Origin of the sequence: Thalassobacillus devorans, assembly GCF_900176565.1 — a bacterium.
Lineage (GTDB): Bacteria > Bacillota > Bacilli > Bacillales > Halobacillaceae > Thalassobacillus > Thalassobacillus devorans_A.
The window spans coordinates 114944-230286 of the sequence record NZ_FXEH01000003.1 but is presented as its reverse complement, the minus strand read 5'-3'; the positions used below and the strand labels follow the sequence as shown (position 1 = coordinate 230286).

The 115343-nt window shown below is 43.9% G+C and carries 121 protein-coding genes, 1 pseudogene and 1 riboswitch (2 of these 123 running past the window's edge); of the genes and pseudogenes, 34 read left to right on the top strand and 88 right to left on the bottom strand.

Features of this window, described 5'->3' with window-relative positions:
* The 4 genes from alr to acpS all read right to left on the bottom strand — a co-directional run.
* Positions 1–897, bottom strand: the 5' portion of a protein-coding gene (gene alr, locus B9Y67_RS01820; RefSeq protein WP_085505082.1) for an alanine racemase. Its footprint begins 264 nt before the window's first position; 897 of the gene's 1161 nt are visible here — the first part of the coding sequence; it begins with the start codon at positions 895–897; the stop codon falls past the left edge of the window.
* A gap of 126 nt (positions 898–1023) precedes the next feature.
* Positions 1024–2040, bottom strand: coding sequence for a LolA family protein (locus B9Y67_RS01815; protein ID WP_085505081.1), 1017 nt, complete (start codon positions 2038–2040; stop codon positions 1024–1026).
* Between the two features lie 52 nt (positions 2041–2092).
* Positions 2093–3610 carry an NAD(P)H-hydrate dehydratase gene (locus B9Y67_RS01810; RefSeq protein WP_085505080.1) on the bottom strand — a complete coding sequence of 506 codons (1518 nt, stop codon included), beginning with the start codon at positions 3608–3610 and terminating at the stop codon, positions 2093–2095.
* Positions 3611–3673: 63 nt separating this feature from the next.
* Positions 3674–4030 (bottom strand): holo-ACP synthase, encoded by a 357-nt coding sequence (acpS, locus tag B9Y67_RS01805; protein WP_085505079.1) that lies wholly within the window; start codon positions 4028–4030, stop codon positions 3674–3676.
* A gap of 418 nt (positions 4031–4448) precedes the next feature.
* Here acpS and B9Y67_RS01800 point away from each other — a divergent pair, with 418 nt between their 5' ends.
* A complete protein-coding gene (locus B9Y67_RS01800; protein WP_085505078.1) occupies positions 4449–5198 on the top strand; it encodes a rhomboid family intramembrane serine protease in 750 nt (249 codons plus the stop codon).
* A gap of 85 nt (positions 5199–5283) precedes the next feature.
* On the opposite strand, the gene B9Y67_RS01795 is transcribed toward B9Y67_RS01800, so the two are convergent.
* Both B9Y67_RS01795 and B9Y67_RS01790 read right to left on the bottom strand, forming a co-directional pair.
* Positions 5284–6228: a nucleoside hydrolase gene (locus B9Y67_RS01795; protein ID WP_085505077.1), complete on the bottom strand. Its 945-nt coding sequence runs from the start codon at positions 6226–6228 to the stop codon at positions 5284–5286.
* Positions 6229–6407: 179 nt separating this feature from the next.
* Positions 6408–7853, bottom strand: a complete 1446-nt coding sequence (locus B9Y67_RS01790; RefSeq protein ID WP_085505076.1) for a DEAD/DEAH box helicase — start codon at positions 7851–7853, stop codon at positions 6408–6410.
* Between the two features lie 225 nt (positions 7854–8078).
* Here B9Y67_RS01790 and B9Y67_RS01785 point away from each other — a divergent pair, with 225 nt between their 5' ends.
* Both B9Y67_RS01785 and B9Y67_RS01780 read left to right on the top strand, forming a co-directional pair.
* Positions 8079–9008 (top strand): DMT family transporter, encoded by a 930-nt coding sequence (locus B9Y67_RS01785; protein WP_085505075.1) that lies wholly within the window; start codon positions 8079–8081, stop codon positions 9006–9008.
* 25 nt (positions 9009–9033) lie between these two features.
* Positions 9034–9891, top strand: coding sequence for a DegV family protein (locus B9Y67_RS01780; RefSeq protein ID WP_085505074.1), 858 nt, complete (start codon positions 9034–9036; stop codon positions 9889–9891).
* A gap of 62 nt (positions 9892–9953) precedes the next feature.
* Here the strand turns inward: B9Y67_RS01780 and B9Y67_RS01775 are convergent, their stop codons facing one another.
* The 5 genes from B9Y67_RS01775 to B9Y67_RS01750 all read right to left on the bottom strand — a co-directional run bounded on the left by B9Y67_RS01775 (position 9954) and on the right by B9Y67_RS01750 (position 14659).
* Positions 9954–10640 (bottom strand): alpha/beta hydrolase, encoded by a 687-nt coding sequence (locus tag B9Y67_RS01775; RefSeq protein ID WP_085505073.1) that lies wholly within the window; start codon positions 10638–10640, stop codon positions 9954–9956.
* A 111-nt stretch (positions 10641–10751) separates the two neighbouring features.
* Positions 10752–11141, bottom strand: coding sequence for a YppG family protein (locus B9Y67_RS01770; RefSeq protein WP_085505072.1), 390 nt, complete (start codon positions 11139–11141; stop codon positions 10752–10754).
* Positions 11142–11861: 720 nt separating this feature from the next.
* Positions 11862–12974 (bottom strand): IS110 family RNA-guided transposase, encoded by a 1113-nt coding sequence (locus B9Y67_RS01765; protein ID WP_085504929.1) that lies wholly within the window; start codon positions 12972–12974, stop codon positions 11862–11864.
* A gap of 608 nt (positions 12975–13582) precedes the next feature.
* Positions 13583–13843: a glutaredoxin family protein gene (locus tag B9Y67_RS01755; protein WP_085505070.1), complete on the bottom strand. Its 261-nt coding sequence runs from the start codon at positions 13841–13843 to the stop codon at positions 13583–13585.
* A 180-nt stretch (positions 13844–14023) separates the two neighbouring features.
* Positions 14024–14659 (bottom strand): SDR family oxidoreductase, encoded by a 636-nt coding sequence (locus B9Y67_RS01750; protein WP_369668731.1) that lies wholly within the window; start codon positions 14657–14659, stop codon positions 14024–14026.
* Between the two features lie 126 nt (positions 14660–14785).
* Here B9Y67_RS01750 and B9Y67_RS01745 point away from each other — a divergent pair, with 126 nt between their 5' ends.
* A complete protein-coding gene (locus B9Y67_RS01745) occupies positions 14786–15883 on the top strand; it encodes an SDR family oxidoreductase (RefSeq protein WP_085505069.1) in 1098 nt (365 codons plus the stop codon).
* A gap of 138 nt (positions 15884–16021) precedes the next feature.
* Here the strand turns inward: B9Y67_RS01745 and B9Y67_RS01740 are convergent, their stop codons facing one another.
* From B9Y67_RS01740 to B9Y67_RS01730, 4 genes are all read right to left on the bottom strand, one after another.
* The gene (locus tag B9Y67_RS01740; protein ID WP_085505068.1) at positions 16022–16435 is read right to left on the bottom strand and encodes a hypothetical protein; all 414 of its coding nucleotides are present in this window, start codon (positions 16433–16435) and stop codon (positions 16022–16024) included.
* Positions 16436–16527: 92 nt separating this feature from the next.
* Positions 16528–18369 carry a ribosomal protection-like ABC-F family protein gene (gene abc-f / locus B9Y67_RS01735; RefSeq protein WP_085505067.1) on the bottom strand — a complete coding sequence of 614 codons (1842 nt, stop codon included), beginning with the start codon at positions 18367–18369 and terminating at the stop codon, positions 16528–16530.
* Positions 18370–18462: 93 nt separating this feature from the next.
* Positions 18463–18591, bottom strand: coding sequence for an RAxF-45 family protein (locus B9Y67_RS20895; protein WP_254901668.1), 129 nt, complete (start codon positions 18589–18591; stop codon positions 18463–18465).
* Between the two features lie 66 nt (positions 18592–18657).
* Entirely contained in the window at positions 18658–19122 is a 465-nt protein-coding gene (locus tag B9Y67_RS01730) for a MarR family winged helix-turn-helix transcriptional regulator (protein WP_085505066.1), read from the bottom strand.
* A gap of 162 nt (positions 19123–19284) precedes the next feature.
* On the opposite strand from B9Y67_RS01730, the gene B9Y67_RS01725 reads away from it, so the two are divergent.
* Entirely contained in the window at positions 19285–19896 is a 612-nt protein-coding gene (locus tag B9Y67_RS01725) for a class I SAM-dependent methyltransferase (protein WP_085505065.1), read from the top strand.
* 27 nt (positions 19897–19923) lie between these two features.
* Here B9Y67_RS01725 and B9Y67_RS01720 read toward each other — a convergent pair whose 3' ends face one another.
* Positions 19924–20337 carry a rhodanese-like domain-containing protein gene (locus tag B9Y67_RS01720; protein WP_217807560.1) on the bottom strand — a complete coding sequence of 138 codons (414 nt, stop codon included), beginning with the start codon at positions 20335–20337 and terminating at the stop codon, positions 19924–19926.
* Positions 20318–20704 carry a VOC family protein gene (locus B9Y67_RS01715; protein WP_085505063.1) on the bottom strand — a complete coding sequence of 129 codons (387 nt, stop codon included), beginning with the start codon at positions 20702–20704 and terminating at the stop codon, positions 20318–20320. The genes B9Y67_RS01720 and B9Y67_RS01715 overlap by 20 nt, the downstream gene beginning before the upstream one ends.
* Before the next feature lie 140 nt (positions 20705–20844).
* On the opposite strand from B9Y67_RS01715, the gene B9Y67_RS20390 reads away from it, so the two are divergent.
* The gene (locus tag B9Y67_RS20390; RefSeq protein ID WP_139823697.1) at positions 20845–21063 is read left to right on the top strand and encodes a hypothetical protein; all 219 of its coding nucleotides are present in this window, start codon (positions 20845–20847) and stop codon (positions 21061–21063) included.
* Between the two features lie 91 nt (positions 21064–21154).
* Here the strand turns inward: B9Y67_RS20390 and B9Y67_RS01710 are convergent, their stop codons facing one another.
* The gene (locus tag B9Y67_RS01710; RefSeq protein ID WP_254901667.1) at positions 21155–22840 is read right to left on the bottom strand and encodes an IS1182 family transposase; all 1686 of its coding nucleotides are present in this window, start codon (positions 22838–22840) and stop codon (positions 21155–21157) included.
* A 169-nt stretch (positions 22841–23009) separates the two neighbouring features.
* A complete protein-coding gene (locus tag B9Y67_RS01705; protein ID WP_085505062.1) occupies positions 23010–23900 on the bottom strand; it encodes a diacylglycerol/lipid kinase family protein in 891 nt (296 codons plus the stop codon).
* A 386-nt stretch (positions 23901–24286) separates the two neighbouring features.
* Between B9Y67_RS01705 and B9Y67_RS01700 the strand changes: the two genes are divergently transcribed.
* From B9Y67_RS01700 to B9Y67_RS01690, 3 genes are all read left to right on the top strand, one after another.
* Entirely contained in the window at positions 24287–25297 is a 1011-nt protein-coding gene (locus B9Y67_RS01700) for a C40 family peptidase (RefSeq protein ID WP_085505112.1), read from the top strand.
* Positions 25298–25553: 256 nt separating this feature from the next.
* Positions 25554–26225, top strand: coding sequence for a hypothetical protein (locus tag B9Y67_RS01695; RefSeq protein WP_254901666.1), 672 nt, complete (start codon positions 25554–25556; stop codon positions 26223–26225).
* 18 nt (positions 26226–26243) lie between these two features.
* Positions 26244–27500 (top strand): efflux RND transporter periplasmic adaptor subunit, encoded by a 1257-nt coding sequence (locus tag B9Y67_RS01690; protein WP_085505060.1) that lies wholly within the window; start codon positions 26244–26246, stop codon positions 27498–27500.
* 59 nt (positions 27501–27559) lie between these two features.
* Here the strand turns inward: B9Y67_RS01690 and B9Y67_RS01685 are convergent, their stop codons facing one another.
* Complete coding sequence (locus tag B9Y67_RS01685) at positions 27560–27886, bottom strand: thioredoxin family protein (RefSeq protein ID WP_085505059.1); 327 nt, start codon at positions 27884–27886, stop codon at positions 27560–27562.
* A 143-nt stretch (positions 27887–28029) separates the two neighbouring features.
* Here B9Y67_RS01685 and B9Y67_RS01680 point away from each other — a divergent pair, with 143 nt between their 5' ends.
* Together B9Y67_RS01680 and B9Y67_RS01675 are read left to right on the top strand one after the other, a co-directional pair.
* Positions 28030–29025: an LLM class flavin-dependent oxidoreductase gene (locus B9Y67_RS01680; RefSeq protein ID WP_085505058.1), complete on the top strand. Its 996-nt coding sequence runs from the start codon at positions 28030–28032 to the stop codon at positions 29023–29025.
* A 12-nt stretch (positions 29026–29037) separates the two neighbouring features.
* Positions 29038–29709, top strand: a complete 672-nt coding sequence (locus B9Y67_RS01675) for a VOC family protein (RefSeq protein ID WP_085505057.1) — start codon at positions 29038–29040, stop codon at positions 29707–29709.
* Positions 29710–29779: 70 nt separating this feature from the next.
* Here the strand turns inward: B9Y67_RS01675 and B9Y67_RS01670 are convergent, their stop codons facing one another.
* The gene (locus tag B9Y67_RS01670; protein ID WP_254901665.1) at positions 29780–30040 is read right to left on the bottom strand and encodes a DUF2164 domain-containing protein; all 261 of its coding nucleotides are present in this window, start codon (positions 30038–30040) and stop codon (positions 29780–29782) included.
* Between the two features lie 10 nt (positions 30041–30050).
* Positions 30051–30257 carry a hypothetical protein gene (locus B9Y67_RS01665; RefSeq protein ID WP_085505056.1) on the bottom strand — a complete coding sequence of 69 codons (207 nt, stop codon included), beginning with the start codon at positions 30255–30257 and terminating at the stop codon, positions 30051–30053.
* Between the two features lie 167 nt (positions 30258–30424).
* Between B9Y67_RS01665 and B9Y67_RS01660 the strand changes: the two genes are divergently transcribed.
* A complete protein-coding gene (locus B9Y67_RS01660; RefSeq protein ID WP_085505055.1) occupies positions 30425–31081 on the top strand; it encodes an SIMPL domain-containing protein in 657 nt (218 codons plus the stop codon).
* Positions 31082–31168: 87 nt separating this feature from the next.
* Here the strand turns inward: B9Y67_RS01660 and B9Y67_RS01655 are convergent, their stop codons facing one another.
* The 10 genes from B9Y67_RS01655 to B9Y67_RS01610 form a co-directional block, all read right to left on the bottom strand.
* Complete coding sequence (locus B9Y67_RS01655; protein WP_085505054.1) at positions 31169–32242, bottom strand: NAD(P)/FAD-dependent oxidoreductase; 1074 nt, start codon at positions 32240–32242, stop codon at positions 31169–31171.
* Between the two features lie 92 nt (positions 32243–32334).
* Entirely contained in the window at positions 32335–32652 is a 318-nt protein-coding gene (locus tag B9Y67_RS01650; RefSeq protein ID WP_085505053.1) for a thioredoxin family protein, read from the bottom strand.
* 25 nt (positions 32653–32677) lie between these two features.
* Positions 32678–33502 carry a DUF368 domain-containing protein gene (locus tag B9Y67_RS01645; protein ID WP_254901664.1) on the bottom strand — a complete coding sequence of 275 codons (825 nt, stop codon included), beginning with the start codon at positions 33500–33502 and terminating at the stop codon, positions 32678–32680.
* Positions 33503–33651: 149 nt separating this feature from the next.
* On the bottom strand, positions 33652–34983 hold the full coding sequence (locus B9Y67_RS01640) for a DUF2254 domain-containing protein (RefSeq protein WP_085505052.1): 1332 nt from the start codon (positions 34981–34983) through the stop codon (positions 33652–33654).
* A gap of 87 nt (positions 34984–35070) precedes the next feature.
* The gene (locus B9Y67_RS01635; RefSeq protein ID WP_254901663.1) at positions 35071–35637 is read right to left on the bottom strand and encodes a nucleotidyltransferase domain-containing protein; all 567 of its coding nucleotides are present in this window, start codon (positions 35635–35637) and stop codon (positions 35071–35073) included.
* A 168-nt stretch (positions 35638–35805) separates the two neighbouring features.
* Entirely contained in the window at positions 35806–36492 is a 687-nt protein-coding gene (locus tag B9Y67_RS01630; protein ID WP_085505050.1) for a TraR/DksA C4-type zinc finger protein, read from the bottom strand.
* Between the two features lie 197 nt (positions 36493–36689).
* Positions 36690–37301, bottom strand: coding sequence for a metal-dependent hydrolase (locus B9Y67_RS01625; RefSeq protein ID WP_085505049.1), 612 nt, complete (start codon positions 37299–37301; stop codon positions 36690–36692).
* Between the two features lie 60 nt (positions 37302–37361).
* Positions 37362–37892, bottom strand: coding sequence for a chromate transporter (locus tag B9Y67_RS01620; RefSeq protein WP_085505048.1), 531 nt, complete (start codon positions 37890–37892; stop codon positions 37362–37364).
* Entirely contained in the window at positions 37889–38461 is a 573-nt protein-coding gene (locus B9Y67_RS01615) for a chromate transporter (protein WP_085505047.1), read from the bottom strand. Before B9Y67_RS01615 ends, B9Y67_RS01620 begins: the two co-directional genes overlap by 4 nt.
* Positions 38462–38483: 22 nt before the next feature.
* Positions 38484–40094 carry a gamma-glutamyltransferase family protein gene (locus B9Y67_RS01610; protein WP_085505046.1) on the bottom strand — a complete coding sequence of 537 codons (1611 nt, stop codon included), beginning with the start codon at positions 40092–40094 and terminating at the stop codon, positions 38484–38486.
* A gap of 210 nt (positions 40095–40304) precedes the next feature.
* On the opposite strand from B9Y67_RS01610, the gene B9Y67_RS01605 reads away from it, so the two are divergent.
* The 3 genes from B9Y67_RS01605 (at position 40305) to B9Y67_RS01600 (ending at position 42529) form a co-directional block, all read left to right on the top strand.
* Positions 40305–41567, top strand: coding sequence for a tetratricopeptide repeat protein (locus B9Y67_RS01605; protein ID WP_176223883.1), 1263 nt, complete (start codon positions 40305–40307; stop codon positions 41565–41567).
* A complete protein-coding gene (locus tag B9Y67_RS20890) occupies positions 41564–41686 on the top strand; it encodes a hypothetical protein (RefSeq protein WP_254901662.1) in 123 nt (40 codons plus the stop codon). The genes B9Y67_RS01605 and B9Y67_RS20890 overlap by 4 nt, the downstream gene beginning before the upstream one ends.
* 192 nt (positions 41687–41878) lie before the next feature.
* On the top strand, positions 41879–42529 hold the full coding sequence (locus B9Y67_RS01600) for a hypothetical protein (protein ID WP_085505044.1): 651 nt from the start codon (positions 41879–41881) through the stop codon (positions 42527–42529).
* Positions 42530–42575: 46 nt separating this feature from the next.
* On the opposite strand, the gene B9Y67_RS20540 is transcribed toward B9Y67_RS01600, so the two are convergent.
* The 4 genes from B9Y67_RS20540 to B9Y67_RS01585 all read right to left on the bottom strand — a co-directional run bounded on the left by B9Y67_RS20540 (position 42576) and on the right by B9Y67_RS01585 (position 44514).
* The gene (locus tag B9Y67_RS20540; RefSeq protein WP_176223882.1) at positions 42576–42731 is read right to left on the bottom strand and encodes a hypothetical protein; all 156 of its coding nucleotides are present in this window, start codon (positions 42729–42731) and stop codon (positions 42576–42578) included.
* Positions 42732–42746: 15 nt separating this feature from the next.
* On the bottom strand, positions 42747–43388 hold the full coding sequence (locus B9Y67_RS01595; RefSeq protein WP_085505043.1) for a Type 1 glutamine amidotransferase-like domain-containing protein: 642 nt from the start codon (positions 43386–43388) through the stop codon (positions 42747–42749).
* A 70-nt stretch (positions 43389–43458) separates the two neighbouring features.
* Positions 43459–43878, bottom strand: coding sequence for an organic hydroperoxide resistance protein (locus tag B9Y67_RS01590; RefSeq protein WP_085505042.1), 420 nt, complete (start codon positions 43876–43878; stop codon positions 43459–43461).
* Between the two features lie 363 nt (positions 43879–44241).
* Positions 44242–44514, bottom strand: a complete 273-nt coding sequence (locus B9Y67_RS01585; RefSeq protein ID WP_085505041.1) for a YkvA family protein — start codon at positions 44512–44514, stop codon at positions 44242–44244.
* A 178-nt stretch (positions 44515–44692) separates the two neighbouring features.
* Between B9Y67_RS01585 and B9Y67_RS01580 the strand changes: the two genes are divergently transcribed.
* A complete protein-coding gene (locus tag B9Y67_RS01580; RefSeq protein ID WP_062438937.1) occupies positions 44693–45244 on the top strand; it encodes an NADPH-dependent FMN reductase in 552 nt (183 codons plus the stop codon).
* 53 nt (positions 45245–45297) lie between these two features.
* Here B9Y67_RS01580 and B9Y67_RS21085 read toward each other — a convergent pair whose 3' ends face one another.
* On the bottom strand, positions 45298–45918 hold the full coding sequence (locus B9Y67_RS21085) for a lytic transglycosylase domain-containing protein (RefSeq protein WP_085505109.1): 621 nt from the start codon (positions 45916–45918) through the stop codon (positions 45298–45300).
* Positions 45919–46061: 143 nt separating this feature from the next.
* Positions 46062–47477 (bottom strand): sodium/glutamate symporter, encoded by a 1416-nt coding sequence (locus B9Y67_RS01570; protein WP_085505040.1) that lies wholly within the window; start codon positions 47475–47477, stop codon positions 46062–46064.
* A gap of 223 nt (positions 47478–47700) precedes the next feature.
* Here B9Y67_RS01570 and B9Y67_RS01565 point away from each other — a divergent pair, with 223 nt between their 5' ends.
* Positions 47701–48237 (top strand): DUF2179 domain-containing protein, encoded by a 537-nt coding sequence (locus tag B9Y67_RS01565; protein ID WP_062438926.1) that lies wholly within the window; start codon positions 47701–47703, stop codon positions 48235–48237.
* Between the two features lie 46 nt (positions 48238–48283).
* On the opposite strand, the gene B9Y67_RS01560 is transcribed toward B9Y67_RS01565, so the two are convergent.
* Positions 48284–48727 (bottom strand): YueI family protein, encoded by a 444-nt coding sequence (locus B9Y67_RS01560; RefSeq protein WP_085505039.1) that lies wholly within the window; start codon positions 48725–48727, stop codon positions 48284–48286.
* A gap of 60 nt (positions 48728–48787) precedes the next feature.
* Positions 48788–49663, bottom strand: coding sequence for a diacylglycerol/lipid kinase family protein (locus B9Y67_RS01555; protein WP_085505108.1), 876 nt, complete (start codon positions 49661–49663; stop codon positions 48788–48790).
* A gap of 244 nt (positions 49664–49907) precedes the next feature.
* Here B9Y67_RS01555 and B9Y67_RS01550 point away from each other — a divergent pair, with 244 nt between their 5' ends.
* Positions 49908–51119 carry an NAD(P)/FAD-dependent oxidoreductase gene (locus B9Y67_RS01550; RefSeq protein ID WP_085505038.1) on the top strand — a complete coding sequence of 404 codons (1212 nt, stop codon included), beginning with the start codon at positions 49908–49910 and terminating at the stop codon, positions 51117–51119.
* Positions 51120–51308: 189 nt separating this feature from the next.
* Here B9Y67_RS01550 and B9Y67_RS01545 read toward each other — a convergent pair whose 3' ends face one another.
* From B9Y67_RS01545 to B9Y67_RS01510, 9 genes are all read right to left on the bottom strand, one after another.
* A complete protein-coding gene (locus B9Y67_RS01545; RefSeq protein WP_085505037.1) occupies positions 51309–51809 on the bottom strand; it encodes a hypothetical protein in 501 nt (166 codons plus the stop codon).
* Positions 51810–51946: 137 nt separating this feature from the next.
* On the bottom strand, positions 51947–52225 hold the full coding sequence (locus tag B9Y67_RS01540) for a GNAT family N-acetyltransferase (protein ID WP_085505036.1): 279 nt from the start codon (positions 52223–52225) through the stop codon (positions 51947–51949).
* Positions 52226–52309: 84 nt separating this feature from the next.
* Positions 52310–52459: a hypothetical protein gene (locus B9Y67_RS20535; RefSeq protein WP_176223881.1), complete on the bottom strand. Its 150-nt coding sequence runs from the start codon at positions 52457–52459 to the stop codon at positions 52310–52312.
* Entirely contained in the window at positions 52459–53898 is a 1440-nt protein-coding gene (locus B9Y67_RS01535) for a carbon starvation CstA family protein (RefSeq protein WP_085505035.1), read from the bottom strand. Before B9Y67_RS01535 ends, B9Y67_RS20535 begins: the two co-directional genes overlap by 1 nt.
* Before the next feature lie 139 nt (positions 53899–54037).
* Entirely contained in the window at positions 54038–54772 is a 735-nt protein-coding gene (locus B9Y67_RS01530) for a LytR/AlgR family response regulator transcription factor (protein ID WP_085505034.1), read from the bottom strand.
* On the bottom strand, positions 54769–56514 hold the full coding sequence (locus B9Y67_RS01525) for a sensor histidine kinase (RefSeq protein ID WP_085505033.1): 1746 nt from the start codon (positions 56512–56514) through the stop codon (positions 54769–54771). The genes B9Y67_RS01530 and B9Y67_RS01525 overlap by 4 nt, the downstream gene beginning before the upstream one ends.
* Before the next feature lie 119 nt (positions 56515–56633).
* Complete coding sequence (locus tag B9Y67_RS01520) at positions 56634–56843, bottom strand: zinc ribbon domain-containing protein (protein WP_085505032.1); 210 nt, start codon at positions 56841–56843, stop codon at positions 56634–56636.
* 380 nt (positions 56844–57223) lie between these two features.
* Positions 57224–58678: an aldehyde dehydrogenase family protein gene (locus tag B9Y67_RS01515; protein WP_085505107.1), complete on the bottom strand. Its 1455-nt coding sequence runs from the start codon at positions 58676–58678 to the stop codon at positions 57224–57226.
* A 94-nt stretch (positions 58679–58772) separates the two neighbouring features.
* Positions 58773–59219, bottom strand: a complete 447-nt coding sequence (locus B9Y67_RS01510) for a GNAT family N-acetyltransferase (protein WP_085505031.1) — start codon at positions 59217–59219, stop codon at positions 58773–58775.
* Positions 59220–59364: 145 nt separating this feature from the next.
* Between B9Y67_RS01510 and B9Y67_RS01505 the strand changes: the two genes are divergently transcribed.
* On the top strand, positions 59365–60750 hold the full coding sequence (locus B9Y67_RS01505; RefSeq protein WP_139823695.1) for a DUF2254 domain-containing protein: 1386 nt from the start codon (positions 59365–59367) through the stop codon (positions 60748–60750).
* Here B9Y67_RS01505 and B9Y67_RS01500 read toward each other — a convergent pair.
* Positions 60747–61016 carry a hypothetical protein gene (locus B9Y67_RS01500; protein WP_254901669.1) on the bottom strand — a complete coding sequence of 90 codons (270 nt, stop codon included), beginning with the start codon at positions 61014–61016 and terminating at the stop codon, positions 60747–60749. The genes B9Y67_RS01505 and B9Y67_RS01500 overlap by 4 nt on opposite strands.
* 195 nt (positions 61017–61211) lie before the next feature.
* On the opposite strand from B9Y67_RS01500, the gene B9Y67_RS01495 reads away from it, so the two are divergent.
* Positions 61212–62126, top strand: a complete 915-nt coding sequence (locus tag B9Y67_RS01495) for a cation diffusion facilitator family transporter (RefSeq protein ID WP_085505029.1) — start codon at positions 61212–61214, stop codon at positions 62124–62126.
* Positions 62119–62427 (top strand): ArsR/SmtB family transcription factor, encoded by a 309-nt coding sequence (locus tag B9Y67_RS01490; protein ID WP_139823694.1) that lies wholly within the window; start codon positions 62119–62121, stop codon positions 62425–62427. Before B9Y67_RS01495 ends, B9Y67_RS01490 begins: the two co-directional genes overlap by 8 nt.
* A 112-nt stretch (positions 62428–62539) precedes the next feature.
* Here the strand turns inward: B9Y67_RS01490 and B9Y67_RS01485 are convergent, their stop codons facing one another.
* Together B9Y67_RS01485 and B9Y67_RS01480 are read right to left on the bottom strand one after the other, a co-directional pair.
* Positions 62540–62962, bottom strand: coding sequence for a pyridoxamine 5'-phosphate oxidase family protein (locus tag B9Y67_RS01485; protein WP_085505027.1), 423 nt, complete (start codon positions 62960–62962; stop codon positions 62540–62542).
* A 65-nt stretch (positions 62963–63027) separates the two neighbouring features.
* Positions 63028–63711 carry a class I SAM-dependent methyltransferase gene (locus B9Y67_RS01480; RefSeq protein WP_085505026.1) on the bottom strand — a complete coding sequence of 228 codons (684 nt, stop codon included), beginning with the start codon at positions 63709–63711 and terminating at the stop codon, positions 63028–63030.
* A gap of 149 nt (positions 63712–63860) precedes the next feature.
* Positions 63861–64039: riboswitch (cobalamin riboswitch) on the top strand.
* A gap of 133 nt (positions 64040–64172) precedes the next feature.
* On the opposite strand from B9Y67_RS01480, the gene B9Y67_RS01475 reads away from it, so the two are divergent.
* From B9Y67_RS01475 to B9Y67_RS01465, 3 genes are all read left to right on the top strand, one after another.
* Complete coding sequence (locus tag B9Y67_RS01475) at positions 64173–66392, top strand: ribonucleoside-diphosphate reductase subunit alpha (RefSeq protein ID WP_085505025.1); 2220 nt, start codon at positions 64173–64175, stop codon at positions 66390–66392.
* 12 nt (positions 66393–66404) lie between these two features.
* Positions 66405–67439 carry a ribonucleotide-diphosphate reductase subunit beta gene (locus tag B9Y67_RS01470; protein ID WP_085505024.1) on the top strand — a complete coding sequence of 345 codons (1035 nt, stop codon included), beginning with the start codon at positions 66405–66407 and terminating at the stop codon, positions 67437–67439.
* Between the two features lie 423 nt (positions 67440–67862).
* Positions 67863–67961 (top strand): putative holin-like toxin, encoded by a 99-nt coding sequence (locus B9Y67_RS01465; RefSeq protein ID WP_143030722.1) that lies wholly within the window; start codon positions 67863–67865, stop codon positions 67959–67961.
* A gap of 347 nt (positions 67962–68308) precedes the next feature.
* Here B9Y67_RS01465 and B9Y67_RS01460 read toward each other — a convergent pair whose 3' ends face one another.
* The 13 genes from B9Y67_RS01460 to B9Y67_RS01400 form a co-directional block, all read right to left on the bottom strand.
* On the bottom strand, positions 68309–69412 hold the full coding sequence (locus tag B9Y67_RS01460) for a homogentisate 1,2-dioxygenase (RefSeq protein ID WP_176223888.1): 1104 nt from the start codon (positions 69410–69412) through the stop codon (positions 68309–68311).
* Positions 69413–69478: 66 nt separating this feature from the next.
* On the bottom strand, positions 69479–70396 hold the full coding sequence (locus tag B9Y67_RS01455; RefSeq protein WP_085505022.1) for a fumarylacetoacetate hydrolase family protein: 918 nt from the start codon (positions 70394–70396) through the stop codon (positions 69479–69481).
* Positions 70393–71022 carry a flavin reductase family protein gene (locus B9Y67_RS01450; protein WP_085505021.1) on the bottom strand — a complete coding sequence of 210 codons (630 nt, stop codon included), beginning with the start codon at positions 71020–71022 and terminating at the stop codon, positions 70393–70395. The genes B9Y67_RS01455 and B9Y67_RS01450 overlap by 4 nt, the downstream gene beginning before the upstream one ends.
* An 80-nt stretch (positions 71023–71102) precedes the next feature.
* Positions 71103–72224, bottom strand: a complete 1122-nt coding sequence (hppD, locus tag B9Y67_RS01445; RefSeq protein WP_085505020.1) for a 4-hydroxyphenylpyruvate dioxygenase — start codon at positions 72222–72224, stop codon at positions 71103–71105.
* A 30-nt stretch (positions 72225–72254) separates the two neighbouring features.
* Positions 72255–73469, bottom strand: coding sequence for a dihydrolipoamide acetyltransferase family protein (locus B9Y67_RS01440; protein ID WP_085505019.1), 1215 nt, complete (start codon positions 73467–73469; stop codon positions 72255–72257).
* A 15-nt stretch (positions 73470–73484) separates the two neighbouring features.
* Positions 73485–74486 carry an alpha-ketoacid dehydrogenase subunit beta gene (locus B9Y67_RS01435; RefSeq protein ID WP_085505018.1) on the bottom strand — a complete coding sequence of 334 codons (1002 nt, stop codon included), beginning with the start codon at positions 74484–74486 and terminating at the stop codon, positions 73485–73487.
* The gene (gene pdhA / locus B9Y67_RS01430; RefSeq protein WP_085505017.1) at positions 74465–75553 is read right to left on the bottom strand and encodes a pyruvate dehydrogenase (acetyl-transferring) E1 component subunit alpha; all 1089 of its coding nucleotides are present in this window, start codon (positions 75551–75553) and stop codon (positions 74465–74467) included. The genes B9Y67_RS01435 and pdhA overlap by 22 nt, the downstream gene beginning before the upstream one ends.
* A 30-nt stretch (positions 75554–75583) precedes the next feature.
* The gene (locus B9Y67_RS01425; protein WP_085505105.1) at positions 75584–76690 is read right to left on the bottom strand and encodes a Leu/Phe/Val dehydrogenase; all 1107 of its coding nucleotides are present in this window, start codon (positions 76688–76690) and stop codon (positions 75584–75586) included.
* A 71-nt stretch (positions 76691–76761) separates the two neighbouring features.
* Positions 76762–77160, bottom strand: coding sequence for a thioesterase family protein (locus B9Y67_RS01420; RefSeq protein WP_085505016.1), 399 nt, complete (start codon positions 77158–77160; stop codon positions 76762–76764).
* A 99-nt stretch (positions 77161–77259) separates the two neighbouring features.
* The gene (locus B9Y67_RS01415; RefSeq protein WP_085505015.1) at positions 77260–78054 is read right to left on the bottom strand and encodes an ABC transporter ATP-binding protein; all 795 of its coding nucleotides are present in this window, start codon (positions 78052–78054) and stop codon (positions 77260–77262) included.
* Positions 78038–79054, bottom strand: coding sequence for an ABC transporter permease (locus B9Y67_RS01410; RefSeq protein WP_085505014.1), 1017 nt, complete (start codon positions 79052–79054; stop codon positions 78038–78040). The genes B9Y67_RS01415 and B9Y67_RS01410 overlap by 17 nt, the downstream gene beginning before the upstream one ends.
* Before the next feature lie 19 nt (positions 79055–79073).
* Positions 79074–80063, bottom strand: coding sequence for an ABC transporter substrate-binding protein (locus tag B9Y67_RS01405; RefSeq protein WP_085505013.1), 990 nt, complete (start codon positions 80061–80063; stop codon positions 79074–79076).
* A gap of 840 nt (positions 80064–80903) precedes the next feature.
* Entirely contained in the window at positions 80904–81869 is a 966-nt protein-coding gene (locus tag B9Y67_RS01400) for an NAD(P)H-dependent flavin oxidoreductase (RefSeq protein ID WP_085505012.1), read from the bottom strand.
* A 71-nt stretch (positions 81870–81940) separates the two neighbouring features.
* On the opposite strand from B9Y67_RS01400, the gene B9Y67_RS01395 reads away from it, so the two are divergent.
* Positions 81941–82453 (top strand): gamma carbonic anhydrase family protein, encoded by a 513-nt coding sequence (locus tag B9Y67_RS01395; protein ID WP_085505011.1) that lies wholly within the window; start codon positions 81941–81943, stop codon positions 82451–82453.
* Between the two features lie 85 nt (positions 82454–82538).
* Here B9Y67_RS01395 and paaX read toward each other — a convergent pair whose 3' ends face one another.
* Together paaX and B9Y67_RS01385 are read right to left on the bottom strand one after the other, a co-directional pair.
* Positions 82539–83417 carry a phenylacetic acid degradation operon negative regulatory protein PaaX gene (gene paaX / locus B9Y67_RS01390; protein WP_085505104.1) on the bottom strand — a complete coding sequence of 293 codons (879 nt, stop codon included), beginning with the start codon at positions 83415–83417 and terminating at the stop codon, positions 82539–82541.
* Between the two features lie 149 nt (positions 83418–83566).
* Entirely contained in the window at positions 83567–84082 is a 516-nt protein-coding gene (locus B9Y67_RS01385) for a M15 family metallopeptidase (RefSeq protein WP_085505103.1), read from the bottom strand.
* A 234-nt stretch (positions 84083–84316) separates the two neighbouring features.
* Between B9Y67_RS01385 and B9Y67_RS01380 the strand changes: the two genes are divergently transcribed.
* Together B9Y67_RS01380 and B9Y67_RS01375 are read left to right on the top strand one after the other, a co-directional pair.
* On the top strand, positions 84317–85774 hold the full coding sequence (locus B9Y67_RS01380; RefSeq protein ID WP_085505010.1) for a hypothetical protein: 1458 nt from the start codon (positions 84317–84319) through the stop codon (positions 85772–85774).
* A 117-nt stretch (positions 85775–85891) separates the two neighbouring features.
* Positions 85892–86569 carry a serine/threonine protein kinase gene (locus B9Y67_RS01375; protein ID WP_085505009.1) on the top strand — a complete coding sequence of 226 codons (678 nt, stop codon included), beginning with the start codon at positions 85892–85894 and terminating at the stop codon, positions 86567–86569.
* Positions 86570–86622: 53 nt separating this feature from the next.
* On the opposite strand, the gene B9Y67_RS01370 is transcribed toward B9Y67_RS01375, so the two are convergent.
* Entirely contained in the window at positions 86623–88158 is a 1536-nt protein-coding gene (locus B9Y67_RS01370) for a BCCT family transporter (RefSeq protein WP_085505008.1), read from the bottom strand.
* Between the two features lie 187 nt (positions 88159–88345).
* Positions 88346–88678 carry a hypothetical protein gene (locus B9Y67_RS01365; protein ID WP_085505007.1) on the bottom strand — a complete coding sequence of 111 codons (333 nt, stop codon included), beginning with the start codon at positions 88676–88678 and terminating at the stop codon, positions 88346–88348.
* A 289-nt stretch (positions 88679–88967) separates the two neighbouring features.
* Here B9Y67_RS01365 and B9Y67_RS01360 point away from each other — a divergent pair, with 289 nt between their 5' ends.
* The 3 genes from B9Y67_RS01360 to B9Y67_RS01350 all read left to right on the top strand — a co-directional run bounded on the left by B9Y67_RS01360 (position 88968) and on the right by B9Y67_RS01350 (position 92723).
* Positions 88968–91316 (top strand): M14 family zinc carboxypeptidase, encoded by a 2349-nt coding sequence (locus B9Y67_RS01360; RefSeq protein ID WP_085505006.1) that lies wholly within the window; start codon positions 88968–88970, stop codon positions 91314–91316.
* 137 nt (positions 91317–91453) lie between these two features.
* Positions 91454–92023, top strand: a complete 570-nt coding sequence (locus B9Y67_RS01355) for a C40 family peptidase (protein ID WP_085505005.1) — start codon at positions 91454–91456, stop codon at positions 92021–92023.
* A 67-nt stretch (positions 92024–92090) separates the two neighbouring features.
* Complete coding sequence (locus B9Y67_RS01350; RefSeq protein WP_085505004.1) at positions 92091–92723, top strand: spore coat protein; 633 nt, start codon at positions 92091–92093, stop codon at positions 92721–92723.
* 70 nt (positions 92724–92793) lie between these two features.
* On the opposite strand, the gene B9Y67_RS01345 is transcribed toward B9Y67_RS01350, so the two are convergent.
* The 14 genes and pseudogenes from B9Y67_RS01345 to B9Y67_RS01280 form a co-directional block, all read right to left on the bottom strand.
* Entirely contained in the window at positions 92794–93672 is an 879-nt protein-coding gene (locus B9Y67_RS01345; protein ID WP_085505003.1) for an SMP-30/gluconolactonase/LRE family protein, read from the bottom strand.
* Between the two features lie 260 nt (positions 93673–93932).
* Positions 93933–95281, bottom strand: a pseudogene (locus B9Y67_RS01340) (IS3 family transposase).
* A gap of 499 nt (positions 95282–95780) precedes the next feature.
* Positions 95781–97361, bottom strand: coding sequence for a long-chain-fatty-acid--CoA ligase (locus B9Y67_RS01335; protein WP_085505002.1), 1581 nt, complete (start codon positions 97359–97361; stop codon positions 95781–95783).
* A gap of 187 nt (positions 97362–97548) precedes the next feature.
* Positions 97549–98754, bottom strand: coding sequence for an acetyl-CoA C-acyltransferase (locus B9Y67_RS01330; RefSeq protein ID WP_085505001.1), 1206 nt, complete (start codon positions 98752–98754; stop codon positions 97549–97551).
* Positions 98751–99617, bottom strand: a complete 867-nt coding sequence (locus tag B9Y67_RS01325) for a 3-hydroxyacyl-CoA dehydrogenase (protein ID WP_085505000.1) — start codon at positions 99615–99617, stop codon at positions 98751–98753. The genes B9Y67_RS01330 and B9Y67_RS01325 overlap by 4 nt, the downstream gene beginning before the upstream one ends.
* Before the next feature lie 175 nt (positions 99618–99792).
* Complete coding sequence (locus tag B9Y67_RS01320) at positions 99793–101310, bottom strand: aldehyde dehydrogenase family protein (protein ID WP_085504999.1); 1518 nt, start codon at positions 101308–101310, stop codon at positions 99793–99795.
* 69 nt (positions 101311–101379) lie between these two features.
* Entirely contained in the window at positions 101380–102153 is a 774-nt protein-coding gene (locus B9Y67_RS01315) for an enoyl-CoA hydratase-related protein (RefSeq protein WP_085504998.1), read from the bottom strand.
* 15 nt (positions 102154–102168) lie between these two features.
* Entirely contained in the window at positions 102169–102945 is a 777-nt protein-coding gene (locus tag B9Y67_RS01310; RefSeq protein WP_085504997.1) for an enoyl-CoA hydratase/isomerase family protein, read from the bottom strand.
* Positions 102938–103246 carry an EthD family reductase gene (locus B9Y67_RS01305; RefSeq protein ID WP_062438802.1) on the bottom strand — a complete coding sequence of 103 codons (309 nt, stop codon included), beginning with the start codon at positions 103244–103246 and terminating at the stop codon, positions 102938–102940. The genes B9Y67_RS01310 and B9Y67_RS01305 overlap by 8 nt, the downstream gene beginning before the upstream one ends.
* Positions 103247–103273: 27 nt before the next feature.
* Complete coding sequence (paaD, locus tag B9Y67_RS01300) at positions 103274–103771, bottom strand: 1,2-phenylacetyl-CoA epoxidase subunit PaaD (protein ID WP_085504996.1); 498 nt, start codon at positions 103769–103771, stop codon at positions 103274–103276.
* Between the two features lie 28 nt (positions 103772–103799).
* The gene (gene paaC, locus B9Y67_RS01295) at positions 103800–104612 is read right to left on the bottom strand and encodes a 1,2-phenylacetyl-CoA epoxidase subunit PaaC (RefSeq protein WP_254901661.1); all 813 of its coding nucleotides are present in this window, start codon (positions 104610–104612) and stop codon (positions 103800–103802) included.
* The gene (gene paaB, locus B9Y67_RS01290) at positions 104609–104965 is read right to left on the bottom strand and encodes a 1,2-phenylacetyl-CoA epoxidase subunit PaaB (RefSeq protein ID WP_085504994.1); all 357 of its coding nucleotides are present in this window, start codon (positions 104963–104965) and stop codon (positions 104609–104611) included. Before paaB ends, paaC begins: the two co-directional genes overlap by 4 nt.
* Positions 104966–104984: 19 nt before the next feature.
* Positions 104985–105953 carry a 1,2-phenylacetyl-CoA epoxidase subunit PaaA gene (gene paaA / locus B9Y67_RS01285; protein WP_085504993.1) on the bottom strand — a complete coding sequence of 323 codons (969 nt, stop codon included), beginning with the start codon at positions 105951–105953 and terminating at the stop codon, positions 104985–104987.
* 384 nt (positions 105954–106337) lie between these two features.
* Positions 106338–107297 (bottom strand): LacI family DNA-binding transcriptional regulator, encoded by a 960-nt coding sequence (locus B9Y67_RS01280; RefSeq protein ID WP_085504992.1) that lies wholly within the window; start codon positions 107295–107297, stop codon positions 106338–106340.
* Positions 107298–107434: 137 nt separating this feature from the next.
* Here B9Y67_RS01280 and B9Y67_RS20880 point away from each other — a divergent pair, with 137 nt between their 5' ends.
* Positions 107435–107563, top strand: coding sequence for a hypothetical protein (locus B9Y67_RS20880; protein WP_254901660.1), 129 nt, complete (start codon positions 107435–107437; stop codon positions 107561–107563).
* On the opposite strand, the gene B9Y67_RS01275 is transcribed toward B9Y67_RS20880, so the two are convergent.
* The 4 genes from B9Y67_RS01275 to B9Y67_RS01260 form a co-directional block, all read right to left on the bottom strand.
* The gene (locus B9Y67_RS01275; RefSeq protein ID WP_085504991.1) at positions 107548–108183 is read right to left on the bottom strand and encodes a uracil-DNA glycosylase; all 636 of its coding nucleotides are present in this window, start codon (positions 108181–108183) and stop codon (positions 107548–107550) included. The genes B9Y67_RS20880 and B9Y67_RS01275 overlap by 16 nt on opposite strands.
* Positions 108184–108331: 148 nt before the next feature.
* Positions 108332–109318 (bottom strand): sodium:calcium antiporter, encoded by a 987-nt coding sequence (locus B9Y67_RS01270; protein WP_085504990.1) that lies wholly within the window; start codon positions 109316–109318, stop codon positions 108332–108334.
* A gap of 328 nt (positions 109319–109646) precedes the next feature.
* A complete protein-coding gene (locus B9Y67_RS01265) occupies positions 109647–110765 on the bottom strand; it encodes an NAD(P)/FAD-dependent oxidoreductase (protein WP_085504989.1) in 1119 nt (372 codons plus the stop codon).
* A gap of 64 nt (positions 110766–110829) precedes the next feature.
* Entirely contained in the window at positions 110830–111333 is a 504-nt protein-coding gene (locus tag B9Y67_RS01260; RefSeq protein ID WP_085504988.1) for a GyrI-like domain-containing protein, read from the bottom strand.
* A 188-nt stretch (positions 111334–111521) separates the two neighbouring features.
* Here B9Y67_RS01260 and B9Y67_RS01255 point away from each other — a divergent pair, with 188 nt between their 5' ends.
* Positions 111522–111815 (top strand): phospholipase, encoded by a 294-nt coding sequence (locus B9Y67_RS01255; protein ID WP_254901659.1) that lies wholly within the window; start codon positions 111522–111524, stop codon positions 111813–111815.
* 45 nt (positions 111816–111860) lie between these two features.
* On the opposite strand, the gene B9Y67_RS01250 is transcribed toward B9Y67_RS01255, so the two are convergent.
* Positions 111861–112082 (bottom strand): hypothetical protein, encoded by a 222-nt coding sequence (locus B9Y67_RS01250; RefSeq protein WP_085504987.1) that lies wholly within the window; start codon positions 112080–112082, stop codon positions 111861–111863.
* A gap of 347 nt (positions 112083–112429) precedes the next feature.
* Here B9Y67_RS01250 and pflB point away from each other — a divergent pair, with 347 nt between their 5' ends.
* Together pflB and pflA are read left to right on the top strand one after the other, a co-directional pair.
* Positions 112430–114682 (top strand): formate C-acetyltransferase, encoded by a 2253-nt coding sequence (gene pflB, locus B9Y67_RS01245; RefSeq protein ID WP_085504986.1) that lies wholly within the window; start codon positions 112430–112432, stop codon positions 114680–114682.
* Positions 114683–114718: 36 nt separating this feature from the next.
* Positions 114719–115343 carry the 5' portion of a pyruvate formate-lyase-activating protein gene (gene pflA / locus B9Y67_RS01240; RefSeq protein WP_085504985.1) on the top strand. 107 nt of this gene lie beyond the right edge of the window, so the window shows 625 of its 732 coding nt (coding positions 1–625); its start codon is at positions 114719–114721; its stop codon lies off the right edge, out of view.

Here is a 115343-nt window from a genome sequence, read left to right as displayed (position 1 = left end):
ATCCATTCCTTGCAGCTGTCTGATCCAGCCATCGGCATATCCAAGCGGGACTGTACCTATCCATTCATCTTCTTCCGCACAATACGTAGCTCCATAGCTGATACAGTCCCCTTTTTTCACTTCTTTTACATGGACGAGCCTGCTGTGGAGGGAAAAGGCTGGCTCCAACTCAATCGGGCGCTCTTCTTTTACGACAGGAGAGGGGTACAACCCATATAGACTGATTCCAAACCGGAGCATATCTTCTTCCTGCTCAGGAAACCGTAAACTTGTCGCGCTATTACTGGAGTGGAATACAACTGGCTGCTGCCATTTTTCTTTTAAAAGGGTTCTCATATCATTATATGAGCTGCGTTGTTGTTCAAAATAAGCAAAATCCGCTTCGTCCGCGGTAGCAAAATGAGTGAACACCCCTTCCAGTGAAAACCTTTCATCGTCCAGTTCTGTTAGCAATTCTGTTAATTCTTCGTGATGTCGGATACCGACCCGACCCATACCAGAATCCCATTTCAAGTGGAGCTTCAATGGGCGCGGCAGATCCTGGTGTTTTACCTCCTGCAGCCACTCTTTCTGGAAAAACGTGACCGATATATCATTAGCGGCGGCAATAGGAGCGTCTTGACTGCGTATCCAACCCATCACAAGAATAGGAGCAGTTATGCCCTGATCCCGAAGCCTGAGAGCTTCATCCAACAAGGAAACTGCCAGGGCATTGGCTCCCGCTTCCAACGCCTTCTTTGCCACTTGAACATCCCCATGGCCATAAGCATTCGCTTTAACCACAGCATATATCTTCTTGTTATCAGGAATATGATTTCTAATTTGTTTGATATTATGCGCTATCGCATCCAGGTTGATTTCTACCCAGGAATCACGATAAAAAGTTTCTATTGCCAAAAGCTGTCTTCTCCTCTCACCATTCCTTTCCGTCTATTATTGAATGAGGAGACTTCCCTGTCAAACCCCCGGTTCAAGGATAGCGCAAAAAATAAAAGCAGACCCTCTGAGCCTGCCTGATTGGAATTATTTTTCTGACTGCTCATAGACAGAGCTTGCAACAGCGATCATTTCTTCTTTTGTTAATGATTCACTGGCGAGGCGGAAGTTCACCCCTTTGTGGTTCCATTCCAGTATCGTTTCACTTTGCGCACCGACGGTGAAGCCCAAGTTGACCGGCTCCCCTTGTACAGGAACGACATCGGAAGTGCTTACAGTTTGGACTTCTGCTTGCTCCTCGATTAGCGTAAAGTTCTTTTCTCCTTCAAACTTCATAATAATCCGCTTACCGTTTTCTAAATCAATCTCTTGCTTTTCTGTCATTTCGGCACCGAGCTGCTCAGACGGGTAAAGAACCGAGAATGTTTTTTCCCCTTCCATGTTCATGACAGGAACTTCACTCTGTACAGCCGCCATATTCTTTTGGACTTCAAAGTCTTCATCCTTGAACGACGGATCCTTCGTGAAGTTGGAGAACTGGACTTCCACCAGCGCCTGCATATCCTGATCATAGACCTTTACCAATACCGGCTGGTATGTCTTCTTATCGAAGTAGACTTCCTGATAAGGGAGCGATTTGCTATTTTGATAGTTTGTCTTGGTCTTGAACATATAATAGTCTTCCATAGCTGTGAATGTGGATTCCGGATCTTTCAGAATGTCCTGCACTAAAGATTCATATAAATAGGGCTGGCTGCTGTTTTGCGGCCAATCACTTTGGAATTTAAAGCTCTTGTTCAATGCCGGGGTCAATACGTACACGCCATCTTTATTTTTCAATATCACTTGACTGCCCTCTTCATCCTGATCGTGCTGGAGCTTCACACGGTAGAAGTCCTTTTTCTTATGCCATACTTCTATATGGTATTTCTGTTCCTCTTTCCCAGTATTCATCGTCATTGTTGCATTTGTTTTATACCCGCTCATCTTTTCGACCTGTTCTTCCAGGTTCTTGACGACATCTTCTTTTGATTTTTCTCCACATGCTGTGAGCAGGACGAAGAACAGTGAGGCGAATAAGAGCAATGCTATTCGTTTCTTCATGAATTCAACTCCTTTGTCTCATTTCGAGGACAAAGGGAACGCACTCACCTGATTAACTAGAAAATGTACGAAAAGCTCGGGATAGACCCTCAATTAGGTCAGTCGCTAACAAGTCTGCTTTGGAATGGCCCTCCGTTGTGAGAAGTTCAGCAGCTTTCCCATGAAGAAAGCAGCCATTGCATAAAGCTTCGGTAATGGACTGTGATTGCATCATAAAGGCAAGCAGGATACCCGATAACACATCACCGCTGCCTCCCTTGGCTAAACCTGCATTTCCAGAGGTATCTACTACTTGGGTTCCGTCGGGCGCTGTAATAATTGTAGACGGTCCCTTTAAGACAATGTAGACCCCGTGATTGTAGGCGAACCGCTGCGACCACTCAAATGGCCTTGCCAACAGTTCCGGAATTGTTATTCCTAACAGGTGTGCCATCTCACCAGGATGAGGAGTCAACACGGCAGGGCCGGTCCTGTTTTTTAAGACCTCAAGCAGCTGCTTCAGAAGGTAGAGGCCATCCGCATCAATCAATACAGGAACGTCCGCTTCTTCTACCACTTGCTGAACGATGGTTCGCGAGGCATCCGATCTGCCCATCCCCATACCGATCGCAACAGCATCATAACCAGTGAAGTCAACCTCTACTTTCTCAGCAAGCACGCCATTTTCCTCCGACGTTGATACAGCTGTCGCCTCAGGAATATGCATGGACACAGAAGGCCAGGCACTTTCCGGGGTTGCAACTGCAGCCAGTCCAGCTCCAGACCGAAGCGCGGCCCGCGCAGAAAGAGCTATCGAACCTGGCATCAGGTAGGAACCACCGATCACTAAAGCCTTCCCATGCGTCCCTTTATGGGAAAATGGGTGACGCTCCGGCAAGGTGGACCGTGCATGCTCACTGTTCCATAGTGAGACCGACGACTTTTTCAACATCTTAGCAGGTAAGCCGATTTCCACCACCTCCCACTCCCCATAATAAGGTGCAGTGTGAGGAAGGAAGGCACTCAACTTCGGCGCGGCTATGATACACGTATAGTCAGCCTGCAAACCGTCAAAATCAGTAATGCCCTCATCTGCAGGAACGCCTGTCGGGATATCGACGGCAATTTTTAACGCTTGTGACTGGTTAGCATAGGCTGTAACTTGATCAAACGGTGGCTTGAGTTTGCCGTTGACACCGATTCCGAGCATGGCATCAATGATGACATCTGCCTGGTCGAGTTCACGGAACAAGACATTCACCTTTGTGAGGTGTTCCAGCTCAAAGCCCGCTCCGAGATACAACTGCTTATGAACAAGTGCATCTCCTTTGATCTTTTCATCAGGTACTAGCTGCCATGCCTTCACGGAGTACCCCCTGTTCAATAAAGTCCGCGCGATGACAAAACCATCTCCACCATTATTGCCCGCTCCAATCAGTACAACGATGTGCTGATCGTTTCGAACACGCTTTTCTACTTGTTCAGCGACTGCCCGTCCGGCATTTTCCATTAAAATTTTTCCGTCCATTCCGGCTTCTTCTATTGATTTGCGATCCCAATCGTACATTTCATGTGCGGTGACAATATACACTATCGTTCCCTCCTACCCGCATTAAACTATATGAGACAACCATTTCAATTATGCAAGACGCTTCTACTCTTCAATGATAACCTGAGCGATGGCATGCTGTTCACTATGAGAAATAGAAACCCATATTTTCATGTGTTCATAGCCGCGCAACTTCATTTCAGGCGCCCCGTGCTCACTGCGGGAAATTTCTATATCTTGAAAACTTACTTTTCCGATGCCAGTGCCCATCGCCTTCCCCAAGGCTTCCTTGGCAGCGAAGCGGCCAGCGACAAATTCTATTTGCCTGGATTCATTTTTATAGGCAGCGAGCTGCCCCCGTTCCTTTTCGGTTAAAATCCTTTGTACAAAGCGGTCATTACGCTTTATAATTTGATTAATCCGACCCAATTCTATAAGATCTATCCCAATGCCCTTGATCATTGTAATCTTCCTTTAAGGTTTATTAATTTCAGTATAACCGAAATAGCAAAAGTGAAAAAATATAACTGTTCCTCGGCATGCATAGACTAGAAAGACATGAATAAACTTGCCTTAATTTTGCACAGTGTGGGATAAATAACCATAACAGCGGCTTTTACAGAATGCTCATATTATAATCACGAGGATGGTTTCGTTACTCTATTCATAACAATGGGGACTTGGAAATGGCGAGACTCCTGCGGGAAAGGATAGACTGGCAAGACCCCGCAGAGCTTAAGCTCGAGGAGGCTTGCCGTCTTCCCCGCGGAAAGCGAGTTATTTCCAAGTCCCCATTTTCTCCAAGCAAAAGTAACGAAACCGATCTTCAAGTAAAGGGAGCTTTCGTTGTAAAATTTCCAAAAACAAAAGGGGATAAAATATGTTTGTTCGTACCGAAAGCTTTAAAGAATTCCTGCGTTTTTACCCGATCGTTTCCACCCTGGTAGCTATCCACCTTGTTCTCTGGATGTTGATCGACTTGTTCCAATTTGGCTTCGCCCATGACTGGCTCCGGGCGGGGATTGGACTCAATACCGCTATTACTGCCGGAGAATATTGGAGATTAGTCACTCCTATTTTTTTACATGCAGGGCTGGGTCATGCCCTCTTTAATTCTTTTTCTCTTGTACTATTCGGACCAGCGCTTGAACAAATGCTTGGTAAAGTGAAATTCGTGGTCATGTATTTATTTGCCGGCATCATCGGGAACATAGCTACATACCTGTTCAACCCGGATTCCTATATTCCCCACCTCGGCGCATCCGGAGCGATTTTCGGCATTTTTGGCGTCTACCTGTACATGGTAGCCAATCATAAACATTTGATAGACCAGGCTAACTCTCAAATTGTAATGGTGATTTTGGTCATTGGTGTTGTCATGACATTTGTACGACCGAATATCAATATCCTCGGACACATAGGCGGTCTTGCCGGAGGTTTTTTCATTGCCCCGCTCGTTTTGAAAAACGCCAGGCCATTTTCTATATGGAGAACTCGAAGTCCCCGGGATGACGGGGAGATTTCCTTTAACCCTAACCGTTGGAAGAAACGAGGCTTCCCATGGAAAAAAGTATTGTGGGGAATCATCATCCTCCTGGTGATTCTAGGCCTGTTCGGAAGAATGACATAAAAATAAGGAAATAATAACAAGACAAACCGAGCATGAAAGCTTTCCGCTTACATGCTCGGTTTGTTGTTGAACGACTTATCCTGGTCTACCCATTGAACGCTCCCCCTGTCATCGTGCTCATAAATCTTCTATAAAAAGAGAAATAATCAAACTGCAATGCCACGCGATGCCGCTTTGCCTTAGGGGTAGAGTATGAGCGGATATCTGCTATGGTGTGCCCGCGATGCGGATCTTCCCGACTGGTTACCACATGCACCGGCAGCATTTGATAGCTGAACATAGAATCATCAACCGCTGCCATGACTGGTAATAAATCATGAATCGGGCTCCCGATGAGATTTGGATTTCTTTTTTTGTAGAACTCGTAATAATAATCAATTAAGGTTTTAACTATCTTCATTTCTCCTTTATTAGCGATCTCATCTGCCATTTTCGGTGTGACAATGGCATGATCGGTAACATTCAAAGGGAATACAGTTACACCATCGGCATATGTAAACACGATATCAGCCGCAATCGGATCCGCATGAATATTAGCCTCAGAAACAGCGGTGACATTTCCAGGAACCCAGAAAGCACCGCCCATGATATAGTAGTGTTTGACTTTGCTCATCAAAGACCGGTATAAGATGAACATGGTAGCTAAAGATGTCAGCCTTCCCACATTAACGATAACAAGTTCATCCTGATACTTCTCGATTAAGCGGACGATCTCAAAGAAATTTTCTATTACACCTTCGTAAACACCAGGAATTATCGGTCCCAGCCCATATTCTCCATGGATATCCGGGTAAAATGCAGGCTCCTCACCGGTCATGGGTGTTTCTGCTCCACCGATCACTTTCAACTTTCCCGTCAGACCCAACAAGTCCAATAAGTAATGAACGCTGGATATCGCCGCTTCTCTCGGTACATTGCCATAGTCTCCAACTACCCCTGCCAGTTCTACCTCTTCGTTTAAATGGGAATATATAAGTGCTATCGCATCATCAATTCCAATGTCACCAAAAAATAACACTTTCACCGCCATCCCAGCCCACCCCTTATTTGGTTAATTAAGGAAGCCCTTATACCATTTCATGTAGGGGTCACCGTATTTATGTATATTAATGGTAAATATAGTAATAAAGACATCTGTGAAACTTTTTAACGTACAAAAAAACCACCAGTACGGGGACTGGTGGTTTAATTATTGCAATATTTGTGACGTTAGCTGCGGCCGCCACGCTTTTGGTTGAATTTACGGTTACGAGAATTCTTCCGGTTGAAATCGCGTTTTTTATCATTGCGCTTATAAGGCTTTTTCTTGCCTTTATCATATTGAGCCTTTTTCACACTGATCGGCTGTACGCCAGAAAGGCGGACCGGAGTTTCCCGACGCTCTTTCGTCATCAATTTCAGCGCTGCTGCTACAAGCTCCATAGAATCATGCTGCTGCAACAACTCATTTGCTGCCTGATGGTAACCCTTAAGGTCGCTGCTTTCCATTGTTTTAAGCAGCTTATCCACAGCTACTTGCTGTTGGCCGCGCTGGGCTTCATCGTTTGATGGTACATCCAGTCGTTCTACTTTTTTCTTTGTCAGCTTCTCGATTAAATGCAATTGCGCTTTTTCACGAGGTGTGACAAAAGAAACTGCTTTACCTTGACGACCAGCACGTCCTGTACGTCCAATCCGGTGGACATAACTTTCCGGATCCTGTGGGATATCGAAGTTATATACGTGGGATACTTCAGAAATATCCAGTCCACGAGCTGCTACATCTGTTGCAACTAAAATTTCGACTCTTCCCTGCTTGAACTTATTCAATACAGACATACGCTTTCCTTGAGTCAAATCACCATGGATTCCTTCCGCACGGAAACCACGGGTTTGCAACCCATCAGTCAACTCATCAACACGGCGTTTTGTACGACCGAACACAATAGCGAGTGCGGGCGCCTGGATGTCTAACAAACGGGTAAGCGCGTCAAATTTTTGACGCTCTTGCAACTCAACAAAGTACTGCTCAATGTTTTCCACAGTCATTTCTTTCGCTTTCACCTTAACCTCTTCCGGCTTCTTCATCAAGGTAGAAGCGATGTCACGAATCGCCTTTGGCATAGTAGCTGAGAACAGCAGTGTCTGCCTTTGTTCCGGGATAGCTTTCAGGATATCTTTGATATCATCAATGAATCCCATATTGAGCATTTCATCGGCTTCGTCAAGTACAGCAGTGTGTACATTAGCCAATTTGATGGTTCTGCGACGGATGTGATCCAACAGGCGTCCTGGAGTCGCTACCACGATCTGATTTTGATCTTTCAACGCACGGATTTGACGATCCATATGCTGTCCGCCATAAATAGGCAGGGCACGGACACCTTTAAATTTACCAAGACGATTGATTTCTTCAGCTACCTGGATAGCAAGTTCACGAGTAGGTGCAACAACAAGGCCCTGGATATCGTTGCGATCCTGATCGATTTTTTCGATCATCGGGATACCGAAAGCTGCTGTCTTCCCTGTACCTGTCTGCGCCTGGCCAATAACGTCACGCCCTTGAAGCGCCAATGGGATTGTTTGTGCTTGTATCGGTGTTGTCTCTTCAAATCCCATTTGATCTAACGACTTCAACACCGGTTTAGTTAAACCTAATGAATAAAATGTAGTCACGTTCTTTTCATACTCCTTTGATGTAAAATCTTTTATACAATTTCTATAGTAAGTCACGTAAAAAAAGCCTTTCCCCCAACTTACGGAAGAGGCTGCCGCTCCACTTGTCCGATAGATTCATCCATCATAACATACGACCATTTTTTATTCTACCTATTTTTCAGATGCTTTTCAAACAGATGAATGATAAAATGGAGAAAAATTGATGAAACAAGGAGGGATCCGATGGATAAGCCTCCATTTAATCCATATATTGCTGTCTTCATCGGGGTAATCTCCGTTTCAACAGCAGCAATCTTCGTAAAGTTGGCAGCAGAAGCTCCAGCTTCTATTATTGCTAATTATCGACTACTAATTGCGGTTTTAATCATGGCACCATACATCTTGTGGAAATATCGTCATGAATTCAGCAAAATATCATGGATGGACTGGATCCTGGCGTGTTTTGCCGGTATCTTTCTCGCCCTCCATTTCATTTTATGGTTTGAGTCATTAAACTATACATCGGTAGCGAGTTCAGTCGTTCTAGTCACCATGCAGCCCATCTTCGCATTCCTTGGTACCTACCTCTTTTTCCAGGAGCGGTTCACAGCGGGAGCTCTTCTAAGTATGGTAATTACCCTTACCGGAAGTGTCATCATCGGCTGGGGGGACTTTCAAATCAGCGGTATGGCATTGCTTGGTGATATTCTTGCATTACTGGGCGGAGCTATGGTGACGGGATATTTTTTGCTGGGTCAAAACCTGCGAAAGCGGTTATCCTTGATGACCTATACGTTTGTCGTTTACGCAATGGCATCCGCAGTTTTAATCATCTATAACCTGATTCTGCAACATCCGTTTACCGGTTATCCATCTGATCATTGGTGGATTTTCATTGCGTTGGCAATTATCCCGACCTTCTTTGGTCATACCATGTTCAACTGGGCATTGAGGTGGCTCAGCACCTCTACCATTTCGATGAGTATCCTGTTTGAACCACTTGGCGCTTCCATTCTCGCTTATATCATTCTTGGAGAAATGATTACATGGGAGCAGTGGCTTGGCGGTACTATCGTCATATTCGGATTGATGATGTTCATTTTCAGCACGACTAAAAAAGTGGCACCTAAATTGACACGTTTAAGTAAAACAAACCAGGAAACGGAAAAATAAAAACTTTTGAGAGCAGGTGTTAATGATGACTATCCAACTGATGATAGACGGAGGAGCAGATGTACCCCAAGAGTTAGTGAATAAATATAACTTAAAAATCGTGCCTTTGAATCTGCATTTCGGGGATGAACAATATAAAACCGGGGAAACGCTTGATCTGCCATTGTTTTATGAAAAATTGAAACAGGCCGATGAGCTTCCGCGCTCCTCGGCACCCAGTCCTTATGATTTTTATCAGGCTTGCAAAGATATTGACCCGGATAAACCAATTCTTGTTCTCGCTTTGACAAAAGGGCTAAGCAGCACTTACGAAAGTGCGGTAATGGGAAAAGATATGTTATTAGAAGAAGAACCGGAGAGACAAGTTGTTGTTTTGAATACAAAGACGGCATCATGCGGAGTGGCACTGCTCGTCCAGGAAGCAGGAAAGAAAATGGAAGAAGGTTACAACTTGGAGCAGCTTTCCTCCCATATGGAAGAACGGATAGAGAAAACTACGACATTGTTCATTTTGCAGACACTGGAGAATGTAATCAAAGGTGGACGATTAGACAAAGTCAGAGGAGCTATTGCCAAAACTTTGAACATTAAATTGTTGATGAAAGCAAGTGATGATAAAGGCGATATCGAAGTAATTGAAAAAGTCCGCGGAAATAAGAAAGCATTCCGCCGATTTGTGGAACAAATCGGTGACTATGCCAATAACTTTGAAGATCGTGTCATTTCACTATCCCATTGCAATAGTGAAGAGCTGGGACGTACGGTTTTAAATGATATCAAATCGAAATATAAGTTCAAAGACAGTCTGTTTATGGAAACAGGGCCTTTGATTTCTACTTACGCAGGAGAAGGCGGTCTCGTCATCGCTTTCTTCAGGGATTAAATCCAAAAAGAATCCGGCATGATTATCTATAATCTGCCGGCTTCTTCCTGCCTGCCCGTTGATTATCTGGTTAAGAAAGACATGACTGTTTCAAATAATTCTTCTCTATCTTTCCCATGGCATATCAAATGCTTCGATTCCTTCATAAAAACCAGCTGCTTATCTGTTGAAGGAATTTCCTGTTCCAGATAAATTGCTGCTTTATCCGGGACCATCTCGTCCTGTTGCCCCTGTATAATTAACACCGGTGCCTGAACTTCCTTCAAAAAAGGCCGCGTAAATCGGATCAATTTTACAAACTCAATGGAAGACGGAAATGGCGTCTGTTTCAATTTATCCTGGTAATGAAGGAAAAGGTCGTTATCTGCCAGTGTACCTTTCAAGGCCTCTGCCACGAAATCTGTAATATCCTTGTACATTTGAGGCACGCTGATATATTTTCCTGCAGCCGATAATAACACAAGACGATCCACTTTGTATTTTGAAGCAAGGTAAGCGGCAATCATCCCGCCCATAGAAAAGCCGATCACATACACAACATCACAAGTCTTCGCCAATTTAAGGAAAGCAAGTTCGGCTGTCGCTATCCACTCTTGATAGTAACGCCCTTTTAAGTCAAGCTTCCTCCCATGACCAGGAAGGGTCGGGACTTCAAACATCCAATTCGTTCTTTGTTCTAAGTAGTCCACTAGCGGCTGAACCTCATAGGGACCGCCTGTATAACCGTGAATGCATAAACAACCGATCATGTTCGTTCCTCCTATGTAAATTAAAAAAACCTGGAGTTTCTATGGCGAAAGCCTTAGTCTTTTCTTAAAGTAAAAAACAAGCAAGCGTCCAAGGCCTTGCCCTGCACGCTTTTAACGCATTCCTTTGATGAACCCGCCAATCCCCTTCATAATTGGGGATAACTGGTTGGCCGTCTGAGCTAATTGCCCAACCGTTTTCATCATTTTATCCATATCCAGCTGGCCGTTTTGATCCTGGAAATACCCCGCCATATTCTTAGGGTTCATGCCACTATTTGCGTAAAAAGGTTGCTGACCATAACTATTATACATATTATTCTGTTGAGGAAACATAGGTTTCGTATAAAGTTCAAATGGATTCCCAGGCGTCGGAGCCATTTCCCAGTTCTGCGGTTGATTATAAAAATTTTCTTCCATCATTGGCTGGTAATGGTAGGGATATTGCGGATCCTGAAAAAATGGATCATCCGGGTAAAAATTTCTGTTTTGATAGGAAAACATGTTGCTCACCCTCTTCCTTTCTACAAACAGCCTATGTTCCTGAAACAAAAAGGTGATTACATGGAAAGCTCCTTATAATAGCCACTATCAAACCACAAAGTCGAAGACTTGATTTCAAAATATTGTCTGAGCAACGATCCGGTGGGGAACGACTCCCTTTCCGCGGACATGCGCTGAGCCTCCTGATATGAACGAAACTGTCAAGGCTCCCACTCTCCAAGGTTTTTTAAATTATTTTTGGGCAATTTTAAGAAGAGAAGCTGTTTTGGCTTCTTTCTTTGGTTACTCTTATTAGCCATTCTGGCTAAATTATCTCTTACCTTTAGCTTACCAATTACCTCTCACCTCGCAGAAGGGCTGTCAAGTGTATTCCTTGACTGGTCTTCTGCGAGGTGAGACCCTACTTTAAAGCTAAAGATAACGTCGGTTCGTCCCTCCTTTTATTCCTTTTAAACAGTTGAATAGAGGGTAAGAACACGGCACGAAGGCAAAAATCTCTACTGCGGTTTGCATTCTGATATCCGTGGGTTTTCACAATTTATCTTTCCGTATAAAGGACTAATCCACTAACTCGAGACGTGCGTTATTCTTATAGAAATAGCACAGAGGAGGCACGTGGGTTTTCCTTTCCGGTATTACCTCTTTGCCTTCGAGCCCTATTCTCATCCATCTATCTAATTTAAATGAAGCTTATAATGAATTCAGTTAAACCTCTACATTTCAAATGTTTGAAACATCTTCTAACTCTTGAGTGATCGCCCAAACAAAACCAGCTAATTCTCTAGCCACTGCAGTAATAGCTTTACCGCTTTCTTTACCTCTGGATAATAATCGATAATACTTCTTGTGAAGCCTGTTTTGTGCCTTCCAGGATATTGATTGGATATTGGGGGCTTGACCATGTTGTCTCTTTTTTAATTCTCCTTTTACTGCAGGTCGATAACGATAACTCCAGGCCGCTTCTACTAATAAACGTCGTGCGTGGCGATTTCCTGTTTTCGTAATATCACCTTGTCGCCTACTCTCCCCACTTGAAGATTCACTTGGAATCAATCCAAGATAAGACATAAACTGTCTAGGAGAAGGAAAACGCTTGAAAGAACCAATTTCAGCTACAAGACTTGCTGCTGTAATCAGCGCCACCCCTCTTAATGATTGAAGAGCTTGAATGGTTGGCGCGTGCACACCTTCGGTTGCCTGAACTCTTATTTCTTCTTCCAGTCTTAAAATTCGTTGTTCTAACTCTTGTATTTGATGATAATACTCCTGAAAAACTACTTGTAAGGAAGAGCGTTCAAACTTTAGTGCATCCAGCCAATCTCGATACTTTCTGGTCCACCTATTAACTCCTGGGGGTGCTTGAATATTATTGCGCAGGAGAAATTTAGTTAAACGATGCTTCGCCCTTAGCTCATCTTCTTTAGCGTCTTCACGTGCCCTGACTAGATCGCGAAGTGCTTCATCCTCAGGGGTGGGAACATAAATAGACGTTAATTCCCCAGCTCGATATAATTGAGCGAGACGAATAGAATCCCTGCGATCTGTTTTGATACGCTCACCAGGTCTTTGGGGAATTAAGGACGGCGCGATAACCTCACAATGAACATCCAGGGTAAGGAAAAGCCTATATAATGCATATCCTGTGGGGCCAGCCTCGTAACAAAACCGTAAGGCTTTTGGATCCCCAAGTTTTTTCACCAATTTCTTAATTGCTTCTGGTGTATGAGGTATCATCCCCCAGTACCTGGGCGCTTCGCGCCCTTCTTCAGCGATAGCGACTGCAATTTTTTCCTTTGATACGTCTAAACCAACGTATTTAATGGTATCCTTCATAATAACTAGCTCCTTCCGTAATGTAGCTCTGGTTTGGTTTTTGTTTAGCAGTAATCATTCTAACCAGATTAACCTACGATTTTACGAGTAAGGAGCTAGTTTTCGTTCATGATAACTCGAGCTTACGCTCTGCGGGGTCTCACCTGTCATGCTCATCCCGCAGGAGTCTCGCCGTTCCCCACCGGATCTTACCATAGGAAGATTTTGAAATCTTACATTGTAGAATTCGCTCCCTGATAATTGAAAGAAAACATTGTTATCCTTTACATCCTTTATAAATGTGTGAGAATGAAGGGTTCAGTTTTACACTCTTTTTCTATCGAAGGGGCCGTTTATTACATAGGTGGCAAGGATGGGCAGGGAAACGGCGAGACTCCCGCGGGAGAGGGACTAGGTGAGATCCCGCAGGGCTTTAGCCCGAGGAAGCTCACCGTACGCCCATGGAAAGCGAGTGATTTCCCGGACCTCCTAACGCTCACAACCATAACGGAAACAACTTATCCAGAACGTGAGTACGAGCTTAAATGCAACATCAATAGGGCAGGAGGTAAAAAAAAGACAAGTGAGCGCATCACTTGTTCATAAGAGTTATTCTCCATTATCGCCTATTAAGAATTAAAAGAAAAATCATTATAGATTCCAAGCAACCTTCGCAGCTTCCCTTGTTGAAAGCCTAATACTTTGGTGCCGTCAATGAAAGTGGCGGGAGTTCCATATATTTTTTGTTGCTGCAATTCTTTAAAATGATTTTTATTTTCTGATACATTTTTTTCTTTAAAATCTACATTCCATTCTTTTAACTTAGCGATTACTTTTTTACAATGTGCACAATTATTGCTGACATAGACAACAACTTCGTGTTCCGTCATCGATGTGCCCCCTAATAAATCCGAGTAATACTTCTCACTATCTCTTTCAGTGCGTAGTATATAAAGATGTCTACCCCGATCTCCAAAGGGCTAAACCTCTTTCTTGAAATTTTAATAAAAAAATAATGAATGTCATCATACCGTGACAAAAGCTGCCCCTTTACAAGGACAGCTTTTTTATTAGTATGCCAGTACTTCCTCCAGCTCGGTATCTCCTTCTAAAATTTCAAAAGACCCATGTTCCGCTCGTGGAACACTTAACAGGTATGCTAATGTTTCGGCTACATCTTCCCGGGAAATACTGCCAAACTCATTTAATTTTTCTGCAAACTTAATTTTCCCTGTACCGGGGTGGTTCGTTAATCCACCCGGGCGTACGATCGTGTAATTTAACCCTGACTGTTTCAAATATTCGTCTGCGCGATGTTTAGCATATAAGTAGTGCTTCATCGCATCCGGGCCTTCTCCTGGAGTATCTGCTCCCATAGAACTTAACATGACATAACGTTGAACACCGAAACGCTTTGCAAGCTCAACGGACTTGATAGCTCCCTCCTGGTCGATCACTACTGTTTTTTCCGGTCCGGTATTTGGTCCAGACCCTGCAGCGAACACCACTGCATCTATTGTATAATAGGCACGAGAGAAGTCACCCTCCAGGTCGCCCAACACTGTTTCTACACCCATTTCTTCAAATTGCGGCACCTGGTTCGTATCTCTCACCATTGCTACAGGCACATGCTCTGAGTCTTTCAGTTTTTTTATCAATAGTTTACCAACTTTACCGTTGGCTCCAATCACTAATACGCGCACCATATCATCCTCCTTAAAATTGCTCTCTATTCATCATTCCCGTGATGATTTTTTTATAAACAATTACAGGAAATTTCAGGGAAACCATCGAATTATAACGAATAAGTAAAAAGGAAGGTGGCGTTTGGAATGGCAAATACATACTTTTTTACAGGCTTTCCGGGTTTCCTCGCTTCACATTTAATTGAAGAAATCCTTCGTCAAGGGTACGCCGTAGACAAAATTTATTTGTTAACGTTGAAACAAACGAAAAACCAGGCAGAAACTTCAATTAAAGAAATCATAAAAGGGAGCTATCTGTCTGAAGACCAAGTGAAGGTAATGGAAGGGGATATTACTAAACCTGGGCTCGGCATCGACCATCCCCTATCAAATACATGGATGGATGATATTACCCATTTCTTTCACCTGGCTGCCATCTATGATTTATCCGTTCCTTTAACCCCTGCCTGGCAGGTGAATGTCAATGGGACAAGGCATGTCAATGAATGGGTAAAGCAGTTGAAAAGTCTGGAGCGATACGTTTACTTCAGCACAGCCTATGTTTCAGGTAAGCGTTTTGGCACGATTTTTGAAAACGAACTGGAACATAATGCCGGGTTTAAAAACCATTATGAATATACGAAATATGAAGCAGAAAAATTGGTGCATGAGATCAAAGATGAGGTACCGACGACCATCATTCGTCCTGGCATCGTAGTTGGCGATTCCAAACATGGCACCACCTCCAAATTCGACGGTCCTTATTTTATTCTTAATATGCTGGCGCATATGAGCTACGCTCCCCTTCTCCCTTATTTTGGCGAAGGTAAGGTGGAAGTCAATCTTGTCCCATGGGACTATGTCGTCCAAGCCACTATTCATCTCAGCCATCACCAAGTCGGCAGGGGGAAAACATACCATCTTACCGACCCCGCTCCACTGACTGCCAAAGATATATATAAGCTGCTTGCCCAATCTTACCTTTCCAAGGAACCAAGCTTTACTGTACCTCTTGGCTGGGCCGGGAATTCTTTGAAGCTCCCACTGATTCGTAAATGGCTGGGTATGCCAAGGGAAGCCTTAGACTATTTCACCTGTGACAGTCACTATGATGCTTCACAAGCTGAAAAGGATCTGGCAGACACACCTTATGTATGCCCTGACTTTGCCAGTATTAAAGAACAGCTAGTCCAATATTACAAAGCCAACCGTAAAAATCCTGATAAACAAGTAACGATTCATTGAGTTAAAGCTGCACTGCCCATATTGTTTTCTTTCATAAAAAATAAAAAAATCCCCAAGAGCGACAGGGTGCCTAACCTGCTCTTAGGGATTTATTATATGTTTATGGAAGAGGACTTCTGTTATCTTTCTCCAAACGTGCTAGTCTGTTACAACCTCTCCGAACCTTCTCCTTACCTTTCGAAGTTGCTTGAAGGGGGAAGCCAACGAAGGCATATAGATGGAAAAAGGGAGCATTACCAGGGATAGGAAAAACATCGCTACCTGAAGCCGTAAAATCACAGTGCCTGGCATAATCGCATTGGTGTCAGGCTGAAACAATAGAAAATCTCGATACCATCCGATCCACTGAATGCCTTCGCTGAAAAAAAGGCCGGCCAGGAGAATGGCGTTCATGATCAACAGGGATATCATAGCGGCATGATACATCAAATGTACCTGCTTCTTTTTGGCACCTTCTTCATATTTCCATATCATCCCCATCAGAAATACCGCAACAGAAACATAAGGAAAGATCATCCATAATACAAGAGGTGTTAAATTCATATCGACCATGCTATCCTCTCCCTTTCAAAAGATTTCACTATTTATATAGTAAATTCTTTTTGAAAGTCTAACTATGATGTTTGTCACAGGTCTGTCACTTTTTAAACCATCCATTGATCATAAAGTGCAGTGATCTTTGCTTCCAGGCGCTCTTTTTGTTTATTCAGACGATCCCCTTCCTGCTGTTCGTGATTTTCCAATATCCGCTGTTCCAGCTTCTGCAGATTTGCTTCTTCCAGCAGAATCAGCTGCTCATAATCTTTTGCTTTTTTCTTTTGCACCTTTCTGATACTAGGAGACTTTTCGCAGACTTCCTCCTCGGCCGCCTGCAGCTCTTTCCACTTTTGTTGTGTTTCTTGATAGTTACCAGGATACCGGTATAGGCGTCCATCCAGTAAGTAGGCAGTCTCAGAGAAGCATTGGTTAAGGAAGTATCTGTCATGAGAGACACCGAGTACCGTGCCAGAGAACTCAATCAAGGCTTCTTCCAGCACTTCTTGAGAATCGACATCCAAGTGGTTTGTCGGCTCATCCAGCAATAAAAGGTTAATACCCTGGTACATAAAAACAGCAAGTTTCAGACGCATCCGCTCTCCGCCACTTAACTGTTTCACTTTGTTAAAGACGTTACACCCATAAAACATGAACTTCGCAAGGATTTGTCTAGCCTCCCCTTCGGTTACAATAACTTCGTTTCGGAAATAATCAATCACTCGCATATCTGGCGGCACGTCCTTAAGAGGATGTTGCTGCAAATATCCAATCTTCAGTGAACTTCCACCTTGAATCAGTCCGCTATCAGCTTCCTCCAGACCTAACAGCAGTTTAATCAACGTCGATTTGCCACTGCCATTCGCGCCGACAATAGCCAGTCGGTCCTGATACCGAAGATGAAGATCTACCCCATTCAAAATTTCACGTCCTTCAAAGCTTTTACGTACATTTTCTATTCGAAAGACATCCGTACCGCTCCGCCCGTCTGCTGTTAAGGAAAGGTTCATCTTTTTTGGATCAATCAGCGGCTTCTTCTTTTTTTCCATTCGTTCCAAAGCTTTTTCCATGCTCTTCGCCTTTTTAAAAAGCTTTGGATTCGGGGGGGTGGCTTCATTTGCCCACTGTCTCAGCCTCCTGATGGCTTCTTTCATTTTTTTGATTTTTTTCTGCTGCTCCTGGTACTGATGAAACTCCGCCAGCAGTTTCTCTTCTTTTTGCCGCTCAAATGCAGAGTAGTTTCCTGAATATCTGGTAATCTCACCCGCTTCGAGATTAGCAATTGCCTGTACAGTTTGATCTAAAAACTCACGGTCATGGGAAATGATACAGACAGCTCCATCATATTGCTTCAAATAACTTTCCAGCCATTCAATCGCCAGAAGGTCAAGATGATTGGTCGGTTCATCCAGAAGCAGTACATCAGGTGCTGTTATCAATAATTTTGCCAGTCCTAACTTAGTCTGTTCTCCTCCGCTTAACTGGGCAAAACTCTGGTCCAATAACATTTCTATACCTAATCCAGTCGCCACTTTATTTATCGTCGCTTCCATTTCATAACCGCCTCTTCGGGCGAATTCCTCTTGAAGCTGCCCATACCTTTCCAAGGCACGATTCATATCCTCCGCTTTTTGCATTTGCGCTTCTAACGCATTCATTTCGTCGGCAATGTCTAATAAAGAATCAAAGCTTGATTCTAAAAATTGTCTACCCGAACCTTGCCATTCCTCAGGTATTTGTTGTAAATAACCCATGGTCGTACCTTTACGGATAAATAAATTCCCGCTATCTATTGGTTCTTCGGCTGTAATAAGTTTGAACAAAGTTGATTTTCCACTGCCATTGCGGCCGACCAACCCTACTTTTTCATATTCATTTAACTCGAAAGAAAGCTCCTCAAACAAGATGCTGCCACCGACAATTTTCTTGATATCTTTTAGTGTAATAATCATTTTTTTCCTCCTAAAGACAAAAAAAGCCAAAGGTCCCCAGACCTCTGACTTTTCCAGATAAGGTTTCTTTATTCATCTGTCAGATATGAGACGCTATACATGTTCAATATTCAACTGTCTAAAAAAGGGCACACTTGTCCCGTAGACAGCTGAATCATGAAAAAGCGCACGATTGATGTAAAGCAATTCACGATCAATCACACACTTCTGAGTGTATAGCATCGTCATACCTCCTTCGCCTTCAGGATTTTAAATTACTAATATTATATCTTAATTTTCTGAAAGAATCTAGCCCTTCAATTGATCGGCGTGCTTCCCAAGTTTTTTCAGCAGCTCAATTGCCTGCAGTTTCTCTTCTTCTGTCAATCCGTCCGTGATTTGCTCAATTTGTTTCCAATGATCGGGAAAGATGTCATTTAACATTTTTTCCCCTTTCGGAGTAATTGCAGCGTAAGTGATGCGGCGATCGTTAGGACACGGAATTCTTTCTAAATACGCCTTCTTTTCTAACTTATCCACGACATAAGTGATACTTCCACTGGCCAATAATATCTTTTCTCCGATCTTTTGCAGCGGCTGTTCACCTTGATGATATAATAGTTCTAATACACCGAATTCCGTAGCGTTAAGCCCATAACGCTGGATATCTTTTTTTACAAGATCTTCAACCGATCGTTCTGCTTTTGATAATACGACGAATAGTTTTAAGGAAGGATCCTCTTTTTTCTGTCGGTATTGCGCTTTTTCGTCCATAAAGTTTCTTCCTCTCGTTAATATCTCGAATTTAAAATAATTATAAATCGCGTGCGAATGCCTGTCAAATCGATAGTGTAGTGGTTAATAAAAGCCTTTTATGGCATAATTCTAAGAGAGCAACCTCTCATTCTTACAATTCTAGAAAGCGGTGAAAAGAAAGTGGTTGAAGATACCGGCGAACGAGTGATTCCAGAGTATATGAAACCATCTAACCGTATGCTGCTCGAACATATGGCACGTTATCAGTTTGCCATGCCATACGCAAAAGGAAGGGTATTGGATATATCTTGCGGAGCAGGTTACGGCACACATATGGTAGCAAAAGAACGAAAAAAGGAAGTCGATGAAGTAATCGGCGTGGATATTGATCCGGATATCATCGATTATGCCAAAGCAACTTATTATCACCCTAAGACGACTTATCAGGTTATGGATGCTGTCGATCCGGAACTTCCCGAAAAACTAGGAACATTTGATACAATCTTAAGCTTTGAAACATATGAACATATCGAGAATGAGGAACAACTGTTAGCCAATTACTATAACTTGCTGAAGGAAGGCGGAACTTTGGTGGTTTCCACCCCTTTCGGCCAGGGAAGAGGCAAGCCAAGCAGTTCTCCCTTCCATATCCATCAATTGACCCCAGAAGAATTCAAGGACTTATTTACTGATTATAGGTCGAAAGAATTCTTTTACCAAAAAGGGGTTTTAATTGAGCCTCCACGGGATACAGTTCACTACCCCCTTGGAATTGCCGTCTCACATAAATAAGAGGAGTTCTCAGCAAGAGAGCTCCTCTTATTTTTCCATTTCCCCTTGCCACTCATTCATACCGCCTGTAACATTCACAAGATTTTCAAAACCTTGTTCCTCTAATAACGCAACTGCCTGCGAGGAACGGTTCCCGCTTTGGCAGATAATATAATAAGTCTCCGTACGAGCCAATGATTCATAGGAAGATGGGTTCGCCTCAATTCCCTGCAGCGGCAGCAACTCAGCACCTGGTACATGGCCAGAATCATATTCAGCCATTGTACGGACATCAAGTATTTTAGCATCTCCTAACCGGCTCTCCAGTTCCTTAGCTGAAATCTCTGAACTCCCCTGCGTTTCCTGCTGGCAGGCTGCAAGCAGGAAAGTCAACAGAATAAAAGATAAAACACCAAGTTTTTTCATAGCTGTCTCCTCTTTATCATGTTTGAACGGTGCCACAGATCATGACCACATTTTTATCAGGATCTTCGATATGGAACCAGCCGAAGTCCCCGTGCTCCTCTATGTCACGCACAATCATTATACCTTTTTCTTTCACCCACTGATAGCTTTTTGCAAGGTCTGCTGAACAAAAGTTGAATACAGGGGTGCGTACTGGTTCAAACTGATAATCCGGATCAAATGCATGATCATCCAGCGTCATATAAGTTTCCCCAGTAACCGGCATATTGTAAACTGGAGACTCTACCTTTTCTTCATAGAACGGAAGTCCCAACAGGTCACTATACCACGCTGCTGATTTCTTCAAATCCTGTGTATGTACGAAAACCGCATGGACTTTCGCTCCGAAGCCACTTTCACTCATGAATATTACCTCCTTTATCTTTCTACTTCTGTTTCCTCATAAGTTAAGAAAATCCTTCCCATTACGTTTTTTATTTTTCCATATACGCATAACCATTCTGATGAAATACAAACTAATCTTATGTCAGGAGGTGGATAAAAATGGTCAAGAAGAGAAATCAGGTCCAACAGAATGTCACAAGAGCAGCCAAAACGATCAAGGATGGCGCTGATGCCGCATTTGATGCAGTTCAGGGAGCGACAGAAGCTGTCGAAAGTGCCGCTATGAACACCGTAGATAAGACTGCCGACGCCATCAACAAAGCTGCAGACGATGATGAGGAAGATGAGGAAGATCGACCTGTAAACACCTTTTTCTAAATAACAAAAGCGCAAGCGCCTTGCTAGTAATGACGTTCGACTAAAAACGGCACGTCCTGTGCGTCGGAACTGGATGAGACCCACTTTCCAGCTAAAAAGAGGCTGGGACATAACTAGCCGAAGATAGTAAAAAAAGGGTTCCGGGCATCGAATTTTGATGCCCGGAACCCTTTTTTGCTGAACGAATCTCCTCATTGGTTAAACGGTTTACGTTCCTGGCCGTGTACTTTCTCAAGATCACGGCCAGGAAGGCAAATCCTAATTCATTTTCCACACACTCTTTGCCCCTCACGGACATGCGAGTGAAACACAAATTAGCCTTTAGATATCCAAAAACTGGTTCTACGTCTACCTTTCGTTTTCCGTAGATTTCACCCGTTTTCTCGTCCGAAAGCTTCTCTTTAACCATTTTCTTTTGATGTTCCCACTTTTCGTTATAATAGATTTTCCGATTGTGCCCCTCTTTTGCCTTTGTGCACTGGGAACGAAGGGGACAACCGGTACAGTCTTCGCACTCGTACACCTTGAACTCTCGTTGATAACCATTTCGGTCCGTTTTCTGAGATCGGTAACGGAATGGCAGTCGTTTCCCGTTCGGGCAGGTGTATGCGTCCTCTTTCTCGTTGTAAGCCCAGTTGGCGGAGTGGAATTCATTTTTTTGAAAGCTCTTCTTTTTTTCTTTGCGATAAGAATTGTATGTAATAAGAGGTTCCCGTTCCCGGTTCTCCAGGACATCTTCATAATTTTCTTCGCTTCCATAGCCGCCATCAGCGACGATGTATTTGGGAAGTTCAAAGAAATCTTCTTCTATACGGTCAAGGAAAGGGCGGAACGTGCGCATGTCTGTCGGGTTCGGAAAGATATCATAAGCGAGAGCGTATTGACCTTCCGTCGCAATTTGAATGTTATAGCCAGCTTTCAATTGCCCATTCTTCATATAATCATCTTTCATCCGCATAAACGTCGCATCATGATCGGTCTTCGAATAACTGTTCCGTTCCCCGAAGATTTCCATATCCCGTTCATATTTTTGCTTGCGTGCCACAAAATCCTTAAACTGTTTGTGGGCTTGCTTCGGCTCTTTGCGTTCGGATCGCATTTGTTTTCGTTCGCTTACGTCTTCACTCTCCTCGATTTTCTGAGTGAATTCCTCCACCTTTTCTTCCAGTGTTTCCGCAATGGTGGAGAGCTCATCCACGGTCAATTCTTCTGGGTTTTCCCTCTTGATTTCTGGAATGACTTCCTTTTCAACTAATTCATCATACATGCGGTTGGACTTCTCGATGAGGCTCGCACTATATTTTTCAACAGCTTTTCGCCATACAAAGGTGAACTTATTGGCGTTGGCTTCGATCTTTGTTCCATCAATAAAGATCGCTTCTTCATCAATGATATCCTCTTGAACGAGTCGGGAACGAAATTGGACAAAGCCCTGGCGAAGAAGTTTTTTTACAGATGGATGGACGCGGAATCGGTTGATAGTCCGATAGCTGGGCTCATACCCTTGCGCTAACCACATCATGCGCACACTATCCTTAAGTAGAGCTTCAATCTTTCGGCCAGAAAACACCGATTGCGTGTAGGCACATAAGATAGCCTTCATCATCATTCGTGGGTGATAAGCCGGGCATCCGGTATCGCGCAAGAACTCAGAAAAGGCTTCATCTGGAATACTTTCTACTAATTCGTGGACGGCATAGGCAATGTCATTTTCCTGAAGTTTCATTTCAACGTCCATAGGCAAAACCACTTGATTCATGTTATACTGCTTAAACATAAGAGCACCTCCGAGAGTTATTGTGTAGGAACTTTAATTTTATCAGAGGGTGCTCTTATTTTTAACTCAAATGAAAAAATCCAACATAAATCGAAGAGCCCTGCGAACCAAATTGGTTCACAGGGCTCTTCTTTGTTTTAGAGGTTGAGTTTTGTCCCAGCCTCATCATTTATGCATGTAAAAATGTGAGATGGTTAGGAATCACTTCAATCGTAGACGGGGTCTCGTAATTGATTTCTCCATCCATATCCACTTGCTGTGGCGGGGAGGTGGTTACTTCTATCTTTTCTCCTCTTGTATACGATAACTCCTGGAAGCTTTCCGTCTCAGCCCAAGGCTGATCTAGATTCATCAACTCTTTAAACAAGGTCAGGTTTGAATTTTTGATAACCAGAACATCAAGTAAACCATCACCCGGGTCTATCGATTCGATTGGTATCTGTCTCGTACCTAAAAACTTTCCGTTCATCACTAAAACCATGATAGCTTCCTCTTCTACAACTTTCCCGTCAATTGTCATTTGGAAAGTAAACGGGTCCGCCTGGTTGATTGTCTTTAAAGCACTAATAAAGTAACTTAACACACCCAGCCGGCTTTTTTGGTCTTTATCAATATTAAAAGATGTTTCTGTTACCAGTCCTATCCCCCAGAAGTTGAGGAAATAGCATTCTTCCAGCTTTCCTACATCCACAGGTTTTTCCCTTCCGTTCATTAAAGCCTCCGCTGCCTGATTTAAATTTTGGGGCATCTCTAATGTTCTGCTGAAATCATTGCTTGTGCCTCCAGGAAGAATTCCAATCACCGGGCGTCTATTTAATTTGGAGATGGTATTGATACAGGCGTGCACCGTACCGTCTCCCCCTAAAATAACCAGGAGATCAATCCCTTCCCCATACTCAAGGCAGGCTTCCTGCGCTTCTTCGATTGGGTAGGTTCCTAATACAATCAATTCTTTTATGTCCTTAGCAAGTACAGGCAGCGTCTGAGATAGTTTCTGTTCCATATTGTCATTTCCGGCATTACCATTATATAAAAATAGTGCTCTCTTATATCCAGGCATCGGTCACCCTCGTTTCTCTAGTCTCATTATACTGGCTTTGATTATATGATTACCTTCTGCTCCTAATTCGAAACTATCCAACATCAACAGCCGTTTACGAACAGGTAGTTATAGTAGAGATGCAGGGAATGACTTATAATAAAGAACTTTGTCAAAAACAAATACAAGGCGCCACGAGCTATGACAGCTTGTGACGCCTTGCTTATTATGTAATAAACTAGAGTCTCAAATTATAATATACCCACTTCACATTTCATTTATGACCTTTGTAATCATATTGTAATTATACTGTAATGTTCTAATAGAGGAAGTTTATGGTACTATGAGTTTAGCAAAATTTGCTAGAAACTAACTAACCTTTGGAGGTACAAATGAAAAACAACTTGATTAAGAAGGCAATCGTTACTACTAGCTTTGTGGGTGCACTTACAATTGGCGCAGGAGTCGCTGGTGCAGAAAGTGTGACAGTTCAATCTGGAGATTCATTATGGAAGTTTTCACAACAATATGGTGTTTCTATATATAAAATCAAACAACTGAACGGACTTTCTTCCGACATTATTCATCCTGGACAAACATTGAAAGTTTCTGAGAGTTCCAGCTCTAGCAGTTCAAGCAGCTCTTCTTCCAATGCGACTACATATACGGTCAAGTCTGGAGATACGCTTTCTAAAATTGGGGCAAAGTTCGGGGTTAATTACAGGGATATTATGAAGTGGAACAACATCTCAAGCCACATTATCTATGTTGGGCAAACATTGAAGCTTGAAGGAACATCATCCAGCCAGACTACCAGCACGGCTTCTTCATCTTCAAACACATCCAGCAGCAGTTCAACTTACACAGTTAAATCTGGTGACTATCTATCTAAGATCGCTTCTCAATATGGCGTCAGCTACCGTGACATCATGAAGTGGAACAACTTGAACAGCACAGTCATCCATGTCGGTCAAAAATTGAGCATCAATGGATCCAGTTCAACACCGACCCAAACATCTACAAGCAGTTCAAGCAGCAGCAGCGCAACACAAACAAGCACTAGCTCAAACACTTCCGGTTTGATTTCTACTGCTAAGCAATATATGGGCACACCATATGTATGGGGTGGTACTTCTCCAAGCGGTTTCGACTGCAGTGGGTATTTGAACTATGTATTTGCTAAAAATGGTACTAACCTGCCAAGAACAGTAGCTCAAATCCATAGTGTTGGTAAATCTGTAAGCAGTCCTTCTGTAGGTGACCTAGTATTCTTTGAAACTTATAAAGCCGGACCTTCCCATGCAGGGATCTACCTTGGAAATGGACAATTCATCCATGCTGGAAGCAGCGGTGTAACCATCTCTGATATGAATATTTCCTACTGGAAGACACGTTATCTAGGAGCTAAATCTTACTAATAATATAAAGTTATAAATGCGATACCCTTATCATGGGAGCATTAAACTAAAAACCACGTATTTTTTAAAAAATACGTGGTTTTTTTTAAGTGATATATATAATCTAACAGATTTCCACAAATTTTGGATATTTATAGAAAGTATGTCGAAATTCAGCTAGAATAAAAGATAACACAATTTTAGAGCAATTAATGAGCGGTACTAATATTTACAAAAAATATTCAGACCTACTGACTTAAAGGGAAGGAATTCCATCATGTATGCTATCAATCTATTGAAACTGCTTTTTCGGCAGGAAGATCATCTATTTAAGCTGCACCGCGCTGAGAAGTTATTCAACTTTTGGAAGTTATTATTTTTACTGTTTGTTGTGTCGATCCTTACGTACATATGGACCAGCTGGATTGGGCTCGGTACTGATCCGATATCCGTTAATGCTACAGAATTCACCCATACAGAATACGAAATGCGTAAATTATGGTTCCTTATCGGAAGAGTTGCCTATGCTATTTTATTTACGGCATTCATTCTTTTCGTATCCTCTCTCTTCTGGTGGTTATTCAATGATGTGCGGTATCGCAAACTGATTATCATTCAAATGAATGTGTTACTGGTAATGCTGTTGGAAAGAATCACCTGGATTCCGTTAATGGTATATGCAGGAATCGACTGGTATGTTTCTCCATTCTCCTTTGGAGTGGCCGCCGCCTACATTACTGATATCGAATGGATCATTTATTTTTTTGGAGCGATATCACTTTTCCAAATCTGGATTATATGGTATCAGGTCAAATCACTGAAGTACCTTTCGAGCACAAAAAAACATTGGATTTGGCTTGGAGTCATTAGCTGGCATATCCTTTTGTGGGCCGGAACGGCTGCACTAGCCAATTATGATTTATTGCTGCTCTATATTTTGAATGGATAGGATGGGAGTGTAAATATCGTGCGCAAAAAAAAGAAACGACGCTTAAGCTTTTTCCTGGCCCTTCTCTTCATCCTTACCAATGTTTTATTGATCTACTTTGATAGAGAGGACAGGGTGGTACAAAAATCTTATATCAATGACTGGTCAGAAGCTTTTACATACGACTTGCTTGAAACGCTTCCGACCGACGGTGTCTTTACCGCTACAGAAACAAATCCTGTTTATTTTGATGACACCCGCGGCGCTTTTCAGGAGTTCCTGATTGAAGAGGGCGAAGAAGTACGGGAAGGTGATGAGCTCTACGAATATGAAATTACCGATTATGAAACACAACAATCCTCTCTGGAAGCTGAGGTATCCACATTACAAGGGGAAATTACGGCGATCGAAGCTTATATAGCAGAAATAGAAAGCTATGTAATTCCTGACTCCAACAGTGATAATAGCACGAATGGCTTTTTCGCTCCTGACACTCAAGAAGATGAGGAAGAAGACAGCGACCCCAATGCTGAAGCAGAATTCCTTAAGGAACAAACCATTGCCGAAAAAGAAATGGAGTTAGCACAAAAAGAAGCGATGCTTCAAATGGTAGAGAATCAATTGAATGAGCTGGAAACTGAGGGACAAACCATCACAGTCGAAAGTCCATTCAATGGCGTGGTGACGGATATCAATGAAGGACTGGATTCCCCTATCATCACCTTGCAAGCCACCACCCTCCAGGCGGAAGGGGAATTGGATGAAGCCGAACGTAAACGTGTGGAAGAAGGAATGGAAGTGAAAATTACAATTCCTGACCAGGAGGAGTTATCGATTACAGGAACTGTCTCATCTGTACAAACATTCCCTGATAAAATCTCTGTCAAAGAAACCAGCGAATACCCTTTTGAAGTTTCAATCGAAGAAGACCTTGCTGATATCCTGCCTGGATACCATGCAGCCGTATCGATCATTACCGACCGGGCAGATGGAGCGGTAACAGCCTTTGCTCCTCTTTTATCTACGGAAGAAAACTTGTTTGCCTGGGTAATGGATGAGAGCGGGAAATTAGAACACCGCCCTGTTGAAACTGCTCTTGAGGTCGATGGTCTGGTAGAAGTCGTGAAAGGTTTAGAGTCCGGTGAAATGCTGGCTCACACCCCACACGCTCAATTCCGCAGGGGGGCCACTTTTTTCACCCCTATTCAAACCAATGAATTAAGGCTGAAAGACACTTTTACTATTAATAAGGATACAATGTTGAGTTATGGCCTTATGGGCCTGATGGCAAGATAATCACAAGCCGGCATTGCTTATGACAGCATTCGCCGGCTTATTTTATGCTTACAGCTCTTTCATTCAAAGATTAAGGATTTTAACTTCGATAATTGTTGCTTCAACTCTTCTATTGGTACGAACCTGGCCTTGCGGTCATATTCTTTTCCGTCGACAAAAATAATGACGACTGGCACCGTAAATACCGTGTATTCTCCAGCTACAGCAGGAGCATCTTCCACTTCAATCTGGTAAGCATCCAGTTCGGGATATTCCTTTACGACATCCTCAACCTGAGGCAATAATGAATGACAAACAGAGCAGTTCGCACCGGAAATATATAATAATGCCAGCTGACTTTCTGCAATTTGTTCTTTAAGTCCCTCTATTTCATAAAAGCGTTCCAACGTCTCACTCCTTTCCCATTTTCAATTTAATATATACTATTTTCCACAATCCACCTGCATCTATGCCTGCTTTCCCTATGCGGATAAGTTGCAACCGTTCAGAAGTAATGGCAGGATAAACGTGTAGCAGAAAGGAGAAAGCCATGAAACTGAGCGTGTTAGATCAATCACCCATTTTAATAAACCATACTCCCTCTCAAGCTTTGAAACAAACCACCGAATTAGCACAATCAACAGACAGACTTGGCTATCACCGTTTCTGGGTTTCTGAACATCATAGCACAAAAAGTCTTGCAGGCTCCGCCCCCGAGATCCTTGTCGCACATCTGGCCGCCAATACGGAACATATCAAAGTCGGAACAGGTGGTATCCTTCTTCCACACTACAGCGCCTATAAAGTAGCGGAAAGTTTCCGGGTTCTGGAGACCCTTCACCCCAACCGCATCGATTTAGGTGTGGGACGAGCTCCCGGTGGCTTGCCCAACGTAAACCTTGCTTTGAATAATGGGAAACATCCCTCCATTGACCACTATCCACGACAAGTACGGGAGTTGATGGCTTACCTCCAGGGGAGTGATCCGTATGAAATGGACGTCTATGCTACCCCTGTCGGTGAAACGGCACCCGACATATGGATGCTGGGCTCCAGCGGCACTAGTGCCCGTCTGTCATCTGAATTGGGTACTTCCTATTCTTTCGCTCATTTTATCAATGGTTATGGTGGCACCAGAGCAATGAAACGTTACTATGACCATTTTGCACCTTCCCGCCAACAAACCGTTCCAAATGGCAATGTATCCGTCTTTGCTATTTGCGCTGAATCAAAAGAAAAGGCGGAATACCTCGCTTCCAGTCTGGACTTGGCAATATTGAAAATAGAGCAAGGCGGACAAAGGGATCATTTTCCCAGCCCTGAAGAAGCAAGAAAATATCCATATACTTTATTTGAAAAAGAACGTATTCAAGAAAACCGAAAGCGTATGGTAGTCGGCGATCCTTCGCAGGTGAAAAACGAGTTAGAGGTATTAGCAGAAGGATACGGGGTGAATGAAATTATTATTAATACAATTGTTTATCCTTTTGAAGAACGTCTGCGTTCTTATCAATTAATAGCGGAAGCCTTTCAACTTTCGGATTAAAGGAGGTATTCGATGCTTGCTTTTGATCATCTTGTCATTGCAGCTGACCAGCCAGAGGAAGAACAAAATCATTTTGAAGAGAAATATGGCATACGGGGGTTCCGGGGCGGCCGTCACGAAACGTGGGGTACTTATAATTACTTAGCACATCTGAAGAATCATAGTTACCTTGAATGGATCGGGATTGAAGACAAAGAGACAGCCCGCAAATCGGATAATCCGCTCATCAAACAGCTTGTTCACTCGTTATCCGTCAATCAGAAAGGACCAATCCAGTTTGCTTTACGCACGAACGACATGGACCAGTTCCTCGATTACTGGGATAAAGAAGGTATCCCATACAAAGGGCCCTTCCCAGGAAGCAGAAAGAAGACGGATGGTACCTTGTTACAATGGCGGATGCTTTTTCCGGACATTCAAAGTCATTCGCTGCCTTTCTTAATCGAATGGGAGGGGAATAATCGCCCCGATGATAGTCACTTGATTTCCAATACCTCCTTCACTTCCATAGAAGTGGGGCTGGGAAACTTTCCTAACACCAGGCGGCTTTTTGAGAAAATCTACCACATGGAATCTCCCGAACATGAAAACTCGACGCATTGTACGTGGTCATTAGAAAATGGTTCCCTGATAGCAAAAGCAGAAAGCGACCTTCGGGTAAAGCTTGAGGATATTATTCTGTGAATAGGACCTAATAACGAAGGGCCTGCCCCATCAAAGTCTTTGAAAGACTTTGATGGGGCAGGCCTTTTTGTCAATAGAGTTTCCGTCCAACAGGTCGTTCGAGTGACAGAATATCTTCTTCTAAGTTCATTACTTTTTCTTCTACCATTCCTTTCGCATCACGGATCCCTTGATTATATATAAAGGGTCCCAGCTCTTTCATGAAAAAGTCTAGTAGCTGCTCTGCCGCAATGCTGCCAATCTGCTCCCCTCGTTCCACTTCAAAGTATTCCTGAATGGAAGTAACAATTTGTTCACGCTCATCCTTTGTAATCTTTTTTACCATATTCATAATTCCTCTCCTAACTATAGAACCCGACAATCCAGTACAGACCGCCTACCATCACTAAAGAAATAAAAGTACCTACCCCTATTGCAACAAAGAATAACTTCCAGCTTTTCATATGCCACCGCATCATAACAGCTGCAGCAAGTGTAAAAATAAGACCAAAAAACAGCGCAGCTCCAGGGCTGCTTGGCGTCACCCAATCATACCAATGAATTCCCACCAAATTCTCCCCCTTTCATTCCCCCTATCCTATATTTGACCCGCCTTCGGCTTATTCCTGCTATTTCTTTAAAAGAGAAAGAAACGTTTGGGATCCAGATTGTTTGAAACGTGATGAAAACATGAACGCTCCTGTCTAGACATAGGCTAGATAGGAGGTGTTTCCTTATGTATAATCACTCTATGCTGAGGAATACAAAAGAAAAGCCGTGGACCATAAAAGTTACCGGTACTGGGACGGTGACGGCCGCTCCCGACCAGGCAGTCATTGTTACAGGAGTAGAGACAGAAAATATGAGTCTGCAACAAGCACAATCAGAAAACAACACCATAACTAAACAAATTATCAACAGCATTACCCAGGCAGGAATTCCAGAGGAACAAATTCAAACAGAAGAGTTCCGGATTAACCCAGTCTATGATTTCAAAGACGGACAGCAGGTTTTTCGCGGTTATAAAGTGACGAACGTATTGAATATTACGCTCTATGATATGGAAATGATCGGGCCGATCATCGATGCGGCTACAGCGAGCGGTGCCAACATCGTCCGCGGAGTCGAATTTTCTCTTCAGCATGCAGACTTGATATATAATCAAGCATTGCAAGAAGCATTACGGCAAGCCAAACTAAAAGCACAAACGATCGCCAAGTCTTTTCAGGCTACGTTATACCCTGTTCCTCAATCGGTTGTTGAAAATGCAGGCACAAGCCGCCCTTCTCCCCTTTTTAAAACTGCAGCCCTGCAGGCTGAATCGACGCCTATCCAGCCAGGTCAACTTAACATTGAAGCCAGTGTACTCGTCACCTATCGATATTTCCAATAACATAGATGGCTGGTTTATGCTTATATAAAATAGTTTCAAATGAAAAATGAGGCTGCTCACGATTGAATACGGACCAGCCTCATTTTATCAAGATAGCAAGTGATGCATATAGCTTTGGTCTTGCTTGTCCCTTACTTTCCAGGCTTTTTTATTATGAACACTAACGGCCCCATAAATGAGCAGGCCCTCGCCATTTCCTGTCGACAAAAGAGAATACGAGCGTTTTTGAGGATGAAAGCTCTCGAGCTCTGTACCATGAAGGTAATGGCAAATGTTTTCCCATAATAACTCCCCTTGCCGGGCAGCATTCGCTTCACTTTCCGAACGTTTGACCTCTTTCCCCATTACCGTGCTGTCTCCCACGGCAAATAAGTAAGGGTGTTCTTTCACTTGAAGCGTAGCAATTGTTTCTGCAAAACCATTGTCATCAATGGGAAGATTAGATGCCTGGAAAAGTTTACTTGGAACAGTGTGGCCCTGCCAAAATAAATCAGTGAATCTTACCTTATTTTTCTTGTTGGTCCTGATATAATCCTCCTGGATCTCCTGGATTGTTTCGTTCTCCCATACTTGCACACCCCGGCTGTTCAAAATACGAACCACCTTCTGATAGGTCCAGTTGGATTCAGCTGGGAGTAAACGCGATTCTCCCAATAAGCGTACGTGCCCTTTTTTAGAGTTATGCTGTTTATACGATTGAATTGCCAGCGCTAATTCTACTTCTATGGGGCCATCCCCAACAATTAATGGATAATAGCTGTCTCTTAAGCTTTCAATTGTGTCCAGCATACCTGCTTTTTCATTTCGTTTCTCTCTTGTGCAGGAGGAGCTGTTATCAACGCCCATATCCAGACTGAGTATATCAAAGGGATACACAGCTCCATCTTTACATACCAGCTTTCGCTGGCTGGTATTAATATAGGCAGCCTCCCGCTGTATGAAAGGAACTCCTGCTTTGGCGCAAAGCGTTCTTAAATTAATCTGAACCTGATCTCTTGAGTAAATTCCCTCAGCAAAACCAGGGAGCATCGGTGAATAAACCTGATGGGAGGAGCGAGAAATCAAGAGAACTTCAACGTGATCGTCATGTTCATCCACAAGTGATCGAATGAGATGCAAATGAGCGTGACCGCCTCCGACTAAAATAACTTTGGTTGCCACTAGAAATCTCCCTCCTCTTTATAACTGTTTTATTTAAAGTAGAAAAAGGACCGTCTCAACACACTGGAATGAGACCGCCCTTGCATTATCTTTTACAAATTAGCATGCAAAAATTCCTGTACTTCTTCAGGTGTTTTTGCATCAGCACTATGTAAATGTGCCTGTTTTTCCCCATTCTGGAATAAGAGAATGCTGGGAATTCCCATAACTTCATAGCGGTTTCCAATCTCGGGTAATTCATCACGATTGATTACATACCACTGGTATTGATTATATTCCTCTACAATGTCTCCGATAAACATATCCATCCGCTTACAATCTGGACACCAGTCTGCTTCAAATTTAATAATCACAGGTTCCTCGCTATCAATGATTTGATGGAAGACTTCTGTTGTTTGAATGGTTTCCATGCTGTCGCCTCCTCTATGAATCTTCTTATTGTGTATATTCGATCCGGCCTAAGAGATATGCAGCCAGCAAGCCTCCAATAAATGCTATGATGCTCGCTGCTATCAATCCCCCACTCTCCGGTATTCCTGGAAAAATAACTACGACCGATCCCACTACCAGTCCTATTATGACGGCAAACGTTCCTGCCGTATAGTTTTCCAGAAAAAACTTAACTATTTTACTCATGGCTACTACTCCAATCACAAGCCCCAGTCCAACTACTGCTATGATATCCAGGCGAAAATCTGAGATTCCACTAATAACAGTCGTATAAACGCCGATGATCAATAGCAGGAAAGAACCGCTGATTCCAGGAAGCACCATAGCACTGCTGGCAATCCAGCCTGAGAAAAACAATAAAATGTAGTTTTCCATCGTTAAATTCTGCATTGCTTCTGTTTCCCCTGCCTGGAAAAAAACCATAGAGGCGACAATTACTGCTCCTATTAATAACAATAGGTAGTGTTTTAATTGGAATGTATGTTTCATGTCAGCCTTATGGTATAAATAAGGCAATACCCCAATGATTAATCCCAGGAAGAAAAATTGTGTTGGCTCCGGGTAATGTTCAAACAGCCATTCTATTACTCGACTTAGCAAAAGGAATGCTGTACCAACCCCTAGCAGCAAAGGAATCAAGAAACCGAGATGTTCTTTCCATCGCTTGCTGAAAATTCCATTGATCGCTTCTATCCAACGATCATATATACCTAAGACTACCGCAATTGTTCCGCCGCTTACCCCAGGAACCACATCACTTGCTCCCATAAGCATGCCACGGTAGATATTCTTCCATTCAAAGTTCTGCATGGCTTTCCCCTCTTCTCTGCCCAAAAACTACAATCATGCTTTCTATTCTACCAAAAAATTGCAATCGCAGCGTACATTTTTCTTTCTACGATAATATTCGGATAGAATTGAAAATATCTGTACGCTTCCCATTGAAGAAACGCCCTTGATCAAGGGCGTTCCGACTCCATATATTGATTGCAGGCTGCCGCCAGTTTCTCCAATAACTTGTTATAGTATTTATAATCAAGTTCCGCCATTCCTTCTTCATCAATGGCAGATCTCATATATTTGCTGAAATACCAAACATCTCTCTTTACAGGCTCTTTATTGACAACAGCTATTCTATATAATGCATCCAGAACAGCATTCATGACGGAAATATCATGCTTGCCATAAATCCTTATCTGATAAAAACTTGCATAGAGATAATCCCGGAATTGGTTCGGCTCCATAATCAACCTTAGCTGCTCATCATCATCCGCATAATAGCGGATATCATCATATTTATCTCCTAATTCAGCTAAAATTGATCCTATCCGGTTGATACAATTGACGGCTGTATGAGGATCATTGATACCAGGTGAAATTGCTTTAACTGCTATTTCCACTAACTTTTGTATCGAAAATTCAATATCCTGTAAATCTGTCCGTTCATTTCCAATCAGCAAAAATTCCTGGCACTCCTGTTCATCACATTCTATATCATCTTCCTGAGTCCAGTACGTGAACATCGGCATCCCTTTTTGTACATAATCCCCGATATAAAAATGTGTGTCTAACAATAGATTATTTCGCTTGGCCCAGTTTACCAGTTCTTTCACTTGTATGTGCTGAATATAACCTGACTTCGTCGCGAACATATATCCGGGTTTAGCTTTTTTCATATGTTCCATTTCTGCCTCATCCCAGTTACCGGCATCCAGGTGGCTTTTCTTAGTGAAAGTTTTATCAATAATCGTTGAGGTACTTTTTCTAATCTCCCCTATCAAGTTATTTACTTGCACAAACCTGGCAGAGTGATGGATAAACAGAATGAAAAAAGCTAAAACAACGATAGAAACTACGACTGTAAAAAACGGGCTTGCCAATGCCTGTTTTTTATCTTCTGTCAGTAAGATCAAGTTGAGCAGTGTAAAGATAAATCCGAATGAATAGACACCTAACACATGCTGGGTCACTCTGCTCTTCATGAAATTTTGTAACGTACGTGGAGAAAATTGCGTCGTGTAAGTAGTCAATACCACCATAATCGTCGAAAAACTGATGGTGGTCATCGTAAGAATTGCCGTTATTAAGGCACTATACAGCGACTTGGCAATATCCTGGTTGGTAAGAAATATATTCGGTATCGTTTTAGAAATTAAAGGCAGTAGCGCATTGTCCGCCCAGGTAACTAACGCGACAGCCACTAATGAAAACAGGCCATAAATTGTTGGAAGAAACCAGAAGCTGTCCCGGAGATTCACCTGTGCTCTTTTGGAATGGGTAGTTGTATTCATATATTTTCAGCTCGATTCTTTGAGTTAGATTACAAGCTTACCATATCCTTTACACACTCAAAGTAAACTGGACAAAAATAACAGCCATCAACGAAGCAGCTTTTCCAGCCAATGATGATCCGGCTGGCATTGGATCAGTCCCTGTTTCAACCATTCTTTTTGTCTCTCATTCAACCTAGGGAACACAGCTTCAAAATCTTGCTCATCCTTCTCCTTCGTGTGCTTCGCCTTATATAGCAGCACGATTTCCGGATTCAAATAAGGAAGTCCCTGCTCGGAATGCAGATGCATATGAGAAATTGGGAAAGTGATGTCAGGGTCCCGACGATAGGTCCACTGGTCACCATTTCTTTCATTCAATAATATTTCCAACTCTTGGACATCTCTTTTTGCATGTATCTCATGGATAGGAAGCTCCAGCCGCTCCATTTGGTTCCACTCTCTCATTTGCTCATTCTCAACAATTTGCACTTCCCATCCGGCCATTGCTTCTTGCAGCAGGGATTGATCGTCACGAAAAACAGCTACTTCGATATCCTCGTGCTGCCGTGTTTCTTCTCCGATATGTAAATCAATCGCCCATCCTCCAGCAATAAACCACTTCCCTTCGAACGCTGCCATCCATTTCATTACTTCCTGACATTTCTCAAACAAGCTGATTCCTCCATTCATTGATTCTTTTTCTCTTCTATTCCTCATACTAAAATTAGAAAAACCAGCCAAAAGATTAAGGCAAAATAAAGAAAGAAGCCACAAGTGCTTCTTTCTTGCTTTTAGTGTACGTAACTTTCTTGTCAAAAAAGTAAAAGTTACTAGCAAAAATCATTTTCCTGAATTTTCCTCGTCCTCAATATTTTCCTGTTCGTGCATATATTGATCATATTGGACATTACGTTGGAAATCCACTTTTTCGTCCCCCGTATATCCCTCTATTCCTGTGGAGGCAAAGTTCTCATAAGTCTCGACGTAACCTGATCCATCTTTATTGTCCATTAATGAAGAGTCTTCATAGGTCATACTCGTTTCATTAAACGAAGCTACCTGCTCATAAGCATTCTGCTCGTTGTATTCCGTCTCCTCACTCCCTGTATAATATTCTTCCTCCGTGGTCTCCAGGACATCTTCTTCCGCTGGACGATCGTCTGACGCGCTTTGGTTTGGTGAAGCTTCCACAACCGTACGTGCTGTCGGAAGTGCCTCCAGCCGCTCCATCGGGATTTCTTTCCCCGTCACTTCACATGTCCCATACGTACCTTCTTTCATCTGCTTTAAGGAGTACTCAATATCGGAGAGTTCTTCTTTCATATGCGCACTCAGTGCAATATCTTTTTCCCTTTCATAAAGCTCAGTCCCAGAATCTGCCGGATGATTATCATATTGGGAAAGCTCGCCTGAAGATGTATCGCTGGCAAATCCGCGATTGAAACCGAAATGATCATTCTGCTCCAGTTCCTGTTCAATTTCCCGTTTGCGCTCTTCCAATTGTTTTCTTAAATGATCATATTTCATCATCATGCTTCCTTCCATGTTTGTGTTGTGCTTAGTTTTACCATTGGCTTTACTTTTACCACAAGAATGGAAGGAAAATTTAAATCAAACCTATCCTTTGATTAACTTCGCGTAACTTTTCCCTGGCAATCGGGCGTACCTTTTCCGCTCCCGCTTAATTCCGTCAGTAAAGTCAATAGGCTCCTGCTGATTTTATTTCAGGTGGCGCTCATGATCAAAACCCATACATTATAAATGACCAACGCGGTAACCAGTGTCTTTTCTGTTACGGATCCAGTACGAAATGTGAAAATGAACCGGAAGTACCTGCGCGATAAAGGATAAAAAAGAGGGATCCCTTTTTTCGTGACATAATCGCCAAGCAGATGTGACAAAACTCCCGCAAGCAAGCCATATAAATAAAACCATGGGACATGCATCCATTCAACAATCACCTGGCAATAAACCCACAACACATACAAAAACAAAAGTGAGTGGGTCATTTTCCGATGCCCACGCAGCATAACTAATACCGGGATCATCATCATGACGAATATTTTCAAATCTTCCCGGTAGGTATTCAGCGTTTGAGGAAAAAATAAATAGACCAATAACGTCACAAGGAAAAGCAGCATCAACAGCCGCCAGAATTTACTGCCGAGCCGGGATGTTGGTGTGTCGATATCAGGCAGCAGTGCCCCGAAGAGGACAAATACAAAAAACAGCACGACATCCATCGTATGGATTGGAGCGATACCGAACTGCTGTAAAATAGTAATAGCAATCACTCCGAAAGTGAAGCCTAAGACTTGGTGTCCAGTTGCTAACATGATGTCTAACCTCTTTATTATGTAATGAGAAAAGCCCCAAACAAAGGGGCTTTTTCAATATTATCCTAAAAATACAGCGCCGTAAACAAGCGATATCAAGATGACAAAAGCCGGATGGACTTTCATGCGCTCAATTAAAAGAAAACTGGAGACCGCAATCAATATCAGCTGCAGCCATCCAATTTGAATCTGCGCCTCAGCGAAGAATTGCCAGGCCATGATACCAAGTAAAATAGCTATCACAGGCCGCACATATAATGTCATCCGCTTCACTTTAGGAGAATCTTTATATTTATAAAGTAAGCCGAGCAGGAAAATCATAACGATTAAAGAAGGAGCAACTGCTCCGAAGACGCCGATAAAAGCCCCAAGTATTCCGCCCTGCTCATACCCGATATAGCCTGCCATCTTGGTCGCAATCGGTCCTGGAAGTGCATTGCCGAGAGCAAGCACTTCACTGAACTCCTGGACGCTCATCCAGTCATAACGTTTAACGACTTCATTTTCAACAAGGGGTATGGAAGCAGGACCCCCGCCATAACCAAGTATGCCAGGGATGAAGAAAGCTAAAAATATCTGCCAGTAAATCATGCTTCTTCCCCCTTTTCTACCGTTTCTCCTGCCCTGGGATTCTCTTTTCTCAGGAGAGCAGCTGCCAGTAAGATTGCGATGATTATCCCGGGATGAATATTCATGTAGGAGAGCAAAACAAAAATGGCAGCAGACATTCCAACTGCCATCCCCCAGCCCATTCCTTGTTTTGCCTTATGGAAGAATTGCCAGGTCAGTACTGCCAGCATCACAGCTACTACCGGCATGACTGCACTTGTCATCCCTTGGACCCAGTCTGCATCCTTCACGGAAGACAACGAAGACAACAACACAATCATCAAAAATATCGTTGGTATGATTGTCGCAAGGACAGCATTGACCAGTCCTGCCCAGCCACTGACTCGGTAGCCGATATACCCAGCCATTTTGGTCGCAATCGGACCTGGAAGTGTATTGGCCAGTGCCAGTAAGTCCCCGAATTCATCGTCGTTCATCCACTTGTATTTCTCTACTACTTCTTTATGTACTAAGGGTATGGAGGCTGGACCTCCTCCATACCCCAGCATGCCTATCCTGAAAAATGCCAAGAATAAATGCCATTGCGTCATGTCGTATCACCCTTCTCCTGCACTACCAGACAGCGATTGCTCCATCTGTCCGTGACTCCGTTCCACCAGCCAGTGTGCCACTTTCCTGATCCCTAATGATGACTTGGCCTCTGCCAAAGCTTCCAGAATCAAGAGCTATGTTGATGTGGTGTCCTTTTCTCGCTAATGCTTGGGCCACGTCTTTTGGAAAAGTCGGCTCAACCATTACTTGTTTTTCTTTTATCCACTGCCAACGAGGTGCATCCAGTGCTGCCTGGGGATTCAACTGATAATCCACTAAATTATGGACCACCTGCATATGACCCTGAGGCTGCATGAACCCTCCCATAACCCCGAAGGGACCGACTGCTTTACCGCCTTTGGTCAGAAATCCCGGAATGATGGTGTGGTATGTTCTTTTCCCGCCTTCCAGTGCGTTGACATGATTCGGTTCAAAGGAAAAGTTATGCCCCCTATTCTGCAGGGCAATTCCTGTTCCCGGTACAACCAGCCCGGAGCCGAATCCCATATAGTTGCTTTGAATGAATGATACCATGTTCCCTTCTTTATCAGCGGCAGCTAAGTAAACCGTTCCGCCTTTCGGTGGTTCATCAGGAGAAGGGGAAGCTGCTTCCTCTCCGATCCGTGCGCTTCTTGCTTTTCCGTAAGATTCTGAAAGCAGGCTGTCCACTGAATGCTTCATACTGCCGTACTCTGTAATATGCTCCAACCCATCAACAAACGCCAGTTTCAAGGCTTCCATTTGTTTATGGTAGTCGGCAACTGAATGCTGACTAGAGAATTTAAACTCTTTCGCAATGTTCAAAGCCATTAGCGCTACCAGCCCCTGACCATTTGGAGGTATTTCCCATACGTCATAACCCCGATAATTAACCGAAACAGGGTCTACCCATTCAGGCTGGTATTCTTCCAGATCTTCTTTTCTTAAAAAACCCCCATAGCGCCGGGAGAATGCATCTATCTTCTCTGCTATCTCTCCACGATAGAAAGTTTCCCCATTGGTTTCCGCAATCGCACGCAATGTGTTTGCATGATCCGGAGAAGACCATACTTCACCGATTTCTGGGGCTCTCCCTTTTGGAGCAAAAGTTTTGAACCAATCCTCAAACATTTCATCTGTCAGCTTTTGTTTGAAAGCCATATATCCCGCCTGCCAAAACTTCCCGAGAATCGGAGTTAAAGCATAGCCTTCTTCTGCATGAGTAATGGCGGGTGCAAGTGTTTCTTTCAAGGTCAGATTTCCAAACCGCTTTGAAAGTTCCACCCAGGCAGCAGGCGCGCCTGGAACAGTGACCGGCATCCAGCCGTAGGGAGGAATTTCCTTATACCCCGACTCTTTCAACTTATCGATCGAAATATCCTTTGGTGATGGACCGCTCGCATTTAACCCATATAATTCATCTTTCATCCATACAAGTGCAAAAGCATCTCCACCGATTCCGTTAGAGGTAGGCTCGACCACTGTCAGACATGCTGCGGTAGCAATCGCAGCATCCACTGCATTTCCTCCTTTTTTCATAATATCCAAGCCTGCCTGAGCTGCTAATGGCTGGGAAGTCGCCACCATTCCATTTTTCCCATATGTAGTCATCCGTTGTGAGGGGTGCGGGTTATATAATGTATCAAACTTCATCCTGTTCTCCTCCTATTCTATCTAATCTGCGCCATGTCCTTATTATTCCAGAAATAATTAATTTTTCAAAATTTTTTATCAGAATAAAGTATATTTTATAGGTTACTTTCTATTTTTGTCGAAAAAAACACAGGGTGCAGTACATTTGGTATAATATTGAAAATCGAAAAAACCTGGCCTGTCGCCAACATAAGAAAAGAGGGGGTTATGATGAAGGGGCTGTTAATCAAGCAGCAAAGAATAAAACAGCAGATGACTCAGGAAGAACTGGCATTGGGGATTTGTTCTGTATCGTACTTGAGCAAGATTGAACATGAATTGATCAAACCCAGCGAAGAAATTTATGAGCTGTTGGGAGACCGTCTCGGACTCGACCTCCGGTCGCTTAACGACTCGTTTGACAGTATTATCTATGACAGGCTTCATAGCTGGCATGAAGCGATCAAACATAATGATTATACAACGATGATCGATATACACCAATCATTGCGCGAATCACTCCAGCATAACTACCACGTTGAGCTCAACAACCTATTTATGATTTTTGAATTCAGATACGCCTTCACCCTAAACCAACTAGACGCCCCCTCCGAAAAAATCGCCCTTCTAAAAAGTATTGCAGAAACGTCGAACCTGGAATTCCAATACTATTTCCATAAAATACTTGGTTATTATTATCTGATGGAAAATGAATGGCATTGTTCCTTAAAGGAGTTGAAGCAAGCCAAAGCTACTATTGCCGAACTTCCGATAGATGACAGCGAACTGTATTATCATATGGGTTATTTGTATAGCAGATTGGGGAACTTCGCAGAATCCATATTGTATGCGGAGAAAGCTTTGGAGATGTACCAGAAGACACTCCATTATACGAAAGTGATCGAATGCTGCATGCTGATAGCGATCAACTATAACTTATTGAGTGTCTATGATGTTGCGGAAGAATACTTTCAAAAAATCCTCCGGTCAGCCAATAGCTACTTAACTTATGAAGTAAGAGCGAAAGTGTATCATAACCTTGGCTATATATGCATAAATAATAACCAATACGATGAAGCCCTGGACTATTTAGAGGCGGCACTTGCCTTAAAAGAAAGTGAACAGATGAACCCTGCCAACACACTCTATTTGCTTGCCTTGACACACTATTCGATAAAGGATTTTCCAAAAGCTAAATTACATGTGGAAAAAGGCCATAAGATTGCTGCTGAATTTGAAGATCTGAAGTATCTCTACAAACATTTCATTTTGCTTCACCGAATAGAAGGTACCATGCTGCAGGACATATTTATTGATACATTGAAAGAGGAAATCATCCCTTACTTTGAGAAAGCCAATGAATTAGAAGAGTATAAAGATGCTTTAAAGTTATTGGGGGAGATCTATTATGAAGGTAAGAGATATAAACTTTCCGCCCAATACTTTAAAATAGCAACACAATCTGATTTTCAGGGGAAGGAGGTTTTAGTATGAAGAAACTATTGCTTGTGGTCGGTATTTTGTTTATCGCCACCGGAGCTGGATATGCCTCCCAGGATATCGCAGGAAACGATTCAGACTACCCTCGTTTAGGATCAGTGGAGAAAGTTTAAACGGATTTATTATCACCGTCTTTCATAAGACGGTTTTCTCTTGTCTATTCTTCCTCTCTTTCTCTAGTTATTTTCCCAACCCTGTCCAAAATTCGCCTATTTTTCAACACTATCAGCTACTCTCTTTCCCAATAATATTGTCAGAATTTTGTGATATATTTATAGTATAACAACTTTAAGGGAGGTCTAGAAATGACAATGAAAACATTTCTTGTTGTTGTCGCTTTAGGTACAGGCCTTTTTGTCAGCGGTATGGTCAGCCATGCAGACCAGACGTCGCAATACGCGAACGCCGATGTCCAAGCGTCCGACCAGTCTCCCGTCCCCCTTTCCAATGGCGAAGACCCGCCAGCAAATCCAGAGGATGAAACAGCTCACAGTTTGGCAGCAAAGACAACCAGCACACCACATAAAAAAGATTCAGAGAGAGAAAACGAAAGCACAACAGATAGGGTCAATTATCCCACCTACACTTCACCTAACCAATCTGCTTATTCCGTGCAAGCTCCCTCCTCTCCCCCTTACTTCCAAAATGTCCCTGCTGTCAATCCAGGTACTTATTATCCAGTGGTGAAAGATCCCATCTACCTGTTATACGATAAGGCGCTTAATCAATTATTTAAAGATGGACAACTCAATTCCTTGACGATTGTCTTAGTAATCATCATTGGCTATATGATACGGTATAACCACCAGCCACAAATGACTGAGTCAGGGGAACAGACGGATCATACGGCCAGATTTCTAAAAAAATATATCCACCACTTCCTGATGATTCTTACCATCATCTGTTTACTCATCGCTCTCTTTATCGCAAAGCAGATACTGGTTTTGCTGATCTGAAGGCAGCGAAAGAGACCGGCGTTTCAGCTGGTCTCTTTCCGTGTGGCTAAGGCATTGGTGGACGTTCGTGGCTACGGTCCTTCTCCATATTTTTTTCTGCTTCAGCTTCGTATGCCATATTTTTTCTTTTTGTCCTTACCATCCAACTGATACTCGCTACCAGTAATACCGCTACAACAATCACGATGATGATACTACTCATCTGTCATTCCCTCCTCTAATATTCAATGACATGGTCAAAATACTCTCGCTTATCGCCATCAATGACGATAGCTCCTCCGTCCGGACAGGCAAATATGGTTGTATTATCGCTTCTTTTCAACTCTTTGGTCGCTCTTTGTTGGGAAGGTTCCTCCGTCCAGTGTGGGTAAAAATAAAAGTCTACCAGCCCCAAGGCTCCATATTGAGAAGAAGATAACTGCGAACTTGCTAGATATTTGGTATCGACATATTCAGCAACATTGATTTTATCGGTCATTATCATGGCGCCTGCACTGACGCCGATGACTACCCCTCCTCTATTCACATAGCCTCGTAGCCAGTTTAACATTCCTCGCTCTCTTAGTCTGGCTAAAAAATGAAAGGTATTTCCTCCCGATAAAAATATAGCATCACAGTTACCTAAATTCCCCAAGACCCTAGTTTCAAATGCCTCGTCGATATCACAATAGACATAATCAGAAATACCAAGCCGGTCCAGTCGATTTTTCATTGGAAAATAATATGTACCATCAGGGTCTGTTTGAGAAGGAATATAACCTAATTGCGGTCGATCCTTCCCTATTAAATCCTTGATCCTTTGTTCTAATTTACTTGATATGTCATCTTTCCACTCGCTTAATAATACGAGCCTTTTCATCGTGATCACCTCAAATTAATATAAGGAAAGGCCTTGAACTACACTAGCCCAAGACCTTATTGTACATCTATTATACGGCTTTAGGATTTAACTGCACATCGACATTCCCACGAGTTGCTTTAGAATAAGGGCATACCTGATGGGCTGACTGAGCTAATGATTCAGCCTCTTCTTGAGTTACTCCTTTAATTTCGATGTTTAAGACGACCCCAATTTTAAAGCCGCCATCTTCCGGATCTTTCATTAGACTAACATCAGCTTTTAACGTTGATTCAATATCCTTTTTCTCTTTACTTGCTACAAGATTCAATGCTCCATCATAACAAGCGGCATAAGCAGCAGCAAAAAGCTGTTCAGGATTTGTACCTGTTTCATCTTTCTTTTCGTTAGGCATTACGACATTTAAGTCAATAACCCCATCATCTGATTTAACATGTCCATCACGACCGCCTTCAGCTGTTGCGTGTGCGGTGAAAAGTACTTCACTCATTCAGAACACTCCTTCCAATATCTGCATTCATTACCTTCTATTCCTTTAACGGCAATAATTTAAACTTTATAAAACTCTGTAAAAATTGTTGATTTAACAAAAGAGGCTTCTTGCATAAAATGACCGAAAAGTCGAAGACTTGATTTCGAGATGATTGTGAGAGTATAGGGGCGTTGGGGAAGGATTCGCTTTCCGCGGGAGAAGGGACTAGGCAAGACCCCACAGGGAGTGTAATGACCGAGGAGGCTTGCCAGTTCCCCCGCAGGAAAGCGAGTCGTTTCCCAGACCATCCTATTCCTTTCATGGCAACGGACCCACTATCTTGAAGCTGAACTTGAGTAAAAGGGAAATTAACTGAGTTTTTTAAAGACCATGCTTTTCTTTCAAGGAATCTGGCGCCATTTTTACTATACGCTGAAGAATGAAGGCCAGCACCGCCAGGTCATCGACAAGCCCGATTACCGCCAGCCAATCAGGAATTAGATCAAATGGAAAGATCAGATATGCCAGAAATAAAATCACCGACAACCCTTTATGTGAACCTTTTACTTCCTTCGACGTAAAAAAGTCTTTTAAGAATGGAATCGATCGACGCACCTGAAATATAAATTTGATTCTTCGCCAAATTCGAATCATCACATCTCTACCTCCCAACCATATGATTAGGTATACTCCTATTTTCTCACACAATTTTTTCATAAAATGTAACCTTAAAAGCCGATAATTGCTAATTTATAGCGAATGATTTAACATTATCAATGGACTAAGAAACACAAAACAACGTATCACTTTCTGATAAAGGAGATGAAAAGGGATGAAAATCGCCTTAATCAACGGCACCATTGTTGGGAATAAAACAAAAACCCTACTGCAGGAAACAGAAAAATTCATCAATGATGTATCTGATAAATATGATACGGAAATCATCAATCTGGAAGACTATGACATGCAATTCATTGATGGTCGGCCGAATGACCAATATAATGACGATATGCAAAAGCTGATTAAACAAGTAGAAGAAGCTGATGCCTATATCATTGCCACACCGATCTTCCAAGGTTCGATCCCAGGCACTCTTAAAAACCTTTTTGATGGTCTATCTCCGCGTGCCATGCGATATAAACCTGTATCCATCGTGGCAAATGGAGGTACACAACAGCATCACCTTGTCATTGAGAATCAGCTGAAGCCAATACTGAACTATTTCCGATGTCTTGTTACACCAAACTATGTCTACAGCCATACGAACCATTTCTCCACACAAGGAGAATTAATTGATGAAGATGTCATCAACCGCTTGAAAGTGCTTGCCAACGTTTTTGTCGAATATATAGAAATGAGCAAAAACCTGCCGACAGAAGATTAATCTAACGAACAAGACCGCATGAAGGAGAATAACTCCTGCCATGCGGTCTTGTTTTATACTTTGGCCAATACATTTCGTACATAATTCTCTGTTTCTTTGAATGGAGGTATCCCGCCAAACTTATCTACATTTCCAGGACCTGCATTATAGGCGGCCAATGCTAAGGCATCATTTCCATCATAGCGATCCAGCATTTGCTTTAAATATTTTGTCCCTGCCATGACATTTTGTTCAGGATCAAAAGCATTAGTGACACCAAGTCCTTTTGCGGTAGCGGGCATCAGTTGCATCAGTCCCTGCGCCCCAGCCTGGCTGACTGCTTCCGCATTAAAGTTCGATTCATGTTGGATAACAGAGCGAATCAAGCTCTTTTTCACGTCAAATGTTTGGGATGCTTTATCAATCAGCTGTTGGATTGGATCGTTTCCTTTTTGCACCAGATCGCTGGATGAACGTAAAGAAAATGTGGCAGGGTTAGGTTGGGGCTGAAAAGCAGGCAGCGTATTTACAGGTTGGGAAGCTGGTGATCGCTGCTTCGTTTCTGTACCGATAGCAGCCTTTAACAGGCTTTGAAAAGCCATATCCATCAAACTGTCTGCCATTGCGTTTTTTCCTCCATGGATGGCTGACATCGCCTGCACCTGTATCATTTGCTGCATATTTTTTATATCCATTTCTCCATCCACTCTTTTCCCCTGTTAGATACTACCATTTTACATTTATTTTCACCATTCAACAATATTCCCCAGGAAATAATTATTACTGACTTAACCTGAAAAAGAGCAGGAAACAATTTTTGTTTCCTGCCTTTTAGGTGTCAGGCCCTATTTTTGCCGAAATAGAATAGTCCGGTTAGAATTCCAATAATAGACATAATCGCGGAGACTACCAGCATAGGTATTGCCCCGAATTGGGCAACAATTGGAACGGATAATGCCGTAACGAGTCCGCCCCCCAGTACAGGTTCATAGATCAGCTGCTTATACCCGAATGCTTCAAACGCAGGGGATTCATTATCCGGATCTGTAATCCTCATAAGCAAGAGTCCGGTTGCTGTGACACCCATCGATTGCCCGAAGTCACCGATCCCTCGTTCAAACCAGTAGTTCGGGATAATTCGTGGTGCTAAAATCAGGAAACCGACAATATTCCATGTCACACCAGCTACTGCCAGTACAATGAAAGGAACAAAGTATTCACCAATAACGTCAATTGAGACAGAGGCAATGGCTGTTAGAATAAGTACATCCAGTGCAAAGCCTTGAATACGCGCGATCATTCTTCGGTCGAGCACTTCATGATGATCCGTTTTATCAAAAATCAATTGCAACAGAATTCCGCCAATCATAGCGATTGGGAACAATGGTACATAAGTGAGTACTTCACTGCCTGTCCACGCTCCCCAAGTTACACTTTCAAGCCAAATTAATCCTTGTAATAAAACATAACCGATTAAAACAGCCAAAGAAACAATGGCGAAATGGAACGATAATGGTTCGATTGATTCCGGTCGAAGCGTCATGCTCGCTGCCGGCTCACGGTTTTGGAATTCCATAATACCCTGCTTTTTCAAGCGCGAAAAGTCTTTTACATCTTTAACCAGTTTGGTTTTCCCTCTGCGAATTCCCCAGTTGATTAAGATAATACCAAAAATGACACCGGATAATATACCGACCGTTGCTAGTCCGATAGCGAGATCAAAGGCTTCCGGGAATCCAAGTTCTTCGAAAGTACCGGCCATACCAGCTGCTGTACCATGGCCGCCCTCGAAAGCTACTTCAATAAGAGCACCGGCCATTGGAGGTATATCGTAAAATGGCACCAGTATCAATAATACGACCAGCAGACCAATAACATACTGCCCCCAGCCGATGGCCCACCCAAAGGCCAGCTGCGGCCCGCCATAATTCCAAATCTTCTTTAAGGTTGGTGTAGTAGCACCGAGGAATAACGCTGCGAATACAATATTGATCATTAATCCTGGCAGTGCTTCCCATACCTGGGTGATTCCTTCTGTCATTACCCCATTAGTCAAAAAATGGTTTTCAGAAACAAAGGAAGAAGCAATCTTCCCAAGCACCTGCGGGCCCAAAATCAATGCTAAAAACCCACCGATAATGGAAGAAGGTAAAAATAAATTCTGAAAAAGAGGGACCTTAATACGAATCAACTTGCCCAATAGTAGAAAGATGGATATATAAATTAACGCAAAACCAATCTGGTCCGGGGACATAATAATTTCTCCTTTACTTTAAAAATCTTCTAGAAATATACCCATCCAACCAGACTGCCAAAACATCAAACGCTCAGAAAAAACTACTACTCATTATAAGTAACAAAGGTTTTCTCATAATTCACTTTCTTAAAGTATAAATTTAAAGTTTCCTTAATAGTTTTAGAGGTAATGAAGTATTATAATTGAAATTAAAACGACTTAGCTTGGAGTGTTGTATGGAATGGAAGCATTAATTATCTTTGTGGCCCAATTAGTCTTGGTGCCGATCGTTACAATCAGGACAATTCTTGTTGTAAAAGGGATTCGTAATGTAGCTGCCTTCATTGGCATTTTTGAAGGTTTTATTTATGTCATTTCCTTAGGACTGGTTTTCAGTGACCTCTCAAATATATGGAATATGGTCGCCTATGCATTCGGGTTCGGGCTCGGGCTCTTTTTAGGAAGCCTGTTGGAAGCAAAACTCCAAATTGGATATGTCACCTTTCAGGTCAACTTAATGCAGCGGAACGAGGACTTAGTAAAAACCCTTCGTTCTTCCGGCTTCGGCGTGACCACTTATGTAGGGGAAGGAATTGAAGATCACCGTTACCGACTGGATGTATTAGCAAAAAGGAACCGGGAAAGAGAGTTTATGGAGATCATTGACCATATGGATCCTAAAGCTTTCGTCGTCTCCTACGAACCACGCACATTCAAAGGCGGCTTCTTGACTAAACGAATGAAAAAAAGACAAGAACAAGCAGAATCAAACGCTTGATTACAGAACAATCCCCAAGTCGCGTTATCATGACTTGGGGATTGTTTTATTTGCCAGTGAAGATTTTTTTCAAAAGACGAGTGACACTAATTGCTTCTGATTTATTCTCTTCGTTTGTTTCTTCCTTTTCTTCTAAAAATATCTGCTCTTTATCGATGGCATGATCGTAAGTTAATACCGCACCAATATCCGTTTCCGCCTCCCGGTTGGAAATCGAGGTGGAATGAACGCCGTATTTATCAGCTAACAATCGATAGTCCTTCAAAAATCGGTAACTGATATTGCCATTTAAAAGCAACTTTGCATCCGGATGTTTTTTTAACTCTGCCTCTAATTCAGCCAATCCCTTTTTTCTCATTACTTGCCCCTTCGTAAGGGCAAATACAATTCTTTCCCGAAGCGAACCTAAAAAACGTTTTCTCTCTGCCGGCTTTGTCTCCTTCGCCCCATAGATTCCTTCTTGTAAATAGTCGTCTACATCTTTTTTCATCGCTGACTCTCCTAATGAAAACTTTCCACGCTAATATTTTCTCAGCAATTGGTCACAGTTTCAATTCTCCGGTACAATCACTTGGATATGGCTCGGTTTTACTTCCATTTCCACCGGCAGCTGGTCACCCTGTTCTCCATCCACATTTGTAACAAGCGGATCCTGTGAAGAGACTTTTAATCGCTTAGCTGTGAAGTACTCTACGTCTTCCTCTTCTTTTAACTCTCCACGTAATATGGCCGTTGCAATCGAAGCAAGCCGGATCATGTTAACCTGTTTGATAACGTAGCAATGAAGCATGCCATCATCCACCTTAGCTTCCGGGGTCAACTTTTCAAAACCGCCAGTCGAACGGGTCAATGCCGCTAAAAACAGCAAGGAATCTCCTTCCCACTTTTTTTCATCGTACTCAATAGTAAGCGGATACGTACGGTTAGAGGTTAATTCCTTTAACCCTTCTAACACGTAGGCCAGAGGCCCCAGCTTCGTCTTTTGTTCCGGTGTTACGTCATAAGTGGCTTCCGCGATCGCTCCAACCGCTACAATATTAACAAAATAACGATCATTGAATTTCCCGATGTCTACGTCTTTCGTGTTGTCAGATGCCAAAAGGCTGATCGCTTCGTCGGGGTCAAGCGGAATGTTCAAGGCCCGAGCAAAGTCATTTACCGTTCCTAATGGAATAATACCGAGCTTCGGCCGATGGACTTGATCCACTAGCCCATTGATTGTTTCATGCAACGTTCCATCTCCACCTAAAGAAACTACCAGCTCATAGTCACTTGTACAGGCATCCTGACAAAAATTTGTCGCATCCAATTCTTTTTCTGTCTTTTTGACAGTAGAATCGTATCCTTTTCCTTTTAATATTGCTTTAATCTGTTCAATATATTCCAAGGCGTTTTCCTTCCCGGAAGAAGGATTAGCGATAATCATTGCTTTCACGGGTGTGTCTCACTCCTGCCCTTAAGCTTTTCAGCTTGGTATTTGTTGTTCTCCTATCCATAACCTGATACCACAAGACTTTGATCATCAAACAACAATAGGCGTTGGGTATGTACTTGCAGTGAATCGGTTATTGCTACAATTTATATTAAAACTTTGCTACGATGAAAAAGTGGGTAACATAGAACTAATGGAAACTGACTTTGAAATTCCCAATATGGAAGGGGTATGTTAAATGAGTACGAACAAACCAAGAATTGTTGTTCTTGGTGCTGGCTATGCTGGTATGATGACAACAAAGCAACTGACGAAAAAACTCAGCCCAGATGAAGCAGAAATCGTTCTCGTCAACAAGCATAACTATCACTACCAGACAACCTGGCTTCATGAAGTAGCCGCTGGTACCATCAACACCAATCAGGCACGTGTCATGATCAGCGATGTCATCGACCCAAATCGGGTACGTTTAGTCTATGATTCCGTCGTCAAAGTAAACAAGGATGAACAGAAAGTTAAATTAGAAAATAGTGAACTTACGTACGACTACCTTGTTATTGCACTTGGATTTGAAACCAACACATTCGGTATCAAAGGGATGAAAGAAAATGCCTTTTTCATCCAGGATATTGATAGTTCACGGCAAATATTTGAACATATCGAGTATCAATTCGCTAAATATAATAATGAAGAGAGCCCAAACGAGGACAGCCTCTCCATTCTTGTGGGTGGAGGCGGGTTTACCGGAATCGAATTTGCCGGCGAACTTGCTGAAAAGGTTCCGAAACTTTGCAGAAAATATGACATCGACCCGAACCTTCCAAAGATCATCAATGTAGAAGCCGCTCCTTCTATCCTGCCTGGCTTCGATGAAGAATTGGTCGCTTATGCGAAAAAATCGCTGGAAGACCGTGGTGTTGAATTCCGGGAAGGTGCTAAAATTGCAGAATGTAAAGAAGACGCCTTTGTGGTTAATGAAGGGGAAGAGATCAAGGCTGGTACAATCGTCTGGACAGGCGGCGTCACCGGAAACTCCATTTTGAAAAAATCAGGGTTCGAACTGACGAAAGGGAAAGTAACCGTGGAAGATACCCTTCTCGCTCCAGGCGAAGACAACATTTTCATTCTCGGAGATTGTGCTTGGGTGATGGATAAAGAAGCACGCCGTCCTTATCCTCCTACCGCCCAATCTGCCATGCAGCATGCCGGCACTTGTTCCAGCAATATTAAAGCCCTGCTCCGAAATGAGCCATTAGAGGAATTCGTCTTTGATAATAAAGGTACAGTCGCTTCCCTCGGTAAGTCAGATGCGATGGGAACTGTTTTTGAAGATAAAAAATTGTATGGAAAAACGGCCGCTTCCATGAAAAAAGTGATCGACAATCGCTGGCTTTTACTGCTTGGCGGTCCAAAGCTGATTCTTAAAAAAGGTAAATTCCGTCCTTTCTAAATGGAAACGATGAATAGGAGGTAGTTTCATGAATAAAGCATTCTATTTTTTCCTGGTTTTCTTAGTCACACTCATTGGGTATGCTGTTACCAGCCGTACATTGGAGGAAACGAGAGAATTCCGTTAATTATTGTCAATTACTCAAAAAGCCTCACGCAATTTGCGTGAGGCTTTTATTCATCCATGGTATTAGCTTTGTGTTGAATTATTAGCAGTTGAAGTCTGCGTGTTATCGGAGGTGGAGGAAGCCGTATCATCAGTGAATTCGCCTTTTGCTTCTTTTACCTTTTCCCCTGCTTCTTGCAGTTCTTCACCAGCTTCTTTAGTAGCTGCGACTGCCTCTTTGGCATCTTGCTGAACATCGGTTACTTTTGGCAGGATGTCCTCATTTGCTTTTTCATAGATGCTACGAAGGCTTGCAACCGCTTCTCTTAATACTGCGGAAGTATCCTGAATACGTTCCATCAGGTCATTTTTTTTGCCAGAAGGATCTTCTTTTACATCACTTGCAAATTGTGAAATCGTATCTTTAGCCTGATTAGTATTATCCATTACTTTCTTGCGGGTAGTTGAGTCGATCATAGCAATAGCTCCTCCAGCTAATGCACCGATCGTGATCGCCATTAGTAACTTACTATTCTTCTGGTCTTCTTTGTTCGGTTGTACCTGAGATTGCGTTTGCTGTTCCATCTAATCACTCCTTAAATGTATAAATATAAAGCCCGGCTTCGCCATAACTATATGGAAAACCTTTGATTTTTTTCAAGCTCCTATCTATCCATACACTACCTCTCTTGAAGACAAGTTAAACCGCAAATTTAATTCCATTATTTCACTTTCCAAACATCGTGGTAGGAAGGGTTTTCTTCAAACTTTTTTCGTGCGAAACTGCAGACCGGGTTTATTTGCTTATCATTCTGCCGGGCATGATCGACCACCCGCTTTACTAACTGGGACCCTACTCCCTGGTTTTTGAGCTTATCCGATACGCCTGTATGTGTGATGGTATATGTATCGTTCCCCGACTCTTCATAAGTGATTTCTGCATCTGGATTTGCTTCTTCTCCGATAAAAAATAGACCTTTCCCCTGTTTAATTTCTTCCATGACTTATCACACTCCTTTACCTATACATTCGACAGAAAACCAAAAAAACCTGTCCCGGCAACGGAGCCAGGACAGATTTTTCTATCATACTAGAACATAAATCAGAATAGCTGCGACTATGATCGTTACGCTTGCCAGTTTCACCCACAAAGGTACCGGCTTGGTGTTATTTTCATTGATTCTCTTCTCTTCTTCCTCCACCATTTTCTGATAATCAGGACTACAGCAGCCCATCAGGCACTCTTCAGTTCTTCTTCTAATGGGATATTCTGCGTCAAACGCTTACGGGCAGAAAGGAAGAAGGCAGTAACTATAGCGACCGTAATGATACCAGCTATTACATAGGAAATTTCAAGCGGCAAACCGAACCCGATCGGTGCATTGACGATATAGGTGAAGGTAGCCATCGTAATGAATGTTGCCGGCACGGCAGCAATCCAGTAATTCCGTTTGGATAAGAACAAATACATGGCAGCGACCCATAAGGCAATCATAGCTGTCGATTGGTTTGCCCAGGAGAAGTATCTCCATAACAGGGTGAAGTCAATACGAGTCAGCACGAAGGAAATCGCAAACATTGGGACAGCAATCCACAAACGACTGACGACCTTTTTCTGAGATACATTCAAGTAATCAGCGATGATCATCCGGGCACTACGAAATGCTGTGTCGCCAGATGTAATCGGCAATACGATGACACCTAATACAGCCAATGTTCCACCGACGGCACCAAGCATAGCGATCGATACTTCACTGACAACCGCAGCAGGCCCGCCGGCAGCCAAAACTTCACTTAAACCAGTCGAACCGTTGAATAGGCTCATGGCAGCAGCCGCCCAAATCATAGCGATAACACCTTCCGCAATCATCATACCGTAAAAAATGCGGCGTCCCTGTTTCTCTTTCTGAGTTGTCCGGGAGATGATTGGCGTTTGTGTCGCATGGAATCCTGACAGCGCCCCACAGGAAATCGTCAAGAATAACAGCGGGAAAATCGGCGCGCTTTCCGGATGCATGTTTTTCAATGTCAGCTCAGGAATAGGGGCTCCTGTGACAATTAGAGAAATCCCTACCCCAACAGCACTGATTACCAGTAATGCTCCGAAATATGGATAAAAGCGTCCAATGATTTTATCGATCGGCAGCAATGTTGCTAAGAGATAGTAAGCAAAGATAGCTGCGATAATAACCGGCAGTGCCAGCCAGCTGCTTGTCATATTATGCAGCAGGTCCGCAGGCGCAGAAACGAATACGGTTCCAACCAAAACTAAAAGCAGGATGGCAAAAGCATTGACGACATGCTTCATCGCTTTGCCAAGGAACTTGCCTGCCAGTTCCGGAAGGTGAGCCCCGCGGTTACGAATAGAAATCATACCTGTTAAGTAATCATGTACGGCACCTGCAAAAATAGCACCGAATACGATCCAAAGAAATGCTACAGGACCATATAATGCCCCCATAATCGGACCGAAAATCGGTCCTACACCAGCAATGTTCAAGAGCTGGATCAAAGAATTACGTTTTTCGCCCATCGGCAAATAGTCGACACCATCGCCGTGAGAATAAGCAGGTGTCATACGTTTTTCATTGACCCCGAATACTTTCTCGACATACTTGCCATATGTGAAATAACCAATGATTAGAAGTGCGATACTAGCTATGAAAGTAATCACGTCTATTTCCTCCCTCAGTCATGTTTGTAATCGTTTACATATAGAATACCAAGGGAATGTCGAAATGTGACGATTTTGTGTCTAAGATGTCGTATCTATCGGTTAACATGCATGTAAGCGGTGTCAACATGCACCAGTTTTACAGCTCCAGCAGCTCCCGCAACCCTTTTACATAGTTGCGGCTGACAGATAATTGCTCCTCCCTGCCCTGAAGCACTAATTGATAAGCCCCGTTGAACCATGGCACGAGACGCTCCACAAACTGTAGATTGACTAAGTAGCTCTTATGAATCCGGTAAAAAGAATACAGCTTCAACCGCTGTTCGATTTCTTTTAATGGAAGTTTTGTTTCATACACTTTTTCTTTTTCAACGATTTTGGTGGTACGCTCATCCCGGTAAACATAGCATATCCTGGCAGGATCTAAATAAAAGATCTCATCCTCTCCTTCTACTGCCAGCTTTGATGGAGACTTAGAAGGAGCAGCCAAAGAAGGTTCCCTGCCTAAGGATTTCACCAGGCGTTTGACCGATTCAGCCACTTGCTCTTCCTCAAACGGTTTTAACAGGTAATCTAATGCTTCATAACGAAATGCCTCGACCGCAAAATCCGGATAAGCGGTAGCGAAAACGATGCGAGGCGGATGCTTCAATTCTTTTAGGGATGCAGCCACCTCCATCCCGTTCGTACGGGGCATCTCTACATCTAAAAATACGACATCCGGCTGGAGCTGGACAGCTTTCATTACAGCACTTTCCCCCGACTCCGCTTCTCCGGCCACTTCTACATTTTCCTGCTTTTTCAATAAATATTTCAACTCTTCACGGCTGAAACGTTCATCATCTACCACTAATGCTGTGATTTTTTTGCTCATGATGTTTCTTCCTTTCCTGTCTCTGGAAGCCAAAATGAAATCCTGGTTCCACTTCCCGGTTCGCTCGAAATGTTCAATCGTGATGAATCTCCATACATTTGAATCAAGCGACGGTTCACATTATAAAGTCCGATTCCTGTACCTTTATCGGAATCAATTTTTTGCACTCCTAAAGTTCCAATCAGTGCAGGAGCGATTCCTTTGCCATTATCCTGAATGGTAATTTGTGTTCCTTTCCCTGACTTCGAGATGGTCATCATAATTTCACAATCATTATCCTTATCACTTAGTCCATGCTTCACACAATTTTCCACTAAAGGCTGTAGCGTCAATGGTGCAATTGAAACGGTTAAAGCATTTGGATCCACATTATAAGTTACATGGAGTTTATCGACGAACCTGGTTTCTTCTATTAATAAATAAGCTTTTACATGTTTTAATTCCTCTTCGAGGGTCGTCCAGCTTTTTGTCGTAGCTCCAAGGTTTTGGCGAAAAAATTTAGACAACGCAATCAATAAGGATCTGGCCCGATCAGGTTCTGAACGAATTAAGGATACGATCACGTTTAATGAGTTGAACAGAAAGTGAGGATTGATTTGTGCTTGGAGCGCCTTTACTTCAGCTTCCTTAGCCAGTTGACGTGCTTTTTCAGCATCGGCAATTTCCAGCTGTTGACTAAGTAAAGCGCTTAATCCCTGAACGAGTTCAAGCATAACGTTGGTCACTTGTTTTTCGGATTGCACATAAAATTTCAGCGTACCAACCACTTCCTTGCGTTTTTTCAACGGGGCAATCACTGCCGTTCGAAGCGGACAACCTTTAACATTACAATGGATCGCCTCCTGTTCAGCCACAATCATTTCTCCTCGTTCAATCACTTTCCTTGTCGCTTCTGTCTGGATACTGTGATAAGCCTGATGATGGTCATCCGCCAGACCAACATGAGCTAAAATCTTTTCCTTATTCGTGATGGCGATCGCGCTGACATCGACTTCCCTGTATATAATACGGCACACTTGCTCTGCGGAATGCTGATTCAATCCTTTTCTTAAATAGGAGATCGTGGATTCCGCCAACTGCAAAGCTTTTTGTGCCTGGACAGCTCCGGCGCGCTGCTCTTCATTCAAAACATTTCGGATGATCAGTAAAAATAGAGCAGACCCTACACCATTGGCCACAATCATTGGAACTCCGATTTCTTCTACAAGCGCAAAAGCTCTGGGTGCCGGTTTGGAAATAGCCAGGATGACACCCATCTGTACCGTCTCTGCAAGCGACCCTACGATCAAAGCAGTTTTTAATTTTAGCGGCTTTTTCTTTTTATGAAAAAAGCCACTTAATATTCCCGCTATGATAGCGGAAATGCCACAGGCAAGGGCAGTAAACCCACCGAGAGAATAGCGGTGGAGCCCGGCAATCAGCCCGGCACCTATTCCGATTTTATACCCGCCCAGCAACCCGGCTGTAATAATTCCGATCACGCGGGAGTTGGCAATCGCTTCTGTCTCCGCTAAATCCGTTGCCCACCTGCCGAATTCAGTAGATTCTGCATCAAAGGTGATGCCTGTATAGGTGCCGATTATACCGAATAATCCAAAAAACAAAATAGCGGCAGCTTGCTGACGAAGGGTGATCGCCTTTTTATCCATTAATTCACGGAAAAAACGGAAACGCGTTATGATGAAAGCGACGGTAACAATAATCCCTAACCGCTCCAGCATCGGTAATAAAAGTTCAAACATGCTGTCTGTTCCTCTCTGTTTTCAACTATCTGTTAGTGTAGCATGCCCAGGGGTTTCTCATGCAAAAGGAAAACTCCGAGCATAAAAAAACCGGCATATGAGCCGGCCTGAACGATTACCTATCCACCAAAAAAGAAATCTATAATATTTCCCGCAGCAGATGCTTTCTTATTATAAAACTCAGAGTAGCCACAGTTTTTGCAGTAAACAACTGTGAATTTATTGTGCTGAAGATCCATCATTTTCGATAACCCTGACCCTGTCATTGCTACATCTTTCGTAGCCGCGTCCGTACTTCCGCATTTGATACAGCCTTCACCTGTTTTCATTATGAATTCCTCCTCGAAAATCATACTGTTATGTCATACGATTCAGAGAAAGAAAAGTTTCATTCAATTAAAGGCCCGAAAAGTCGAAGACTTGATTTCGAGATGATTGTGAGAGTTTAGGGGCGTTGGGGAAGGATTCGCTTTCCGCGGGGAAGACGGTGAGACTCCAGTGGGATGAACATGAGCGGTGAGATCCCGCAAGGCGAAGCCTGAGGAAGCTCACCACATGCCCACGGAAAGCGATCCGTTTTCCCAGCCACCATAATTACTACCTAACGTCTCGAAACTGAGCCTTCAAGTAAAGAGAACTTTTCTGTAAAATCAACATGGTGATTTTACATAGCCATTAAAAAAGGAGGGGTTGTCCCCTCCTTTACTAATTAAAATGGAAATTGCCGGTATTCATTTTGAACACTGATCCATTTTTCCGTGGTGAACTTATCGATTGCCCATTGGCCATTGAAGCGTCCGACACCGGAATTTTTTTCGCCACCGAACGCCACGTGAGCCTCATCATTTACGGATTGATCATTAACATGAATCATGCCTGTTTCAATCTGATCAGCGATCTGTACGCCGCGATGGCGGTCCTCTGTAAATACCGATCCACTAAGACCATAAGGTGTTCCATTGGCCATCCGGACTGCCTGCTCTTCATCCTTCACCTGAATGATTGGCATGACTGGCCCGAAGATTTCATTGCTTGCAATCGGCATATCATTCGTAACATCTGTTAAGACAATCGGATCCATCAGGTTACCTTTAACATCTCCATCGACCAATTTCCTGGCTCCTTGCTGGACACTTTCTTCCATATCCTTTTGGATGCGTTCTACCTGGTCCCTGTTGATTAATGGGCCGATAACAGTATCCTCCTCAGAAGGATCACCAGCCTTCAAGCTTTCTACTTTCTCCTTGAATGCTTTGACGAATTTATCATGGACTTGTTCATGGACGATGACGCGGTTGATGGCCATGCAGATTTGTCCTTGATGCAAGTACTTACCGAATGCCGCTGCTTCTACAGCTTTATCGATATCAGCATCTTCCAGTACAATCATGACGTTGTTACCGCCAAGTTCGAGCGTCGTTTCTTTTATATGCTTTCCTGCCAGTTCCCCGATATGGCTTCCTACCTCGGTAGACCCGGTAAACGAGAACACTTTTGGAATCGGATGCGTCAAGAAATCATCACCGATCTCAGATCCTCGGCCTACAACCACATTTAATACGCCAGCCGGAAATCCTGCTTCTTCAAATAAATCAGCGATCAGAAGGCCGGCTGTCACAGGTGCATCCGATGCCGGCTTGACCACCACAGAATTACCGGTGGCTATCGCAGGAGCTATCGAGCGCAGGGCCAAATGGAATGGGAAGTTCCATGGTCCGATGACTCCGACCACTCCTTTCGGTTTACGGTAGACACGGTTTTCCTTGCCAGGTGTATTGGAAGGTAAGATGGTCCCTGTCATCCGTGTCGGGAAGGACACAGACTCCTTCACGATTCCTCTGGCTGCCTGAAATTCAATTTCAGACTTGATTCTCGTACTGCCTGATTCCTTGATCAGCCAGTCGATAATTTCTTCTTTTCGGTTGTCCATCACCTGGACGAGTTTTTCAAAATAAGCTTGCTTTTCTGCGGGGAGCAGTTTCTCCCATTCTTTTTGTGCCTGCTTTGCACCTTTATAGGCTTTATCTAAATCCGCAGCATTGGCAGAAGGAATGACACCGATCACTTCTTCTGTATAAGGGTTTATATTTTCTACCTTTTTCTCACTTGAGCCTTCAATCCATTCTCCGTTGATATATTGCTTTGTAAAGTTTTCTTGGCTCATGATTGGATACCTCCAGTTTTTATAATACATTCCTATTTTCCACCTTGAAACAGTTTTCAAACAAATGGAATGCTCAAAGAAGATATCTGCAGGGTCAATCAAGCTTCAAAAGCATGTCAACATGAGGAATACCATCATCCATATAGACCTCGGCTATTTCTTCAAAACCAAAGGAGCCGTAGAAATGACGAAGATGCTCTTGTCCCTGCAGAAATATTTCTGTTGCGTTTCCTTGTGTCTGGATTACCTCAATTGCTTTATCCATCAGCTGGCGAGCATATCCTTGACTGCGGTATGACGGGTTAACAACCACCCGGCCAATGGAGATATACGGATATTTATCACCAGCGGGAACAAGACGGCAATAAGCAACGATATCGTTATTACTTTCCAGCCATAGATGTGTGGAAGATTCATCATGGCCATCTAATTCCGGATAAGCACATTCCTGCTCTACTACAAAAACCTCTACTCGCAATTGAAGGATCTGGTATAACTTCTGATTAGATAATTGTTGAAACGATTGCTGATTCCACTCCATAGTGCTCACTCCTAACGTATTACTGAATAATAAGAATGCGGTTATCAGAAACTAGAAAACAATGCCATTTATTAGTTTCAGCGTTTTATTGGAAGGGAATTTCTTTATTGTTAAATTTTTATAATGCCAAAGGGAGGGTAAACCTTTGTTTAGTAAGCTATTACCATTAGATTTACAGAAGTACTTACAAATGTCCCCGCAGCAGCGGCGGCATGAATTGCAGAAAACATTATGGTTCATGCCAATTATTTACGTTGTTTCTTCACTCCTGCTCGTAGCAGTGACGCTCATATTGGAGCATCAATTAAATCTGGCACACTACGTCCACCCCGTTTTCCATGCCAGAGCACAGGCAACCCAAACCCTGTTGGGAGCTCTTATCGGGGGTATTCTTACTTTAAGTGCCTTCACGTTGAACTCTGTGCTGGTTGTGCTAACCACTTTCAGCGGCCAGTTTTCTCCCCGTATGCTGTTGAACTTTGTCGCTGATAAAAAAACACAGCATGTGCTGGGTATATTCCACGGCAGCTTTGTCTACGTGCTAGTTGTATTCCTGTTCGTCACCGGCCAGCAAAATGAATTTTATGTAGCTATTCCAAGCACCACTGTAGTGCTTGCATTTATCACTGTGATGGTCTTCATATTCTTTATCAACCATGCCACCACCTGGATGCAGGTGCATAATATTACCTGGACAATGAATAATGAATCAAAAGAAATCATTAAAGACTCTCTCCGTAATGAACTGGAGGAATACCGGACAAATGAACCCGGGAATATATATGAAGATTATAGAAGTCAGGAAGTCATTGTGACGTCTCCTAAACCGGGGTATATCCAGCTGATTCATTTCAAAGAAATTATCGAACAGGCGAAAAGAGATAACATTATTGTGAAATTACATGTGAAAGTCGGTGATTTTACTATCCGGCATAATCGCCTTTTTTCTTATTGGGGACCAGGCAAAGACAAAATCGATGAAGAAGTGTACAGAAGTTTAATCGAAATCGGTCATAAAGAAACAGAAATTCAGGATATCAAGATGGGTATGACCAAACTTGCTGAAGTTGGTGTGAAAGGCCTCGGGAATAATGACCCCAAAACAGCCATCAACACGATTCATCAAATGGCAGACCTGCTAGTATCGGTAGAAGGCTACATCACTTTTTCTCCTTATTTGGCGGATGAAGTTAAACAAGTAAGGATCATCATGGATTCGGAAGATTTCAATTATTATCTTTACCGCGGGTTTGGTTATATTCGGCATTATGCCGATAAAAACTATCCGATCATAACTGAAATCATTGTAGCGTTGACTTTGGTTTCGCAATCGATAGACGCCTCTAAGCATGACCAGTTATGGCATTTCGCCAGTAACACGGTTGACCATATCAGTTCCCAATTCATTTATGATATGGACCGGAAATATTTATTGGATAAATTATATGATCTTGCTTTGATGACTAACCACGAGATGGATTATTATGGCGTGGAGCGCCGGCTGCTAAATATAAATCCAACAGACTCTTAACACCCAATAACTTTTTTACAGGCAACGATAAACTGATCAGGGGGAGTGGCTATTCTATAAGTAAACACTCCCTGATTGGTGTGTAAATATAACAACCCCACCTCTTCCCTTACAGGACGGTAAGAGATATCAAATACATTTTCCAAAGCAAATCGGTAATCCCGGGATTTGATTTCTGTATCGGTCAAAATCAGCTGGTGATGTGTATCTACATAACGCTGTCCATCGAGATCAACTTTCCGCACGGTATCAATATAGGGCTGCACAGCTATCAATGGTCCACCTCCAAAAATATTCACAGTTTTGTATATTGTAGCGCATTTTTCGATTATTATCAGGCTTACTGTTTTCAACTTAAAAAACAGTGATAACCTGGTTGACATTCTTCATCATGTTACATAGCATAATATATATGAACATATAATCATATAAACACATAAGGAAAGAAATGAGGGAGAAAAATGTCCCATCACCATCATCATCACGACCACACAACAGGAAATATTAAAATTGCTTTCTTTTTAAATTTCACTTTTACTATCATTGAAATCATTGGCGGAATTTTGACAAATAGTATGGCTATTTTATCTGATGCTTTACATGATTTAGGAGATTCATTATCCCTGGGTCTTGCCTGGTTTTTGCAGAAATACTCCAAGAAAGGAAAAACAAAAGACTTTTCTTTCGGGTATAAACGCTTTTCCCTGCTGGCTGCATTGATCAATAGTATCGTGTTGATCGTCGGGTCGGTCTTCATTTTAACGGAAGCTGTGCCTCGGTTGTTGAATCCGGAACAGCCCGATGCCGGCGGGATGATCATCCTGGCTATATTAGGGATCATCGTCAATGGCGCTGCAGTTTTTCGTCTTCGGGGCGGAGAATCGATGAATTCCAAAGTAATGACCTGGCACTTGCTTGAAGATGTATTAGGCTGGGCAGCTGTTTTAGCCGTCAGTATCGTCATGTACTTTCTTGATGCGCCGATTCTTGATCCTATTGCCTCCATTGGTATCACTGTGTTCATACTTTATAACGTAGTCAAAAACTTGTTCAAAACCATGAAACTATTTTTAGAAGGGGTCCCAGAAAATATTGATTATGAGGATATCATAAATAGAATGAACCGGTTGCCGAACGTCCAGTCGACTCACCACACCCATTTGTGGTCTCTGGATGGGGAACATCACGCGTTCTCGACCCATATTGTAGTATCTGAACATGCTACCAAGGATCAAGTTTGCACCATAAAAGAACAAGTAAAGGAAATACTAGAACCTATCCACCTTGATCATATTACGGTAGAAATTGAATATGAAGATGAGCATTGCTCCGTAATGGGGCATGACGAAGAGGAAGGGGGACTGCAGCATGGATGATTCCCGTTATACGGACCTTGATGAAGAAACATTATTTCTTGTTTCGCAAACATTCAAGGCGCTTGCCGATCCTACCAGAATCAGAATTTTAAACTTATTATTCAACCGGGAATACAGTGTCAATGAAATAGCGGAACAGCTTCACTTGCGTCAATCGACTGTTTCCCATCAGCTGCGTTTCTTGAAAAACCTGCGGCTTGTGAAATTCAGACGTGAAGGAACTTCCATCTATTATTCCCATGATGATGAGCATGTATTGAATGTGCTCCACGAAACCATCCAGCACGCCTTGCACCATTAGAAAAATTTGGATTATCGGCAAGTATTTATGTCGAACGCCTCCGTTTCATTTAACCCTCTTATAAAGCATTAGAAAACCGCGCCTTGGCAATATGCCTCGGCGCGGTTTTGTTTTACAGCTCTAACGTTTGAGGAGTAGTATCTCCTTTATTCATCAGTCTGATCTGCTCTGGAGTTATTTTAAGAATGATATAATTCGGGTCATCCGGCCCTTGGAACCAGTTTTCCATATATTCGTTCCAATGCTGTTTTTTCAGACTTTCATCCTCTTTGATTTCTGCCTTCCCTTCTATTTCAAGGTAGGCATCACCAAAGCCTTCTCCTTCATAACCAATCAGAATATGGACGTAAGGATTCTCGTCGATTTCTTCTGCCTTGTGCGTATCCTTACTTGTTGGTGTATACAATATCAGCTCTTCATTAAAAAAAGTCATATAGCGGGAGTGCGGCCGATTATTTTTGACCGAAGCAAGGGTACCGACTTTATTATTCTCAAGTACCTGCAATACTTTATCTTTCAGTTCTTGTTTATTCATCTGTGAAATAACACCTTCCTTTTTTTACATAGCTTTCCTTAAGGAAAAGAAAGTTAAACACAGAATTATTTTTCCAGCATGAATACCCACATGAAAGTAAGCGCCTGCTGTAGATCTTCCGAGAGATTTTTCAGTTGTATATCTGTGACTCCACGCTTATAGACGCCGTGGCCGTCCAGTACCTTTAACCCCATTTCCTGGGCCATCGCCTCGAATTCCCACGGCATCATCGTGTTACATATGACATCTTCCCCGTATAAACGGCGATAACTATTTTTACGAGGGGCAGCGGTAGGTCCTAGTACCCCAATACACATTTTCCCACCAGGCCGCAAGATACGCTTCATTTCTTTCAGGGCATCTGCCGGCACTTCTGTCCATTCCAGACAATTGATGGCCATGATGGCATCATAGCTTTCATCTTCCACATCCAGTCCAGCCAAATCTCCCTGTCTGAACGTTAATTCTTCCCCCTCCAACTGGCGTTTCGCCCGCTCAATCATTTCCGGTGAGATATCAATGCCAGTCACCTTGTAGCCTGCTTCATGCAATTTGCAGGACCCATAGCCATCCCCGCAGCCGATATCCGCAATGGAGGATTCGGGTTTGATATGCTTCTGCAGAAAAGGAATGATTGTCTTACGGCTTCCTTCTTCCCACATCGTTTTACTGTTTTCATTCCAAAAGTCTGCCCGGACGTCCCACTGCCGCTCGACTTCTTTATGCCATTCAAAATTATTATTTTTCATCACAATTATCCTCCTGTCTACACGCCTCTTCATAGTTTTCGACTGTCTATCCAAAATTCCTTTTTTAGAAAAGTTGTTGCAACATCCTTTTTCCTTCGTTATCATTGAAACACAAGATAAGCCAACAAAACTACAACAAAACACAATATATTGTATTAGCGAATAGCGGATGCCACAAGGCTTAATAGGGAATCTGGTGCAAATCCAGAACTGCCCCCGCAACTGTAAGTGCTGACGAAACGGATTTCCACTGTGCATGATGAGCATGGGAAGGACCGGAATAGAACGAAGCACAAGTCAGGAGACCTGTCACTATTCGCAGGAAGTTTCTACTTCTTCGGGGATTGAGAAGATGAAACGATGGAATAAGACAGCCTTCTTCTCTGTACGGCCTCATTATTCCATGGTTTCATCCGCTCAAATCGAGCGGGTTTTTTTATTCTTTTTAAAGGAGTGGAACCATGGAAGCAACTTTTACCCATAAAGAAACCAACTGGACGGACTGGCTGAATAAAGTCAGTCACCGCTTTCCCCATTTAGACCTGAATCAACTGAAAGACACCCAACCCAATACATCAAATGGTCAGGAACAAACCCAACAGCTGATTTTAGCATGCCTGGCTTTGATTGACGAAGAAGCACCGGATTGGACTTATGTTGCTGCAGAATTACAGCTGGAACAAATGTACGAAGAAAGTTGTACCAATCGCACTCATTCTCGCCCTTACCAGGGATTTCGTCACATGATCAGTCATCTGATAGACGAAGGAATCTATCATTCTGACTTATTAACCGCTTATACCGTAGCAGAAATGGAAGAACTGGAGGCTGCCATATGCCCTGATCGGGATAAGCTGTTTACCTATATTGGATTAAAAACCCTCCATGACCGCTACCTGGCTAAAGACAAACAAGGCAGATTATACGAACTGCCTCAGGAACGATTCATGATCATTGCCATGACCTTGATGGAAAAGGAACCAAAAACGAAACGCATCAGCCTGATCAAAGAAGCCTATTGGGCCCTCAGCAACTTGTATATGACCGTCGCGACTCCAACCCTGGCTAATGCGGGAAAAAGTTATGGTCAGCTGAGCTCGTGCTTTATCGATACGATTGATGACAGCTTACAATCTATCTTTGATAGTAACACAGATATTGCCAACTTAAGTAAACATGGTGGCGGCATCGGCGTCTACCTTGGGAAAATCAGAAGCCGTGGAAGTGATATTAAAGGCTTTAAAGGAGTCTCATCCGGCGTCCTTCCCTGGATGAAACAATTGAATAATACGGCAGTGAGCGTCGATCAGCTCGGTCAGCGCCAGGGAGCAATAGCTGTCTATCTCGACGTATGGCACAAAGACATCCTTTCCTTTTTAGACGCACGCCTGAATAACGGTGACGAACGGCAGCGCACCCACGATTTATTTTCCGGCGTTTGTATACCGGATGTTTTTATGGAAGCGGTTGAAGCAAGGGATGACTGGTATTTATTCGACCCACACGAGGTCAGACGGGTCATGGGCTTTTCCCTGGAGGATCTTTATGATGAAGAAAAGGGAGCCGGCTCCTTCAGGGAAAAATACCAGGCATGCATCGACCACCCAGACTTATCCAAGCAGTCCATCCCGGCAATCGAAATCATGAAAAAAATTATGGTCAGCCAATTAGAGACTGGTACACCCTATATGTTTTACCGTGATGAAGTCAACCGGATGAACCCGAATCGTCATGAAGGCATGGTCTACTGCAGCAACCTCTGTACGGAAATAACCCAAAATCAGTCTCCTACGATAGAAGAAGAGCATTATGTGAAGGATGGGAAGCTGCATATCGTTCGGGAGCCTGGGGATTTTGTTGTTTGTAATCTATCAAGCATCAACCTTGGAAAAGCAGTGCCAGCCAATGTATTGGAGCGGTTAATATCTATCCAGGTCCGGATGCTTGATAATGTGATCGATCAAAATACAATCCCGGTCATGCAGGCGCAATTGACGAACCAAAAGTATCGCGGTATCGGGTTAGGCACCTTTGGCTGGGCTCACCTGCTTGCTCGTAAGCATATCAAATGGGAATCAGAAGAAGCTGTCCAGTATACGCATAAAGTTTATGAAGAAATCGCCTACCATACGATTCAGGCCAGTATGGAATTGGCTAAGGAAAAAGGCGCCTACCCCTCATTCCAGGGATCGGATTGGGAAACCGGCGAATTTTTCGCGAAACGTAATTTAAACCGAAACGATAGCTGGGACAACCTTGCAGGTGAAGTTTCAGAAAACGGGGTACGAAACGGCTATATGATGGCGGTAGCACCGAATTCCAGTACATCCTTGATTGCCGGAAGTACTGCTAGTATCGATCCGATATTCAAAAAGTTTTATTCGGAAGAGAAAAAGGACTTCAAAATCCCGGTCACAGCTCCGGATTTATCACCAGAAACCTACTGGTATTACAAGGCTGGGCATGAAATCGACCAGCACACCAGTATCGAGCAGAACAGCGCCAGACAAAGGTATATCGATCAATCAATCTCGTTCAATTTTTATGTGAAAAATACTATCAAAGCGAAAGAACTGCTCGATTTACATGTACATGCGTGGAAAAGCGGCTTGAAAACCACTTATTACACCCGTTCCACTTCGAGCCAGGATAATTTTGAATGTGACAGCTGTTCATCTTAAGGAGGAATATTCATGAAGTTACAGGAAAGAAAATTGGTGGACCACGAAGCGCCTAATGCATCTACCGGGATTATTAACGGGAATAGCTCCAATGTGCTGAACTGGGATGATGTACGTTTTCCCTGGGCGTACCCGATGTATAAGAATATGCTGGCGAACTTCTGGATACCCAATGAAATCAACATGAGCAACGACATCAAACAATGGTACACACTGTCAGACCAGGAACAGGACACTTTCAAGAAAATTATCGGTCTGCTCGCTTTCCTTGATTCCATTCAAACGGACTACTCCAGTAAAATAGCAGATTATTTAACTGATTCGAGCCTCGCTGCCTTGATGCAGGTGCTTTCGTTCCAGGAAGTGGTCCATAATCAGTCTTACTCTTATGTCCTGTCTTCCCTCGTCGATCAGCGCGAACAGGAAACGATATTCGAGTACTGGAAGCATGATGAAGTATTGAAAGAACGGAATGAATTTATTACAAGAGGATACGAGTCATTCGCAGAAAATCCGTCACCAGAAACTTTCTTAGAGTCCATCGTTTATGATGTCGTCCTGGAAGGCCTGTTCTTTTACGCAGGGTTCTCCTTCTTTTATAACCTGGCCCGAAACGGCAAAATGGTTTCGACCAGTACGATGATTAACTATATCAACCGGGACGAACAGCTTCATGTCACGCTGTTCGCAAATATTTTTAAGGAAACATTGAAAGAAAACCCAGAGCTTGATGCTTCTCATTATCGTGGATTTGTGGAGAAGACATTCCGTGAAGCGGCGGAGCTTGAAATTAAATGGGGACGTTATATTATTGGCGACAACTTCCCTGGCATCACGATGCCGGAGTTAGAAGACTATATTAAATTCATCGCTAATAAACGGAGTCGCCAAATGGGGGCCGGCAAACCTTTCGAAGGCTATGATAAGAATCCGTTGAAATGGATTCGTGCCTACCAGGAAGTCGATGAAGGGAAATCTGATTTTTTCGAACAGAAATCCAGGCAGTATACGAAAGTGTCCGAGGATAATGGGTTTGATGAACTCTAGACATATTAAATTATGAAGATGCCTCCGCTAATATTGCAGTAGCGGAGGCTTTTTTTCACAAATGTGCAGATGTCTCATATACGCAATTTATTTCTCATAAAGCGTTGGGGTGTCTCATTTATTTTGAAATTTGTCTATTATAATTCCGATAGTGTCTCTCTTATTTTCTTTTTTGTCTCATATACTTAGGATGCTATCTCATATACAGCTCTATTGTCTCATTTAATAGGCTTATCTAAGCTGATTTCGCTTCATCCCGGCATTAAAAAAAGCATACTTTTATCCTATCTCTCACAACGTTCTCCCTATTTGCAGAACGTTTGTTCCCCTTTTGTGAAAAATATGGTATCCTTGTAAATAGATATCGATCTTGTAGGGAGAGGTCGGCTAGCCCCATGTCCGAGGAAGAAGGGGGTGATGCCTATGATGGGTACGTATGAAGTCCTGATGGTGATGCTTGCGTTCGGCACCTTTATTCTTACGTTGCTCGCCCTGGTCATCAAACTGACCAATAAAAAATAGACCTCCCTATTAACCCTGGACAAGTTGATTGGGAGAGGTCTATTCCTGACGGCCGATCCCCTGGGGGAATCGATATCCTAGAGACCGCAGCGCCAACTGCGGTCTTCTTACCTTATGTCTTTATCACTTTAATGATACCACAAAATCTCAAAAATAGTATAATGAATCCCATTTTATTAGTGAAAATTTTAACAAACCTCGATTACTTACGTCTGAAAGCAAATGATTTCCAGGAACACCAATGGATCATAACCACAATGGAAACAATTTTCTCAAAAATGAGTCTTCAAGTACGGATATTTTTTAAAAAACGAAGCTGCCTGTAAGCAGCTTCGTTCATAAGCCTTTTATTCCACCCATGTATACATATAGTTTGAGTCCTCATAATCCTTCGCCTGCTTTACCACTTTGAGCGGCCGGAACGTGTCGACCATGACCGCCAGTTCCAGTGTTTCCTTTTTGCCAATACTTGCTTCTGTCGTTCCAGGATGCGGCCCATGAGGAATTCCGCTCGGATGCAGCGTTATCGAACGCTCATTAATCCCTTTCCTGCTCATGAAATTCCCTTCGACATAATAAAGCACTTCGTCACTATTCACGTTGCTGTGATAGTACGGAGCTGGAATCGACTCTGGGTGGTAGTCGAACAGACGTGGCACAAACGAACAAACGACAAAATTATGCCCCTCAAAGGTTTGATGGACCGGAGGCGGCTGATGGATTCGTCCCGTAATCGGTTCGAAGTCTTCGACATTGAACACCCATGGATAAAGATAGCCATCCCACCCGACGACATCCAGAGGATGGTGGTTAAAGATATGCTTATGAACATGGCCCCGGGATTTAGTCAGTACTTCAAATTCACCTTTGTCATCGTAGGTTTCCAACTTTTCCGGCCCGCGGATGTCCCGTTCACAAAATGGGCTGTGTTCCAGCAACTGGCCATACTCATTGCGATACCTCCTGGGCGTCGTAATCTGACTGAACGACTCTACAAAAAAGATGAGACTTTCACTCTCCGGTACCAGGCGATAAATGGTTCCAATCGGGATAACAATATAATCCCCTTTCCGGTAAGTAATCGTACCGAACATACTTTCAATCTTCCCTGCACCAGTATGAATGAATAACATTTCATCTCCGTCGCCATTGCGATAAAAAGCTTCCATCGGTTCAGTCACTTTCATGGTTCCCATCAATAAGTCTTCATTCCCGAGCGTATAATTCCGGGCATCTAACGCATTTCCACCCCTATCGGCTTCCGGCGTCTGGAAATGACGGTGCCTCAGTGCATCCTGCTCTTCAAATTCAGGCAGGTAGCTATACAACTGCTCCGCTTTTGTCACCTCGGTCGGCATGTGGTGATGATAAAGGATCGACTGTGTTCCTGAAAAGCCTTTCGTTCCCATCACTTGTTCACGAAATAATGTTCCGTCTTCTTTCTTAAACATGGTATGTCGCTTATGGGGAATCTCCCCTAAACTTCGATAAAACACCCGTCTCCCTCCTTCAACTGCTTATATAATTTTATTGGTCAGTTTTCCTAACCCTGAAATTTCAAGAGACACTTCATCCCCCGGCTCCAGCCACCGGTGTACATCTGTTCCTAACTCCAGAATGCAACCCGTACCAACTGTACCTGAACCGATCACTTCGCCAGGGTAAAGTGTGACATCTGCGGAAGCACGCTCGATCATTTCAGCAAACGAATAATGTATCGTCTCAAAATTTCCTGCCGAGAGAACCTTTCCATTTACTGCCGCTTTCATTTCCAGGTCATAACGCCCGTCTTTTTGAAAAGGAACCAGCTCATCTTTCGTGACCAGCCACGGACCAATCGAAGTAGCGAAATCTTTCCCCTTCGCAGGTCCAAGGCCGACCTTCATTTCCTGCCGTTGCAGATCGCGGGCACTCCAATCGTTCATGATGCAGTAGCCGAATATATAATCACCTGCCTCTGCAGCAGGTATATTCCGGCCTTGTTTCCCGATGACACAGGCGATTTCCAATTCATAATCCAGCCATCTACAGTTTTCCGGCCTGGCCACTTCTTCCTCCGGACCTTTGATCGCCAGGTGATTCGAAAAATAAAAAACAGGAATCTCATACCATTCGGGCACCACGTCGAGGCCGCGCTTGCCCCGCGCTGTCTTTACGTGTTCTTCAAAAGCATAGAAATCACGGACACTGACAGGCCGGGGCAAAGGTGCTAACAAATCCACCTCTTCTTTTCGATAGACTCCTGCATCATCTATATTCAAAGAATCTGCGAGTTTATCAACCAGACCGCGAGACGCTTCTTCTTTTTCAAGGAACGTCACTAAGTCTGCCGGCAATTCACCGTTTGAAGCCTCATGCATATCTACGACTACATCTTTGTCTATCCAGCCTGCAGCTATCTTTCCTTGTTTATTAATAAACGTGATATATTTCATTTTAATCCCTCAGGGCTTTTCTTCCGTTCTAACGTGAACATTTCGGCAATCGCTTTTGTATAATTCTGGCCTGCCATCCGCCCGATTGGGTTCAATTTTTCTGTATCGATACGGCCACTTTCATATAAATCGTCATTTACCTGAACCACCTTCACCTTTCCAATCACCAGGCTTCCTGCTCCTGGCTCATTGCCAAAATGAAGCAATTCATGGAGCTCGCACTCCAGGTGCACCCTGCTCTCTTTTACACGCGGGGGCTTAACCGAAGTACTAGCTGCTTTCGTTAATCCGGCAGCTTCGAATTCATCGACACCATACTGATACTCGATGGCGGTATTATTCATTTGTTCGGCAAAATCTTCGCTGACAACGTTGATGACAAATTCCTTCGTCGCTTCAATGCTCCGCAATGTATCCTTCTTCTCACCATCTGTCCCACGAAGCATAGGAGCAAAGCATATCAACATCGGATCGGCACAGATGCCGGTAAAAAAACTGAATGGGGCGAGATTCGCATTTCCTTCTGCATCCACAGTAGAAACGAAAGCAATCGGTCTGGGCAGCACGGAACCGATCAATAGTTTATATGCGTCTTTCCAGGCCAGGCTATCGGGTTTAATTTCCATGATTGATCCACCACGCTTTCTTAGTAGAAAAAGGGAGAACCGTAGTCTCCCTTGATTTTATTCTGCAGTTATAGCTTCTTTTAAAGATTTCCTCTTCGTTCCTGTTCCCGTTCGATAGATTCGAAGAGTGCCTTGAAGTTTCCTTCCCCGAACCCGCGGGCCCCTTTACGCTGGATGATTTCAATGAACATTGTAGGACGGTCAACGATCGGCTTTGTGAAAATCTGTAATAGATAGCCTTCATCATCCCGGTCTACGAGAATCTTCAACTCTCTTAATTTGTCGATTTCTTCATCTATTTCCCCGACTCGGTCGGACAGTTCATCGTAATAGGCATCTGGTGTATTAAGGAATTCCACACCGTTTGCACGAAGCTTGGTTACAGTATCGACGATATCTCCGGTAATTAAGGCAATGTGCTGCACCCCAGGGCCATTATAGAAATCAAGATATTCTTCGATTTGAGATTTTCTCTTTCCTTCTGCTGGTTCGTTGATCGGGAATTTGATCCGCCCGCCGTTGTGCATCACTTTTGACATCAACGCGGAATATTCGGTTGTAATATCTTCATCCGAGAAGTGGCGCATTTCCTTGAAGCCCATGACTTTTTCATAATAGGACACCCATTCTTCCATCCGCTCTACATTTCCGACCACATGATCGATGGCGGCAATGCCGGCCGATTCATGAGGAATTTCGAAATCGGCTGGAAGGAACCCAGGCATGAACACGCCTTTATAATCTTTACGCTCCACCAAAGTATGGATCGTATCGCCATACGTTCCAATTACCGCTTTTTTCACTGGCCCATACTCATCATCGATCGTGAATGGCGGCGTAATTTCAATCGCACCACGAGATACCGCTTCTTTGTAAGCTTTATCGACATCATCTACCGTAAGGGCAACGTCTTTCACTCCGTCTCCGTGCTTTTTCGTGAATTCAGCAACTCTGCTGCTTTCTGTCAATGTGCCCGTTACGACAATCCTGACCTTGCGTTGCTGCAGCACATAAGATACTGTTTCACGATTTCCTGTTTCCAATCCGGAATACGCCACCGGTTCAAACCCGAATGCCGTACAGAAAAAGTGGGCTGCCTGCTTAGCATTTCCAGTATAATATTCCAGGTAATCCACTTCTTTGACCGGGAAAAAATCCTCAACCGCTTCCGGCGCCTGTTTTTGTGTAACTTGTTCTTTCATACGTAATCCCTCCAACATTAATAATTCTTATTATTTCAAGTCAACGAATAGTAAATATGGTCGTTCTATCAAGGTCTGCACCCGGTTGGTGAATGAAACTGCCGTACCGCCATCTGCCACACGATGATCGAACACCATCGAGATATTCATCATCGAACGAATTGCTATTTCGTCCTCATTGACCACCATCGGTCTTCTTTTTGTTTTATGAAAAGCCATCAACCCGACTTCCGGATAGTTGATGATCGGGGTAGCCCCAATGCTGCCACCAAGCGGGCCGACATTACTGATGGTAAATGTACTTCCTGTCATCTCTTCACGCTTTAAGCGATTCTCAACAGCTTTTTGTGTCAATGCTTTCAGTTCTTCATGGATTGTCTGTAACGACTTTTTCTCTACATTTTTAAGTACAGGAACAATCAGACCTTCTGCTGTATCCGTAGCAATTCCGATGTGATGTTCCTTTATGATCCGGATGGCTTCGTTTTCTTCATCGAGTCTGGCGTTGAAAACCGGAAATTCCTGAAGTGCCACGGATACGGCTTTGACAAAAAAAGCAGTCGCCGAAATAGAAAGTTCCTCCTGCTTCAGTTCCTGTCTGATACTAAGCAATTCCGTGACATCTATTTCCTCAAAGTGCGTACAATGAGGAATGGTAAATAGGGATTGCGTCATCTTATTAGCAATCTGCTTTCTTCTGCCACGAAAAGGAATCGTCTCCGAATTTTCTGATGTGACTTCCGTTTGTTCTTCCACTTTAGCAGGGGCTTCAGGAACTGGCTCAGCAGCATAGCGTTTAACATCGTCCACTGTAATCCTGCCTCTGATACCGCTCCCTTCTACCTGTTCTATATCAACGTCAAGCTCGCGGGCTACCTTCCTTGTGTAAGGCGCAGCCTTGACACGCCGGTCCGGAGCCGTAACTTCGAACCTTTGAACCAGAGGGGCTTCCGCTTTCACTGGTTCTTTCTCTAATTCCACTGTAGCGGCGGTTTCCCGTTCCGCTTCGCCGGAGGTTTCAAGTACGACCACCGTTGTCCCGATGGAAATGGTCTTTCCCTCTTCCACTAACAGTTCCTTGACTACCCCTTGTTGTGGAGCCGGGATTTCGGCTGTCATTTTATCTGTAGAAACCTCTACTACCGGTTGATCGACAGCCACCTTATCACCAGGCTTCACAAGAAAATGTGTCACCTCTGCTTCGGTCATTCCCTCCCCGATATCATGAAGCTTTATTTCAACCATTGTCATCCTCCCCCGTCAAAACTTGATCACCTTTTCGATCGCATGCTTTACCCTTGCCGGAGTCGGCAGGTATTCATCTTCAAATCCGAAAAAAGGTACCGGTGAGTCAAAACCGGTCACACGCTCAACCGGGGCTTTCTGATAAAGAAAAGAGGTGTCGTTGACGATTGCCAGTACATCATTTCCCACTCCCCCGGTTCCATGTGCTTCATGAACTATGACTGTCCGTCCTGTTTTTTGAACAGATGCGGCTATCGTATCCCGATCGATTGGATAAAGGGTACGGAGATCAATCAGTTCACAGGAAACCCCTTTTGCTTCCATTTCTTTCACAGCCTGCGATGCGACAGGAACCATCGCTCCCCAGGTAATGACAGAAACATCATTTCCTTCCTGCAGCTTGTTCGCTTTCCCGATTTCGACGGTATATTTTCCTTCCGGCACTTCTTCCCGGGACGAGCGATAGCACCGCATCGGCTCTAAATATAAAACAGGATCCGGGTCCTCGATTGCCGCTATAAGCAGCCCTTTCGCATCCACAGGTGACGATGGACAGACGACTTTCAACCCGGGCATGTGGGTAAAAATCGCTTCCGTACTGTCGGAATGGATTTCAGGAGCCCGTACTCCTGCCCCATAAGGAGCGCGGATTACCATCGGCACCGTAAAATGTCCCATCGTACGGGAACGCAGGCGGGAGGCATGCGTCATGATCTGTTCATAAGCCGGATAGATGAAACCAAGGAATTGGATTTCAGCTACAGGACGCAGCCCATTGACCGCCATCCCGATCGCCGCTCCGATAAACCCGGCTTCGCTAAGCGGCGTATCCATCACCCTGTCTTCACCGAATTCCTCCTGCAGATGATCGGTGGCACGAAAGACCCCACCATTCTTTCCAACATCCTCCCCAAGCACGAGGACGTTTTCATCTTCGGCAAGCATTGTCCGCATCCCGTCGGTTATAGCCTGGACAAGCGTCATCGTCTTCTTTTTTACTGCTGTTGTTGATTCCATACGGGAACCCCCTTCTTCGCTTGGAAGTATTCCTGCTTTTGCTGCTGCAGCTGCCAGTTGGGTTCCGCGAATACATGATCAAAAATATCAGCGGGGTCTGCTGGCGGAAAGCTTTCCATTTCCGCCACCGCAGCATCCACTTCCTCAGCCGCCTGCTTTTGCATACGCTCTGCCCACGCTTCATCGAACCAGCCATTATTTTTTAATAGCCGTTCTACACGCAGGACCGGGTCCGTCTCTTCCCTTTTTCGTTCACTCTCCATCTGATCACGATATTTCGTCGGATCATCGGCAGTCGTATGGGCCCCATAGCGCCAGGTCACCGCTTCGATTAGTGTCGGTCCTTCACCGGCTCTTGCCCGGTCCATCGCTTTCAACGTTTCAAAATAGACAGCGAACACATCATTCCCATCAATGCGAATGCCGGGAATATCATAAGCCAGCGCTTTCTGGGCAATCGTTTTTGTTTTCATTTGTTTTTCCATCGGTACAGAAATGGCATAACGATTATTTTGATTGAAAAACACTACCGGAGCTTCAAAAACACTGGACATGTTCAACCCTTCATGAAAATCGCCTTCTGAAGTGGCTCCATCTCCAAAATAGACGATGGCAGCATTTTTCGTTCCTTTCCACTTTTCCGCAAAAGCAGCCCCTACCGCATGGGGAAGCTGAGTCGCGATTGGGATTCCAGGAGGGAAGATATTTTTCCCCTCCGGTGGGATACAGCCTTCATTTCTTCCATTCCAGAATAAAAGGATATTTTTCAACGAGTGACCGAACGTCATCGCTGCTCCATGATCCCGGTAGGAAGGAAACATCCAATCCTCCGTTTCCAATGCCAGTGCACTTCCCACCTGGCTTGCTTCCTGCCCTTCGTATGGTGCATAGGTGCCGATTCTACCCTGACGCTGCAAGCTGATCCCCTTCTTGTCGAAAGTACGGATGCGGATCATGTGCTGGTAAAACGTCCTCGCCAGCTCTTCTGTCACCATTTCTTTGTAATCTTCGCCAGTAACATTGCCGTTTTCATCTACCCACTTCGTTATAGGAAACTGATTTTCCATCAAACCACCCTTTTTTTCATGGATGTTTACTTAATTTCTTACCGCCCATTTCGGTCGTTTCATATGGCTGAAGAAGCTGTTGCGCTGGGCACGGGATTCAATTCTTCTTTCACATAACAGATTGGATGCTTCCACTGTGCAGATACCGCTGTTCATCGATTCCTGGAAAACATCCAGCAACGATGTATAAATCGCTTTTGTCTTCCTAAGCACTCTTGCTTTATTCGGTTCGTACAATTCATCCGCTACCTGTATAAGGCCGCCTGCGTTGACGATATAATCCGGTGCATAAAGAATTCCCTTTTCCTGCAGTATTTTTCCGTGATGTATATCCAGCAATTGGTTATTTGCTGAACCTGCAACAGCTCTTACCTTCAACTGCTCGATCGTCTCGTCGTTGATGACTCCTCCGAAGGCACATGGTACAAAGACATCAGCGTCCACACTATAAATCTCTTTATCATGGACGACTTTCACAAAACCGTTATACTGTTTCGCTTTGGATAACACATCATCAATGGCCGATTGGTTAATGTCAGTGACATACAGGTTGGCTCCTTCCTGGAGCAGGTGCTCTGCTACTTTGGCCCCTACTTTTCCTAAGCCTTGAATGGCATAGGTCTTGTCACCAAGATCCGGACTTCCCCATACCGCCTGGTTGGTTGCCTTCAACCCATAAATGACACCTAATGCAGTCGGTACGGAGGAATCCCCGCTGCCGCCGTATTCTTCTTCTACTCCTACGATACAGTTGGTTTCTTTCAGCGCATGGACAAAATCCCCCGGCGTTGTTCCCATGTCTGTACCGGTATAAAAGCGTCCATTCAATGATTCAACGAACTGCCCAAAAGCCCGGAATAACTCAGGATTTTTATCTTTTGCCGGGTCGCCGATGATGACCGCTTTACCTCCCCCGAAATCGACATCGGCGGCCGCGCATTTGTAAGTCATTCCTTTCGAAAGACGCAGAACATCTTCCAAGGCTGCATCCACACTCTCATAAGGCTGCATGCGACATCCCCCCAGAGCCGGACCAAGGGTCGTGTTATGAATGGCGATGATCGCCTTCAACCCTGTCGCCTGATCGTTACAAAATAGCACCTGCTGATGTTCACTGATGCGTTCGAACATATCCATGTTCATGATGACTCCCCCTTTTGTCATACTTTTCTAGTAAGCGCTTTCACATTTCCCGAAAAAAAATAGATTTATACTTTATTCTCTATTTGCAGCATTTCTTTTATCTTTACTTTTGGCAGAATAATCTGCTTCACTTCACCAGTTCCAATGATTTTTCCATCACTTTCCGCCTTCACCTCTGTAACGACTACATTACGTTTTAATGCTGTCACTGTCGCTGTTATTTGTACTTGCGTACCCTCAGGAGCAGGATTAACATGTTTGACTGCGACAGCCCCGCCCATCCCTTCCTCCTCATCTTCTAAATAAGGAAGAATGATTTGCCTTGACGCCCATTCCATATAATAAACAAGGGATACAGTGGAAAATGTCTCGTGGACAACTTCCCCTTCGAACTGGGCGAACATATCACTTGTCACCTTCGTCCTCACTGTTGCTGATTGTCCTTCATGCATACCAGGCTTCATCAGATCCCCCCTTATCCTACTGTTCTAGCAGCTATTCCTATGTATCCTGCCAACACAGAAGCGGTATCGCCCCCACTTTTGACAGGAAAGTTTGTGAAATCAGCTTAGCAGGGCTCGGTCACTGGCCATTTGTTCACCCCGTATCCGCTGGAACTCAGCCATCAGTTTATCTACAGTCAAATGTTTCTTCTCTTGTTCATCCACCTTTAGAATAATTTGACCTTTATCCATCATGATTAACCGATTACCTAAATCCAGTGCCTGCTGCATATTATGGGTGACCATTAGAGTGGTCAGATTATATTTCGCTACAATTTCTTTCGTCAGGTTTGTAATCAACTCCGCACGTGAAGGATCGAGCGCGGCTGTGTGTTCATCCAGTAAAAGGATGGCAGGTTCCGTGAAAGTGGCCATCAATAACGATAACGCCTGCCTCTCTCCGCCGGAAAGCAACCCCACTTTCACATTCAATCTGTCTTCCAGCCCAAGATGGAGCGTTTCCAATACTTCTTTAAAATAGGCCCGGCGGCTTCTCGTTACCCCTTTTCGAAAGGTACGGTTTTTATTACGGGAATAGGCCATCGCCAAATTTTCTTCGATCGTCATTGTCGGAGCCGTCCCCGCCATTGGATCCTGGAACACTCTTCCGATCAATTTAGACCTCTTATATTCCGGAACCAGGCTGACATCTTTTTCATTTATCCGGACCATCCCTGTATCCGGGAGAAGTACCCCGGAGATGATATTCATCAACGTAGATTTCCCGGCACCATTACTTCCAATTACCGTTACGAAATCTCCACCTTTCATGGAAAGGTCGACATCGTCCAGCGCTATTTTTTCGTCCGGTGTATTTTCATTGAATACTTTATGGATTCTATTTAGCTGCAGCACGTTGCTCTCCCCCACTTTCCATTGGCAGGTCTACCATGATTTCCTTATGCTTTTGTTTCTTCCGTCTCTTTTCACGATGGCTGTCAATCATTTTCGGAACAGTCAATGCCAGAATGACGATCGTAGCTGTAATCAGTTTCATATCTCCGGTTTCCAGAAATTCCACCCGAAGTGCCAGACTGACGACAATCCGGTAAATGATGGCGCCGCCAACTACCGCAAGCGTAGTTCTCGCAATTGTCTTCGTACCGAATAGCGCTTCACCAATAATGACGGATGCAAGACCGATAATGATCATCCCGATTCCCATACCAACATCTGCGAAAGATCCATACTGTGCAATCAGAGCCCCGGAAAAAGCGACCATCGCATTCGATAAGCCAAGCCCGAGGATGACTAGCAGGTTGGTATTGGCAGAAAAGCTTCGGATCATTCGTTTATTGTCCCCGGTAGCCCGTACAGCAAGGCCGATCTCGGTTTTCAAGAACATATCGGTTGCGAACTTGATCATTAAGGTAACCAGGATCATGAAAAATAGAATTGCCCAGGTGGAAGGCAGGCTTCCTCCCAGCCCGATCAACTCCAACCCTTTGTTCAGAATCGGATCGATTCCAAGCTTTTCCCAGAACGAAGAGACAGTTGTAAAGGCTGTCTCTTCATTGAGCAAAGGAATATTCGACCTGCCCATTATTCTTAAATTGATCGAATAGAGTGCGATCATCATCAGTATCCCGGATAATAAAGCATTGATTTTTCCGATGGTGTGAAGCATCCCGGTAATACAGCCCGCCAGGAAACCGATGACCAGCGCAATGAGGGTAGCAACAAAAGGATTGCCGCCATTGACAATCATTATTGCCGCAACAGCAGCCCCTGTGACAAAGCTTCCATCAACGGTCAAATCGGGAAAATCCAGGATGCGGAAGGATAAGTAGACCCCTAAGGCCATGATGGCGTAGATGATACCTGATTCTAGTGAACCAAAGATTGCTGTAAACAAGTTGAATCATCCTTTCTGCTTATTCACCCTCGTAGAATTCTGCGATGTCGCTCCACTCATCCTTGATTTCCAGACCTTGTGCTTCCGCTGCATCCTTATTGATAACAAGCTTCAAGTTTTGAGGGTAGGAAACTGGAATGTCAGAAGGTTCTTTATCGCCATTCAATACCTGGGCCGCCATTTCACCAGTTTCATAGCCGAGGTCTTTATAGCTGAATCCGCTGCCAGCTACCGCGCCAGCTTCCACAGAATCCAATTCACCTGCGAACATTGGAATATCTTCTTTCTGAGCAACATCAATAACAGATTCCAAAGCAGAAACCACCGTGTTATCCGTTGGGATATACATGGCATCTACACGCCCTACTAATGATTCAGCAGCTTGTTTCACTTCTGCAGAAGTAGAAACGGAAACAGGTACCAGCTCAACATTTGTGTCTCCTAATACTTCTTTAATGACATCTACTTGTACCGTGGAGTTTTGTTCTCCTGAGTTATAAATGACACCTATTTTTTCAGGCTGTAATTCATCTACGATAAAATTGATAGTTTGAGGAATAGCATCTGGATGTGTATCAGAGGTTCCCGTAATGTTATCACCTGGTTCGTCAAATGACGCAACTAGATTTGCGCCGACCGGATCTGTAACCGAAGTGAAAATGATCGGGATATCTTTGGTTGCATTCAGCGCACTTTGAGCGCTTGGAGTAGCATTAGCAAAAATCAAGTCTACTTTGTCACCGACAAAGTTGTTGGCAATCGATTGGGCATTATTCATATCACCCTGTGCAATTTGTACGTCGTATGTAACATTTTCCCCTTCGACATACCCATTCTCTGCAAGGGCTTCTTTGAATCCTTCAAAAGCTGCGTCTAAGGACGGGTGTTCCACAATCTGTGTGACACCGATTGTTACTTTTTCATCACCGGAAGCATCACTGGCACATCCGGCGAGTAAAGCCATGCTCGCAAACAACAGCATCATAACTCCCATTAATCCTTTTTTCATCTTGGTCCCCCTTAAAAATTTTTATCATAATAGAAATGCCTCCCCGGCAACCGCCTCATAAGCACTTCCATCATCACCAATTTAAGTTAATATGATAAACAACATGCATAACGTGTTATTACCGTTATATTATCACTGACATCAGATTACGTCAATTTGTTTTCAGAATATTTACCATTGTTTTGTTATTATTAATTCGACTGAAAACCTCAATCTCCTGCATGATTAGGAGATATCTGCCACCCCCTTTCGCTTTTTATGTTTTTACGGATATTCAATGATATAACCGAAAAGTCGAAGACTTGATTTCAAGATATCAAGGGTTCTTTACTATAATTGTGTCAGGGGCGCCTGGGAAACTACTCGCTTTCCTGCGGGGGAACTGGCAAGCCTCCTCAGTCGTTTCACTCCCTGTGGGGTCTTGCCTGGCTCCTTCTCCCGCGGGAGTCTCGCAGTTTCCCAACCACCCCATTCCAAGAATTGGAATAAAGAACCCATGTTATAGATAAGACTTTCTTCTACAATTACTGGTTAAAAGCACGCTTTTACAAGCAGATTCTCCTTTGGTTGAAGGACTGCATATTGATGTTTCCGTTTCTCTCATAAGCGCAAGGAGGATCGGGAAATTGCGAGACTCCTCGAAAATGCTATGCATTTCCTTTGTGCGGTGTCTTAGCCCGAGGAAGCTCAGCGTACGCCATGGAAAGCGAGTGATTTCCCGGACCTCCACACCGTTACTACCGTAACGGAAACAATATAACTTGAAACTGAGTCTTCACTAAAAGGGAGCTTACCTGTGAAATTAGGGCAAAAAAATACTGCAGCTATTTCAGCTGCAGGTTATTTTACATAGTTAGAATTGAAGTTCTCGTGTAACTGCTGGATTCGGGACGCCGCATCATTCATCATCATATCGATAAGTTCAGCAACAGAAGGGATATCAGAAACGAGCCCCGACACTTGCCCTCCGTTAATGAAGCCTTCATCCAGCCGCCCTTCGATTGCGCCAATTTTATGATAATCTTCAGAAGTCATTTCATTGAATTTTTCTAATGGCACTCCTGTTTTTTCATAATCAAGTAACTTCTTGCTATAAGGTGTACTCATCACTCTTCTCACTCGGCCAACCGACCTGCCGACAATCACCGTATCGTTTTCTTTAGCTTTCACCAGCGTCCGTTTGTAGGCTTCATGGAACGGCGCTTCTTGTGTAGCGATCAACCTTGTTCCCATTTGTACACCGCTTGCTCCAAGCGCGAGTACAGAAGCCAGTCCTCTTCCATCTCCGATGCCCCCTGCTGCCAGTACCGGAACTTGGACAGCATCGACGATTTGAGGAATCAACGTCATGGTTGTCAATTCAAGGTTAGAGTTGATGCCGGCTGCTTCATAACCCTCCGCCACAATGACATCTGCTCCTGCCTGTTCAGCTTTGACCGCCTGTTTGACGGAAGCAGTGACGGTAATGATTTTCTTTCCATGTTCTTTCAACACAGGGATCAGCGGTGCAGGGTTTCCTGCTGACAAAGATACAACTGGTACCTCATGCTTTATGATAAGATCAATGGTTTCCTGTAAGAATGGTGTCACTTTAATCGCAACATTGACGGCAAATGGGCGGTCCGTCCTTTCTTTTGTTTCCACGATGATGGACTCCAGTTCATGAGGAGGCATAGTCCCTGCCCCGATGGTCCCCAAACCGCCAGCTTCAGAAACAGCAGCAGCAAGCGGAGCATTACTGATATTTCCCATACCACCTTGAATAATCGGATAGTGAATATTTAATAAATTACAAACATGCTTCATAATTTTCCCCCTTCGTATAAATAATGTTATAATGTTTTTAATCTTTACACAACGATAAGGAGGAAAAGACAATGTTACATACTTACGGAGGAAAGCAGCCTGAAGTAGATGATACGGTATTCATGGCCCCAGGTGCTCATATAATTGGGGATGTCTCCATAGGAAAAGAATCAAGCATCTGGTTTAATGCGGTCTTGCGAGGAGATGAAGCTCCAATCAAAATCGGAGAACGCTGCAGCATTCAGGATAATGCGACCTGTCACCTTTATGAGGAATCTCCGCTGATCGTCAAGGATGAAGTGACTGTCGGACATAATGTGATCCTTCATGGGTGTACGGTGGAGAGTCGCTGCATCATCGGGATGGGTTCGACAATTTTGGATGGAGCAGTAATTGGAGAAGAATCTATCATTGGAGCGAACACATTGATTCCCCCAGGTAAGAAAATCCCGCCTCGTTCGCTTGTAGTCGGATCTCCCGGAAAAGTAGTCCGGGAACTGAATGAAAAAGACTTCGAACTCATCCAGCTATCCATCGATACATACGTCCAAAAAGGAAAGGAATACCAACAACAAATTAAATAATCTTATACAATTGATTCTACTGCCCTGTTGTTACCACCATGGCAAAGGACCTTTAATGATAAAAGCCGTCTCTTGAGAGACGGCTTTAAGGTTCGATCATCAGTGGATGGTCCATAGCATTATACGATTCATCTTTATGCTTGATTTCATTTCCTTCTTTGAAGACTTGCTCAAAGAAACGGGAAGCTGGCTCTGCCAATGTACGGTAATAGTCACTGAACAAAGTAGCCGCATGATTTCCAAGCCATTTCGTCGGCAGCAATTCTTCCGGAAGACCCGGATCGACGAATAAGAATTTCCGATATTCATGAACAAGACTGGTTCTTTCAACGAAACATTCCGCGTCGGACATTTCCCCTTTTTGAATCTTGTTACGATCGATAATGTATTTCTGGCTATAATATGAGATAAACTCATTGTATTTCTCATTGATTTCATCGAGGTTCCAGCATTTTTCCACGAGGGTGGCATCATTGTTCGGGCCTTTATATTCCGATTCAAAGAAATCGACGTAAGGTTCAATCTCATATTTTTCAATAAGGTTCTTCACCTGTTTCTCTAAATCATTCGGGGATATCCATGTACTTGTCGACATGGCACCGAAGCCGCTCCATACTAATTCTTTTCTAAACTCATCGCGGGCATTTCTTTTCGTTTCAGGAATCGTGTACATCAACATGCGCCACTTTCCATCCCATTCCGCAGGTTTGAATTTAAAAATACGGTCTGCCGCTTCTTCCATACGGTCTATGCCACGCTCTGTCAGATAATAATAGCTTTTATTCCCTTTCTTTGTCGACTCCACCCAGCCTTGCTTATACATACGGGAAATCGCAGCACGTACTGCCTGCTCATTATGGCCGAATTCTTTTAAGAGCGTAATCAAGCTGCCAATCCATATTTCATTGCCATAATGTCTAATATAATCACCGTATAATGTGAATATCATCGAACGTGTATTCATGCCCATGCCCTATAACCTCTTTCTTTATCATCTATGATGAAGTTCTGGAATTGTCAGAAAATAATGATACCACATACGTGACGGTTCTGCAACGAACCAGCACTTGAACGTCACTAAAAAAGCGCCCAGCTGATGGCCAGGCGCATAGATTATTCGTTTTCTTGCGAGTCTTTTTCTTCTGGCCAGTCAGGACGGAAACCATTTTTCAATTCCCGGATACTATACCCCAAGTCCATCTGTAAGTGCGGATAATCTTTAAAACGCCGCCAGTCCCCACCCCAGTCAAAACCAAGCTCCTTAGCTATATCCACGACTTCCATCCAATCAGAGTCCCCGTTGTCATTGCCATCGTATTCGGTATCCCAAATAATATCCCCATTTTTATTCCTCAACGCAAAGTCGATGGCCAAACCATAATTATGATAGGATTCACCGCCTTCTGCGTAGGTAACGATGTCACCATCTTCGGACCTGCCGCGCTCGTATATTTCTTCCTGTTCTTCAATGGTACGGAACCCCTCCGTAATCACTACATCGATCCCCTTATCTGCCGCTCTTTCGATGAGCTCATCCCGTTTCTCAGCTACAGTGGGATGAAGTTCTGTCGGCATCGGGTCGTCCCCTTTTCTTTGAGGAAATTCAAATTGCATGTTTTCATCCTTCATATAAAAGAAGAAGAATAGCACAATGGCTGTAAATATAATCAATCCCCCGATGAAGCTAAGGATTTTATCTATCAATCGATCCCCTCATTTTTTGTGAATTTCCATGTATTAGTTATATCTAACACGACTGAAGTCATGATTTCAAACTCTAAGCTTAAGTGGATGTAAACAATTGCAGGAATCTACAATTTTTTACAGAAATAGTTGGTAGGATATATAAATGGGGGCAACGTTATGGCAAAAATAAAAAACCACCAGAAGAAGGTCCAGTTAACCATTGGTGTTCTCGTTATCCTCGGCCTGTTCATCGGTACGCAATTTTTCATGGGAGATCCTGTCATGGATGCTACCCTTCCGGAAACAGAAGCGGAGGATAAAGAAAAAGAAGAGATGGACATTCCAGTACAATGGAAAGAAGTTGAAACGAAAGAGGAGATTTATGAACACTTCGAGTCATTTATCCCCGGTTTAAAAACAGCTGCTGAAAGAGGGTTATTCCAGGATATTAATCAAACAGTAACCATACAGGAGCATGGAGGAGAAGTTTACCTGGACAAAATCTGGTTCTCGAGTCAGGGTATTTTTCTGATCTACAGTTTAGGGCTGGAGGACATAGCCAACCTGCCGAGCAATCACCATAATGTTGGAATGAATGGGATTTCCATTGAAACCATGGACGGAGAACTTTTCCCTCATTCGCCAACCATGCACTCTACAATTCCGGAAAAAGCGGTCTATGAAGGTGATGTCTACCTGCTTGCATCAGGCAGCCCTATTCTTGATGAAGAAGGCAGACCTGTGGAAAAGATGAATGAAACCGTATCCGCCTATTTTAATGTTACACTCCCTGATGGCAGTTATCGGACGGAAGAAACCACATTAGGTTTGGAATATGATTTAAAGGATAACCTGCTCGCTTCTTTCCCGATTGAACAAACCCTTGAATTAGAGGACGGGGATATCTATATGAAGGAAGTTAATCTCGACGTCATGTCGACCGAGCTGCAAATTCAAGTGGAAGAGGAACAAAATCACCCGGTACAGGTAGAAGGGCAATTGAAAACAGAAGATCAGGCACACCCTTTTCATATTTATTTCGATCAACCGAGGGCAGAACAGCAAAATAAGGAGCCAGCCATCTACTCGGCTTATACCAGTCCTTTTTCTGATATACCGAATGATATCGAGCTTTCCTTTTTAAAAAGCAGTACCATTAGTGACCAATCCTACAGCTTTGAACTGGATGTAAGTGATTATGAAGAGTGGAGAAATGATGAAGACACTTCTTATCAATTGACGAAGATCGAAAGGGCTGATGAAAAGGTCATCACAGAAATATTTGATACAAAGGTACTGATAGACAGGCTGGAGTACAATCATAAAGGTGCAGAATTGACGATCCGTTACGATCACTCTGCCGAAGAAGATTCCGGAAGTTATTTGAGTTTAGAAGCTCCAAGTTTTCTTCATAAAGGGAGTGAGCCTTGGCTGGATACCAATATAACCATCGAAAATGAAAATGACGAATCACCGCTCTCCCAGGCTAATATTCATAGAATGGAACAAAACAGTTTCACGCTTATCTTACCATCATCTTTTTTTGAAGAATCCGAGCAATTGAACATAACTGTCGAGGACTTACTGCATACCAGAGAAATCAGCGAAAAGCTTACGGTCAATACAGCAGAGTGACCTGTATCCGGAAAAACTTAATACTAACAACCTACTAATAATACGGCACGTACCCGAATACTATATTATTCAATAGAAATAATGTGTATCTCTATTAAAGAAGGGCGTGTTGACTAGATGTCCAAAGTATCGGACGGTGCACAAAACGCATTAGCAGGTATTGAAATTACGTCCTCTCGAAATAATGGACCAGTCCAAATTTCAGGAAATACAGAAGGCTTACAATGTATAGGTATTGGTACAGATGCAGCTGTCTTCCGCCATATCAACACACCTTCGTTTGCGTATAAGGTATATGCCAAAGATAAGGTATATAAAAAAGATATCGAACACTATGTTTATCAAGTATTAGGAGAGACAGAAACCTTGCCAAAGCTTTACGAGACCGGAGACCGCTACCTTAAATTAGGCTACGAAGCAGGTCCTACCTTATATGACTGCCTGGTGCAGGGCATCCATATTCCCGGGCAGGTCATACTTGATGTCGAGAATACAAGGAGTTATATACGAGAATGCGGCTTAAATCCCAGGGATATTCATTTGAAGAATATCCTCTTGCAGGATGGCCGGGCAAAAGTCTTAGATGTATCTGAGTATGTCATGCCTGGCAATGATTTTCGCTGGGAGCATTTAAAAAAAGCGTATGAATGCTATTACCACTTCATCGATGGCAAACCTGTTCCCTATTGGCTTATGGAAACCATTCGTAAATGGTACAACCATTCCCCGAAAGATTTTGATACCATTGATGAATTTATGAAGAAAATAGCTAACCTGACCATGTTTAAAAGATGAAAAAGAGGACTGGCGAAAATATTTCGCCAGTCCTCTTGGTTATTTCTAACCTTTTATGACTCGTTTACAGCCGGTGACTTCGCTTTTTTGTTTTTCGTTCTCCTTCTTCCCGGCTTCACTTCCTGGCGAGCAGCTTTGAAAAAGGAAGCTCCCATAAGAAGAACGACAAACGAGAATGGAAGTGCAGCGATAATCAGGACATTTTGCAATCCTTGTGTCCCGCCAAAGTAGACAATTATAGCCGCCATCGCAGACAATGTTAATCCCCAAATGATTTTCACAGCACTGGAAGGATTCAGTGAACCTCCCCCGCTTAACATGCCCAGTACAAATGTGGCTGAGTCAGCTGAGGTGATAAAAAAGATGGCGATAACAAAAATCGTGATGAGGGACATCAGTGTACCTAATGGGTAATGCTGTAACACACCAAAGGTTGCTGTTTCCATCGCATAATCAGAGATAACAGCGATGCCATTTTGTTCAAGATTAAGTGCAGAAACACCAAATACCGCAAAGAAAATAAAACAGACAAGTGACGGTACTACCAGCACACCAAGCATAAATTCTTTAATGGTACGCCCCTTGGAAATCCGGGCAATGAAAATACCGACAAATGGCGACCATGAGATCCACCATGCCCAATAAAATATCGTCCAGCCATTGATCCAGGAACGGTTATCTTCATTCAACGGAGCGATGCGGAAGCTCATATCGAAGAAGTTAGTAATGTATCTGCCAAGCGTATCGGTAAACATATTCAAAATATATAGGCTCGGTCCTACAATGAACAGCAGGACCAACAACAGGAAACCAAGCCCCATGTTAATATTGCTCAAATATTTGATGCCTTTATGGATCCCCGACCATGCAGAGATGATAAATAACGCCGTTGCGACGGCTAATATCAATAGTTGGAATCCATAATTATTAGGAGTACCGAATAAGAAAGAGAGTCCTTCATTAATTTGGGCCGAGCCAAACCCTAAGGTAGCGGCGACCCCTACGACAGTAGCAAAAACTGCTAACGTATCAATCAATTTACCTGGAGTACCACCCATACTCTTTTCTCCGAATAGAGGAACAAGTGTGGCGCTGACCAGACCGGGGTAACCTTTATGAAACTTAAAGTAGGCAAGTACCAGGGCAACTACACCATAAACGGCCCATGCATGGACACCCCAATGGAAGAAAGAATACTGCAGGGAGTCTTTGATCGCTTGATCTGTCCCTACTTCAGCCACGGGAGCGCTTAGGAATGCATGAGAAATTGGTTCCGCAGTGGTCCAGAACACCATTCCCATCCCCATCCCGGCACTGAATAACATCGCAAACCAGGTGGGCAGCTTAAAGTCAGGACGGTCGTTTTCTTTTCCAAGCCGGATTTTTCCGAAGCGTGAAAAAATCAAGTAGACACAAAAAATCAACATAATCATAACAATCAATAAATAATACCAGCCGAACATATCCGAGATATACCCGGTGACATTGCCGGATACTGTTTCCAGGTGACCCGGAGCGAATACTCCCCAAACCACAAAAGCAGTACATATGGCAATCGAATACCAAAAGACTAACGTTACGTTTTTCATAGCTCCTCCTTTTATGTACGTTGAGATGTTTGGCAAAGGATTACAGTTTAATATACTTACCCTATTTTGTCCAAAACAAACGGCTTTCTCAGGGGCTTGATTGCGCAGAAAAGGAGTCCAGGCATATTTCCTGCACTCCTTTTCTTTATGGAAATATATTACAGAAGACCGATTGCCGTGGCGTTTACTAGCTTACGTGTTCTACCCTTCCCCCAAACTCCTTTGTGAAGCGGTCCGCCATTGGCTTTATTAAAGTGAGGTTCCAATCCCTCTGTCTGTTATTATGTATGTCAATCCATAGCCTGGCTTTCTTCGGCCAATAGGTAATTTCCAACACGCCTTTTTCATCAGGTTTCTTTACATGCCAATGTACCGAACCTTTTTTCGTACTGAGTGTGGTCTTCTCGGAGATTGATAGTTCAAATTCTGAAATAATCCCCTCAATCTCTTCACTTACCATGTCTTCAGCCAGGGGCTTTATTCGATCTAACTGGGATTCTTTAATTTCATAAGTTAACATTTATTCTCCCCTCCAATAGCAATCTTTTCCGAACCTGCCTTGGCAGGTCACCTAAATTTTAACATAATCTATTGATATATCTGTTTTCTTCTATTCAATAAATATACCTCTATTATTCATGAAAAGGAATATTCTTCTAATGCATTAGTCCTTTTCATGAGGGTTAAGAATTCCCTACCATCCCTTTATTTTATAGGTAAAAATAATTGTTTTTAGTAAAATAGCAGAAATGTATTTGAAATCTACCAGATGAATGTAGTTGAATATTTATGAAAGGGGAGGTTTACATATGCAGAAAATAATAATTACTAGACTGCTAATCTTAACATTCATCATTTTACTGCCATTAACCGCTGCGACAGAAGCAGTATCGGCAGAAGAAGAGAAAAAACAAAGTCCGTTTAATGCAAAGTATTACGATTACGTAACCTATGAAGAAATTGTAGAACAGCTGCAACATATCGAGAAAGAAAGCAATCGTGTATCGATGGAAGTGACAGGAAAGTCCACAGAAGGGCGGAATATCTATGCTGTAACTATCAGCGACCCTGCTTCCAAAGGAAAATACGGAAAAATCCAGGCACTAAGGAATAAAATGTTCAAGAATCCCGGCGACGCCCAGGATTGGGTAGACAAGCACCCGGACTTCAAAGTACCTGTATTGATTGATGGATCTATCCATGGTACGGAATTCGTAGGATCTGACGCTGTCTTGAAACTGATTGAACGTTTTGCCTTCGAAGATGATCAGGAAACGACCGAAATTCTTGAAAATAACATCCTGATCTTCAACGTAGTCGTCAATCCTGATGGACGTGTTGATGCGACAAGGTTCAATGCAGAGGGAATTGACTTGAACCGTGACTACATCACCCAATCGCAGCCGGAAACAGAAGCTTCTGTTAAATTGATGACCGAGTGGAACCCGATGGTATTCCTTGACCTGCATGGCTATGTCAATTATTCAGATGAGAAGCCAGGCTTGATCGAGCCGACTACTCCACCTCATAACCCGAACTATGAATATGATTTATATTCCAAGTGGGCACTAAATCAAGCAGAAGCAATGGAAAAAGAGATCGTTGAGAATAAAGAAAACTATCAATCTGACCTCTATCAGAACCTAGAAGGCGTCCATATCCCGGCTCGTGATGCTGAAGCAGGATGGGACGACTACCCACCAATTTTCGCACCGATGTATGCCATGTATCATGGGGCATACGGAGCTACCATTGAGGCGCCTGACAACACGTGGGACGGGGTGGAATGGCAAATCAATTCCGTTATGGGCGCATTGAAATTTGCTACAGAAAACAAGGATGAAATGATCAAAGATCAAATTGAAATTTTCGAACGTGGCATCAACTTCCAGCACCCGGACCATGAGGAAGGACACTTCCCACATGCCTACGTGCTGCCTGTTGATGAAAGTGATCCGAATGCTACGCACAAAGCAGTAGAACATTTACAACAGAATGACATTAAAGTAGAAGAAGCGAAACAAGCATTTACAGTTAACGGCGAACAATACGAAGCAGGAACCTTCATCGTTCCTATGGATCAGCCTAAAGCAGGCCTTGCTAACACCATCCTATGGAGCGGCGAGGATATCAGTGATGATACGTCAGCGATGTATGATATTTCTGCATGGAGTTTCCCTGAATTGTGGGGATTTGAAGCAATTCCGGCAGAAGAGGAGCTTGAGGTTCAGTCGGCTCCTGTCAATCAAGTAACAACAAGTGGCGAATTATCAGGAAAAGGGCCATACCTTATTCCAAACAGTTCTACAGAAGCTGTTGATCTTGTCAATGCATTAATCGAACAAGGCATTACTGTTTACAAAGGTGAAAATGGCGACTTCTATGTCGAAAAGCAATCTGGAAATACTTTGAATAAGCTTGCCAAAGAATCAGGCTTGAAACTTACTACAGAAGAAATCCCGGATAATACGGAAGAATTAGAAAATGTAACAGTTGCCATCTTGGAAGATGGCGGGATGAACAAACAACAGTCCCACGCAGGAACAAGAATTGCCTTAGAAAAGCTCGGCTTTGATGTCGAGGAATTCACTCCTGCTGAGGTTGCCGAACAGGGACTGAATGATTACGATGTATTTGTATACAGCGGCACCGAAAGTCTCATTTCTTATGATTTGCGGGAAGCCAATCAGCCATTCGGCCTCGAAGATGAACAGCAATTTAAAGCTTTCCAGCAACAGGTAACAGACTTTGTATCTGATGGCGGCCAGTACCTCGCTGTTGGTGCAGGAGCATCCAAAGCGACCAAGTCACTCGGTTTGACTGATGTGGAAATCCAAACAGGCGCACGAAACAGCAATGGAATTGTGACTGTCGACTACCAGGATTCTTCGTTGACGGCAGGCTATGACAGCAATGATATCGGCTTCGTTTATAGCCCTGTATGGTACACCAGCCTGACAGACCAGACTGTCGCCGCCTCATTTGCTGAGGAGGACTTTTTCCAGTCAGGATTTTGGAAGAACAGTGAACAGGCAGCCGGTGGAGCGGTGATCATCCAGGAAAATGATGCAGATGTAACACTAATCGGCTTAGAAGCTGGTTTCCGTGACCATACGTCTTATCTTTACCGTTTGCTATCTAACGCTATTTTTGATTAACAACGAAACCACCCGCTTGAGGGTGGTTTTTTTGGAAGCTTTTCTAATAAGTACTTTCCATACAGCTCAGTTGAGTTTTATCTCGTCTTCCCATACGATTAATTCACCACCACTTATTAGAAAGAAGGTCGTCATTGATGGGAAAGCTTCCTAGATTAATCACCTTTCTGTTTAGCATAATTGCAGGCACCATTGTCTTCTTAGCCCGCCCGCGCAAGGCAAGGGCTCCAATTGTACACGACAATCCGGAAACATACCCCGGGACGAATGTAGCTATCCTGCCTGGTGACTTGTTGTTTTCACCGATCGGTCAGAGCGAATCCAAGTATGTCGGCCATGTTGGGATTGTGAACCATAACCGGGAAGTTATCCACTCGATACCGTCCGGTCTCATGAAAGACACGATGCACAGCTATTTCCATAAATTCCGCTCCATCACTATCTATTCGCCGAAAGACCCTGACGTAGGCAGGAAAGCCGCCGATTATCTGGAAAACCTTTATGAGAAGTACCCAAAAGCAAATTACCGTATCCGCACACCTCTCGGCAGCACAGATCATGAACAATACTGCACAAAAATTGTTTGGCAATCCTATTATTACGGGGCGGGTGTAAATTTAAGAAACCTTCCTCCCAGCCGGATAGCTATTCACCCAGAGTGGCTGAAAGATAAAAAAGTATTGGAGCGGAAAGCCAGGAACCTCTGAGATCTCATACATGTTTTTCCTTTATTGGCTAAAAATAAGATGGAATTCTTGATATGGAGGGAAAAGCATGCAAAATCAAAATCCAATGAACCAGCCTCAAACGAACGGGACACAACAAGTATCAGCCAATATGGCTCCTAATATGAGTCATGGCGGGCATGAGCTTTTCGACGCGCATGAAGTGATTGGCGGCGTCATCGGTATGCTCAACCAGTATAAAATGTATGAGCAAAATGTTCAGGATCCGGAGCTGAAGGATATTTTAACCCGGCAGGCAAATTTCACTACTGAACTATATAACATCATGACAGAAACCTTTAAAACAGGACAGAAGCCGTCACAATCTACTCACGTCTATAACATGACGCAAGATAATGACGTCGTCTATGGAATGCAGCCAGGCCAGCCGAAAAAGCCCGCTCAAAACCCGTCAGAATTGACGGATGCCGAGTATTCTTCCTTCATGCTTGGCCAGGTAAAAGGACTGGCGTCGACGATGGCCATGACCGCTCTTGAAATGACTAACCCTGTCTTAAGAAGAGTGGTTGCGGACAGCGTACCGAATATGATCGAAATGAGCTACGAGCTATTCTTATATCAGAATAAGCACGGCTATTACCAAGTTCCACAGCTTGCCCAGCAGGATATGACCCAAATGCTGCAAAGCTATGCACCTGCTCCTCAGCAACCTTTAAATTAACTAATACAGAAAAAGGCTGCCAGACGGCAGCCTTTTATATTGATGAAATGATTTGGCGTTACCACAACAGTTACCCTTTAAAAGGGTAACTCGGGGCACCTGTAACTTCGGTTTTCACTTTAAACAACCCGCCTGCGGAAGGGTACTTACGCAGATCCTCTTCTTCCATCCCGACACTTGCTGTCGTAATATACAACTCATTCATTTCCTTTCCGCCAAAGGCACACGAAGTGACATTCAATGCCGGAACAGGGATTGTTCTTAATTGTTCCCCTTTATCGGGGTTCCAGACCGATACTTTGGAACCTCCCCAATGCGCGATCCACAGATTGCCTTCCATGTCGATCGTCATCCCGTCAGGCTTTCCTTCCCCGTCCGGAATTTCCACGACAATAGCGGGGTTCTGGATTGTTCCTGACCCTTGATCATATTCATAACGTACCACCTGCTTTGTCGGTGTATCAATGAAGTACATAAAGTGGTGATCCGGTGACCAGGCCAAACCGTTAGAAGTGCTGACATGATCAACCTTTTTTTCAACTTTCATGTGTGTATCAAGGCAATACAAAGCCCCGTTTTCCGGAATGCCGCTATAACTCATTGTTCCGGCCCAAAAGCGTCCCTCAGGATCACACTTTCCATCATTGAAGCGATTTTCGGTCATGCCTTCCTCTGGATCAATGATCGGGCGGGTTTCTCCCGTTTCTAAGTCCAATGTATAATAGCCATTTTCCATTGCTGCTATGGCTCCGCCGGAATTCCTTGGAACCACCGCACCTAGTCGCTGATCAACTGGAATCTCCCTGTTTTTCCCGGATGAAGGGTCGAAAATATTAACTTTCTTTCCTTCAATGTCGACCCAGTAAAGAACCTGCTGCTCCCTATCCCAGCTCGGCCCTTCTCCTAATTGAGCTTTAGCGTCAAAAACCAGCTCTACATTTCCCAGCATCTTCATTCCTCCTTATCGTTCCTTTCCCCTGCTCTCTATTATAAAAACAATGACTTGTTCGCCAAAATCCCAAGGCAGGCTCTGTTGTGAATTTATCCAATTATAAGACCGTAAAGTCGAAGACTTGATTTCGAGATAGAAGGGGATTCTTTACCATAAAAGAATCAGGGGTGGCTGGGAAACTACTCGCTTTCCTGCGGGGGACCTGGCAAGCCTCCTCAGGCTTCTGAAATGACCCCCTAAAATTGGACACTATGTAATTAAACAGCTTCTTCAAATTTTTCACGGTATTGGACAGGACTCATTCTAAGCTTTGATTTGATTCGTTGGTGATTATAGTCATCCACAAATGCTGTCAGTTCCTCCTTGAAGTGTTCGACACTTTCAAATTCTTTATAATAAAGAAGCTCTGACTTCATGATTCCAAAAAAGTTTTCTATAACCGCATTGTCGTGACAGTTGCCTTTTCTCGACATGCTTTGTGTAATCCCTGCTTCTTGCAGGGTTTGGCGATATTGTGGCATTTGGTAATGCCAGCCCTGGTCGGAATGCATTAATAATTCATCATCATCACTCAAGCGTTCTAAGCCCTTTTCTAACATCTCTTCGACAAGGGAATAAGTCGGGCGCGTACCAAGCGTATAAGAGATGATTTCGCCATTAAAAAGATCAAGAATAGGAGAGAAGTAGAGCTTCTCACCGAATAGCTTGAATTCCGTGATGTCTGTGACCCATTTTTGATTGGGTTTCTCCGCCTGAAATTCCCGGTTCAACAGGTTATCAGCCACTTTTCCGACCCGGCCCTTATAAGATTTATATTTCTTCATTCGTACCCGGCATTGAAGCCCTAACTCTTTCATAAGGCGATATACTTTTTTATGATTCACGTGAATCCCCTGGTTTTGAAGGGCATTTTGAATCCGGCGATAGCCATACTTCCCATCCTGTTCATGATAAATCGCCGTGATTTTCTTCTTCAACTCTTCGTCAGGATCACTCTGGTTCATTCGCCTGATCTAATCGTAATACGTGCTGCGGGAGATCCCCGCCATTTCAACCAATTTTTTGACGGGGAAAGCATGGCTCAATTCGAAGACCGCTTGGACTTTTTGCCTTTCGATGGACTTTTTTTTTCTTCTTCAAGTATGCGGTTCAACGATCTTAAATAGGCGACCTCCATGCGTAAGTATTCCATTTCTTCCTCCACAGATTTAAATGAGGTTGGCTGTTCGTTCTTTTTATTCTTACGAGCTGGCATGAGGAAATCCCCCTTCCGTTTAGACTCAAGGGCTTCCACACCGCCATTCTCCCACTTTCTTTTCCATCTCCGCACCATCGAATAATCGGGAATATGAAAGATGGCAGAAGCCTCGCGAATGGAATACCCTTTCTCCTCAATATACTGAATTACTTTCAGTTTAAAGGCCGGAGAATAGTTTGTATAGGGGGTGGTAAACGCCAGGTCCCCGTGGTATTTCACTAACTTGACCCAATAACGTAAGGCGGAGGAATCCACACCGATCTCTTTCGCTAGTTCGTTATAGCTTATCATCTCGTTTAGATAGCGATGAACAGCCTGGTGTTTTTCTTCTTTCGTAAATGTTTTCAAGATAAGTACCCCCTTAGGTTGGATAAGTGTCCAACGATTGGGGGGCACTTTACTTCGCCTTTGCGGGGTCTTGCCTAGACCCTTCTCCCGCGGGAGTCTCGCAGTTTCCCACCCCCCCATCCGAAGAATGAGAGCAACGAATCCCTGCCATAAACTAAGATGTCTTCCACGTAAATTTGGAACTATGATGCAGGTGATGAGAGCATTTTTTATAAGTTCCCATTGTGTAAAGACTGCATATCGATGTTTCCGTTTTCCCATAAGCGCAAGGAGGGCCGGGGAATTGCGAGACTCCGATGGGAGGATAGTACATGGTGAGATCCCGCAGGGCTTTTGCCCGAGGAAGCTCACCGTACGCCCATGGAAAGCGAGTGATTTCCCGGACCTCCAAGATCTCAAAACCATAACGGAAACAACAGATCTATAAACTGAGCCTTCAAAAAATTTAATAAAACAGCCCCTGATAAGGATGTTATCAGGGGGCTGGGCAAGTATCAATTTAATTGACCATTCGGCCTTTATCTTCCCAGAACGCTTTCCGAATGACGACTTTTTGAATCTTTCCGGACGCGGTTTTGGGCAGTTCGTCCGTAAAGGTAATACTTTTCGGCGCCTTAAAATGGGCCAGCTTTTCACGGCAGAATGCGATGATTTCTTCTTCCGTCAATGTTTCTCCGTCCCTCAGGACAACAACCGCGTGGGGCACCTCTCCCCATTTTTCATTCGGAACAGCCACAACAGCTGCTTCCAGTACAGATGGATGTTCATAGAGAGCACCTTCGACCTCAATAGAGGAAATATTTTCGCCGCCGCTAATGATGACATCCTTCTTCCGGTCAACGATTTCAATATTGCCGCCTTCATCCACGACAGCCATGTCCCCGGTATGCAGCCAGCCGTTACGGATCGTCTCGTTGGTTGCTTCCGTGTTTTTGTAGTACCCTTCCATCATCCCGTTGGTGCGAGTGATGATTTCTCCGATCGCCTTGCCATCATGCGGGACTTCATCACCAAGTTCATCCACGACTTTTACCCTGCTGCCAATCATTTCATAGCCTGCCTTTGCTTTCAGGCGATACCTGTCTTCTGGTGAAAGGTCAAGATCCATGGAGCGTAGTTCAGAGGTTGTAATCAATGGTGAGATTTCTGTCATGCCATACACCTGGACGAATTTCCATTTCAAATCTTCTTCCACTCTTCTGACAAAAGCCGGAGGCGGAGCCGAACCTGCAATGACGACCCGGACGTTCTGCTCAATAGCCGGACGCTCTGCTTCATAAGCTTCGATCACCATATTCAGCACGGTTGGTGCCATATGCAGAATGGATACTTTATGTTTCTCTACTTTTTCCAAAATCAGCTTCGGATCCGTCCTACGGAGCATCACCTGAGTTGCCCCATTAGCTGTATAGTAAAAAGGAGAGCCCCAGCCGTTGACATGGAACATCGGCAGTACATGCAGCAGTGTATCCTGATCAGAGACACGCAAATGATGCATCGTAGAAAGCGCATGCAAATAATTTGCGCGATGACTTAACAACACTCCCTTTGGATTACCGGTTGTGCCACTCGTATATAATAAAGATGCGATATCAGACTCTTCCAGTTCTACCCGGTCAAAGCTATCATTCGAAAAAGTCTCCAGCCATGCTTCATAAGGCAGGCAGCCATCTTTTGCCTCCCCATGTACAATAACCTGCTCCAGGTCCGGAAGCTTTGGCAGGACTTCTTCCACTAACGGATAAAGGTCCTCATCTACGAATAATACTTTGCTTTCACTATGTTCTAAAATAAATTGATAATCAGCCGGCTTCAATCTGGTATTCAATGGCGTCATGATTGCTCCAACCTGAAATACTCCATAGAAACCTTCCAGCATTTCAGTTGTATTAGGTGCCAGATAAGCAACTTTATCCCCTTTTTCCACCCCAAGCGCCTGCAGCCCCCGGGAAAGTTGATTGACACGCTCATTCATCTGCCGGTATGTCAGTACACGTTCATCATCGATGACTGCTGGTTTTTCTCCGTAAAGTTTAACTGCCCGATCTAAGAAATCAGTCAATATTAATGGTACATGCATGGCATCAGCTCTCCCCTTTTTATTATTAAAGCGTTTACATATACTATTGTAATGTTTTACCTGTTATATATCAATAACCCCTGCTTAACCAGCTGTTATATTTACTTTTTTTGTCACATATAAAAGACTTGGCTCGTCACCAAGTCTTCTTTTCTTCCATCCTATTTTGCAATATGGGGAACACTAGCTATGTACGGACATTTTCCACTATAGTAGCGATTCCCTGGCCGACTCCTACACACATTGTCGCCAGCCCATATTGGATATCCCGCTTCTTCATTTCATGGACGAGAGTGGTCAATATCCTGGCACCACTGGCACCCAGGGGATGGCCGAATGCAATCGCCCCGCCATTGACGTTCACTTTCTTTTCGTCCAGCTCGAGCTGGCGGATGCATTCCAAAGACTGGGAAGCAAAAGCTTCGTTCAATTCAATCAGACCTAAATCAGAGATTGATAGACTCGAACGCTTCAACGCTTTTCTGGTCGCATGGATAGGTCCAAGCCCCATCACTTTAGGTTCCAGACCTGCTGCTGCAGATACCACATATTTAGCAAGCGGCTTCAGCCCTAACTCCTCTGCTTTTTCTTTTGACATTAATAATAAAGCTGAGGCTCCGTCGTTGACGCCGGATGCATTCCCAGCTGTAATCGTGCCACCGTCAAATAACGGTTTGAGTTTGCCGAGCTTTTCCAAGCTGGTCTGCGGGCGGGGATGTTCATCCGTATCGATAGTAATTTCATTGCCTTTTCGGTCATGATAAGTGACCGGAACAATTTCTTCCTGGAAGCGCCCGGATTCCATTGCCTGTTTCGCTTTCTGCTGGCTGCCATAAGCGAATTCATCCTGCTCCTCCCGGGGAATCTGATAGCGCTCAGCGACATTTTCCGCTGTTTGCGGCATGCTGTCTGTTCCATATTCTCTAGCCAGCTTATCATTGACAAAGCGCCAGCCGATCGTAGTATCAAACATTTCCTGATTTCCCCTTGGAAAATCATTCTCCGGTTTCCCCATAACAAAAGGAGCCCTGGTCATACTTTCGGTACCACCAGCTATAAACATATCACCTTCGCCCGTCATAATTGCACGAGCTGCATAATTAACCGCGTCAAGGCCTGACCCACATAAACGATTGACCGTTACTCCTGCAACATCGACCGGCAAGCCGGCAAGCAGCGCCGACATCCGGGCAACATTACGATTATCTTCACCAGCCTGATTGGCATTTCCAAGCACAACCTCTTCCAGTTCTTCCACCGGCACGCCAGAATTCCGTTCCAAAAGGGAACGGATGACAATAGCTCCCAAATCATCCGGGCGGACATGCTTCAAAGCACCACGATATCGGCCGATAGGCGTCCTGACAGCATCAACGATGACTACCTCTCTCATTTCAGCACTTCCTTTTCGCGATAGTCATAGACACCACGGCCCGTTTTCCGTCCTAATCTGCCCGCCTTTACATATTGCTCCAGCAACGGAGCCGGTCGGTATTTTTCGCCCAGTTTTTCATGAAGGTACTTCAAGTTGTTCAACCTGGCATCAAGACCGACTAGATCTCCCAGTTCAAAAGGACCCATCGGGTAATTGAGCCCCAGCTTGATCGCTTTATCAATTTCCTCCGGTGTACCGACGCCTTCCTGAAGCATATAAAAGGCTTCATTACCGACCAAAGTACTGATCCTGCTTGTCACAAACCCCGGAAATTCATTCACTACTACCGTTTCTTTCCCCATCTCTTCAGCAACAGTCCGAATCACTTCTGCGGTTTCATCACTTGTCTCCAGTCCTCGTACAATTTCAACCAGTGGCATTTTATAGACTGGATTGAAAAAGTGCATCGCAATCAATTTCTCCGGCCGCTTTGTATAAGAGCCGATTTCCGTTGGACTCATCGTTGACGTATTGGTAGCAAAGTAACAGGTATCTTTGGCGTGCTGATCTACTGTTTCAAAAACCTTACGCTTGATTTCCTGTTTCTCCGGCACCGCTTCGATCACCAAATCGGCATCCGCAACTATCTGCGCTAAATCAGTAGCATAGCTTAATAATCCATGAGCCTGATTACGCTGTTCCGGTGTAATCTTTCCTTTTTCAATCCCTTTATGGAATACTTTCTCCAGTTCGACTTCTGCACTGGCAAGCTGTTCTTCGCTGATATCTACAAGTACCGTCTCATAACCGCCCACGGCACTGACATATGCGATTCCTCTTCCCATCACGCCTGACCCGACGACTACTATTTTTTTGATCACGACCTAACCCCCAGTAATCTATTATTCTCACTTAACAGGCAGCTATTCTGCCTTAACTCACTCCTATTCTGCCCTAACGCAGCAGCATTCCTCCCTGTCTCCCCCGTATTCTTACCCAACGCGATCGAAAGGAGAAGGCTGCCTCAAGGAGACAGCCTTTGTAATTACTGCTTTATCATACGCCGAGCGGATTGATCGGCTTGCTGCCGTAATACGAGATGATACTCTTTGTCTCGGTATATAAATCTAGTGTTTCGACGCATAGCTCGCGGCCGAATCCAGACTGCTTATAGCCTCCGAATGGTGTACCAGGGAATGCAGAGAATGGGCAATTGACCATTACGATACCTGCCTCAATCTGATTGGCTACTCGCGTTGCGCGGCCATGGTCTTTCGTCCAGACTGCCGACCCAAGCCCATAATCACTGTCGTTAGCTAACTTGATCACTTCTTTTTCATCACTGAACTTCATGACGACAACAACTGGTCCGAAGATTTCTTCCTGAACTGCTTTCATATCATGAGTCACATCAGTGATGATCGTCGGCTCATACCAATGTCCGTCTTCATATCCTTCTACTACTCCCGGCTTACCGCCTGCCAATACTGTTGCACCATCTTCCACTGCTGATTTCACATATCCATCGATGACTTCCAGCTGCTGCTTACTGATGATTGCGCCGATATGGGTTTCTTTTTCAAACGGATTACCAAGCTTCAGCTTCTTCGTCTTCTCGACGAATTTTTCCATGAATTCATCGTAGATATCTTCATGGACATATAATCTGGAGCGCGCTTCACAGGACTGTCCGGTGTTGTAGAAGATACCGAACAAGGAACCATCTACTGCGGCATCGATATCGGTGTCATCGAAAACGATGCTAGGAGATTTACCGCCTAGCTCTAGCGTGACACGTTTCAATGTTTCAGAGGCTTTTGCCATGATATCTTTTCCGATAGGAGTAGAACCGGTGAAGGCCACCTTGTCGACATCTGGATGCTCAACTAAATGATTGCCCGCTTCAGAACCTGAGCCAGGCAAGATATTGACAACACCTTCTGGAACGCCTGCTTCGATGCAGATTTCACCCATTACGATGGCAGTCAACGGTGTAAGCGATGCCGGTTTTACGACGACAGAACATCCTGTCGCAATCGCCGGAGCCACTTTCCATGCCGCCATCATCATCGGATAGTTCCAAGGAATGATTTGTGCACATACGCCGACTGGCTCTTTTTCTGTATAGTTATGGAAGGCACCTGGCATATTGTTGACCGTTCCGCGATGGCCGACTATTGCCCCCGCGTAAAACTCAAAATCTTCAATTGCCTGCATGACCTGCCCCTGTGCTGCTGATAGCGTCTTACCTGAATCAAGAATCTCCAACTCTACCAATTCATTGAATCGGGAACGCATGATTCCTGCGATTTTATTCAACGTACGTGAGCGTTTATTGACAGGATAGCGCTTCCATTTTCCATTATCAAAAGCATTACGAGCCGCTGCTACGGCGCGATCAACATCTTCCACGGATGCTTTGTCTACCTGGGCGATCGGTTCTCCTGTCGCCGGGTTGCGGATCTTCAACGTTTCTCCTGTAGAACTTTCTACTCGTTCTCCGTTAATAATCATATGGTAACGGTCACGCTTCATGTCCAGCTGCTCCAACTTTTGCTCTTTTACTTGTGCCATATTTTCTCCACTCCTTTAAAATTAGTTTTCCAGTTTGAACGCTTAATTTTCCACCTTAATCCGTGTTTCCTACTTTCCGCTGAATTCCGGTTTCCGCTTTTGCAAAAATGCTTCGACGCCTTCCTTATAATCGGCGGTCAGCCCGGCAATTCGCTGTCCCTGGGCCTCTTTTTCCAAATACTCATCAAGATCCATCGTCCAGCTCTCTTTCAAGTTACGCTTGATCAGCTGAATCGCTTTTGTCGGCATTGCGGCCAGCCGGCCGGCAAACTGTTCTACTTCTTTACCCAACGACCCTTCCGGCACGACTTTTGTAACCAGCCCGAATTCTTTCGCTTCTTCTGCCGTTACCTTCTCACCAAGAATTGCTAATTCCAGGGCCTTAGCGTGTCCAACCAAACGCGGCAGATAATACAAATTCCCGGCATCAGGTATCAATCCGACATGGATAAACGCCTCGACCATGCTCGCTTTTTCAGAAGCGATCCGGAAATCACAGGCAAGGGCGAGACTCATGCCAGCACCTGCCGCTACTCCATTCAGCGCTGCCACGATCGGCTTGTCACAACGTGCAATTTCTTTAATCATCGGTCCGTAGTAGGCGCGGATGATATCCCCTAAATTGGTTTCTTCATTGACCTCTGATAAGTCCTGACCGGAACAGAATGCACGGCCCTCCCCCGTAATGACCAGGCAGCGGACAGTGTCATCCTTGTCAGCCTGCTTGACAGCCTGCTGCACTTCCTTGTTCATCTGGCCAATGAAAGCATTGAGCTTATCCGGCCGGTTCATTGTTATCCAGGCTATGTTGTTATGTATCTGGTAGTTGATTGTTTCGAACATCTCATCCATCCCTCCTTACTTCCCTTTGAAGTTCGGCCGCCGCTTTTCAATAAATGCCTTCATCCCTTCCTTTTGATCCTCAGAAGCGAATAACAGGTAAAAATTCTTTCTCTCCAGCTGCATCCCTTCGTCCAGTGGCTGATCGACAGCTGTGTCGACAGCTTCTTTGATTAGACGCAGTGACAAAGGCGGCTGGTTTACGAGACGCCGTGCGAATGTTTCCGTTTCTTCCAACAGCAATTCCGGTGCGACGAGTCGGGCTGCGAGACCATAATCATACGCTTGCCGTGCCGTCATTTTATCCCCTGTCCATAACCAGCGCAGCGCGTGGGTTTTCCCTAATAGTTTCGTCAATCGCTGTGTTCCGCCTGCTCCCGGCATCACCCCGATATTCACTTCCGGAAAACCGAAGCTTGCCGTATCTGCAGCAAAAATCATGTCACAGGCCAGTGCCAGTTCAAATCCTCCCCCCAGAGCAAATCCATGAACGGCACAGATAATCGGTTTCTTCACTCTTGCTATTCGGTCCCAATCGGCAAACGGGTTGTTCATTTCAAAATCGACCGGGCCATCGTCAGCCATTTCATCAATGTCAGCACCAGCTGCGAACGCACGCCCTCTTCCGCTTAGCAGAATCACTTTTACGTCTTCATCCCGGTCGAACATTTCCAGAGCTGAAATGACCTCTCTCACCATCCCCCGGTTCAGCGCATTCAGGACTTCAGGTCGGTTCAATTCAATCGATGCCACCTGTTCCTTTACGCTTGTTCGGATGAATGTAAAGTCACTCATTTACTTCTTCTCCTACCATTAACGTGACATAATCACCAGCAAACCCCATCAAATCTTTCCCGGATGCCTTTCCTTCATCGGTTTTCATCGCTTCCTGCAACGCGTCATAACTGTCGTAATACATTTCGCACATCAGGTAGTACTTACCTTCTCCTCCCATCGGAGATCCAGTCACTCTCGTAACCTTCATTTCTCTTAATCCAGGAATTTTCGCGGTAATCGGAGCATGCGTGTTGAAATAATGCTCATCGAACTTTTCTTTATCCTCCGGATGTTTGTAAAGCGCAATCATTTTTACCATTTTTTAATCATCCTTCCCTATTAAAAATCACATCATCGTCGATACAGGTTTCATGGCTTCAAAAGGGTTCTTGCATTGTTTGCAATACAAAATACTGCGGCATGCTGTCGGTCCGAATATATTGTCCATGGTCGTGTAAGTTGATTGACAATAGGGACAGTCCACATGCCAGGCTCCGTCTGGTCCGATTTTTTCTGGCGGAGGGGCGATGCCGAACTCTTTCAGCCGCTCACGTCCTTCAGCAGTCACTCTCTCTGACGTCCACGGCGGATCATATACAAACACCGCAGTGGCGTTCTCCACCCAATCCAATTCGAGCAATTTGTTTTCCACGTTAGCTTTAATAATCTCAAGGGCAGGACACCCCATAAAGGTTGGCAGCATTTTCACTTGAACCGATGAACCATCAACAGTAATTTGTTCTACCATCCCTAAATCAAGCACACTGACGGAATCAATTTCCGGGTCTTTCACCAAGGCAAGCTTTTCGCGGACGGCCTTTTCTAACGTTGTTATGACAGGCATACGATCTCCCCTCCTTTCTGGATGTCAGTTACCAGCTGGCGACTGGATCTTGTTTATACACTTCACTTAATGTAGTAAGCGCGCTGTCTAAGTCTGATGTATGAACGCCACTTCTTCCATCGCCCCGTTTCATCTTCACCGCTGGCAAAGACATTGGCAGCGGGGCAAATACTTTCTCCATCTCACTATTCCAGCGCTGAGTCAGCACTTCTTCTGACTCAATCAGACCAAGCGCGGCCATTTCCTCTCCCTTAGGACCTAACGTCAGGACGCCGCCCATATCTGCAGATACTTTTTCAATGGCATTCTTCATCCGCTCCGGAGCTTCTCCTTTAGCAGTGGCAAGCTGAGTGAACCATGTTTTCCAATGAAGCAAATGATAATATAATTCCATATTGATTTTCACAGCAGCATCTGCCAATGGCTGGTAAGAAGAATTTTTCAACGACTCCATTCGGATTTTCTTTGCCTGAGCGTAAAAATAATGACGTACCACAGTGAAAGCCCAATCATATAGCGGCTTCTTCAAATAATGACCTGGCCCATTCACTTCCTCCAGCAGGACGGCATTCTTCCGCTGTGATGCTTCCCGGCCATGAGCTAAGGCATCAGCATTCCCTTCCCCTAAGTCTTCTAACAACTGATAATAGATGGCCGCATGCCCCATCGTATCCTGGTTGATCGATGAAAAAGCGACATCTTCTTCGATATGGGGAGCTAGCCCCAACCATTCCGAGCCGCGAAAAGCGATGATGAAATCGTCATCGGCCAGCTGGTACAACAATTCCATCAGAGTTGCTCGATAATTTTGGTCAGCTTTTGCTTCCTGGGCAGACTTCATTGTTTCTCGTCCCCTCCCCATGACAAAATTTCCTTTTCATCTAAAATGTTCTGTTCGTAATGACGCCATTTTTTCTTCAGGTAACCATATCCTTTGGTTGTTCGGTATTCCTTGTTGTCCAATCGTTGCAATGACTCTTTTTCTTCCTGTGTCATTTTCCTGACATTGGACCTTTTCACAACCCAGATATCCGCGACAGGCTGTCTCCGCATGAAATTCTCCTGCGCCATAACAAGCGCGATCTCTTCATTTGGCGCCAATAGGCTGAACTGATGCTGGACCTGGTCTCCATTCGACTTACTGCTGAAAACTTCAAATTCCTGATAAAAATCACGTCCATTATTCGTCGTCATTTCCATCCCCCCGTCTTTTTTACACGACTGCGCCGTCTGGACTTAATGCTTCACGTACCCACGCATTATTTTCATAAGCAGTAATTCTCAAATCCAGACGATCTTTTGATTTAGGACCGTTATTTCGTACAATCTCTTTAAATTTTTTCCAATCCGGCTGACGGTACACCCACTGTCCCTTCTCCTTATCGTAATGGAGCGTTTCATCCGGAATTGTCAAACCAAGGGAAAGCACTCTAGGGATATATTTATCCAGGAAATCCTGACGCAGCTCTTCATTTGTCTTTGTCCGGATACGATACTTGATTGTCGTATCCTGCTTCGAAGCCCCCGTCGTACTGGCGCTTGCCGGACCAAAGAACATCAGTAATGATTCCCACCAGCGGTCAATGGCATCCTGAATCAACGGGCGCTGTTCTTCTGTTCCTTCTGCCAGTGCCATGATGATTGCCTCTCCATGCTGGGCATGAAAAACTTCCTCTGCACAAATACGTTTCAACGCCCTGGCATACGGTCCGTAAGACGCTTTCAGCATATTGGTTTGGGTAATAATCGCCGCGCCATCAACCAGCCAGCCGATCAACCCAGCGTCTCCCCAGGTGGGAGCCGGCATATGAAAGACATTATGAAACTTTAAATCGCCGCGAAATAAATCTTGCATAATTTCTTCCCTTGTTTTTCCCAGTGGTTTCATCAAGTCTTCCGCTACCCTCAACAGCAGCTGCCCATGGCCCATTTCATCCTGCACTTTAGCCATGATCCCCAATTTCCTTCGCAATGATGGAGCTTTTGGCACCCATTCTTTCTCAGGAAGTGCCCCCATGATTTCACTGATTCCATGCATAGATATCAATTTAATCAATGTCATCCGGTAGTCGTCGGGCATCCAGTCATCCGCTTCAATCTTATCTCCTTTCTCAATCCGCTCCATAAAATGAGCGTGTTTTTCTTCTTCAGATAGACGATCATAGGATAAAGTCGTCGACATATCTTTACCTCCTTTATAATCATTACGATTCACAAACGTTTCAGTTAAAACTGTAATTGTTGATTGCTGAATGTTTCCATGTCGTTTAACCTTCCTTCAAGCAAGTACAAGTAGTTTGAATAAGAAAAGGTTATTGGATTATGTACGAAGTGCAACAATCTCATTTATATAACGTTAAAAAATCGTAACGATAAATATGTGTCATATTGTTTAACATAACGATACCGTGACAATAGTAAAAAGTCAATACGTTTTCAGAAAATTATAAAGAATACAAAACTAGGAAGAGCTGAACCGTCTGTGGAGAACGATGTAACGAGAGATTTAGGAAATAAATATAAAAGCAGCCGCTCATTCGATTTGAGCAGCTGCTTTACTAGTTTCTTATACGGTTTTTCGTTCAATAAGCCGGAAAGGCAATGCCTTGTGAACAACCTGGTCACTTTTTGCTTGCCTGAATGCCTCAGCTCCGATTTCATGAAGCGGTAGCCGGATGGTAGTGATTTGTAATGCCTCTGCTAAAGGCTGGTCGTCAAATCCAACAATAGCAAGCCTTTCAGGAACGGTTATCCCCATTTTTTCAGCTTCTAACAGAAGACCTGAAGCTACCAGATCATTGGTTACGACAAGAGCTGTTGGTGCGTCCTCGAGTTTCGTCCATTCCTGAAGCACGCGGGCACCATCTTCCATATGTAAACATTTCTCAAAAATCCATTTATCTCTCACAGGTTCTCCAATCTTTTCCAGCTGATCGCAATAGGCTTCATGTCTTTTTTGACTATTGCTGCCTTTTCTCCTGCTTATACAATAGCCGATTTTCCTGTGTCCCTTTTCCATTAACACGTTCATTCCCAGTTGAAAAGCCTGGTAATGGTCAATAAAGATAGTCGATATCTCTTCGTCCAGTTTATTTTCACAAGCTACTACCGGTCCATAGGTACGATATTCTTTCAGGACGTACCACGGTGAATTCCTCGAAGTGAAAATTACGCCATCGACCTGTTTGAGACGCAGCATGTCCAGCGCTTCGATTTCTTTTTCCGCTTCATAATTCGTCTGGATGACCATCAGCTTGTAACCGTCACCTTCCGCCGCATCTGCAATCCCTTCCAGCAGTCTGCTGAAATAAGGATGATTGATATAAGGGAGGACCACACCAATCACAGATGTCTTCCCTTTGGAAAGATGGACCGCATTAATGTTCTGCTGGTAATCAAGCTGCTCCACAGCTTCCCATACCGCTTTTCTTTTGTCTTCTTTCACATAGGGGTGGTTGTTAAGCACACGGGAAACGGTAGTGACTGATACATTGGCAACTTTTGCGATATCACGGATATTGCTCATCCCTTCCCCTCCTTTTTCCAAAGCCTCCCCAGCGCCTCATGGGAAAAACTTCATCTTCACTAATCCATTTAAAAATAACCCTTGCTCTGAAACGCGTTTCATAACTTAAAGTATAACCAACAAAGGAGGTGGAAAACATGGTCGGCATACTTGTCTTGCTTATGATGTGTCTCGTAGTACTTGCCGGAGCACATGTTGTCGTAAAAAATCCAACCTCGGCTGAACCGCACAGCATCGAGGATTTCCAAGATTATTTCATTAAGTGATCTTTTACCCGGTCGAGTGCCTGATAAATTTCATCTTTGATCACCGGGTTATAAAAAACCGCCGCGGGATGGTACAACGGAATAATTGTGTAGGATTTTTCCGTATAGGTATAGTCTTTCCCATTGGCTTCTTTTAACTTCTTCACCGGCGTTTCTATTGTGCTACCGACAATTTCGGTCATTTTATCTTTTCGGCCCGTCAACCGTTCATAAGCGACACTGCCAAGCGCAATGATTAAACGTGGATTCATCTTAGCGATTTGGTAATCGAGGATGGGGGCATGAGCCAGAATTTCCTTTTGATTCGGCTTCCGGTTGGCCTTACGCTTCCCTCCTGTCCCTTTCTTGTTCGTCTTGACCCATTTATATGGCCTGCTGCGAACCGCACTGGTAATATAGACATCCTCCCGGGTCAATCCCAAATACTCCAATTGTTTGTCCAACTCTTTGCCGGCGCGTCCGATGAACGGTTTTCCTTCCACGGCTTCTTTTTCACCAGGTGCTTCACCGACAATCATGATATCTCCACTTTCATTCCCGGCACCGATGACCAGCCCTTCGGTATCATAGGGGGCAATTCGTTCTTCCGCAAGTTTCACTAATTCTTCTGGTAATTCCATCTCTATCACCTTCACAACTTCAAGTTAATGGCCTCTTTAAGCGGTTTTTACCCTTCCTGACACCATCCAAAACCGTACGCTATCCCCCTATTTTTCTTAAGGTAGCACAAAAAAGCGCAAGAGAGACCATGCCCCTTACGCATTCGTTTTATTTCATTAAAAACATCAGTATGATAGCAGCTAAATATACTCCTGAAATCAGTAAGGATGGATAGATGTAACCGAAGGTAGTACGACGCTGCTTTCTGGTAATATTATATAAAATTAACAAAACGATCACGATGGTACTGCCACTGGTGACAAGGTGAGTGGGCGCAGCATGCTGAAATAGGTTGTTTCCAAAGTAAACGGCATCCGTGAAGGAAAGCAGCATCACGTTGAAAGCACTGCTTCCAAGCATAGAACTTACCGCCATGTTGTAATTTCTTAACTTTAACACCGTTGCCACACTTACCGCATCAGGCAAAGAAGTACTTGCTCCGACCAGGATCGATCCTATAAATGTTGTGCCCAGACCGGTGATTTGGGCAATCTGGTCAGCCGTTACCGTCAACACGGAGCCGGCAATCATAATCAACACTCCGTACAAAAGAAACCGGGAAACCACCTGATTTTTAGTATGGTCATCAAAACGGCGATTTTCCCTCGACCTGCGCTTCACCTTTTCCTCAGAACGGCTGTTAATCCATTTGATTCCTCCGAAATATAGTAAGACGAGAACTACAGAAGTATAACCAACATGATAAATACCCTCAGGCAAGGTCAGGGACAACGCAATCATGACCACCATTGTCATGACAATCAATAGATAACTGTATAATTTACTTTCCTTGTTTGTATGCCACATGATCTGTTGTCTTCGATAATGAATATCCAATAAAGCCAATGCAAATAGATTGAATAAATTACTTCCAAGTAAATTACCAATAGCCAGATCCGGACTATCAATAATGATGGCGGTAGCACTCGCCGTTAGCTCTGGCAACGAGATAGCTACCCCAATCAATATACCGACAAAAGCAGAGGATGCTTTCGTCTTCTCTTTCACTCCATCACCATAGCTTGCCAGCTGAACTGCCAGGTAATAAGCAGCTATAGCGGAAAGTAGAAATAATACAAACATTAATATATCCATAAACTAACCCCTCGTTATTGTCGTTAACCCTATACCATTACCACCGCTATACCTTTGTAAAACCAGCTAAACTTTCCCAAATCAGAATTTTACCAAAAGAGCCTTCTTCAACAACAAGCCCCAAAAGTCGAAGACTTGTTCTCGAGATGTATGCCTGGATAACGGTCCGTTGGGGAACGACTCCCTTTCCAATCATGGTAACGGACCTACTATCTCGAAACCGAGTCCTCAGTAAAAGGGAGAATATATGTAAAAGTATCGTGAAGATTCACGTAAAAAGGAGGTACCCTTCTACTTAGAAGTGTACCTCTCTATAAAAATCTTAACCTTATTGATCAAGAGCTTCTGCAACGTCGTAGTCATCAGGAGACAGTTCCGTCTCTTCCCCTGATGCCAGCCTGGCAAGTTCGGCTCCCAGATATGGGCCTACGGTAAGGCCTGATGCACCTAAACCATTTGCCATGAGGACACCTTCCAATCCCGGCACAGCACCGAATACAGGTAGAAATCCAGGCGTGAACGGCCGGAACCCTACCCTTGCTTCCAGCATGGAACTATCTGTTAAGCCAGGTGCTATCTTCAGGGCTTTATCAAATATCTCATGCAGCCCGCCGGCAGTTACACGACAATCAAAGCCTGCTTCATCCTCATGCGTCGCACCAACAACGATACGCCCCTTTTCAAAGGCAAGCATGTATTGAGCCGTCGGCGGCATAACTACGGGCCATGCGCTTGTGTCTGCTTCCGGGATTTCTAAATGTACAATTTGCGCACGCTGGCCCGTGATCTTAAGATTCACTCCCAGCGGCCGGAATAATTCCGCACCCCAGGCTCCAGCAGTGACGATCGTTTTATCGGCCATGAGCCGTTCGTCGCCCGTATCTACTCCAATTACATAATTACCTTCTTGAACCAAGGAAGCATTGGCAGGACGAAAATCAGCACCATTTTTCACTGCAGCGCTGATCAGGGCATGACGAAGTGCTTTTCCGTTGACTCTGGCTCCACCGCTGACATGGACCGCTCCATAATCTTCCGACAACGGGGGAAACAGCGCTTTTGTCTCTTTCGGTGATAAGCGAGTGATCGTCCCGATTTCCGGAGCGTCCTCCCTCCGCTGATAAGCCCGTTGTTCCATTTTATCCAATTTTTCCTCATCCGTATGGAGGCTGATCGCCCCGACTTTTTCATAACCTGTTTCTGTTTCCCCGTCCTCTTTCAATCGATCGATTAGCTCAGGGTAGTACCTGGCCCCTCCTTTTGCAAGACGGTACCATTTCTTATTACGGCGTTGTGTAAGCCATGGGCATACGATACCGGCAGCTGCATCTGTCGCCTGTCCCGGTTCGTTACGATCAATTAAAGTAACCTCCGCTCCTGTTTTAGCTAGATGATAGGCAGTAGACGCACCAAGGATCCCTGCCCCGACGACAATATAGGATTGCATGTGAAACACCTTTTCTTTGTTGTGTCTTATCATCTAGCTATTCTACAAGACATGGCTTAGAGACTCAATCTTGAGCAGTCATTCTCTTTACCGGCAGATAAAGCGTGAATTTCGTGTTGGCTCCTGTATAAGGCTCATAGCGTTCAAAGCCATATCCGCTTATTTGTTCATATCCATTATCATTAATCCATTTGTGCAAAAAAGGATAAGGGTCAAAATTGTGTTCGTCAGGATCATAATCCAAGGCAGCGTAGTCTTGTTCATCAAACGTTCGGGACACCATGCCTGAAGGCAGGTTATCATGCCCGTCCACTTCGACTGCAGCGATCCATGTGAATGGCTCGGTGTCCGGATTCCAGTCTTCAGGATCGATAAATACACCATAAGATACCGGCGCATTCAGGCGATTTTCAATGGTGATCATTTGTTTCGTATGGAATTCTTCCATAAGCCTTGGAATCCTCACGTCCTTCTCGACCATCGTCGTTTCACAAGCTGCTCCCATCACTTTGAAACTTTCCAATTTGACTATTTTCGGCTCTGTCAATGTCTTTATTTTTCCGCCCATGTCGAATCTCCTCCTTTTTTAGAGAAGTTCTAGACAGAGACCACAATTCCTTCCAGCTAATGTAAAATCATTCTTATTCCCTATGAAAATGAAACATTCGCCCTGCACCACTTTTTTCTAGCCTGATGCTCTCCCCTTTTTCCGCACTTGCACATATCCTAATTAAAATGACGATAGGAGGAAAAGAAATGTATGAACACCCGGAAAATCATCTGATGGAAAGAGGCCTCTGCATCTTTCCTGGCTATAAATGGTGCGGACCGGGTTGCAGCGGACCTGGCGCGCCAGTGAATGGGGTGGATATGTGCTGTATGTATCATGATATTTGTTACCAGCAGTATGGTCCTTCGTGCTACTGCGATCGTGCTTTCATGGAGTGCCTTCGAACCAGAATCAACCCTTACACTCTAGAAGGAAGGCAAGCACGCACGATTTATAACTATATGAAATTCCAACAGCTGTTCACCTGTTTGCTTGGATAAAAAAAGAGTAAAACGACTTCTACCTGGTCGCTTTACTCTTTTTCATTATTTAATGATTGGATCTTTTTGTTCCGCCCGCTGTTTATTAATTGCTTCACGGACATGATATAGTTCAGCGAATATCGCCGTTAGTAAAACAGTAATGATACTTAGGAAAGATGAATAAATGCCGAACTGTACATCTCCAATCAATAGCCCAATCATCAATCCGACAAATACGCCAATTCCCACATAGAGTAATATTTTTTGAAAAGTCACCGAGTACATCCAATCTCTCCTTCTCTGTCTACGATTCTACTTCTACTTTTCCATACCCTTTCAAACGGGGGTTTAACACTTAGACCTTCCTCATTATAAGAAGGTTTTGCATCTTCCCTAGAATTATGAATTTATTGACCAAAATTTAATGATATTAGCCAAAATCCAGATTTGTTAGCTAAACCCAGGATATATAGGCTTTTTTAATTTTATTGGTTATACCAACATTTTATTGGCCAGCTCGACCTATTGGAAAAAGTTCACACAATATCCAAATGTGAAACAATTCACAAACATACTTTTCATTTACAATAATTACATAAAGCTATAGCAAAAAAGGAAAGGAAGCGATTAGGATGACGACTTTAACAGGTCTTCCACAAGCATGGAGAACTTTTATAGATGGAAAATGGCGAGACGAAATTGATGTCCGGGATTTTATTATTCATAACTATTCCCTTTACACAGGAGATGAAGCATTCCTCGCCGGACCCACCGATGATACCACAAGATTATGGAAGCAAGTAATGGAACTGACTGAGGAAGAACGCGAGCGTGGCGGCGTGTGGGATATGGATACAAAAATCCCATCTTCCATTACCTCGCACCGCCCGGGATATCTGAATAAGAACCTTGAGAAGGTGGTGGGCGTTCAGACAGACTCCCCTTTCAAAAGGTCGATGCAGCCATACGGCGGTATCCGAATGGCAAAGCAATCCTGCGAGTCTTACGGTTATACACTCGATGAAGATACCGAAAAAATTTTTACCGATTACCGGAAAACACATAACCGGGGTGTCTTTGATGTTTATACACCTGAAATGAAATTGGCGAGAAAAGTAGGAATTATCACAGGACTTCCTGATGCTTATGGCCGCGGCCGTATTATCGGTGACTACCGGAGGGTCCCCCTTTATGGAGTGGATTTCCTTATTGAAAAGAAACAGCAGGACTATCATCAGCTTGGGGCAGATGGAGCTATGTCTGAAGAAGTCTTGCGCGATCGGGAAGAGCATGCCGAACAAATCCGCGCCCTTCATGAATTAAAAGAAATGGCAGCAAGCTATGGTTTTGATATTTCCCGCCCTGCCATCAATGCCCGCGAAGCATTTCAATGGCTGTACTTCGCTTACTTAGCGGCAATCAAAGAACAGAACGGTGCTGCGATGAGTCTTGGCCGTGTATCTACTTTCCTGGATATTTATATCGAACGGGATATAAAGGAAGGTGCGTTGACAGAGCAAGAGGCGCAAGAATTAATCGATCATTTTGTCATGAAGCTGCGGTTAGTCAAATTCGCACGTACACCAGAATACAACGAACTCTTCAGCGGAGATCCTACCTGGGTAACAGAATCTATCGGCGGTCTGACTGTCCATGGAGATCCAATGGTCACCAGGAGTTCCTTCCGATTTTTGCATACGTTGACAAACCTGGGACCTGCACCTGAACCTAACTTGACAGTTCTCTGGTCTGAAAAGCTCCCGGAAAGCTTTAAGCAATACTGCGCGAAGGTTTCGATTAAATCCAGCTCCATTCAATATGAAAATGACGACATCATGCGGAAGCACTATGGTGATGATTATGGAATTGCCTGCTGTGTCAGCGCGATGGAAATCGGGAAGCAGATGCAATTCTTCGGTGCCCGTGTCAATTTGGCAAAAGCGCTGCTTTACGCCATAAACGGCGGAGTAGACGAAGTCATGCATGTTCAGATGACCCCTCCTTTCCGTCCGGTCACAGCTGATATTCTGGAGTACGAGGAAGTGCGGGAGAAATACGATCAAGTCCTCGATTGGCTTGCTAAATTATATATGAATACGCTGAATGCCATCCACTACATGCATGATAAATATGCCTATGAACGAATTGAAATGGCTCTCCATGATCCAAAGATATTAAGGACTATGGCTGGAGGAATAGCTGGATTAAGTGTCGTTGCTGATAGCCTAAGTGCAATTAAGCACGCAAAAGTCCATGTCATCCGCGATCAAAATGGCCTGGCCGTCGACTATGAAGTCGCCGGTGATTATCCAAAGTATGGCAATAACGACAAACGCGTCGATGATATTGCCGTAGATATCGTCAAAACCTTTATGAACAAGTTCAAACAACACAAAGCCTATCGCGGTGCAACACCGACTATCTCCATTTTAACCATTACATCCAATGTGGTTTACGGAAAGAAAACAGGCAGCACACCGGACGGCCGTAAAGCTGGTACACCTTTTGCACCGGGAGCAAACCCACTTCATGGACGAGATGAATCAGGAGCGCTCGCATCTTTGAACAGTGTCGCAAAAATCCCTTATGAATATGCGCTGGACGGTATTTCTAACACGTTCAGTTTTGTACCAAAAGCACTCGGACGCACCTTGAATGACCGTGTCGACAACCTGGTTTCCATCCTGGACGGCTATGCCATAAAGGAAGGACACCATTTGAACATCAATGTTTTCGAGCGGGAAACGTTGATGGACGCGATGGAACATCCAGAAAAATATCCACAGCTGACGATACGTGTTTCCGGCTATGCCGTCAACTTCATCAAACTGACCCGGGAACAACAGTTAGACGTTATCAATCGTACATTCCATGAAAAAATATAGTTCTTTATCGTTTAGTAGAATCAGGGAGGTATTTTTATGAACGGTCGTATACACTCAATCGAAACTTGCGGAACAGTTGACGGGCCCGGACTCCGATACGTTATCTTTACCCAGGGATGCCTGCTGAGATGCCAGTTTTGCCATAATCCTGACACCTGGAACCGAAACGGAGGGACGGAGAAATCAGTCGATGAAATTATAGAAGATATCAAGGAATACCTCCCTTATATCAAAGCAAAAGGTGGCATAACCGTCAGTGGCGGTGAGCCGTTGCTGCAAATTGATTTTTTGACGGAACTCTTCCAAAGGTGCAAGGAGCTCGGCATCCATACAGCCATCGATTCCTCGGGCGGTTGCTTCAGCAGTTCTCCTGCGTTTTCAGCTAAGATGGAGGTACTCTTGAAGTTCACGGATTTAGTGTTGCTCGACCTGAAGCAGATGGACGCTGATAAACACAAGTCACTGACCGGCATGACTAATAAGCAAATCCATGACTTCGCCCGCTTATTAGCTGAAAAAGACATTCCAGTCTGGATCAGACGCGTGCTTATTCCCGGGCTTACTAATGAAGCGGAGGAACTACAACAACTAAAAGAATTTGTCGATGGATTAGGTAACGTGGAAAAATTAGAAGTACTTCCTTATCACACCATGGGGGTCT

Bases quoted from the DNA above. Each gene is read 5' to 3' on its own strand.
- B9Y67_RS01400 (WP_085505012.1), bottom strand. From the start codon at position 81,869: ATGAAGCATGTTTGTAATTTATTAAATATTCACTATCCGATTATTCAA.
- B9Y67_RS01770 (WP_085505072.1), bottom strand. From the start codon at position 11,141: ATGTTTTCCTATCAAAACAGAAATTTTTACCCGGATGATCCATTTTTT.
- B9Y67_RS01380 (WP_085505010.1), top strand. From the start codon at position 84,317: ATGGCAAAAATAAAAAACCACCAGAAGAAGGTCCAGTTAACCATTGGT.
- B9Y67_RS01470 (WP_085505024.1), top strand. From the start codon at position 66,405: ATGAAGTTACAGGAAAGAAAATTGGTGGACCACGAAGCGCCTAATGCA.
- pdhA (WP_085505017.1), bottom strand. From the start codon at position 75,553: ATGGAAAATCAGTTTCCTATAACGAAGTGGGTAGATGAAAACGGCAAT.
- B9Y67_RS01560 (WP_085505039.1), bottom strand. From the start codon at position 48,727: ATGAAAAAAGATGTAGACGACTATTTACAAGAAGGAATCTATGGGGCG.
- B9Y67_RS01515 (WP_085505107.1), bottom strand. From the start codon at position 58,678: ATGAGCCAAGAAAACTTTACAAAGCAATATATCAACGGAGAATGGATT.
- B9Y67_RS20880 (WP_254901660.1), top strand. From the start codon at position 107,435: ATGGTCGGCATACTTGTCTTGCTTATGATGTGTCTCGTAGTACTTGCC.
- pflB (WP_085504986.1), top strand. From the start codon at position 112,430: ATGACGACTTTAACAGGTCTTCCACAAGCATGGAGAACTTTTATAGAT.
- B9Y67_RS01265 (WP_085504989.1), bottom strand. From the start codon at position 110,765: ATGCAATCCTATATTGTCGTCGGGGCAGGGATCCTTGGTGCGTCTACT.
- B9Y67_RS01615 (WP_085505047.1), bottom strand. From the start codon at position 38,461: ATGACGCAATGGCATTTATTCTTGGCATTTTTCAGGATAGGCATGCTG.
- B9Y67_RS01395 (WP_085505011.1), top strand. From the start codon at position 81,941: ATGTTACATACTTACGGAGGAAAGCAGCCTGAAGTAGATGATACGGTA.
- B9Y67_RS01495 (WP_085505029.1), top strand. From the start codon at position 61,212: ATGTCCCATCACCATCATCATCACGACCACACAACAGGAAATATTAAA.
- paaD (WP_085504996.1), bottom strand. From the start codon at position 103,771: ATGCCTGTCATAACAACGTTAGAAAAGGCCGTCCGCGAAAAGCTTGCC.
- paaA (WP_085504993.1), bottom strand. From the start codon at position 105,953: ATGTCGACGACTTTATCCTATGATCGTCTATCTGAAGAAGAAAAACAC.
- B9Y67_RS01540 (WP_085505036.1), bottom strand. From the start codon at position 52,225: ATGGAAGAAATTAAACAGGGGAAAGGTCTATTTTTTATCGGAGAAGAA.
- B9Y67_RS20890 (WP_254901662.1), top strand. From the start codon at position 41,564: ATGAAGAAACTATTGCTTGTGGTCGGTATTTTGTTTATCGCCACCGGA.
- B9Y67_RS01800 (WP_085505078.1), top strand. From the start codon at position 4,449: ATGTTTGTTCGTACCGAAAGCTTTAAAGAATTCCTGCGTTTTTACCCG.
- B9Y67_RS01545 (WP_085505037.1), bottom strand. From the start codon at position 51,809: ATGGAACAGCAAACGCAATCTCAGGTACAACCGAACAAAGAAGACCAG.
- B9Y67_RS01280 (WP_085504992.1), bottom strand. From the start codon at position 107,297: ATGAGCAATATCCGTGATATCGCAAAAGTTGCCAATGTATCAGTCACT.
- B9Y67_RS01605 (WP_176223883.1), top strand. From the start codon at position 40,305: ATGAAGGGGCTGTTAATCAAGCAGCAAAGAATAAAACAGCAGATGACT.
- B9Y67_RS01480 (WP_085505026.1), bottom strand. From the start codon at position 63,711: ATGAAAAATAATAATTTTGAATGGCATAAAGAAGTCGAGCGGCAGTGG.
- B9Y67_RS01360 (WP_085505006.1), top strand. From the start codon at position 88,968: ATGCAGAAAATAATAATTACTAGACTGCTAATCTTAACATTCATCATT.
- B9Y67_RS01530 (WP_085505034.1), bottom strand. From the start codon at position 54,772: ATGAGCAAAAAAATCACAGCATTAGTGGTAGATGATGAACGTTTCAGC.
- B9Y67_RS01270 (WP_085504990.1), bottom strand. From the start codon at position 109,318: ATGGATATATTAATGTTTGTATTATTTCTACTTTCCGCTATAGCTGCT.
- B9Y67_RS01455 (WP_085505022.1), bottom strand. From the start codon at position 70,396: ATGAAATATATCACGTTTATTAATAAACAAGGAAAGATAGCTGCAGGC.
- B9Y67_RS01645 (WP_254901664.1), bottom strand. From the start codon at position 33,502: ATGCAGAACTTTGAATGGAAGAATATCTACCGTGGCATGCTTATGGGA.
- B9Y67_RS01565 (WP_062438926.1), top strand. From the start codon at position 47,701: ATGGAAGCATTAATTATCTTTGTGGCCCAATTAGTCTTGGTGCCGATC.
- B9Y67_RS01775 (WP_085505073.1), bottom strand. From the start codon at position 10,640: ATGATCGGTTGTTTATGCATTCACGGTTATACAGGCGGTCCCTATGAG.
- B9Y67_RS01520 (WP_085505032.1), bottom strand. From the start codon at position 56,843: ATGAAAACAGGTGAAGGCTGTATCAAATGCGGAAGTACGGACGCGGCT.
- B9Y67_RS01420 (WP_085505016.1), bottom strand. From the start codon at position 77,160: ATGAAGCCTGGTATGCATGAAGGACAATCAGCAACAGTGAGGACGAAG.
- B9Y67_RS01550 (WP_085505038.1), top strand. From the start codon at position 49,908: ATGAGTACGAACAAACCAAGAATTGTTGTTCTTGGTGCTGGCTATGCT.
- B9Y67_RS01600 (WP_085505044.1), top strand. From the start codon at position 41,879: ATGACAATGAAAACATTTCTTGTTGTTGTCGCTTTAGGTACAGGCCTT.
- B9Y67_RS01525 (WP_085505033.1), bottom strand. From the start codon at position 56,514: ATGTTTGAACTTTTATTACCGATGCTGGAGCGGTTAGGGATTATTGTT.
- B9Y67_RS01610 (WP_085505046.1), bottom strand. From the start codon at position 40,094: ATGAAGTTTGATACATTATATAACCCGCACCCCTCACAACGGATGACT.
- B9Y67_RS01620 (WP_085505048.1), bottom strand. From the start codon at position 37,892: ATGATTTACTGGCAGATATTTTTAGCTTTCTTCATCCCTGGCATACTT.
- B9Y67_RS01780 (WP_085505074.1), top strand. From the start codon at position 9,034: ATGACTATCCAACTGATGATAGACGGAGGAGCAGATGTACCCCAAGAG.
- B9Y67_RS01705 (WP_085505062.1), bottom strand. From the start codon at position 23,900: ATGCCTGGATATAAGAGAGCACTATTTTTATATAATGGTAATGCCGGA.
- B9Y67_RS01345 (WP_085505003.1), bottom strand. From the start codon at position 93,672: ATGCTGGGAAATGTAGAGCTGGTTTTTGACGCTAAAGCTCAATTAGGA.
- B9Y67_RS01815 (WP_085505081.1), bottom strand. From the start codon at position 2,040: ATGAAGAAACGAATAGCATTGCTCTTATTCGCCTCACTGTTCTTCGTC.
- B9Y67_RS01435 (WP_085505018.1), bottom strand. From the start codon at position 74,486: ATGGAATCAACAACAGCAGTAAAAAAGAAGACGATGACGCTTGTCCAG.
- B9Y67_RS01710 (WP_254901667.1), bottom strand. From the start codon at position 22,840: ATGTTTAAGCAGTATAACATGAATCAAGTGGTTTTGCCTATGGACGTT.
- B9Y67_RS01670 (WP_254901665.1), bottom strand. From the start codon at position 30,040: ATGAATATGGTAAAAAAGATTACAAAGGATGAGCGTGAACAAATTGTT.
- B9Y67_RS01275 (WP_085504991.1), bottom strand. From the start codon at position 108,183: ATGGAATTACCAGAAGAATTAGTGAAACTTGCGGAAGAACGAATTGCC.
- B9Y67_RS01555 (WP_085505108.1), bottom strand. From the start codon at position 49,663: ATGATTATCGCTAATCCTTCTTCCGGGAAGGAAAACGCCTTGGAATAT.
- B9Y67_RS01330 (WP_085505001.1), bottom strand. From the start codon at position 98,754: ATGAGAGAGGTAGTCATCGTTGATGCTGTCAGGACGCCTATCGGCCGA.
- B9Y67_RS20895 (WP_254901668.1), bottom strand. From the start codon at position 18,591: ATGCTATACACTCAGAAGTGTGTGATTGATCGTGAATTGCTTTACATC.
- B9Y67_RS01350 (WP_085505004.1), top strand. From the start codon at position 92,091: ATGCAAAATCAAAATCCAATGAACCAGCCTCAAACGAACGGGACACAA.
- B9Y67_RS01365 (WP_085505007.1), bottom strand. From the start codon at position 88,678: ATGTTAACTTATGAAATTAAAGAATCCCAGTTAGATCGAATAAAGCCC.
- B9Y67_RS01630 (WP_085505050.1), bottom strand. From the start codon at position 36,492: ATGAAATATGATCATTTAAGAAAACAATTGGAAGAGCGCAAACGGGAA.
- B9Y67_RS01640 (WP_085505052.1), bottom strand. From the start codon at position 34,983: ATGAATACAACTACCCATTCCAAAAGAGCACAGGTGAATCTCCGGGAC.
- B9Y67_RS01680 (WP_085505058.1), top strand. From the start codon at position 28,030: ATGAAACTGAGCGTGTTAGATCAATCACCCATTTTAATAAACCATACT.
- B9Y67_RS21085 (WP_085505109.1), bottom strand. From the start codon at position 45,918: ATGGATATAAAAAATATGCAGCAAATGATACAGGTGCAGGCGATGTCA.
- B9Y67_RS01310 (WP_085504997.1), bottom strand. From the start codon at position 102,945: ATGAGTGACTTTACATTCATCCGAACAAGCGTAAAGGAACAGGTGGCA.
- B9Y67_RS01570 (WP_085505040.1), bottom strand. From the start codon at position 47,477: ATGTCCCCGGACCAGATTGGTTTTGCGTTAATTTATATATCCATCTTT.
- B9Y67_RS01785 (WP_085505075.1), top strand. From the start codon at position 8,079: ATGGATAAGCCTCCATTTAATCCATATATTGCTGTCTTCATCGGGGTA.
- B9Y67_RS01320 (WP_085504999.1), bottom strand. From the start codon at position 101,310: ATGGCACAAGTAAAAGAGCAAAAGTTGGAGCAGCTGGACATGAAGCGT.
- B9Y67_RS01490 (WP_139823694.1), top strand. From the start codon at position 62,119: ATGGATGATTCCCGTTATACGGACCTTGATGAAGAAACATTATTTCTT.
- paaB (WP_085504994.1), bottom strand. From the start codon at position 104,965: ATGACGACGAATAATGGACGTGATTTTTATCAGGAATTTGAAGTTTTC.
- B9Y67_RS01590 (WP_085505042.1), bottom strand. From the start codon at position 43,878: ATGAGTGAAGTACTTTTCACCGCACACGCAACAGCTGAAGGCGGTCGT.
- B9Y67_RS01450 (WP_085505021.1), bottom strand. From the start codon at position 71,022: ATGGAAATTAAACCCGATAGCCTGGCCTGGAAAGACGCATATAAACTA.
- B9Y67_RS01255 (WP_254901659.1), top strand. From the start codon at position 111,522: ATGTATGAACACCCGGAAAATCATCTGATGGAAAGAGGCCTCTGCATC.
- B9Y67_RS01260 (WP_085504988.1), bottom strand. From the start codon at position 111,333: ATGGGCGGAAAAATAAAGACATTGACAGAGCCGAAAATAGTCAAATTG.
- B9Y67_RS01625 (WP_085505049.1), bottom strand. From the start codon at position 37,301: ATGTTAGCAACTGGACACCAAGTCTTAGGCTTCACTTTCGGAGTGATT.
- B9Y67_RS01715 (WP_085505063.1), bottom strand. From the start codon at position 20,704: ATGAGTGAAAGTGGCTTCGGAGCGAAAGTCCATGCGGTTTTCGTACAT.
- B9Y67_RS01315 (WP_085504998.1), bottom strand. From the start codon at position 102,153: ATGTTCGAAACAATCAACTACCAGATACATAACAACATAGCCTGGATA.
- paaX (WP_085505104.1), bottom strand. From the start codon at position 83,417: ATGAATACACGTTCGATGATATTCACATTATACGGTGATTATATTAGA.
- B9Y67_RS01795 (WP_085505077.1), bottom strand. From the start codon at position 6,228: ATGGCGGTGAAAGTGTTATTTTTTGGTGACATTGGAATTGATGATGCG.
- B9Y67_RS01475 (WP_085505025.1), top strand. From the start codon at position 64,173: ATGGAAGCAACTTTTACCCATAAAGAAACCAACTGGACGGACTGGCTG.
- B9Y67_RS01375 (WP_085505009.1), top strand. From the start codon at position 85,892: ATGTCCAAAGTATCGGACGGTGCACAAAACGCATTAGCAGGTATTGAA.
- B9Y67_RS01740 (WP_085505068.1), bottom strand. From the start codon at position 16,435: ATGGTCGATATGAATTTAACACCTCTTGTATTATGGATGATCTTTCCT.
- B9Y67_RS20535 (WP_176223881.1), bottom strand. From the start codon at position 52,459: ATGGGCTGCTGTAGTCCTGATTATCAGAAAATGGTGGAGGAAGAAGAG.
- B9Y67_RS01660 (WP_085505055.1), top strand. From the start codon at position 30,425: ATGTATAATCACTCTATGCTGAGGAATACAAAAGAAAAGCCGTGGACC.
- B9Y67_RS01755 (WP_085505070.1), bottom strand. From the start codon at position 13,843: ATGACGGAACACGAAGTTGTTGTCTATGTCAGCAATAATTGTGCACAT.
- B9Y67_RS01465 (WP_143030722.1), top strand. From the start codon at position 67,863: ATGATGGGTACGTATGAAGTCCTGATGGTGATGCTTGCGTTCGGCACC.
- B9Y67_RS01425 (WP_085505105.1), bottom strand. From the start codon at position 76,690: ATGGATATGTTCGAACGCATCAGTGAACATCAGCAGGTGCTATTTTGT.
- B9Y67_RS01460 (WP_176223888.1), bottom strand. From the start codon at position 69,412: ATGTTTAAGAAAGAAGACGGAACATTATTTCGTGAACAAGTGATGGGA.
- B9Y67_RS01250 (WP_085504987.1), bottom strand. From the start codon at position 112,082: ATGTACTCGGTGACTTTTCAAAAAATATTACTCTATGTGGGAATTGGC.
- B9Y67_RS01695 (WP_254901666.1), top strand. From the start codon at position 25,554: ATGTATGCTATCAATCTATTGAAACTGCTTTTTCGGCAGGAAGATCAT.
- B9Y67_RS01355 (WP_085505005.1), top strand. From the start codon at position 91,454: ATGGGAAAGCTTCCTAGATTAATCACCTTTCTGTTTAGCATAATTGCA.
- B9Y67_RS01765 (WP_085504929.1), bottom strand. From the start codon at position 12,974: ATGAAGGATACCATTAAATACGTTGGTTTAGACGTATCAAAGGAAAAA.
- acpS (WP_085505079.1), bottom strand. From the start codon at position 4,030: ATGATCAAGGGCATTGGGATAGATCTTATAGAATTGGGTCGGATTAAT.
- B9Y67_RS01485 (WP_085505027.1), bottom strand. From the start codon at position 62,962: ATGAATAAACAAGAACTGAAAGATAAAGTATTGCAGGTACTTGAGAAT.
- B9Y67_RS01335 (WP_085505002.1), bottom strand. From the start codon at position 97,361: ATGCATGTACCATTAATATTGACTGATTTCTTAGATCGGGCAGTTAAA.
- B9Y67_RS01595 (WP_085505043.1), bottom strand. From the start codon at position 43,388: ATGAAAAGGCTCGTATTATTAAGCGAGTGGAAAGATGACATATCAAGT.
- B9Y67_RS01370 (WP_085505008.1), bottom strand. From the start codon at position 88,158: ATGAAAAACGTAACGTTAGTCTTTTGGTATTCGATTGCCATATGTACT.
- B9Y67_RS01305 (WP_062438802.1), bottom strand. From the start codon at position 103,246: ATGGTAAAAATGATTGCGCTTTACAAACATCCGGAGGATAAAGAAAAG.
- B9Y67_RS01580 (WP_062438937.1), top strand. From the start codon at position 44,693: ATGAAAATCGCCTTAATCAACGGCACCATTGTTGGGAATAAAACAAAA.
- B9Y67_RS01585 (WP_085505041.1), bottom strand. From the start codon at position 44,514: ATGATTCGAATTTGGCGAAGAATCAAATTTATATTTCAGGTGCGTCGA.
- B9Y67_RS01650 (WP_085505053.1), bottom strand. From the start codon at position 32,652: ATGGAAACCATTCAAACAACAGAAGTCTTCCATCAAATCATTGATAGC.
- B9Y67_RS01745 (WP_085505069.1), top strand. From the start codon at position 14,786: ATGGCAAATACATACTTTTTTACAGGCTTTCCGGGTTTCCTCGCTTCA.
- B9Y67_RS01730 (WP_085505066.1), bottom strand. From the start codon at position 19,122: ATGGACGAAAAAGCGCAATACCGACAGAAAAAAGAGGATCCTTCCTTA.
- hppD (WP_085505020.1), bottom strand. From the start codon at position 72,224: ATGAAAGAACAAGTTACACAAAAACAGGCGCCGGAAGCGGTTGAGGAT.
- B9Y67_RS01405 (WP_085505013.1), bottom strand. From the start codon at position 80,063: ATGAAAAAAGGATTAATGGGAGTTATGATGCTGTTGTTTGCGAGCATG.
- abc-f (WP_085505067.1), bottom strand. From the start codon at position 18,369: ATGATTATTACACTAAAAGATATCAAGAAAATTGTCGGTGGCAGCATC.
- B9Y67_RS01385 (WP_085505103.1), bottom strand. From the start codon at position 84,082: ATGAAGGATGAAAACATGCAATTTGAATTTCCTCAAAGAAAAGGGGAC.
- B9Y67_RS20540 (WP_176223882.1), bottom strand. From the start codon at position 42,731: ATGAGTAGTATCATCATCGTGATTGTTGTAGCGGTATTACTGGTAGCG.
- B9Y67_RS01510 (WP_085505031.1), bottom strand. From the start codon at position 59,219: ATGGAGTGGAATCAGCAATCGTTTCAACAATTATCTAATCAGAAGTTA.
- paaC (WP_254901661.1), bottom strand. From the start codon at position 104,612: ATGAAGTCTGCCCAGGAAGCAAAAGCTGACCAAAATTATCGAGCAACT.
- B9Y67_RS01440 (WP_085505019.1), bottom strand. From the start codon at position 73,469: ATGGTTGAAATAAAGCTTCATGATATCGGGGAGGGAATGACCGAAGCA.
- B9Y67_RS01675 (WP_085505057.1), top strand. From the start codon at position 29,038: ATGCTTGCTTTTGATCATCTTGTCATTGCAGCTGACCAGCCAGAGGAA.
- B9Y67_RS01750 (WP_369668731.1), bottom strand. From the start codon at position 14,659: ATGGTGCGCGTATTAGTGATTGGAGCCAACGGTAAAGTTGGTAAACTA.
- B9Y67_RS20390 (WP_139823697.1), top strand. From the start codon at position 20,845: ATGGTCAAGAAGAGAAATCAGGTCCAACAGAATGTCACAAGAGCAGCC.